Source organism: Reichenbachiella agariperforans (assembly GCF_900142205.1).
GTDB lineage: Bacteria > Bacteroidota > Bacteroidia > Cytophagales > Cyclobacteriaceae > Reichenbachiella > Reichenbachiella agariperforans.
In genome coordinates this window covers 1,431,482-1,546,824 of the sequence record NZ_FRAA01000001.1, presented here as the reverse complement: position 1 = coordinate 1,546,824, position 115,343 = coordinate 1,431,482, and the positions used below count along the sequence as shown (strand labels likewise).

Here is a 115,343-nt window from a genome sequence, read left to right as displayed (position 1 = left end):
AAAATAAAGAAGCAGTACTTGGTGCTGCTGTTGTGATCAAAGGAACGAGCTTGGGTACAGTAACGGATATGGATGGGAAGTTCTCTATTCAAGCGAAGGAGGGAGATGTATTTACAGTGAGTTTTGTCGGTTATACAGATGAAACTTTTGAGGTTGTAGGAGGGGAAACAGAATACACCATAACGCTAGAGGAAAATGCGACAGAGCTCGGGATGGTGTATGTCGTGGGATCTAGAAATGCCAATCGTTCGGAATTGAATTCTGCTGTTCCAGTGGATGTGTTGGATGTGTCAGAGTTGTCTGCTAATACAGGGCGTGTAGAAATTAATCAAATTCTGCAATATGCAGCCCCATCTTTTAATGCTACCAAACAATCAGGGTCTGATGGTGCAGATCATGTGGATCCAGCATCTTTGAGAGGTTTAGGTCCCGACCAAACGTTAGTTTTGGTCAATGGAAAAAGAAGACACCAATCATCACTTGTTAATATTTTTGGTACAAGAGGAAGGGGAAACTCTGGTACAGACCTGAACGCTATACCAGCATCTTCTATTAAGAGGGTTGAGATATTGAGAGATGGCGCCTCTGCACAGTATGGATCAGATGCTATTGCAGGTGTTATTAATATAGTCTTGAAAGATCAAACTGAAGGGGTGACTGGTGGAGTTACTTATGGTGCTTACAGTACAAATGTAGGAGGTGATTATGAGCAAAAGATATTTGATACCCAAGATGGGTGGGAGACACTTATTTATAATGTTAATGGTAAGAACCGCTTAGATGGAGAGGAGAAATCATTTGATGGTAATACGATGAAGATTGATCTGAACTATGGGATGAAAATCGGAGACAAAGGTGGGTATGCTAATATCACTACGGAATACCTGACTAAGGATAGAACGCTCCGACCAAGTTATGAATGGCGGAAAGGCTATGGTACAGCAGGTGTTGATGGGTTTAATTTCATGGTCAATACGGCGGTTCCTATTACAAACAGTATAGAGTTTTATGCCTATGGTGGTCGTAACTATAGAGATACGGATGCTTATGCGTTTTCTAGAGATAGTTTTGATGATGGAGACAATCGTTCGGTACCTAGTTTGTACCCTAATGGTTTTACGCCGAGAATTACTTCTGTAATTACTGACGTATCAGCTACAGCAGGGGTTCGTTATGATATGGACAATGGATGGAAAGTTGATTTTTTCAATAATTACGGGAAGAACAATTTTCATTATTTGATCAAAGATTCAAACAATGCCTCGTTAGGAGCAGCATCTCCTACTGAATTTGATGCAGGAGGACACAGCCTCTCTATGAATACAACAGGGATAGATTTTACAAAGTATTTTGAAGATATCGCATCAGGACTCAATATCGCTTATGGTTTAGAGTATAGAACTGAGCAGTTTGAGATTTTTGCTGGAGAGCAAGCGTCATATGGTATTTACGATCAGAATGGGACTTTTATTTCTATCCCAGCTGAGCAGACCCCAGCAGTGGATAGCAATGGCGATCAGTTGCCAGGGGGATCTCAGGGATTTCCAGGGTATAGTCCTTCTAATGAAGTGGATAAAGGACGTACTAATTTTGGAATATATGTAGATGCAGAACTGAATATCATCGAAGATTTGTCGGTGAGTGGAGCGTTGCGCTTCGAGGAGTATAGTGATTTTGGAGAAACCTTTAACTATAAGCTAGCCGCTCGGTATGAAATACTAGATGGCCTTGCAGTACGAGCGTCAGCGTCGTCAGGCTTCAGAGCTCCTTCTTTAGCCCAGATTCATTACAATTTACTTTTTAACAACATAGTAGCAGGCACATCGATTCGTACTTTACTCGCATCTAATACAAGTACTGTGACTCGTGCATTTGGAATCGAGCCGTTAAAGCAAGAGACGGCCCAAAACTACAGTGTAGGTATAACCTATGAAAAGGGCGATTTTACAGCTACTGTGGATGCTTATTCTATCTCGGTGGATGATAGAATTATCTTGACTGATAATTTCGACGCGTCTAGTCTAAACGTAGGTGCTGAAGCGGCTCAGTTTTTTGCGAATGGAGTGGATACGAAGACCGAAGGAGTAGATATTGTTCTCTCTTATAGAATGGAACTAGGTGCTAAAGGTAATTTTCAGGTAGGTTTGATTGGGAATATCAATGAGCTGACCATAGAGGAAATTCATAATGGCGATTTGAATGAGTATACCTTTTTTGGCCCTTTTTCTCAGGCTTATTTGAAGGCTGCTGCTCCTGATTATAAATTTGGGTTAAATTTAAATTACTCATCCCCAAAGCTAACAGCTAGCGTGAACTTGACACAGTTTAGTGAAGTTCAACTTCAAGACTTTCAATGGGTAGACTCGCCTCCGACAACAGATACTGAGGCAGAAGCGCTTTATGCAGTTGCAACAGATACTTATGAGGCGATAATGACAGTAGATATGAGTGTAGGGTATAATATTACCGAAGGGATCAAATTTACCATTGGAGGAAATAATATTCTTAATAAATATCCTACTCCTCAGTTTGATGGATGGACGGATCAAGGAGGATTTAATGACTCTGTTCAGATGGGATCGGATGGAGCCTACTTTTTCGGACGATTGAATTTTACATTCTAGCAATCCTAATATTGATTTTGAAAAAGGAGAGTGTAACAATAATTTATTGTTACACTCTCCTTTTTCGTTGTAGACCCAAACCCCATCTCGTAAGGAGCCTGCTACGGATAGTTTTATCTAGGGTTTTGTGTTCGGATGCGTTCGTTATGGGACGGTTTTGTGTTCGGTTTTTTGATCGGTCTATCTATGATATTTGTGTAACACATTGATATACAGTTGTTTTTGTGTTTTGGCACGTCGTTGGTCATGATAGAGTCAGATATCAAAAACCAAAATCATAAAGACATGAAAAATTTAATCAAAACTTCCTCACTTGTAATTGCAACAATACTAATGATCACCACTACATCTTTTGCCGGAGGGACAAAAGAGAAGGCGATAGAAAAAGCCGTAGACGCGGTAGAGAATGGCGCGCCTGACGATTGGATGTTGCTCGCAGAGCAAGCAGACTATTTGATCAAAAAGGACGCTGGGATGACCAAAGCCAAAACATGGATCGAAGCGTCGTTAGCTATCAAAGAAGCTCCATATAATCTAGAAGTAATGGGCGACTACTACAGCAAGTGTAACCTGAAAAGAGAAGCCATGATGCATTACATCAAATCTATGAATGCACTGAAAGCAGATGATGCGACCGTAGATACCTCACACATTCAGGACAAGATAGTCGCACTGAGATAACAAAGAAAAAGTAGAATCCTCATAGAGGAATGAAGGGGCGGCATCATGCTGCCCTTTTGTTGTTGTAAGGGTGTTTGTAATGACTTTGGGCGTGGGACAGGGGCTGGTTGGGTGCAGTTCAAGATAGTCTATGGGTTACTAAAAAAGGCCTGACAGGTTTCTGAAACCTGTTAAGTCTTAAAAAAAATAAACGCATTTCGCGAAACAAGCACTCGGTAGTCAGAAAACACCCTCACCTCATCAAAAAAGGTCTCTTCCCGAAATCACATGATTTACGAAAAATCCCCGAATCTAGGTAGCAGATAGAAGGCTCTCCTTTTTCATCTTTCCGATTACCTTAAGAAGAGTTATAAATGTTCGGGTGTCTGGTTGCGCTACCAGAAGGTTCTTCTTGCGCAAGGAGACAGTTGACCTTGCGCAACCATGACATCCACCTTGCGCAAGGAGAGAGTAGGCCTTGCGCAACACCAGAACTGAGTCAACGACTGTACGCCTTTACGTTCTGCTTAAACCGCCAATGGCGGACGTTTGAGCAGAACGTAAAGGCGTGACCGTGGGATATGCATCATCCCTAACCTTAACAAATGAGTAATCATTCTTACCTGTCACCCTAGTTTGCATTTAAGGCTTATAAGGCTCTTCTTCGACGAACTTGATGAATTCTCCTTTGACTCTTTCGTCCTTTGTCGTGCTGTTGATCACTTCTAGCAAGACCAAGTGATCCGTGAGGTTCTTCTGTACTGCATACTCACTTACGGTCATATCAGGCGCTGCCTCGTATCGCAGACGAGTCGTCACGACCTGATCTCTTTCGCTATCTGTGATCGTATTGAAGGAATTGATAGAGGCTAAGACACTGTCCATCTGTGCCTCTTTGTTTGCAGTGCCCAGCAGTTGTAGTACGCCTTCCATTTCTCCGAACTTGATCCATGTGATGACGATTTTATCTTTGCCCGACTCGACGAACAGTTCCACTGCTTCAAAACCATTGACATCCTTTTTCTTGTCCACCGTTAGCATCAGTCCTTTCTTGCCTTTCAGCTCCTTGACATAGTCTTTGTAAGCTGCCTTAGGGGTTTCGTGTTTTCCATCAAAACCCAAAACCAAAGCAGCTCTAGTTATCTGATCCACAGCGGTCAGCGACTCTGGTGTGTTTTTAGTTCTCCAATCGGTAGGCAGCTGCATTGCAAAATTCATATCCGGGTGCAAAAATTTATTATCAGACGTCACTACTCCATTTCTTGGGTTTTGCCCCACTACCAGTCCGTCCAAGTCTGACAGGATACTTTCATCTGTTCCCTCAAAATCCGGCATTACAGACAACTCTTCACTAAGGTTTTTCAATCGTTTATCTGTCAATGGGTGATCATCGAAGAGACTGAAACTGCTCTTTTTGCCCGAAAGGGTGGTTACATAAAACTCTAACTTCGTCAAGGCACTAGCAAGTGCCTCAGGATCGAACCCAGCCTTGGCCGCCAAAGCAAGTCCAGCCTTGTCTGCTTGATTTTCCTGTCCTCTGTCAAACGCCGAACCTACGGTGTTAGAGGTCAACTCTATCGGTGCGTTAAGCAATGCGCCAACTGTCTCACTAAATAATGCTCCGACGATATTACCAGGCAGTTCTAGTAGGGTAGGGACTATTTTTCTCGCCAGCTTCTTCTCACTATGATTGAGTAGCACATGACTAAACTCGTGCCCTAGTACACCCGCCAATTCGTCCTCAGTATCAATGATCGCCAGCAGTCCTCTGGTCACGAATACATATCCACCAGCAGTAGCAAAGGCATTTGGGTCTTCGGTATCCACCAAATAGTATTTGAAATCGTATTTCTTTTTGTCTCCCATCTGCGCTTCGAGTTTCTTACCCACGGTCATCACGAAAGACAACAGCTCTTCATCTTCATAGATACCCATGGAACTCTTCACTTGCTCGAGTGTAGCTTTTCCTATCTTCTCACTTAGGGATTTTTCTTGCCCCATCACTTGTAGGGAAAAAGAAACTAGAAAGGTCAGTATGATAATTCTCATTGTCTTGTTATTTTCTATTTAGAAATACACACTAAGATACATCGTGTGTGTATTCTTTCTTGATTTGTCTCAAAAAAAGTACTTGACAGGCTACAGTGAATCTAAAAATGTGTTCGATTTTAACTTTCATTAAACCCTTGTCGGAAATAGATCAATCATGCTTTGTCTTCAAGTCAGACAGGCTCTTCCTTTTTTTCATTGCTCAAAAAGGGAGCAGAAAGGCTAGGGAATTATAGACTCGCTATCGCTCAAACAGTATAATTCTCAAAAACATTGAATCAAGCATATAGAAGATGATTTGTATTCAAGGTTTAATCGAACTCAAGTTAAAAAATATGTTCGTGGTGATTTTTGTGTTTTGAATCCACAGTCACGGTCGCCTCTGTAGCAAATAACCCATAGACGGAACTTCCGCTACCCGACATGGCGGCATAGTGCGCACCTTGGTCATATAAGCCTTGTTTGATAGCAGTTAACTCTGGATGTGCTGCAAATACAGGCTGTTCAAAATCATTGATCAACAAATCTCGCCATTCACCTATCGCCAGTTTCAAAACATCCGCTGGCATGTAGGTGGGCTTTTGCGGTCTAATCGCCCGAAAGGCCGATGCGGTATCGACATGTATCTCTGGGTAGATAACTACCATTTTGTATCCCGACAGATCTAGATCGATGGTCTCAAATTCATCACCTATTCCGCCTACCATTTGTGTCTGGTTTCGGATGAAAAACGGACAATCAGCACCCAAGCTCGCAGCATACTGTTCTAGTTGCTGATAGTTCTGCTGGAGATCAAAGAGTTCGTTGAGTAGTCGGAGTGCGTAGGCACCATCTGCCGAACCTCCTCCCATACCTGCGCCCATGGGGATCACTTTGTGCAAGTGCATCTGTACAGGCGGGAGATCAAAATCGTGACGGAGCGTTTCATAGGCTTTGACGACCAGATTGCCTGCCGTATCACCTGGGATAGGCAACCCTGACGAAGTAAAAGAAAAAGCATCAGCCTGGACAATCTCTAATGCATCGCACCAGCTGATAGGGACAAAACAAGAAGATATGTTGTGATAGCCATCGGGTCTTTTGGAGAGGATATTGAGACCTAGGTTAATTTTAGCATTAGGGAAAGCTATCATCGGCTATAGAAATGGGTAATTCAAAAAAAGAGTCGAGATGCTCGTCTCGACTCTTTCTAGCTATATTATTTTTTCAATTGCTCCACGAGACGCTCAGTGATCCCTGATGAAGAGAATCCACCATCGTGCATCAAGTTTTGCATCGTCACCATTCTCGTCAGATCAGAGAACATAGACACACAGTAGTCTGCGCATGCATCCGCAGAGGCGTTGCCTAGTGGAGACATCTTGTCTGCATAATCCATGAATACATCAAATCCACCAACACCAGAACCCGCAGTAGTCATCGTCGGAGACTGTGAGATTGTATTGACTCTTACATTCTTCAAACGAGCAAAACGCTCACCGTAGCTACGCGCGATAGACTCTAGCATGGCCTTGGCCTGTGCCATATCCGAGTAGTCTGGGAAAGTACGCTGTGCAGCGATATACGATAGCGCTAGGATAGATCCCCATTCGTTCATTGCATCTTGTTTCTCAGCTACAGCCATCATCTTGTGAAAAGAGATCGCAGAGATGTCCATAGACTTTAGCATCCAATCATAGTTGAGGTCGCCATAGTCTTTGCCTTTTCTAACGTTAGGGCTCATCCCGATAGAGTGCAGTACAAAATCGAGTTTGCCACCAAGTACCTCAGTAGATTTAGAAAACAGGTTCTCAATGTCTTCTACAGATGTCGCATCCGCAGGGATGATTTCAGCGTTGCACTGCTCAGCGAGCTTATTGATTGCCCCCATTCTCAATGCAATCGGTGCATTGGTTAAGACAAAAGAAGCACCTTGCTCCTTGGCTTTGAGAGCTACTTTCCAAGCGATTGAGTTTTCGTCCAATGCTCCAGAGATGATTCCTCTTTTCCCTTCTAAAAGATTGTTAGCCATGTGATTATGTTTTTATTGATTATTCGTTTGTTCCTATTTGGTGGCAAAGATATCAAAGTCTTTGACTTTGCTTTTCTATTTTTCGCCAATGAGTTCTCGTGCACTATTGATCGCCATCTGCGATGGGTTATCTCCTCCTATCATTTTGGCAATCTCCTCTAGCCGTGATTGATCGTCTAGCTCTCGGATGGCACTCTGTGTTTTGTCTGATTGGTTGTCTTTGTAGACGAAATAATGTTGGTCTCCTTTGGCTGCTACCTGTGGGAGATGACTGATTGCGATCAACTGATGATTGCGAGCCATCTTCTTCATCATCTGTGCCAGCTTGATTGCGATCTCTCCAGATACACCCGTATCGATTTCATCAAAAATCACCGTCGGCATAGCGGTCTTGTTGGCGAGTATATACTTGACACAAAACATCAACCGTGAAAATTCTCCTCCAGAGGCTACTTTGGCGAGTGGTTCTGGACTAATCCCTTTGTTGGCAGTGAACAGAAACTCTACTTCGTCTATCCCCATCTTCCATGGATCGACACGCTTGTAAGCGACTTCTACAAAACCGTCAGGCATCCCGAGGACTTTGAGCATCGTGGTGATCTGCATACAGAACTCATCGATCTGCCCTCTGCGTTTATCAGAGAGTACCTCGGCTGACTGCATGAGTTGCTTCTTGAGCTGTTCATGCTCTTTCTCCAATGCAGCGATTTCATCGGTCAAGTTGAGCGAATCAGATGCTTCCTCTTCTAGGCTGGCCTGAATGTCCAATAGACCTTGTACGGTATTGACTTGATGTTTTTGTTGGAGTTGGAAAATCAAATTGAGCCGTTCCTGCGCCGCTGACATCCGCTCAGGGTTATGCTCTACCGACTCTTGGACTTGACCCAACTCAGCGATCACATCGATGATCTCTGTCGCTGCTGAGTCCAGCCGTTCACTCAAACTCCCCAGCTGCGTGCTATAGGTAGACAGTTTGCGCAGAACGCTTACGGTTTCTTTGAGTCTGTCGTTGATAGCGATCTCCGATTCGTCATATTGAGTATGGATTTGAACTAGTTGCAGTTTGATCTCCTCTGCATGTTCTAGTACGGAGAGTTCTGATTCTAATTCTTCCTGTTCCTGAGGTTGGAGTTCGGCTTTGACCAGTTCGTCTAATAGATAGGTTTTATAGTCTGCATCTTGTTTGGCTGATTTGGCTTTCTCTTGTAGCCTTTCCAGTTTACTCTTACATTCATTGTAGGCGGTATATACCTTTCGGTAATTTTCCAGCTGAGGTTGACTCTGCGCAAAATCGTCGATCACCTGTAGTTTTACTTCCTTCTTGCCCAACTGTAGACTTTCATTCTGCGAATGAATATCGATTAGTTTGAGCCCCAAAACCTTCAGTACGTCAAGGGTCACAGGCATGTCATTGACAAAAGCACGGGATTTTCCTTTCGGACTAATCTCTCGGCGGATAATCGTGTGATCGTCGTACTCCAGATCCATTTCGTCAAAAAGCGTCTGTAACTTAAGTTTGGTCACATCAAACTCCGCCTCGACGATACACTTCGTCTCCTGATCCAATAGTGCCTTGACATCTGCTCTGTTGCCGAGCAACAAGCCTACTGCGCCCAGCATAATAGACTTACCAGCACCTGTTTCTCCAGTAATCATATTTAGGCCACTATGTGGCGCTATATTTAGCTCACGAATGAGGGCATAATTACTGATGGAAAGATTAGAAATCATGGTGGTATCTTGCTGAAGCGTACGACAATAATGAAAGAGCGAATTTAAAAATAATTGACTCTAGTTGGTCAAAATCTCTTTGAATTCGTCAGTCCGAGCGGGATCAATTGTCTTAAGGATTTCATAGGCCTCTCTGCGGGTATTCATATCGCCCTCCGAAAAGATGCTGATCAATTCGTCCATTTTTGTATCCATGAAGGTGATCATCATGATGGAACGTGGCTTGGATCGATTGACTTCTTGTATTTTCTTGAGCGCTTCGAGTATGTTGGTTCTGGCTTCCTCGGGCTTTTCGCTCATGATATCTAATCCTTCTCTGTGGTACTGGTACATCGCCTCTCTAAAAGGTTTCATCACTTGATCAATGGAGTTCTCCGACCACCAGTATCTGTTTCGAAGATTATCGAACTGATCCCATCCTCCATAGCCACTTTGCTGTGCGGTACTGACCACCTGCCATGACTTCTCAAACAAAGCGTCACCCCCGAACTTCTGAAAGGAGTCATAGTCATAGGCCAAAATCATATAGGCATAGTAAGCCAGCATAGAAGTGATGTTAGAGGAAAATGAGTTTTCGCTGTAGTTGAGCGGCTGGGACTCGGTGTATTCAAAATCAAAATTGCGATCGGCAAAATTGATCATCGACGTTTCGTAGCTGGTGCCATATACGGGGCGGGCGGAGATGATCTGAACACTGGCTTTGAAGTTCGCTACATCAGGCTGACTCTCCATGTTGATCATGATGGCACATTTGATCTTCTCGTAGGTTTGAAATTCTCCGTCCAACCACTTGCGGTCATTGATAAAACGAGAGAACTCGGTCTCCATCTCCTCAAATACACGACGTTCAGTGGTTTGTAGCTGCTTGGCATTGATCACCACTCTACAGTCTAGTTCCTGAGCGCTACTACTCGAAAGCATAAAGCCCGTTGTGAAGACTACCAAGATTAATCTATACCAAATCATATATTGCATTTATGATGTCCACAGCCACTTCCTGCTTTGACTTTATGTCATAAGCCATGGACTGTCCTTCTCGGTTGAAGATAGTAATTTTGTTGGTGTTGTGGGAAAAACCAGCTCCTTTGTCATTGAGAGAATTGAGTACGATGAGGTCAAAATTCTTCTTCTCTAGCTTTTGTTTCGCATGCGTTTCTTCATTCTCAGTCTCTAGAGCAAAACCAATATTAAGTTGACCAGCCTTTTTACGCTGTCCCATTTCGGCCGCTATATCTTTGTTCTTGACCAATGTGATGGTCATAGACTCTCCAGTCTTTTTTATTTTTTGATCCGCCACTTCGGCTGGTTTGTAATCTGCCACAGCTGCCGCAAAAACAGCGATATCTGTATCCGTATATTGTCTCTCTACCTCCGCATACATATCATCTGCAGACTGCACTTTGGTCAATTGTACACGATCTGAATGAATAACATAATCGCCTGGTCCTGCGACCAAACGGACAACAGCACCTTCGTTAGCCAACGCATGCGCAATCGCTAACCCCATCTTTCCGGAGGAATGATTCCCAATGAATCTAACTGGGTCTATTGATTCATAAGTTGGGCCTGCTGTGACAATCACCCGTTTGCCTTCAAACCTACTGGACTTAGTAAAAAACTGCTGAATCTCTACCATGATGTCTTCTGGCTCTGCCATGCGTCCAGTCCCAACGAGTCCACTGGCCAGTTCGCCATGTGTCGCATCGATGAGTCTCACGCCATGCGCCTGAAGTGTCTTCAGATTAGTCTGAGTGGATGGGTGCTGGTACATGTCTAGATCCATGGCAGGCGCCATCATTACAGGACATCTAGCTGAGAGGTAAGTAGCACAGAGTAGGTTGTCACACAATCCCAGTGCGAATTTGGCCAAACTATGCGCACTAGCGGGTGCAACGATCATGAGATCAGCCCACAGCCCTAGTTCGACATGGTTTTCCCATTCCCCAGCATCATTTTTGACAAACTGGTTAGCAACAGGGTTTTTGGAAAGTGTAGATAGTGAGAGGGGAGTGATAAAAGATCGTGCAGAGTTAGTCATAATGACTTTCACTTCAGCACCTGCTTTGACGAGTAGACGTACCAGTAGTGCAGATTTGTATGCGGCAATACTGCCGCATACACCTAAAAGTATCTTTTTCCCCTCCATGAGGGAGTATTATACGTTGATTCCGCCTTCTTCAACTTCGGCATCTCTAGCCAAAATCTTCTTCTCTATGAATTCTTCGATAGCTACTTTACTTGGCTTTGGCATTCTTTCGTAGAACTTAGAGATTTCTATTTGCTCTCTGTTTTCGAAGATTTCTTCCAAGTTGTCAACAGTCGAAGCGAACTCTGCCAGTTTACCGCTCAACTCTTCTTTGACATTCGCAGATATCTGTCTTGCTCTTTTAGAGATAATCGCTATTGACTTGTATACGTTACCTGTATCTTCAGATAATTGAGCGACATTTCTTGTCTCTATTGAAGGATTAATTGCCATAATATTATGATCTATTTGATAATTTATCAATTTGTTCCACAGAATCGATATAATACTTTTCTGCTTGCTTTATAAACTTACTGTTAGGATACTCATCTACTAACTCTTGATAGAGTTCGATGGTTTTTCCAAATCTTTCTTTCTGCTTTGCGCGGATACTTTGTTTGGCATAGCTATACTCCGAATCTATGGCCAAAAACATCACATCCTCATTGAGTTTTGAGTCTGGAAAATCTTTTTCAAAAGTCTCAAAGGCTACTCGTGCAGCCTCCCAACGCTCCAGTTTGTGGTATTGTTTGGCATTCTCAAATGCCTTTTTTTCCAACTTCTGCTGCATCTCATTGATCATCTCGTTTGCCTTGTCGGTATAGTCCGTGTAAGGATTTCGATTCAAGAAAATCTGAAATGCATCTATGGCTTTGTAGGTGCTCGTCTGATCCAAATTGTAATCTGGAGACTGTAGATACAGCGAGTAAGCTTCCATATAAGCAGACTCTACCGCCCAGTCACTCCTAGAGTAGACTCTAGCAAACTCTCCAAAATAACTAGCACTCAGGATATACTGCTCCTGATGATAATAGGCGTAAGCTCTATAAAAACTCGCCTTCTCTCCATCCACAGTTCCTTTGATGATCGGCAAAACCTGATCTAAAAGGACGCTGGCTTTGTAATACTCGCCTTCTTCATAGTATGCGAGAGCCGCCTGATACTTCCCTTGCCAATCTGTACTTTTTTGAAGCATACGAAATTCGCTACACGAAGTAGCCAAAATCAAGCCTAAAAACACTCCAAAAACTCCAAAAACACTTGTTTTTCGCATAAGCCTGCAAATATAGTATGCTTTAAAATAATATCCTCAATTAATTTGTCGGGACGCAAACCCAACTTACTATGAACAATGCGTTTATCTCGGCTTTCGTTGCAAAGCCTTGTCTTGAAATTCCTTCTTTTGTTCTGGGCTCACGCGTTTATTGATTTCGTCATTGATTGCTTTGGCACTATCCTTTAGGCTGGATTTCTCAGGCTCTGGGGTGGAAGCATCCTTAATCGTTCGCGTTAGCACATCGTTTTTCGAAGGCTTTTCGTTGACACGCCAACTGAAACCATCCAAGAAATGCTGGGAAACAACCAATTCCAGTGGAGGTATGAACTGCGCTTCGGGCTGGTTGTAGAAAGTAATATTTCGCATATTATTCTCCTCGAAGTTGATCTTCATCCGGCTGCAGAAGATTTTGTTCATCCCAATAAATAAACTGTCGCCCTCTAGGACAAAGTAGTGGCTCTCCCCGTTACCGTTGACATCCATCGTCGAGATATGCCCTAACGTATCGAAGCGCCCAATCATCTCGCGTCCCTTGATCTGATTGTGCTGTCCCATTGTGTCTAGGGATGATAAAAAAGCTTGACGTCTCAAGTTCATCTGATAGATCAAATCATTCTTGAAAATTAAATCTATTGAGTCAGCTTCCATTTGGCTATTCTCATTCCAGAGAATCGGATCTCTGTACATGTGTATTGTCGAGTCAGATAGAAAATAAGCAATAGAGTCACATTTGCCTTGGAGCGCGTCTTGGTAGATCAGAATGTCATAGTAGCCTAGTACACGCTCCTTGTCTTTATCGACATTTTCTATGGCAACCAAGGTGTCTGCGGACATAAACAAAGTGTCCTGATCCTTCATGATTTTTTTCATCACGGGTTTGCCATACACCTTACTGATGCCCTGCTCCTTGTCATAGAGAGCCTCATCCCCGAAGATCACGATATCGTCCTTCTTAGAGGTCATCACGACGTTCCCTTTAGCGGTATAGAACTTCTTGAACTCATCAATGAATATATCATCCCCCACCAAGATGTAGTTTCGGGTCTCGATGGTTCCCTTGGCAAAGGTAGTCTGTTCTCGTAGTGTACGGTAGGTGCCTCCTTTGGAGTCTACAGTCGTTCCTTCTCGATCGTCTATATAGGTAGGACCTGTCGATATAGCCACTTTAGTATAGGAAGAGTATTCCAGACTATCTGTTCTGAGATTAAAATCTGGAGACACGAGTAGTACGTCATTGTAGAAGTAGGCTTTCTCGGTTTTGGAGTAGTAGATCCCATAGCTACTTGTGAGCGTATTGTGTTCGTCGACTAGTTTTCCATCGTTTTTGAATTCAGCTACCTCGGTTGTCATGTGGTAGTCTAGAAAGTCGGTGTACATCCGTTTCTTCCCTCTACGGTAGACCACATCTTCTCTTAGTAGCGCCATTTCTGTATCTCCCTCGTAGATCAACTTTCGCGCAGTGATCGTCACCGAGTCTCCATCCTTGATGCGTACACGACCATAAGCCTCCATGATGTTTTCATCCTTGAAAAAGTAGGCAGAATCACAATAGACTATCGTTTCGTTCTGAGTAAATACTACTTTGCCAATCAGCTTTTTGTATTTCTCTCCTTTCTCTTGTGCATTGGTTAGTTTTTGCGCCTTGTATCTAATTTTGCTCTTGCGCTGGGCTTGCATTTGATGAGCCCCGATCAGGACACTAAGGACTATCAATAGAAATTTTATTCGACGCATATTTAATGTGTGTAGAGCACAAAGCTAATTCGTATCAATAACGAAAAAAACCTAAGTTTGATCTAAAATAACAACGGTGACAAATCTATCAGAAAAATTCGAGGCATATATTCAGTCTCACGGGCTGTTCGGCAAAGAAAGCCGACTGCTCGTAGCTGTCAGTGGAGGAATAGACTCTGTCGTCCTCTGTCATCTCCTACATCAGCTGGGGTATCAGTTTTCGGTCGCGCACTGCAATTTCGGACTCAGAGGTAAAGATTCAGATCAGGATGAGCAATTCGTTCGAGCACTTAGTGGCTCGATGGATGTGCCTTTTTACACGCAGCATTTCGAAACAGAAGCCTACGCACAAACCAACAAGGTGTCCATCCAGATGGCGGCAAGAGACCTGCGTTATGCTTGGTTCGATACGCTGATGTCGGAGCATCAAATGGACTACCTCCTCACTGCCCATCATGCCAATGACTTGATCGAAACCAGCCTTTTTAATTTCACCAAAGGAACCAGCATCGCTGGGCTGCGGGGAATCCAAAAGAAAAACGGACAAACGATCCGTCCACTTAGTTTTGCCACCAAGAAGAAAATTCATAAGTACGCCGAAGCACATGCTCTCACCTGGAGGGAGGACAGTTCTAACGCCAGCAATAAATACCATCGAAATAGAATTCGAAATGTGGTCATCCCGGAATTGCGAAAGATTAATCCTTCACTAGAGAAGACTTACATGCAAAACCAAGAGCGCTTCGAGTCATTAGAAGCGCTCCTCAAGTCGAGAACTAAGTCGGTCCTTAAGCAGTTTTCGTCCATGAAAAACGGCGCACAAAAACTTGACATGAGCTGGATGGATGTCAAAAATGGAGGATTGGTCATCCTAGAAGATATCCTACGTCCCTACGGGTTCAACATAGAGCAGTGCAAAGCTATTATCGTCGCGTTGCGTAGTAGCATCCCTGGCAAACGCTTTTCGTCTGACGAATCTGTACTCGTCGTGGACAGAGACCAACTGGTGATCACACCTCTAGATAGTCCCACTGACGAAGCGGCTTTGACTGAAGACATGACTGAAATCACGGTTCAGGGGCAGTACTTTGGTATCAGTCAGGAATCCATGCCAGTCGAGATTATACGCTCATCTGACTATGCTTTTTTGGATGCAGACTTACTCGCGTTTCCGATTAAAATCAGGAATTGGGAGCAGGGAGACCGCTTTATTCCACTCGGGATGACAGCTCAAAAAAAGGTAAGTGATTTTATGATTGATGAGAAAATTCCAGTAAACTTGAAAAGTAGAATACTGCTATTTGAATCCGATAAAGAGATCATCTGGATCGCTGGCCAACGAATAGATAACCGATACAAAATCACGGACACTACCCAACGTGTACTCATCATAAAACAAGATAGAAATGTTTAATCCCTTCAAGAAAAGGTACAATGCCGAGGAACAAGAATACTTCAATTTTCTTTCCCAAATCAAACAGTTCGAAAAGCTAACCAATGATGAACTCGCCTTATTCATTCCCTATATGTACCTGAGAAAGTACAAACAGAATGAGGTAGTATTCTTTAGTGGAGATCCGAGTCATGCACTCTACATCATCAAGGACGGCAGAGTCTCCCTATCGATAGATATCAAGGATGGTTTCGAACAATTATCCAACATCACTATGGGGCACTCCTTCGGGGACAACACCTTCCTGGACGGAACCAAAAGGATTTACAATGCTATGGTCACCTCGGAACAAGCCGAATTGTATGTGATCCCACAAATCAACATCTTTGAAATTCTCATCAACCACCCTGAAATCAAAGGGAAAATCATGGCCTCCATGGCCGAATTGTACAATCAATACACCAGCAATATCTTCAAAGAGTACCGCAGCAATTTTGGTTTTTTCCAATTGAGCAGTGTCTATGACAATAATCCCTGATTCTCGTCATAAATGCCTTCATCCCTGTTCTAAGGATGTTTTTTTAACTACTTTCGCCGTGAGGGCATCAAAATACATACAGAAATATTTAAATCAATATCAAAATGAAAGTAACCGTAGTAGGAGCTGGTAACGTAGGTGCTAGCGTAGCTGAATACTGTGCCATGAAAGAATTGGCTGACGAAGTAGTACTTCTTGACATCAAAGAAGGATTTGCGGAAGGGAAAGCAATGGACTTGAACCAATGCGCAACTTTGAATGGATTTAACACCAAAGTAACGGGTACTACTGGAGACTACAGCAAAACTGCTGGATCTAAAGTAGTCGTGATCACATCTGGTATCCCAAGAAAGCCAGGTATGACTCGTGAAGAATTGATCGGTACCAATGCGGGTATCGTCAAAACGGTAACTGAGAACCTTATCAAGCATTCTCCTGATGCGATCCTCATCGTAATCTCTAATCCTATGGATACTATGACGTATCTATCTGCTAAATCAAGTGGCCTACCGAAAAATAGAGTAATCGGAATGGGAGGTATGCTCGATAGCGCAAGATTCAGATACAGGCTATCTGAAGCACTAGAATGCAACCCTAACGATATTCAAGGTGTAGTGATCGGTGGACATGGTGACACGACTATGATCCCATTGACGAGACTCGCGACATACAACTCTACGCCAGTATCTAACTACCTTTCTGAAGAGAAACTAGAAGAAGTAGCGAAAGCAACTATGGTAGGTGGAGCTACACTAACAGGCCTACTCGGTACGTCTGCATGGTATGCGCCAGGTGCTGCCGGTGCTGCGATGGTAGAAGCGATCGTCAGAGACCAAAAGAAACTGATGACTGCCTCTGTATACCTAGAAGGAGAGTATGGACAAAACGACATCTGTGTCGGTGTACCAGTGATCGTAGGCAAAGACGGATGGGAAGAAGTGATTGACTTCAAACTCAACGACGATGAAAAAGCCAAATTCGAAGCTAGCGCTGCAGCTGTTAGAAAAATGAACGACGCATTGGAGCTCTAAGCCTCATCTATCGTCTAACAATATCAAAAGCGTCAAGGGCAACCTTGACGCTTTTTTTGTAAAGTGGTTTTTATAGCCAATCGATACCTTTTTTGAGTAGACTGAGAGTCTCTTCTTCTTTGGAATTGGGTTGTACTTCAAAATTGTATTCCCAGTTGGCTTGAGGAGGGAGGCTCATGAGTATGGATTCGGTACGCCCGTCGGTATCAAGACCAAATTTGGTGCCCTTGTCTAGGACGAGATTGAATTCCACGTATCGGCCTCTGCGGAGGTGTTGCCATTGCTTCTCGTTTTCGCCGAATGCCATTGGGTGATTCTTCGTCATGAAATGTGTGTATAGCGGAGCAAAGGTGTTTCCCACAGATTGGACAAATGCCCATCTATCCTCCATAGAGATGTCGTCCGTGGCACTGAGTCTATCGAAGAATATACCACCGATCCCACGTGTCTCTTTTCGGTGTTTGATGTAGAAGTAGTCGTCTGCCCACGTCTTGAATTGTGCATGGTAGTCGGGGTGATGCTGGTCACAGATGTCTTTGAGCTGCTGGTGAAAGTGGACAGCATCTGCACGGTCGACGTAGTGTGGAGTAAGGTCTATCCCTCCGCCAAACCAGCTGATGCCATTGCTCATCTCGAAGTAGCGGACGTTCATGTGGATGATGGGTACCATGGGGGACTGGGGGTGCATGACGATAGAGACGCCTGTGGCATAGAAGTCTGACGCTTCGATGTTAAGGGCTTTGAGGATTTTGTCTGGTGTGGGGCCACTGACTGCAGAGAAGTTGACGCCACCTTTTTCGATGATGTGTCCATTTCGGATGATGCGGGTACGTCCACCACCACCTTCGGGGCGTGTCCAGATATCCTCTTCGAACTGGGCCTTGCCATCGGTTGTCGATATGGCGGTACAGATTTGATCTTGCAGTTCTTTGAACCAGTTTTCTATCGTTTCTTTATTCATGTTTTTAATATTTAAAATGGGTAGCCTATCCCTAGATTCCAGACGAGTCGTTGGTATCCTGGTACGTCTGGTAGATCAAATGTTTGTCCCTCGTAGGAGTCCGTCTGGCTGTATCTGCCTGGTTCTATCAGTTTCCATGCGGCATCTAGTCTGAGAATCAAGAAAGAGAAGTCTACCCTGACCCCATATCCTGCTCCTACGGCGATTTCCTTGATGAAGTCATTTGCCTCGAAATTGGCACCTGGCCTACTAGAGTCTTCTCTAATGGTCCAGATGTTGCCCATGTCTATGAACATTGCGCCATGTATCGGACCGAATAGTTGATGTCTAAACTCGACACTTCCTTCTAGCAATACTTCGCCAGTTTGTTCGATGTTGTTGTTGTAGACGCCTAGGCTGTCTACGGGCAGGTAAGAGCCAGGGCCGAGTCGTCGCGGTTCCCATGCACGTACGCTATTGCTACCTCCAGCGAAGTAGAACTTTTCATAAGGGAGCGTTTGGTTATCTCCATAAGGGAGTGCTACGCCAGTATTGATGCGGTAGGCTAGCGTGATTTTTGAATTAAGGGGGTATGTCCGACGAAAATCGACATTGATCTTGGCGAACTTGAAGAATTCTACGTCACTTCTTAGACTTAGTTTGTCAAAGGACTGAATGATATTTCCGCCTGTTTCGACTTTGTACCTGAGATAGGATGAGGTGCTTTTTTTATTGCCGTACTCGTTGATGTTATAGGTAGCGGTAAAGGATGTACTACTGACAAAAGAGGGTTCGAATGATTTAATCAGATTGTTGCCCTGCGCTTCGAGATCTTCTAGGAATTCGCGGTATTCATTGGTTAGGTTTGAATCTATGAAGTTGACCTCAGAGAGGTTGAGTACATAGCTGCGACGCTTCTCGTAGTTCTGCCAAGTGTAGGCCCAGGCGGCTGTGATGTTGGTTCGCAGATACTCGATCCTAGAGTTGTAATTGAGGCCAAAGGCGAGTCTGGTTTTGGGGTTGTATCGCCCGAGCTGGGATTTGATGTTGCCTCCGACTGGGATGATAAACTGTGGAAAGGTCAGTGTCAGGTTCGCGCCATAGTCCAAACTCGAATAAGGCTTGTCTGTTTCTGTCGCACCCGTCAACCCTTCGAAACCTACTCGTCCACTTAGTTCGGTTGTTTCGAGACCCTTGAAAGTATTTCGATTCTTGATGGATGCATTGATGAACGGTCCTGGTAGCCCCTGGCTTACGCTGAGGCCTGTCTCAGTGGAGGTTTGATATTTTTTGAGTGGGCTGGTAAATATGTTGGCGATGAACTGTCCTCCCGTGGTGTCATAGTTGATGTTGATGAATTTGAATATATCTAGGTTGGATAGCTGCTTTTGAGTCTCAATGGTGTTGGCTTTGCTATAGACACTGTCTGGATATAGGAAATGTCTCCAGTCGAGAATTTTTTCGTGATACCGGCGCTTGTAAAACTGGTAGGTTACCCCTTTGTATTCATTGTACTGCCTGGGGGAGGATATGCCAGTGATGTCCGCATCAGTATTGAAGATGATGGAATCTAATCTAAAAACTTTGTGATGTGTTTGATCCGTTGGATTGTCGACGTGTACACCGACGATTACCTTTTTGTCTCCTAGACTAGATGAGTCTACTTTGAAGCGGATGTATTGTCTGCTGAAATCGTAGTATCCATTGTTGAGCATGATTTCATTGATGCGTTCGCGCTCATTGGTGATGTTGTTTTGTTCGTAGTTTTCTCCTTTGACGATGGTAGATTCTGAGATTTGATCCGCCAAAAGCTCGTTGATTAACGAGTCTGCTACTTGGTAGTAGATAGAGTCAATAATGTAGGGGGGGTGGCGTTCGATGATGTAGGTCGCGGTGACGAGCTTAAAAGTTTCTTCTTTCTCGTGTCTGACTTCTGCATTGAAGTAGCCCTTGGAATGCAGGTATTGCCTGATTTTGTACACGGTTTCTTCCTCAAGGGTAGAATCATAAATAGCGAGTGGTTCGCCCAGTCTCATGGCTTGATTTCCCTCTGTGATATTTCGGTTTTGCTTGGCGATCTTCTTGCTTAGTTTCTCGCGCAGTCTTTTTTCTTTCTTCTTTTTCTCCTTGCGAATAGCCTTCTCTATTTTTTGCTGATACTTTTTGTTGAACTTGATTTTTCGTTGTTCATATTTGCTCGAATCGTAGGCTTTTTTTCCGAGCTGGTAGAGATCTACATAGGGTGACCATGGGATGAACAAAATCTTGTCATTGGGCTCGTTGGCATAGAGCGATTGGATTTCTTCAGTATTCAGTTTTTTGACACCTACTAGTTTTTGATCTACGAGTAGTTTTTCTCCATCCTCTAGGTAGCGGCGACCCATACAGGATGACACGACCACAGACAGGGTCAGCAGGATAGCCAAATGAATAAAGCTACGCTGTATGATAGGAGCGGACAATTGTAAAATACTAGTCAGAACAGTAGACCTGTGGTCTTTTTGGAATTAATATCTATTGTATGCTATCAGCAAGATTCTATGTAAGTTTGAATATAAACTATTGTCAGTATTTGGGTACGCTTTGACAGTAGAAATAAACGTGCTTTTAAGACTCTATTTGAATGATCTCAAACAAAGAATCAAAATTCATTAAATCATTACAATTAAAAAAATTTCGAAAACTCGAAAACCGTTTTATTGTCGAAGGGGCAAAAAATGTGCTAGAGTTGATTCGGTCAGAATTGAGGGTAGATCGGTGCTTTGTCACGGAGACCTTTATGGGTAACTATCGAGAGGAGGTCGCTGCGGCAGCTGTCGCCTGCACCGTGGTATCAGAGAAGGAACTGAGTAAGGTCGGTGTATTCACCAATAATAATGCAGCACTGGCCATCGCCGAAATTCCTCAAGAACAGGCTTTGGATTATAGCAGATCTATGTTGGGCTTTGATCGGGTTAAAGATCCTGGTAATCTGGGCACTATCATTAGGATAGCAGATTGGTATGGATTTGATACCATCGTGTGTTCACCTGATTCGGTGGACTGCTACAATCCGAAAGTGGTTTCTGCCACGATGGGATCTTTTGCACGTGTCAGAGTGGTGTACGCTGATTTGCCAGAGGTAGTAGGTCAAATGGAAACATGCTATGGTGCGACGCTGAATGGAGACGATATACACCGTGTGAGTTTCAAAGAACCCGCTTTGATTCTGTTTGGTAATGAGTCGACGGGGATAGCTCCAGCACTGATCGCTCAGTTGGATCAGGAAGTGAAGATACCAGCCTATGGTGGTGCAGAGTCTTTGAATGTGGGCGTGTCTACTGCCGTGTTTTGTGATAACTTTAGACGGGTACTAAATAAGAAATAAGATGAAGGGTAATGTTCTGATCACAGGGGTCTCAACAGGGATAGGTTACTATGCTACCAAGAAATTTATCTCTGAGGGTTATAGAGTTTTTGGTAGTGTGCGCAAAATGGAAGATGCCGATCAACTCGTGGAGCGGTTTGGTGCATTCTTTCGACCTTTACTCATCGACGTGACGGATCAGGAAGCGATAGATCAGGCTGCCAAAATAGTGACGAGCGAGTGTGGAGACCAAGGGCTTCAGTTGCTGGTCAATAACTCGGGGATTGCTGTGACAGGACCTGTTCAGTGTTTGACCGCTGATGATTTTCGCAGACAGTTCGAGGTTAATTTTTTCGGACTGGTAGCGGTGACCAATGCCTTTCTGCCACTTCTGGGTGCGCAGGATGGAGGCGTGATGCATCCTGGAAAGATTATCAATATCAGTTCGGTGGCTAGTCGTAGCGGAATGCCTTTTATGACGCCCTATGGTAGTTCGAAAGCAGCTGTGGATGCCTACTCCGAAGGATTGCGGAGAGAGTTGATGTTGTTTGGGATAGATGTAGTGGTTTTGAATCCAGGGGCGATCAAAACGCCGATTTGGGATAAAGTAGAGGAGCCTAGTGAGAAGCTGCAGCAGTCACCATATGGCAAATCCTTGATGCGGTTTTATCAGCTTACCGAGCGAGAAGCCAGTGGAGCGATCCCGGTGGAGGTTTTAAGCGAATTGCTTTTCAAAACGTTTACACAGCGTAAACCCAAGACTTTTCGATTGGTGGTGAGGAACAAATTTTTGAAATATACTTTGCCTCGTATGTTTATGTCTGACCGGGGTTTTGATAAATTACTGTACAAAGTGTTAAAGATGAAACCATGAGTCATATTGGATTAATAGAGCATTTTTATAAGGCATTTAGTCAAAAGGATGCGCATGCAATGAAGGAATGTTATCACCCTGATCTTAGATTTGAAGACCCTGTTTTTGGTGTACTGAACTACCAAGAGGCATGTGCCATGTGGGAGATGCTAATCAAGGCGGGATCGGACTTAGAGATATTTTTTGATAACGTGATTGCCGAAGGAGAACACGGGAGTGTTGACTGGGGTGCTAATTATTCTTTCTCCAAAACAGGTCGAAAAGTATCGAATAAAATTCACGCAAGCTTTGTGTTCAAGGATGGATTAATTGTTGCTCACACGGATCGATTTGATCTCTATCGATGGGCACGAATGGCTTTTGGCTCTCTTGGTTATACCGTGGGTTGGACACCTTTCTTTCAGAATAAGCTACGAGCAACCGCTCGCAAAAATCTAGACACTTTTATGCGTAAGGAAAAAGCCTAGTTGTTGCCCAGCTCTTGTAGTCGAAACAGGTCATACTCTTGCTGACTATAAGGATAGTCCCAGCAGCCCATTCGATGATGTAGATCTCCGCCAAATCCTTTTTTGTAGATATGCACACCATGTAGTGGGTGGGCATTGTCTATATTGGGAGCAGAACCGAACATATCGTACTCGGTGCAGCCCATGGATTTCGCGATTTTGATGGATTCCCATTGTAGCACGTAGCTGGCCATTCTGTTGTTGGTGGATGATGCGCCGTATAGATAGTTGCCACGTCTATGGGATGAGACCAAAAACATGGATGCCATATACTTCCCATCTATATCGGCCATGAGCATTTTGACATTGACACCTTTGTGGCTGCTGTCTTGGTTTTTCAAGATGTCTGCAAAATGCTTTTCGTCTTGTAGCGGCATGCCGTGACGAAGTGCTGTCTCGTGATAGAGCTTGTACCATTCACTGATGTGCTCGACTCCATATTCCTTGACCTGAATCCCATGTTTGATGGCTTTTTTGATGCAGTAGCGTGTGTTGTAGCGCATGTTGGACATTAGCTCGTTTTCGCTTTGTGTCAAGTCTAGGAAGAAGGTGTTTTTAGGCAACATGTCACTGGTGCTTTTTCTTAAGTTCCAGTGGTGCGTCTTATAGTTTACTCTCATTTCCTGCACTTGGTCTTGAGGTGGCCCTTGCCAGTGTCCAGATGTGTCAAAGTAGTCGTCTTCTATGGCCCATTGGTTTTGCCACAGAAGATCATAGCGAATAAATACGCAGTTGACAGGTAGATAGGGTTTGATCGTCTCAGATAATTGCTCCAAAAACAAGCCTTGGTTCTCTAGGATAGGTTCGAGTTTAGGGCCGTGAGGGACGTATGCATAGCACAGATCGCTACTAATATATTTGATCAATACGAGCAGGTCGTCCTGAGTATTTTTTGAATCTGAATTATTGTATAGGAGGTCTTTTGATACAGTTAGTTGAAAGCCGCTGGGCTGAAACCCTTGCTTGTCTTTAACTCTTGCCCAGTAGGCTGTTTGAGGCAGTATGTTGGATGGATTGATTTCTTTAATTTCTTTTTTCTCCAGTTTGCAAACCCTGCAATCATCAATTTTTTCCGCAAAGGTAAAAATTCATTTTGCTCTATGAAATAGAACTCTGATAGGTTTGATACTGAGGATTGAGAAATGTTAAAATAATTATTTCAACATTTCTGTTATAGATTTTCGTCTACCTCTATGTCCTCAACTTCTTTTTTGATTAATCCTATGTCTCCATTTTTGGATAGCAGGATAGCGATGGGCTTGGTGTTCTCGAACTGACTACATACGATGATCATCGTGGCGGTGATGGGGACAGAGAGTAGCATGCCTATCACTCCCCAGATGAATCCCCATAGGCCAAGCCCCAATATAACTACCAGTGGACTGATGTTTAGTTTTTCGCCCATGATGCGGGGTTCTATTAGACTCCCTACGAGGACTTGGATACCGCCCACCAAGATGAGAACTAAGACAAAAATGTTCATAGTACCGTTTTGCATTAAGGCAAACAGTGCAGGGAAAGCGGTTGCAATTACTGATCCTATGGTAGGGATGAAATTGAATAGGAAAATTAGAAAAGCCCATAGTCCCGCTAGTTCTACTCCTAGAATTAGCAGAGCAAAATAACTCAATAACCCTGTCAGGAAACTGGTGAAAATTTTGACAGACAGGTACTGGTCAAAAAGCAGGGTAATGGCACTTCCAATTTTCTGAATGTTGGTTCCTCGTTGTGTTGTTTTTAGGACTTTGTCTATTTTGATGCCAAAGAGGCTTTCTTCCAATAGGAGGAAAATAACATAGACGATCACCATTAGGGATTTTCCCACTGCCCCAGCAAAAGACCCTGCGTATCCCAACATCTCGGTTTGGTATTTCTCGATGAATTTCGAAAAATTTTGAGAAAGGTCTTCGATCCCAAACTGAGTCTCGATGTATTGAAGCGCAATGTTGATGTTTTCGCTATGTTGGGGAAGTTCTTGAGTAAGCTTCCGAATATTGGAGCCGATGATTTGAATAATCAGATAAATAATCAAGAACACAATCACACTACTCAAGGTGGTGATGAGCCACTTAGGTAATTTGATTTTTCCAACTTTGATCAGGCCGATCGTGTCTCTGAGTTTTTTGATCAGATACCAGATCAGTACTGCCATAGCAAATGTTTTCAGGAAGTTTCCGAAATAAAGGAGTACTGCCAAAGCTGTGACAGTGATGATGATCCAGTTGGCCGCATTGGCGATGGCATTGTTGCGTTGGTTTTCCATGAGTTATCTCATTTTTGATCTTTTAATCAAATATTGTGATAGTACATTGTCAAAACTCTGATGGATATCACAGTCGATAAAGTCTATTTTGAGTTGTGAGCATTTGAGCTGTAGCTCGGTCATGTATTCTTTCATCTGCTGTTTGTAGCTCGACTGTACTTCAGCGGGACTTAGCTTGACGATCTCTCCACTTTCTAGATCCTGAAACTTGTAAGGCCGGTCTTCAAAATCAAAATCATGCTCAGTTTGACTATCGTTGACATGAAAGACAAGTACTTCATGTTTGTTGTGCTTGAGGTGCTGTAGGGCAGCAAAAGTCTCTTGTTCGTCCTTCTGATTATGTAGCATGTCTGAGAATAAAATCACCAACGATCTACGTGGGATTTTGTCAGCAATTTCATGTAGGGTTTGTGCTACAGCGGTAGCTTGATGTTCTGGTACTTCCTCGAATAAGCGCTGAAAATGTCCGAGTAGATTGTGCAGATGTGCTCCTGTAGATCGTGTTTCGGATTGGAAAGTGATCTGATCCGAAAAGGTAAACAGTCCGACGGCATCACGTTGTTTGTGAAGCAAGTACGCAAGTGCTGCACTTGCTAGTACTGAGAACCGAATTTTACCCAAAGAAGGTTCTGGATAATACATCGATGAAGAGGTGTCGAGGACGATGTGACAGCGGAGATTTGTTTCTTCTTCGAATTTTTTGGTATAGAGTCGGTCGGTCTTGGCGTAGACTTTCCAGTCAATGTTTCTGGTGCTGTCTCCGAAATTGTAGAGGCTGTGCTCTGCAAACTCTACAGAGAAACCATGGTAGGGAGATTTGTGTAGCCCAGTGATGAAACCTTCCACCATTTGTTTGGCTAGCAGCTCTATGTTAGCTGTTTCTTTGATGGCATTAATGTCTATTTCTAGCTTCAAGGTCTCTAGGTTATTCTTTGTTCAAACTTAAAACTACCGACTATAGTCTATATATATCAAGTAATGTAGATAAAATAGGAGGATTTAGTAAGCTGGTTTTCGGGCGTGAATATATCGATTTAGATTATGGGTGTCCTATTGGATTTGTTAATTATTTTAGCTTATATTGGATGTTTTAGAAAAACTAATCAACTAAGTGAACCGACTTGTCGGAAACCAAAACAAACTGAAAAGTGGAAGAGAATAAAGACAACGAAAGAACTGAGATTTTCTCAGAGAGGGTAAGGGCAGGGAAAAGAACCTACTTTTTTGATGTCAAGGCGACCCGATCTAATGACTACTACCTTACGATCACAGAGAGTAAACGTAGGTACAAGGATGATGGGTTCTTCTATGAAAAGCATAAGATTTTCTTGTATAAAGAAGATTTTAACAAATTTATGAAGGCATTCACCGAAACCGTTGATCATGTCAAAGAGGAGCTGATGCCAGAAGTGGATTTTGATGCTTTCGATGAGGATAATGAAGAACAAGACGAAAATCATAAATCAGAAAGGGTAGGTGTTACCAGTGGTAATTCAGACCTGAATTGGGACTAATAATTTCACTTAAAGAAATCATGAAGCTCTTGGATACCACCAAGGGCTTTTTTTATTTTAACGCATGATCAATCGTACACTCCTGTCGCTCATACTCATCACTTCACTGTTCATCTTTAGTGCATGGTTGTTTTCAGATATTTTCATGTATATCTGTATATCCATTGTATTAGCGACCATTCTTCGACCGATGACGAATTTCATCAGTCGAACCTATATTTTTAGAATGAAAGTGCCTAGAGTACTGGCTATTCTTCTCTCTTTTTGTAGTGTGATTGGTGTCATAGCACTGTTTATCTTGCTTTTCATTCCATTGATTGTAGAGCAAATCAATGTGATATCGAGTATTAGCTTTGATGAAGTGTACAAGCACCTGTCACAGCCGATCGTCGCAACTGAGGAGTTTTTGATAGAGTACAATCTGATCAGTGCAGAAGACCACACTTTCACTTCGACAATCAAGCGGTCTACGGTAGAAGTACTCGGAGATATTAATTTTCAAAGTGTTTTGAACAATGTAGTGACCATGACAGGAGGAGTGTTTGTTTCCTTTATGGCATTGAGTTTTATTACATTTTTTCTCCTTCTAGAAAATGGAATTATTAGCAGATTGCTGATCTCCATAGTGCCCAATCAGTATTTCGAGTTATTTATTTCTGCAATTCATAAAATCGAACATTTATTGTCTAACTATCTCATAGGTTTACTACTACAGATGTTGGCAATATTTTCTATTGCAGGAATAGGCTTGTCTATTTTTGGGGTAAACTATGCTTTGACGATTGCTGTATTTGCTGCCTTGGCCAATTTGATTCCATACTTAGGGCCTTTGCTCGGGTCTGTTTTTGGGATTTTAGTAGGGCTGTCTTCTAGTGGTCATTTCGCGTTAGATGAGGTTACTATGATACTGATTGTAAAGATCGTATCAGTCTTTGCCGTAGTGCAGGTGATGGATAATGTGGTACTGCAGCCTATGATCTTTTCTAAAAGTGTCAAAGCACATCCGTTAGAGATATTTGTTGTTATCTTTGCGGCCGCTAGTTTAGCGGGGATTTCGGGCATGATTGCAGCCATTCCGGTCTACACGATTATTCGGGTATCAGTGATGGAAATCAGAGACGGGTTCAATAGTTATCAAGTTTTTCAAGTATCAAAATAATAAAGTAAATGGGGTTGAAATGTGGAATCGTAGGGTTGCCGAATGTAGGTAAGTCTACTCTTTTCAATGCGCTATCCAATGCCAAAGCAGAGGCAGCTAATTTTCCGTTTTGTACCATCGAACCCAACGTGGGAGTGATCACGGTACCCGACGAACGACTCAGGATTCTAGAAGGGCTGGTTAGTCCTCAGAAGGTTTTGCCAACAGTCATGGAGTTCGTAGATATTGCTGGATTGGTCAAAGGAGCAAGCAAAGGCGAAGGGTTAGGGAATAAATTCCTAGCGAATATCCGTGAGGTGGATGCCATCGTTCATGTGACCCGATGCTTCAATGATGACAATATCGTGCATGTCGATGGGGTGGTTAATCCAGTGTCTGACAAAGAAGTGATTGATACAGAATTGCAGATCAAGGACTTGGAGTCTGTTGATAAGAAAATAGATAAGAATGTCAAACTCGCCAAGTCTGGTGATGCCAAGGTAAAAGCCTTGGTGGCAATACTACAAGAGTACAAGGATTTGCTCGAGTCTGGTAAGAACGCTCGTTCGCTTGAGTTGACTCCTGAGCGAAAGGAAGCGATAGCTGATATGCAGTTGCTGACTGTGAAGCCTGTGATCTATGTAGCCAACGTGGAAGAAAGTTCGATACTAACAGGTAATGCGCACGTAGAAGCACTCAAAGCAGCTGTAGCTGATGAGGATGCTGAAGTCGTGATGGTGAGTGCAGCGATCGAATCACAGATCGCCGAGTTCGACGAACCAGAAGAGAAAGAGATGTTCTTAGGAGAGTATGGATTGAAGGAGTCTGGATTGGATAAGCTGATCAGAGCAGCTTATGGTCTATTGGATTTGATCACTTATTTCACAGCTGGGGAGACTGAAGTTCGGGCTTGGACGATCAAGAAAGGGTGGAAGGCACCGCAAGCTGCTGGAGTGATTCATACCGATTTCGAAAAAGGCTTTATCAAAGCAGAAGTGATCAAAATACCAGACTATGTACAGTACAAAACTGAGCATGGATGCAAAGAAGCAGGTAAGTTGGCTATAGAAGGAAAAGAATACGTGGTAGAGGATGGAGATGTCATGCATTTCCGTTTCAATGTGTAACACCATTTCAAGACGAAATAATCAAGAAAATGAAAAAGCGAAGGGATATCCCTTCGCTTTTTCTATGTCTTTACTGTCCTAAAATCTTCGCGTCGACGAAGAAAGTAGAGTTGATCTGGATTTCATGATCAGACTCGATGGTTTCGTCGGTGCTTGATTTCATTCGGAGCTGAAAGGAGTCTTTGAGGAGGTAATCTTTGAGGTTGACCCCTGTGGTTTCCAGTGATATTGTATTACTCGCGTCCGCAGGGACCTCTTCCAGATAAGCGATTTCTATTTCGTCTAGTCCATCAGCATTGATGAACAACTGTACTGATTCGAGAAAACCGAAATCTCCAGAGGTAGGAGATTGAATAGTTAAGGTCATTTCGTCCAAACGAATTGTCTCTATTAGATTCTTGTTTGTATTGTTACCCGCAAAGGTTGATTCAGTGTTTGACTCGATCGAAGGAGTGGATAGATTAATGGGAAAGTCTATGACAGTACTGGAAGGTACAGTGATCGATTCGCTGTATTTCATGTTGAACTGTGTTAGCTTGTCAAGCTCATCACAACTAAAGATGGTTAGTAGTAATGCGGAGAGTAGTAGTATTGTGTATTTCATATTAAAGCATTTTTATGGTAAACGATATGGATCACTCCTTTAGTATCGATGGTCGGTATAGCGGTCTTGCAAATTGCTATTTTGGCCAGCGGAGTTTTTTCCATGTGTCTTGTTGTTCTTTAGATAGAAAAGACCATGCCACGATCCTGCTGGTTTTGTTGCCTTGTCCCATAGGGATGACTTTAATAGCCACTGCACCTGCTTTTTCTAGTGTTTTACGGGTAGGGATGAGGTTGCTTTCTTTGGAGAGTAGTGTGGAGAACCATAGACAAGATGTAGCATGCTGTATACTGTCTTGAATCATGTTGTAGACGAAAACCCTTTCTCCACCATTGCACCATAGCTCATTGCTTTGTCCCCCGAAGTTTAAGACCGTCTTTGTGTTCCTTTTTTGTTTGAGGTTTCGTGTTTTTCGTTTCGATCCTTGGAGCGCTTCTTCTGCTGAGGCGTGAAACGGAGGGTTACATATCGTTAAATCAAACACCTCTCCTTGATTGATAATACCTGTGAAGAGGAATTTTGGATTGGCCTGCAGTCGAAGGGATATAGCGCTTTTAGGTCTTGGGTTTGCATTTAGTATTATCTGAGCGGAATGGATCGATTCAGGGGAAATGTCTGACCCCACAAATGACCAACCGTATTCATGGTTTCCAATCAGTGGGTATATGCAGTTTGCTCCCACGCCTATATCTAGACAGTGGATTTTTTGCCCTTTTGGGATCACGCCATTGTTGGATAATAGATCAGCCATGTGGTGAATGTAGTCAGCACGGCCTGGTATGGGTGGGCACAGGTGCCCTTCGGGGATGTCCCATAGATCGATATTGTAGTAGTGCTGGAGCAACGATTGATTGAGTGCTTTGACAGCTTTGGGATTAGAAAAATCAATAGAATCAGTGCCATAGTCATTGGGTTTGACATACTCTGCTAGCGTAGGGTTCGACTTGATCAAAAGCGCAAAGTCATACTGGCCTTGGTGCTGGTTTCTGGGGTGTAGTTTGGCTTTGGGAGGACGTGATTTTTTTGATTCTTTCATTTTAACAGCACTTAATGACGTTTCAGCCGAGGCTGATGTGTGTTGCAAAGTACGTGACTCTGGATGATAAAACTGCTTTTAAGATCAAATTTGGGTTGATGAGTAGGAGGTCATAGGAGTGAAGTTTTTTGGGTTAAATGCTACGTTTTGCACTGAGTGAGATCGTGAGTATGAAGGAGTAAGGGTTTTATATAGGTTTGGCTGGTTTTAACACCGTGTACGAACACTGTTTGTTTAAAGCTAGTTGTGCAGATAGGTTAGCTTTTGTTATTTAGAATTCATCTAGATTATTAACTGTAAAATGTTCTACGTAGTTATTTGTAGGTAATTCACTCAAAATACCTTGAATGTTTTTTACTTTTGCGACCCAAAACAAGCATTTGTCCCCAAATACAACTGTTAATTTTAAAAACAAACTGAGCAATATGGTTTTAGGTTCTGAGATGATAAAATCTAAAAATTGCTTCAATTAATTTACGGAGGAAAGGAATCTGGTTGTACAGGCTGCGACTTTTAGGTGTCCACCTTTAGATATTGAATAGACTTCAAAAATATGAATACTCATTACAACGATTACATCAAGGAGATCGAAGAGCGAAAAGGTGAAGGGCTTCACCCAAAGCCAATTGACGGTGCTGAATTGCTAAGTGAAATCATTTCACAAATTAAAGATTCAGGAAACGCTAGCAGGGAAGACTCTCTTAAATTCTTTATTTACAACGTTTTGCCAGGTACCACAAGTGCTGCTGGTGTGAAGGCGAAATTTTTAAAAGAGATCATTCTTGGTGAATCGGTAGTAGAGGAGATTACACCTACTTTCGCTTTTGAGTTGCTGTCTCACATGAAGGGTGGTCCTTCTATTGAGGTGCTGCTTGACCTAGCGCTTGCTGATGACGCATCTATTGCGCAAGAAGCTGCTAAGGTGCTGAAAACGCAGGTATTCTTGTATGATGCGGATTACGATCGTTTGAAGCAGGCGTATGAAAGCGGTAACGCCATCGCCAAAGAGTTGTTAGAAAGTTATGCAAAAGCGGAATTCTTCACTGAACTACCTGATGTAGAAGAAGAAATCGAAATCGTGACTTTCATCGCGGGTGTAGGAGATATTTCTACAGATTTGTTATCACCAGGAGGTGATGCCCACTCTAGATCAGATCGTGAGTTGCACGGTCAGTGTATCTTCGAGCACAACAAGCAAATGCAAAGCGACCTGACTGCTCTGAAAGAAAAGCATCCTGACAAGCGTGTCATGCTACTCGCTGAGAAAGGCACCATGGGTGTCGGTTCGTCTAGGATGTCAGGAGTCAATAACGTGGCGCTATGGACTGGTATCCAAGCAAGTCCATACGTTCCTTTCGTCAATATCGCTCCGATCATTGCTGGTACTAACGGCATTTCGCCGATCTTCTTGACCACTGTAGGTGTGACAGGAGGTATCGGGATTGACCTCAAAAACTGGGTAAAAAAGACGGATGCTGACGGTAAAGTAATCGTGGATGCAGATGGGGAACCAGTATTGGAAGAAGCTTATTCTGTAGCTACCGGAACAGTACTTACAATCAATACGAAGAAGAAGAAACTTTACAACGGAGATCAAGAATTGATGGACATATCTGCTTCGTTGACTCCTCAGAAGGTAGAATTTATCAAGGCGGGTGGATCATATGCCATCGTATTTGGTAAGAAGATTCAAACATTCGCTGCGAAGACATTAGGTATCGAAGCGCCAGTGGTATTTGCTCCGTCAAAAGAGGTTTCTCACGAGGGACAAGGGCTTACTGCTGTAGAAAAAATATTCAACAAAAACGCTGTGGGAACGACTCCAGGCAAAGTATTGCATGCGGGGTCTGACGTACGTGTAGAAGTAAACATCGTAGGGTCGCAGGACACGACAGGGTTGATGACTTCTCAGGAATTGGAGTCTATGGCTGCTACTACGATTTCTCCAATCGTGGACGGAGCCTATCAGTCGGGTTGTCACACGGCCTCAGTTTGGGATAGCAAAGCGCAAGCGAACATTCCTAAGTTGATGAAATTCATGAACGATTTCGGTTTGATCACAGCACGTGACCCTAAAGGGGAATACCACGCGATGACCGACGTGATTCACAAAGTACTCAACGATATCACGATCGACGATTGGGCGATCATCATCGGTGGTGACTCGCACACGAGAATGTCAAAAGGTGTGGCTTTCGGTGCTGACTCAGGTACTGTTGCACTTGCACTTGCTACGGGAGAGGCTTCTATGCCAATTCCAGAATCAGTGAAGGTGACTTTCAAAGGGGACATGAAGAGCTACATGGACTTTCGCGATGTAGTACATGCCACGCAGCAGCAGATGTTGAAGCAATTCAGCGGAGAGAACGTATTCCAAGGTAGAATCATCGAGGTGCACATCGGGACGTTGACTGCTGATCAAGCTTTTACGTTTACCGACTGGACAGCAGAGATGAAAGCGAAAGCGTCTATCTGTATCTCTGAGGACGAGACTTTGATCGAATCGCTAGAGATCGCAAAAGGTAGAATCCAAATCATGATCGATAAGGGCATGGACAACCAGAAGCAAGTGCTTCAAGGATTGATTAACATTGCCAACAAGAGAATAGCGGAGATCAGATCGGGTGAGAAGCCGGCGTTGACTCCAGATGCAAACGCCAAGTATTACGCGGATGTAGTAGTTGATTTGGATCAAATCGTAGAGCCAATGATCGCCGATCCAGACGTAAACAACGATGACGTATCTAAACGATACACGCATGATGTGATCAGACCATTGTCGTACTATGGTGGAGACAAGAAAGTGGATCTTGGTTTCATTGGTTCGTGTATGGTACACAAAGGCGATATGAAAATTCTTGCGCAAATGTTGAAAAACATCGAATCGCAACAAGGAAAAGTAGAATTCAAAGCGCCACTCGTGGTAGCGCCTCCTACATACAATATCGTAGATGAACTGAAAGCCGAAGGTGACTGGGATGTACTAAAGAAATACTCTGGTTTTGAGTTTGACGATAACGCACCTAAGGGCGCTGCTCGTACCAAATACGAAAACATGCTGTATCTAGAGCGCCCAGGTTGTAACCTGTGTATGGGTAACCAAGAAAAGGCAGAGCCAGGTGATACGGTCATGGCGACTTCTACACGTCTATTCCAAGGGAGAGTCGTGAAGGACTCGACAGAGAAAAAAGGAGAGTCATTGCTTTCGTCTACACCAGTAGTAGTACTTTCTACTGTATTGGGTCGGACGCCTAATTTGGCTGAATACGAAGCAGCAGTGAAAGGCATCAACTTGACGAAGTTCAAGCCTTCGAGTAAGTTGCTGATGAAGTAGTCACGAGATAGAGAATATATTTAAAGCCTGTTTTGTTCCTGATCACTATTAGGAATAGAACAGGCTTTTTTATTACCCTTCTTTTAGGACTAACTAGATACGGACAGAATGTCCGTTTTTTTTTAGCCCCCCCCTAATAGATAGGTCAAAGACATTACTTGCTGTGGATTCATACCCAAGAGCTAATAAAAACGCCGTTTAAAAGGCGTGAGGGAGGTTTTTGTTTCCTTTTTTGAACACGTGTGTTTGATCGATCAAACACACGTGTTCCGAGCTCCAAACACGTGTGTTTCGGCGGTCAAACACACGTGTTTCTTTTGAGAATCACTTGAGGTTCTTTCATCCCCACTTTTGGGAAGGATAAAACGGGACTTTTGCGGGTGTTTTTGCAGTGAAACTGCCATATTGACGGTCACAATAGAGAGGTTCTTTTAGGTCTGTTTATCCGTGTCTCCCGCTCTTTTAAGTCTTAGCAAAGCGAGACTTGAAAGTATGAATCAGAGGCAAGTCTTCAGACTTGTTTGATAATAATTATTTATCTTCAATGATGCCATTTTCAAGTTATTGAATGCACTCCTCTGGATATAAAATCAGAAATCAACAGGGGATATATTTCATCACATTTGCCGTAGTGGAGTGGATTGATGTTTTCACAAGGCGGCAGTATGCCGATGTAGTGGTCGATAGTCTCAACTATTGCCAAAAAGAAAAAGGTTTAGAAATAGATGCATGGTGCCTGATGTCAAATCATCTTCATCTAATCATATCTTCGAGTAAGGGCGAGTTGTCTGATGTACTTCGGGATTTCAAGAAATTTACTGCCTCAAAAATTCTTAAATCCATAGAAAACAATGTCCAAGAGAGTCGAAGGGCTTGGATGCTATGGATTTTTAAATCAGCAGGTGCAAAAAACTCGAATAACAAAATTTATCAGTTTTGGAGACAAAGCAACCAACCCAAAGAGTTAGAGACTAATAAGTTCAAAGACGAAAAGTTGAATTACATACATATGAATCCAGTAGAGGCCGGTGTCGTGAATGAAGCGGAGCACTATCGGTATTCAAGTGCTATAGACTACAGTGGTGGAAAAGGCTTGGTTGAGGTATGTTTTCTATAGAAGGTCAAGTCTGAAGACTTGAATTTTATTATTATGTTTCAAGTGCCCTTATCGGAACACTTAAAACAGGGGGATTAGCGCCGTTTAAAAGCACTTTTTGTGATTAGGCGGTAGGTACTGGTATGTATGAAGTGAGGGACAGAAGGTGAAAGCCCACCCTATTTCCACCATGCAATGGATGGTGGAAAAGCGTTCCGCTAAACCTTTACCAACCCTGACCTTTACTTACAACACATCGCCATTGCCTGACGCAGAGGCACGAACACGTAGATCAGGCAATCCCTAGTCCTAGCAGAACAGCCTTTCTTTGCGATCAATCCCACAACTCCCTTTATTATATCTCGTTTATTGTTAAATTGGAATACAATTCATAAAGCAAAAAATACTTTCTATGGCATTTGATCTCGATATGATAAAAAAGGTTTATTCCCAAATGGGGGATAGAATCAACAAGGCAAAGGAATTGACAGGTAAACCGTTGACCCTGTCTGAGAAAATTCTCTACTCGCATCTCTACGATGGTGTGCCAAACGAGGAATACAAACGAGGGGAGTCTTATGTGAATTTTGCGCCAGATAGAATTGCCTGCCAAGATGCAACGGCCCAGATGGCACTCTTGCAGTTTATGCAAGCGGGCAAACCCAAAGTCGCAGTACCTACGACAGTTCACTGTGATCACCTGATTCAGGCGAAAATCGGAGCAGCAGCAGATTTGCAAAATGCGCTCAATACTTCCAATGAAGTATTCAATTTTCTGGATTCTGTCTCTAGCAAGTATGGAATTGGGTTTTGGAAGCCAGGAGCAGGGATCATTCACCAAGTGGTATTAGAAAATTATGCCTTCCCGGGTGGACTGATGATCGGTACGGATTCACACACCGTGAATGCTGGAGGACTAGGAATGGTCGCTGTAGGTGTCGGTGGAGCGGATGCCGTAGATGTAATGGCAGGCATGGCTTGGGAGTTGAAATTCCCAAAACTGATTGGTGTCAAGCTAACGGGTAAAATGAACGGCTGGACTTCATCGAAAGACGTGATCTTGAAAGTAGCGGGGATACTCACTGTAAAAGGCGGTACTGGAGCGATCGTCGAATACTTTGGCGAAGGAGCTAAAAACCTATCTTGTACAGGGAAAGGAACCATCTGTAACATGGGGGCAGAGATCGGAGCGACGACCTCTACCTTCGGCTATGATGATTCAATGGAGCGATACTTGAGAGCTACCGACCGTGCAGAAGTGGCTGATTTAGCTAACGGAATGAGAGAGCACTTGACGGGTGATGACGAGGTATATGCTAATCCAGAAAAATACTTTGATCAAGTAATAGAAATTGACCTTGACACCCTTTCCCCTCACGTGAATGGCCCATTTACACCAGATTTGGCTACACCTATTGCAGAGATGGCAGAGAAAGCCAAAGCCAACGATTGGCCTACTAAAGTAGAGTGGGGGTTGATTGGGTCGTGTACCAACTCTTCGTACGAGGATATGTCCAGAGCTGCATCAATTGCTGAGCAAGCTGTAGCCAAAGGTCTCAAGCCCAAGGCAGATTTTGGGATTAACCCTGGCTCAGAACAAGTGCGATACACTATTGAAAGAGATGGTATTCTTGATGTTTTCGAAAAGCTAGGAACAAGGATATTTACCAATGCCTGTGGGCCGTGTATTGGGCAGTGGGATCGTGCTGGAGCTGACAAAAAGGAAAAGAACACCATTGTCCATTCGTTCAATAGGAATTTTGCCAAGCGAGCAGATGGTAACCCAAATACGCACGCATTTGTAACCTCTCCCGAAATGGTAGCGGCTATTGCGATATCTGGTGATCTGGGATTTAATCCTATCACGGATACTTTGACCAATGACAAAGGGGAGCAAGTGAAGCTTGACCCTCCAAAAGGAGAAGAGCTGCCATCAAAAGGATTTGATGTAGAGGATGCAGGCTACAAGGAACCAGCGGCTGACGGCTCAGGTGTTGAGATAGCAGTCAGTCCCGACTCCAAGCGCCTACAATTGTTGTCTCCATTTGCCGCATGGGATGGTGAAAATATCACGGGAGCTAAACTGTTAATCAAAGCAAAAGGGAAGTGTACGACGGATCATATCTCTATGGCAGGGCCATGGCTGAGATTCAGAGGTCACTTGGATAATATCTCTAATAACACCCTCACAGGTGCTGTGAATGCGTTTAACGGAGAAACAGACAGTGTAAAGAACCAGTTGGATGGGTCGCATGGTGCTGTGCCAGATGTGCAGAGAGCTTACAAAGCAGCAGGAATCCCGACGATTGTCGTGGGTGATCATAATTATGGTGAGGGTTCGTCTAGAGAGCATGCCGCGATGCAACCAAGACACTTGGGTGTGATCGCAGTATTGGTGAAGTCTTTCGCCAGAATCCACGAAACCAATTTGAAGAAGCAGGGGATGTTAGGGTTGACATTCGCTAGCGAAGCAGATTATGACAAAATTCAGGAGGATGATGTTTTTGACTTTGTGGATTTAAAAGAATTCGCACCAGGCAAGCCATTGACGATTGTAGCGAAGCACGCCGATGGATCGGAGGACAACATCCTTGCAAACCATACGTATAATGCTGGTCAGATTGAATGGTTCAAAGCAGGTTCTGCATTGAACTTGATCAAAAAGCAAAACAACGCGTAAGTCAGTAATCATTGATTATTGTTGGTTTTTGCGTAGTTTTGCATTCAAGCTTGTAGAAAAAATGAAGAAACGGTTTCAGAAATGAGGCCGTTCTTTTTTATATATATCAATAAGAAAAAAAATGGCAGTATCATATTATACCGCAGAAGGATTGAAGAAGCTCAAGGATGAGCTCAACGAATTAAGAACAAAAGGAAGAACAGATATCGCTAAGCAGATCGCTGAAGCTCGTGACAAGGGGGATCTTAGTGAAAACGCAGAGTACGATGCAGCAAAGGATGCTCAAGGTTTGCTAGAACTCAAGATTGCTAAACTCGAGGTAGTTGTAGGAGACGCTAGAGTGATGGATTCGTCACAGATCGACTTGACGAAGGTATCTGTACTGTGTACAGTCAAGATCAAGAATGTGAAGAGTGGCATGGAAATGAAATATACGTTAGTCGCTGAGTCAGAGGCTGATCTCAAATCTGGTAAAATTTCAGTAGAGTCTCCATTAGGTAAAGGACTGTTGGGAAAGAAAATCGGTGAGAAAGCTATCGTCAAGGCACCTGCAGGTGATATTGAATTTGAGATACTCGAAATCGGATTGTAATTATCATGGCGAGCATCTTTACCAGAATAATCAACCGTGAGATTCCTGCACATATAATAGCAGAGACAGATGACTTTATTGCTTTCTTAGATATCAATCCGTTGGTAGAAGGGCACTGCTTGGCAGTGCCTAAAGTGGAGATTGATTATATTTTTGATCTTCCTGATGACACTATGTTGGGACTACATCGTTTTGCTAAAAAAGTAGCGGCAGGGATAGAACAAGTGATCCCATGTCAGCGCATTGGTGTGACCGTGATCGGTTTGGAAGTGCCACATGCACATGTGCATTTGATTCCTATCCAGGTAATGGATGACATGAATTTTGCTCGACCTAAACTATGTCCTGGTTCAGAGGAACTGGCTCAAACTGCGATAAAAATCAAAGAAGCTATTTCGTTGTAAGATTTATGTCTACACTACCCAAAGTAGAAATAACCAAAATTCATACCTATACGGGGCACAAAGATGCTGTATATACCATAGAGCCAGGGGGTGAAGATCATCTGTTTTATTCCTCTGGGGGAGATGGGCATGTGATCGAATGGGATCTACATAACTACGAGAACGGTAGATTGATTGCAAAAGTGGATTCTTCGGTATATGCGCTTTGCTATGTTCCAGAGCATGATATTCTAATTGTTGGTCAGAACTATGAGGGGATTCATTTGATCAGGTTGTCAGATCGATCAGAAGCAGGGTCGTTGCAGTTAGGCAAATTGGCAATCTATGATATTCAATACACTCAGGGGCTTATTTTGGTAGCATGTGCAGAAGGAGAGTTCTTCATTATTGACATGAAGTCGCTAAAAGTACTTAAGCGTTCAGTCATGTCTGAAAAGAACCTTCGAGAGATATTAGTTATAGACGATAGATGTTTCGTAGGAGCAAGTGATGGGCAGATTATTCGAGTTGATTTGAAGTCTTTTGAGATCGAAAATCAAACGATGGTACACGAGAAGTCGGTGTTCGGATTGGCTCATCACGTAAAGGATCAAGTGCTATTGACTGCTAGTAGAGATGCACGACTCAAATACTGGGATGTGTCTCAGCAGGAGAACGAACTGGAAAGTATCAATGCGCACATGTACGCGATCAATGATGTGGTGTTTAGGCCAGACTATCAGTATTTTGCTACAGCTAGTATGGACAAGACGATCAAGATATGGGACTATGAACAGCGTCGTCTGATTAAAGTCATAGACAAAGCACGACATGGAGGGCACTTGACCTCTGTTAACAAGCTGATTTGGTCGGGGTTTAAACAATTCTTGATTTCATGTAGTGACGACCGCTCTATATCCGTCTGGGATATTAATATTGCAAAATAATGCGTATTATTGCACAGTAAGCCGCCCTTATAGATAAATAAGCCACCAGTATTTACGTACTAATTATGTAATTTTAATTAGTGGGGACCGAGCTCATATTTTAATGGTTTTCATTAATTAAGCGATTCTACAGGGATTCCTGTGGAAAGGGTTTAAAGTTTAAGTTATGAAAATTACTCCTCTAGAAATTAGACAAAAATCTTTTGAAAAGGCTTTCCGTGGTATCAACAAGGAAGAAGTCACAGCATTTCTGATTTCTTTATCCCATGAGTGGGAGAGAATGTTGGATGAAAACAAAGATCTCAAAGGGGATGTTTCCAAGCTGGAAAAGGAAGTGCAGAAGTTGAGAGAAGTAGAAACTACCCTCTTCAGGACGCTAAAGACAGCAGAAGATACAGGAGCCAATGTAATTGATCAAGCCAATAAGACCGCTGAGCTACACATGAAGGAGACGCAGATCAATGCTGAGGCGATGGTCAGTGAAGCCAAGAATAGAGCGCGTGCACTTATCGATAAGGCAGAAGATCAAGCGAAGGAGATCATCGAAGAGATGAGTCAAGAGGTGAAAGAGATCGAGGAGAACTACCGTGTCATAGAAAATATGCGAGATGGAGCGATCTCCCAACTCAAAATCATGTCTAGTGAACTGATGAGTAAGGTGGAGAAGTCTAAGTATCAGGAGTCTGGTATCGAAGTGCATCTCAAAAAAGTGAAACAGATGCTTCGAGAGACTAGCGAGAGAGTGGAAAGCAAAGCGGAAGAAATTAATTTTGATGCAGAGGAGTATAATAGACCAACTCCTAAAGCCATCCCTAAGGCTAAACTGGATATGGATCAATCTTCGAGCTTTGAATATTCCGAAGATGATGAGCTACAGGTGAAGAAGAATTATATCTCGGATCAAAACCCAATCTCTCGTGATCAAGCGGGGACGCCTGTCAAGCCTGCAGCCAAAGCAGCTGCTAAGGTGGTAGAAAAGAAAGTATCCAATAAGGATTTGTCATTTTTCGATCAATTAGAAGACTAATTACATGCTAGTAAAGCTGGAAGGGCTTGACTTTTTTTCGCATCATGGATTTTATGCGCAAGAAAGAGAAATAGGAAATAAATATACTGTGGATGTAGAAGTTGAGCTTGCCGATCCAAAATCTTTTGAAGATGGGGATTTGGACGCTACAGTCAATTATGAGATCATCTACAGCCTCGTAGAGGGGATTATGAAAGTCCCTACCAAATTATTAGAGACGCTATCCATGTCCATTAATCATCAAATCCTCGAAAAATTCCCTCTAATACTATCAGTGAAGTCTACCGTGAGTAAACACAACCCTCCGATCAAAGGAGTGTGTCACAAAGCTTCTGTCACACTCAGATTAGAGAACCTTTAGTAATTAGTTGTTGCCAGGCTTGTTAAAGCTGAAGCCTCTCGCGTCAGATTCCTCTATGAAGTCTACCTCTAGGCCTATTAAGTACATGACGTGTTTTTTGTCAATGACAATCGGGATGTTTTCCTGCGAATAGCTGATATCAGCATCATTGGCCTTGTCAAAACCTATCACATACCCCATCGCACCACATCCACCTCCCTTGATACCTATGCGCAGTGCATAGTCTTTGGGGATGCCTTTGTTGTCCATGATATTTTTGACTTCTATGACGGCTTTGGCGGTGATGTTGACGGGTTCTATATCCATGAATTGATTTGTAGCTTTGCTAAGACAAAATTACTTATTTTTGACTTAGACATAAACGAAATTTAATTGGAAGCACTTATAGAATTCGGAAAAATTATCTTGCCAGCAGGCGCAGTACTTTACGCTATGTTTTTGATGACGAGGCTTTTTATCCGAAAGGAGTATGATAGTAAGTTGATCGAGATCAAATTAAAAAATACTGAAGTCGTATTGCCCATCAGACTGGCTGCTTATGAACGGATTTGCCTGTTTTTGGAGCGTATCATGCCCAAGAATTTAATCGTAAGACTAAACGTTGGCGAAATGAGTGCGTTAGAGTTTCATCAAGTGTTGTTGCACGAAGTTCGTGAAGAGTTTTCTCACAATGTTTCTCAGCAGGTGTACATGAGTGTGCAGGCCTGGGAAGTGGTCAGTAGTGCCATGGAAGAAATCGTGATGATAGTCAATGAATGTGCGAGTTCTTTAGGAGAGGATGCCAAGAGCATAGATTTGGCTAGAAAGGTTTTTGAGAGAGTGATGGAGCGAGAGCATCTTCAGGTTGATTATGCACTGGTGTTTATCAAAGAGGAAATACAACAGAATTTTTAAATTCGAATGAGTATGAACAAGGAAAAAGTATTTAAAAAGTATAAGGATAAAGCTGAAGGCTTGTTGAAGGATAATGATAGAATCAATAACCTACTGAGTACCACTACGCATAGACTGACGGATCTAATCGGGAATAGTGACAAGATCGCTAACCTAGTAGATAAGGTGGGTGTCTTTTTGAGAATGATCAAGGCGCAGGTCAGAGGGCACTACAGTGAATTGCCATGGCGTACGATGTTATTGGCAGTTGGTGCATTGCTTTATTTTATCACGCCATTAGATATGATTCCTGATTTTATCCCAGCTTTGGGATTGACGGATGATTTGGCCATTATCTTTTGGGTGTATAATAGCATCAAAGAAGATATTGAACAATTTAGACTTTGGGAAAATACTATAGAACTAGAGAATGAAGCCTAAGACTATGCAGCGCCTAGGAATCCTCGGTGGGTTTCTATTGATTTTCTTGGCTACTTCTGAGTTTTTGCGATCCTACAGACTGGGTGATCCGAAGTGGATGTATCTGGTGATGGTGTTCGGAATGGCGATTGTGCTTGCCTCTACACTTATCCGAAAAAGAAGAAGCTAATTCTACCGCTCAGACTCCCTTATTTTCTTAATTTTACGGCTTGTTTTATCCGCAGCTAAAAAGCTTATTTATATAAATGAAGATTTCACTTAATTGGTTAAAGGAATATATTGATCTAGGAGAGGAAATAGGCGTCATTTCAGAGACCTTGACCAATACAGGATTAGAAGTAGAAGGGTTAGAAGAAGTAGAAGAAATCAAAGGCAGTTTGGCTGGGATGGTGATCGGTGAGGTCAAAACGTGCGCCAAGCATCCTGATGCGGATAAGCTGAGTCTGACTACTGTAGATATTGGACAAGATGAATTGTCGCCCATAGTTTGCGGAGCACCTAATGTAGCGGCGGGACAGAAAGTAGTAGTAGCGACTGTTGGTGCTATGCTATATCCTAGTGAAGGCGACCCATTCAAAATCAAGAAGGCAAAGATTAGAGGAGAGGTTTCTCTCGGGATGATCTGCGCTGAGGATGAACTAGGTCTAGGGAGTTCTCATGATGGAATCATGGTTTTAGACACTGATTTGCCCAATGGTACTCCTGCAGCCGAACTGTTTAAACCTACCACAGATACGGTCATCGAGATAGGACTAACACCTAATCGTGCAGACGCAGCATCTCACTACGGTGTGGCACGTGATCTCAAAGCTGCTTTTGAGCGTCCCACGAAGTTTCCAGATCTGTCTTCTTTCAAGGTAGATAGTCAAAGCAAACCAATAACAGTCGAAGTAGAAAATGCAGAAGCATGCCCTCGGTATTCGGGACTGACCATCGCTAACGTCACGGTGGCAGATTCTCCTAAGTGGCTCAAGGCTAGATTAAACAGCATAGGCTTGACTCCTGTCAATAACATCGTAGATGTGACCAACTATGTTTTACATTCGTTGGGGCAGCCGCTTCATGCTTTTGACCTCAGTGAAATCGAAGGAAATAAAGTAATCGTCAAGACAGTAAAGGAGGGTACGCCTTTCGTAGCATTGGACGAGAAAGAAAGAAAATTGTCCGCCAAAGATCTTATGATCTGTAATGCCTCCGAAGAGATGTGTATCGCAGGGGTGTTTGGAGGAGTTAAATCTGGGGTCAAGTCAACCACTACAGATATTTTTCTAGAGTCTGCTTATTTCTCTTCTGACTATGTGAGGAATACTGCGACGAGACACAGTTTGAAAACCGATGCGTCATTTAGATATGAGCGAGGTACTGATCCGAGGATTACGGTAGATGCCTTGAAGTGGGCAGCTATTTTGATCAAAGAAGTGGCAGGTGGAGAAGTGAACTCTGATATCATAGATATATACCCAGAGACGGTTCAAGATTTTACTATCCAAATGTCGTATCGCAATATCAATAGGCTGATAGGTGTCGAGCTACCCAAGGAGAGAATCAAATCCATCTTGGAGCACCTAGATATAGAAGTCAGTCATGAATCCGATACGGGGTTTCAAGTAGATGTGCCGCCATATCGATTCGATGTGACGCGTGAAGCGGATGTGATCGAAGAGATTTTGCGCATCTATGGCTATAACAATATTGAGTTAGGGGATTATTCCACAGCCGGCTACTTGGCCAATTTCCCCACTCCAGATAGAGAGAAAATTCAGGAAAAGACAGGGCTGTATCTTTCTGCACTTGGCATGAATGAGATCATGAGCAACTCTCTCACCAATCCTGAGTATCTAGCGAAGGCAGGATACTGGGAAGCTGATGAGAATGTCGAAGTACTCAACAAACTAAGTGAAGAACTCGGAATCATGCGACGCACCCTGATATTCTCAGGTTTGGAAGCGCTCAAGCACAATATCAATCGGAAGCAACCGAATCTGAAATTCTATGAATTTGGTAGAGTGTATCAGAAACAAGCCGATCAGTATAAAGAGGAACAGCAGCTTGGATTGTTTTTGACTGGGGATCAGTCAGAGGAAAGTTGGAATGTGGATAAAAAGACGTCTGATTTTCATGAATTGTCATCGATCGTACATAAATTATTAGATAAATTCAGCGTAGCGGATTTTCAATCAGTACCTACACAGAGTCAAGGGTTTGAGTATGGTTTGGATATCATACTGAACAATGTGGTCTTGGTGTCTTTTGGGAAGTTAAAAGCGAAATTGACTAAGATTATAGGTGTGAACCAGAGCGTGTTTTATGCTGAGTTTAACTGGTCTAAAATGCTCAAGAAGTACGGGAAGACAACGTTGTATAAAGCGGTGTCAAAATTCCCAGAGGTGAGAAGAGATTTGTCACTCGTGATAGACAAGAAAACCGAGTTTAGTGAGATCATGGAGATCGCGCAGACGATAGGAAGAAAACTGATCAAGAGGATCAATGTGTTTAGTGTCTATGAGGGAGAGAATATCGGAGAAGACAAGAAGTCTTACGCTTTGAGTTTTATCCTCCAGGATGAAAATAAGACCTTGAATGATAAAGTGATCGACAAGACGATGAATGCCTTGATCGATAGTTTTGAAAAGAATTTGAACGCAATAATAAGAAAATAACATGGCTGAAAGTCGTCTCAGATCTGAACTGAATCAACTGGAAAGGAAGTTGGTTTTATTGCTAAGTGACTTCAAAAAGAAGGATGCTGAGATAGAGATGCTCAAGCTTGAAAACCAAAAACTTAAACTACACTTGGAAGAGAAAGACGAAAAAATGGCGAGCTTTCAAAATCAAGATAAAATTAGTAAAATTGTGAATAGCATGGTAGTGGATGAGAATGACACTGAAGCTTTAAGCAACTTGCTGAGTGAATATATAAATGAAGTTGATAAGTGTATTGCTCACTTGAGCGAATAAATAGCCTCAATGACAGAATTATCAATAAAAATAAAGATTGGAAACAGAGAGTACCCGATGAAGGTATCGGCCGAAGAAGAGGCTAGAATACGTGCTGCGGGTAAAAAAATAAATGAAAGGCTGAGATTCTATCAGGATCAGTTTCAGATAGATGACAAGCAGGATTTATTGGCTATGGTAGCGATAGATTGCTATGTGCAGTTGCTACAGACCTCAGAAAACCGACAGGAGACTGACGAAACAGCCATGGAACAAATAAGCAAACTCAACCATTTAATCTCTGAAGCACTCTAAATATATTCACTTTCAAGTCGTGTTGTCGTAAACCTATACCATGATTAATTATATATATACATCATGGAAAGTACAATTTATATTGTTGTAGCGCTGGTAGGAATCATTATTGGTTTCTCTATCAGCAAAATCTTAGCTAAAAGAGCTGAGGGTAAAAAAATAAATGAAGCAAAAAGTAAAGCAGAGATCATCCTGAAGGAAGCGACAATTGATGCGGAGAATATAAAGAAAGAGAAGGAAATAGAAGCAAAGGAGCGTTTTCTCAAACTTAAATCCGAATTCGAAGAGGAGAGTAATCGCAAGAAAAATCAAATCATTGCTAACGAAAACAAGGTCAAGCAGAGAGAGAGTAACCTATCTAAGCAGATCGAGCAGAACAAACGAACCGAAGCAGAACTAGAAAGCCAAAAGGAAAATCTAGAGGCGCAAATGGAGATCGTCAAACGGCGAAAAGAAGAGATAGACAAACGCAAGGAAGAACAAACACTAGCCTTGGAGAAAATCTCACATCTGTCCGCAAGTGAAGCAATAGATCAACTAAAAGAAACGCTCAAGGATGAAGCACGAACCAAGGCATCATCCCACATCAAGGATATCATAGAAGAGGCGAAACTGACCGCCACGAAGGAAGCGAAGAAAATCGTGATTCAAACGATTCAACGTACCGCTACTGAGCATGCGATAGAAAACTGTGTTTCTATCTTTAATATCGAGAGTGACGACATTAAGGGTAAAATTATCGGTAGAGAGGGACGGAATATTCGTGCGCTAGAAGCCGCTACAGGTGTGGAAATTATCGTAGATGATACACCAGAGGCGATTATTATCTCAGGTTTTGACCCTGTACGTAGAGAGGTAGCGAGACTGTCGCTGCATAGATTGGTGACGGATGGACGTATCCATCCAGCGCGAATCGAAGAGATCGTAGCGAAGACCACTAAAAATATAGAGGAAGAAATTGTAGAGATCGGAGAGCGTACGGTGATTGATCTAGGAATACATGGTCTTCACCCTGAGCTAATCAAGATGGTGGGACGTATGCGTTTCAGATCATCTTACGGACAGAATTTATTACAGCATTCTAGAGAGGTAGCTAAGCTTTGTGCGACTTTAGCTTCAGAACTAGGATTGAATGCGAAACTGGCGAAGAGAGCAGGTTTGCTACACGATATTGGAAAAGTATGGCCAGAGGAACCAGAGCAGCCACATGCGATCTTAGGGATGGAGTTGGCGCAAAAATACAAGGAGAACAAAGAAGTCTGTAATGCTATCGGCGCACACCATGACGAGATAGAAATGACCTCATTGATCTCGCCAATCGTCCAGACCTGTGATGCGATTTCTGGCTCTAGACCTGGCGCTCGCAGAGAAGTGATGGAGTCGTACATCAAGCGTCTAAAAGACTTAGAAGCGCTAGCACTAGGGTTTGAAGGGGTGCACAAGTGCTATGCGATCCAGGCGGGGCGTGAGTTGCGCGTGTTGGTCGATGCAGAGAATGTGTCAGATAAGCAGGCAGGGGATTTGTCTTTTGGTATTTCTTCTAAAATAGAGAACGATATGCAGTATCCAGGACAGATTAAAGTGACTGTGATCCGTGAGATGAGATCAATCAGTTACGCGAAGTAGTTCTGCTTTAAGAAACGAAAAAAAGCCTATTGCAGCAATGCGATAGGCTTTTTTTTGTTTGGGTCTGCCCTAGCGTAACATATGTTACAACATGAGATGCTGCGAGGCGCTAGTTTTGTTGTATAGATATTTAAATCAATCAGAATGGGATTATTGGATTTATTAGGGTTCGGAAAAAAGAGTAAGGAAGTCATGGTGGAAGCATTGAAAGATGGTGCAGTGATCGTCGATGTACGGTCTCCTGCAGAGTTTCAGGGAGGACATGTCGCTGGAGCGCACAATTATCCTTTGGATAGAATAGGTAGTCAGTTGGAGGGGCTTAAAGCTGCAGGGAAGCCAGTGGTATTCTGCTGTGCGAGTGGTATGCGAAGCGGGAGGGCTACCTCTCAGGCCAAGTCCGCAGGGATCACTGCCTACAATGGGGGCGGATGGATGTCACTCAATGGTATAGTACAAGAATTGAAGGAATCTCACTGATTCGACCTTGGGGAGGAAACTAATTTTAGCCGAAAGGTGTATTCACAGTAAGCAAACGAGAAAAAAATGATAGAATGGATAAGTCAGCCTTGGCCCTGGTATGTGGCTGGACCTTTGATCGCCGTGGTGTTGGTGGTCTTGATGTATTTTGGGAAGCGATTTGGGATATCGAGCAATCTAGAGACGATGTGTTCCATAGCAGGAGCAGGGAGATTCGTGGATTATTTTAAAGTGGACTGGAAGGATAAAGTTTGGAATTTGGTATTCGTACTAGGGACGTTGATTGGAGGCTATATCGCACATGAGTATTTGACACCAGATACTGCCGTCGCGATCTCCCAGTCTACGGTCGATAGCTTGAAGCAGTTTCAGATTATCGATGCTGGGGCAGATTATTTGCCCAAGGAACTCTTCTCTTGGGAGTCATTGTTCACGCTCAAGGGTGGTCTGTTGATGGTGTTGGGTGGTGTATTCGTAGGTTTTGGGACGCGCTACGCAGGTGGGTGTACATCGGGGCATGCGATCACGGGGCTCAGTAACCTTGAGTTACCATCACTGGTGGCTGTCATTGGTTTTTTTATAGGTGGATTGATCATGACGCATTTGGTCTTACCTCATTTATTGGCACTCTAAAACACGACACAAGATGAAATTTATCAAATATTTATTGACAGGTATATTTTTTGGAATCGTACTGAGTAAGTCGGAAGTGATCTCATGGTACCGCATCTATGAGATGTTTCGGTTCGAGTCCTTTCATATGTATGGCGTGATTGGATCGGCAGTAGTCGTGGGGGCTATCTCTATTTTATTGATCAAGAAGCTTCAGCTCAAAGGGATGAATGGTCAGTTCATGAGTCTTAAACCCAAGGAAAATGGGTTCAAGGCGTTGCTATTTGGAGGGACGATCTTTGGATTAGGTTGGGCGATGACGGGTGCGTGCCCGGGTCCGATGTTTATCATCGTGGGACATGGTGCTCCTGTGTTTTTGGTGGTAATTCTGAGCGCTACGATTGGAGCATTCCTCTATGGAGCAGTGAAGAAGTACTTGCCACATTGATAGTAGACGGTAGTGAATTAAACATATCAAAGTCCACAGGCTATTTGCCTTGTGGACTTTTTTGTGGAAGGATGATGGGTGGGTATATTTAAGTTTTTAATCCCAAAAGAGTGAAAATGATATGCAGCCAAGAATAGAACAATTGGAAGAAAAGAAGCTCGTAGGCGTGCGACTCAAGATGAGTATGGCCAACAACCGTACGGGGCAACTTTGGGGTTCATTCATGCCTAGGAGGAGTGAAATCAAAAACAGCTTGACTAAGGACGTGGTGTCCATGCAGATATACGATGCTACCCACTTCTTGAATTTTAATCCCCAGCGTGAGTTTGAGAAGTGGGCGACTACTGAGGTTTCTGATTTTGGGATGATCCCCGAAGGGATGGAGTCTTTCGTTTTGCCAGGAGGAGCGTATGCGGTATTCGACTACAAGGGGTCCAGCGCAGACCACAGTGTTTTTGAGTACATTTTCGGGAGATGGTTGCCCAATTCGCGCTACGAATTGGACGATAGGCCGCATTTTGAAGTCTTGGGAGCGAAGTATAAGAACAACGATCCAGACTCGGAAGAAGAGATTTGGATTCCCATCAAGCCTGTCTAAAAAATCTTGCCGCTCAACTAATCTTCGATTCTGATCTCGTCAGAGAGTTCGTTGGTGTCGTCCTCTCGTACGATGAAACCATTGGCTAGCAGCAAATCTTTGCACTTGAGCACGGCATTTGCCAACCCTTTGGCTGTTTGGTTGCTTTTGATTCCTTCTACTACCAGTCCGACTACTTCGTTCCAGTCGTTTTCTTGGATTTTGGCGTTGATGCCTTTGTCTCCGAGGACTTGGACTTGATGCTCCAGTTCGCTCACATAGATGAGTATGCCCGTCCTGTCTATGGTCGTGAAGACCTCTTCTTGCAAGAACATGTCACGAGCCTTGGTCAATACACGGTGTGCGATGACGCCATCTGGGATGAAGCCGAGACGTAGAGAAGGCACGAAAGTCAATAGAATAAATCCGAGCGCCATCAAAGCGAATAGATAGATGCTGGTGTAGAGTATAGTGAAGTTTTCGGGCAGGAGCCATAGCCATGACATGGTCCCGAGGATCACTAATCCTGCTACGCCGAGGATGGCGGAGAGTTTCCAAGCCGCTTCGTTGTACTCGTCGCTGTTTCGTGCAAAATAGATGACGATCTCTCCCGAAGATTCATTTTCGAGACTTTGTATAGCTTCTTTGACGATCTGTTTGTCGTCTTCTGAGAATGTAAATTTCTTTTTCATGATAGGATGTCTATGATTGGGAATAATACTACCAGCCGCCGGATGCGCCACCGCCTCCGAAGCTGCCGCCTCCACCAGAGAAGCCACCGCCCCCTCCGAAACCGCCGCTGCTGCCATAGAATCCGCCACCACCGTAGTAGGTGCCCCCACCACTGCTGCCTCCACCGCCTCTGCTGCCGATTCCGAATATCAAGGAAATCACAAATGCGATCACTGCAAATACGATACTGCTAAAGATATAGCCCACTACGAGGGCAAGTACGATGGAGATGGCTGTCTTGACAAATTTGTTTTTGATCATGCCACTGATCACACTGACGATGAATGCGGCGATCAGTACGCCTCCAAAGGAGTTGGAGTTTCTTTTGCCACTCTGCTGGGCTTGGGTGACGGCTGGGAGGTCTTCGCCTTCGGCGAGCTGGATGATGGCGTCTACCCCTTCGTCTATGCCTGTGGTGAATTTGCCATTGCGAAACTCGGGTACGATGATGTTGTCTACGATACGTTTGGCATAGATGTCGGGGATGGCTCCTTCGAGCCCATAGCCCACTTCGATACGTACTTTTCTGTCATTTTTTGCGACGAGCAACAATACGCCATCGTCGATCCCTTCTCTACCCAGTGCCCATGCCTCTACGACACGGATGCTATACTGCTCGATGGTCTCGGGACTAGTAGTTGGGACGATAAGTACAGCGATCTCACTGCCTGTGGATGTCCTGAACTGGCCGAGTTTGTCCTCTATGTAACCGATCTCCGCCGGAGTAAGAGTGGCAGTTTGGTCGATGACCTGTCGGGTGAGTTCGGGGATGGCTACATTGTCCTGTGCGAGCACAAAAAAGTGGGTAAAAATGAAACCCGTCAGGACAAAAAGAGTTTTAATATTCTTGATTTTCATTGCAGCTAAATTAGCTAGATTTGTTGCTTAACCAATAATAACATGAGTAAAAAGTCGTATATCATAATAGGAGTCATTGTTGTAGGCATATTCTTGATTTACAGCAGTATCAAAGGAACGTTCAATAGTATGAACCGTGGCGAGCAGGGGGTCAAAAGCCAGTGGGCCAAGGTAGAGTCGCAGTATCAACGACGGTCGGACTTGATCCCCAACTTGGTGAGTGTGGTCAAAGGCTATGCGGATCATGAGAAGAGCACGCTAGAGGCGGTCATCAATGCCAGAGCCAAAGCGACAAGTACGACGATCGACCCATCCAACTTGGATGCTGCTTCGATTCAGAAGTTTCAGGCGGCACAGAGTGAGTTGTCCTCGTCACTGTCGAGACTGCTAGTGTCGGTGGAGCGCTACCCTGATTTGAAGGCCAACAAGAACTTCTCCGAACTACAGGCGCAGCTCGAAGGGACAGAAAATAGAATAGCTGTAGAGCGCAATCGATTCAACGATGCGGTCAATGCCTACAATATATTGGTCACGGACTTTCCAGGTAGGATTTATGCAGGCATCTTTGGCTTCAAAGAGAAGGGCTACTTCCAGTCTGATGCAGGCACAGAGAAAGCACCCAAAGTGGAGTTTTAAAGAATTAAAATGTAGCGGAAAAGCGTCGGTAAGAGAAACTCTTGCTGGCGCTTTTTTGTTTGCAGTCTAGTGATGGAGTAGCACGTCGTTGCTTTAATCTGGTAGAACAATAAAATAAAGAAATACATGGCGACATTTTCAGATATGATCAATAGTGACCAACCGGTGTTGGTGGATTTTTATGCAGACTGGTGTGGGCCTTGCCAAATGATGGCCCCTGTGTTGGCCGAGTTGTCTACAGAGCTCGGCGACAAGGGGAAAGTCATCAAGGTAGATGTGGACAAGAATCAAAAAGCCTCGCAGGTGTACAAGATTCAAAGCATCCCGACGCTGATCTTGTTCAAGAAAGGCAAAATCCTCTGGCGCCACTCCGGCACAGCGGACAAGGGACAGCTCAAGGCACTGATCGAGTCGCACGCTTAGCGGTTCACTAGACCTGCATTGAAAATACGAGGTAAAGTCTGCTTATTTAGAAATGGATTTTTAGATTTGTCCCTCTCTGGCCCTGTAGTTCAACGGATAGAATAGTCGTTTCCTAAACGATTGATCCAGGTTCGATCCCTGGCAGGGCTACTTTTCCGTTCCTTATTGATGATGAATGGGGTGTGAACCCAACTCGTCCTCGTTTGTAACGAGGATGGCATGGTTTAGCCTTTGCAATGTGACTAATTAAGCGGACGCCCCCTCTAGTCTTAGCGTCCGTTGCGACCCAAAATGTAGAAGGGCGTCCGCCCAATGTTGATGTTTTACAGGATGTGACTATCTTGTACACATGGGTAGAAAATACCTCGACTGGGCGTAGAATTTTCTACGCCTTTGTATTTTGTAAGGAGCAGAGTTTAGCATTTTTCAAATGCGGGTTTGTGAAGTGGAATTGATTGGTGGTATAGATAATGAAGTGTAGATGAAATCTACACTTAGTGTTAAAGTAATCTCGTTGGTGCCAAATCTGCCCCATCGGGGTTGAAATCATCGAATAAGGAACGCGTTGCAAACGTGCTCCATCGGGGACAGTATTTTCCTTTTGACTTAATAATGAAGCTATACTATCACTTCTAATCTTCGTACTATGGTCTATTAAAGAGCCGTGCACATGTGTGCGCAGCTCTTTAATGTCTTTCTCATTGCCACAGTTAATTGGCTTTACTAATTATGTAGTAGTAGAAATAAAAATGGAGCATGACGAACGAGAGATTTCTGAGAATTGATGGCAGAGACAATGTGCTGGTCGCACTACAGGATTTGAAACCAGGAGTGGTAGAGGCGGATGGTGTGGCTATTGATGTGCCTCAGCCAGTGCCACAGAAGCACAAATTTTTGACCGAGTGCTTGAGCAAGGGCGATAAGATATACATGTATGGGGTGCCTGTAGGTAGCGCGAACGAAGACCTGCCCATCGGTACGATGATTACGATAGAGAATGTGACGCACTTTGCTGATCCCATCTCACTCGACAATAGAAAAAAATACGAATGGCAAGCTCCCGATGTCTCGGCATGGGAGGAGAGGACATTTCAGGGCTACCATCGACCAGATGGGAAGGTGGGGACGGCCAACTACTGGCTTTTCATCCCTTTGGTCTTCTGCGAAAACCGCAACCTTAAAGCCATTGAGGAGACCTTGAAGTCCTCGTTGGGCTACAAAAAGCCCAACGAGTATTTGCAGTATGCTCATGAATTAATCGGTGGGGTGATGGAACAAGAGATGCCATTGCGAAATCGAGTGTTTGAAAATGTAGACGGCATCAAATTTCTCTATCATGACGGAGGGTGTGGAGGTACACGTGGTGACGCAGAGACGCTCTTGCGTTTGCTAGCAGGTTATCTACAGCACCCGAATGTCGCGGGAGCTACAGTCCTGAGTCTGGGTTGCCAACATGCGCAGGTGCAGTGGTTTCAAGAGATTCAAGAGGAGCTATATCCGCAGGCAAGCAAGCCAGTGATCTATTTGGAGCAGCAGGTCATCCAATCGGAAGAGAAGTTGATCAAAAAGGCCATTGCTGATACGATCGAGCAACTCAAAGAAGCCAATCAGATCGAGCGCAAGCCAGCGCCACTGAGCAAACTGGTCGTAGGACTGGAATGTGGCGGTTCGGATGGGTTTTCGGGTATTTCTGCCAATCCTGCGGTAGGCTATGCATCAGACTTGTTAGTGGCGCTGGGGGCTTCTACGGTATTGAGTGAATTTCCAGAGTTGAACGGCGTAGAGCAAGACATCATTGATCGATGTACAGCGGATCGTGTGGCAGAGAAGTTCGTGGATATTCAGCGGGCCTACGAAGCACAAGCCAGAGCGGCTGGTTCAGGTTTTGACATGAACCCTTCGCCTGGCAATATCAAAGATGGTTTGATTACTGACGCGATCAAATCTGCCGGTGCGGCGAAAAAAGGAGGACGAGCACCCGTGAGCGATGTGTTGGATTATACAGAGCCAGTCACCCGTCCAGGACTCAATCTACTATGTACACCAGGCAACGATGTGGAATCTACCACAGGACTGGCAGGATCGGGTGCGAGTATTATCCTCTTCACTACCGGTTTGGGTACACCGACAGGCAACCCATTGGCTTCAGTAATCAAGATATCTAGCAATACGAGCCTTAGCGAGCGCATGAGTGATATCATAGATTTGGATGCAGGGCCAATTACTCGTGGTGAAAAAAACATAGAACAAGTAGGAGAAGAGATTCTAGAAAAAATAATAGCCGTTGCTAGTGGTGAGAAAACCAAAGCGATGGACTTAGAACAAAACGATTTTATACTTTGGAAAAGAGGAGTGTCACTATGAAAAAATTTGATTTAACAGGGAAACGTGCCATTGTCACGGGTGGTGGTAGCGGTATCGGTAGAGCGATTTCACTATCGTTGGCCGGAAATGGCGCGAAGGTATCCATCCTCGAGCTCAACGAAGAGGGAGGTCAGTTGGTCGTCGATGAGATCAATGCAGCTGGTGGAGACGCTAAAACCATTGCATGTGATGTGTCCAAGTTGGAGAGTGTGCAGCAGGCATTTGATCGAGCGGTAGGCGAAGAAAACCTTGATATACTGGTCAACAATGCGGGTATCGCGCATGTAGGCAATGTAGAGAATACAACTGCGGAAGATTTGGATAGGGTCTACTCTGTCAATGTCAAAGGCGTGTACCACTGCTTGCAAACGGGTGTTGCAAAGATGAGAGATGGGGGAGCTATCGTCAACCTGTCTTCGATTGGTGCACATGTAGGCCTCAATGATCGCTTTGCTTATTCGATGAGCAAAGGGGCTGTGCATACCATGACCTTGTCGATTGCCAAAGATTACCTAGGACAACAGGTTCGATGCAATAGTATATCACCTGCACGGGTCCATACGCCATTTGTGGATGGGTTTATATCCAAAAATTACCCAGGAAAGGAAGAGGAAATGTTCGAAAAATTATCACAAACACAGCCTATTGGTCGAATGGGTAAACCACAAGAAATCGGTGACTTGGTACTGTATCTATGCTCAGACGAGGCGTCTTTTATTACAGGGTCAGATTTTCCGATAGATGGAGGTTTTGTGACGCTCAATGGCAATTGATCCGAGCGGCCTTTTTAGTTTGACTAGTCACATGCAAAGAGATGTTTTGAGAAACAGCGAGCGACTGTTGATGAGATAAGAGAATTTTTACAATCAAAAAATACGAAGAATCATGAAATTATTTAGATATAGAAAAGATGGGAAAGTATGGCCTGGTGTAAGTGCTGGTGATACACACTATAGTTTGGCAGGGCACGTCCAAGATATCGACAGGGATTTTTTCGAGTCATCGGATGCTTTTAGCAAGGTAGAGGAGTTGATCGAAAAAGGTCAGCTGGAAGTGATAGAGACCCCTGAGTTTGATGCACCGATCTATCGCCCAGGCAAGATCATATGCATCGGATTGAACTACAGGAAACATGCAGAAGAAAGTGGTATGGAAGTACCGAAAGAGCCTGTGATTTTCTTCAAGGCAACATCCAGTCTATGTGGTCCTAATGACAATGTGGTGATCCCAAAAGGAAGCGAAAAGAGCGATTGGGAAGTCGAATTGGCTGTGGTGATCGGCAAGACCGCTAGTTATGTGAGCAAAGAAGAGGCTATGGATTATGTTGGCGGCTATGCCCTACACAATGACGTGAGCGAAAGAGCTTACCAGCTCGAGCGTGGTGGTCAATGGGTGAAAGGCAAGAGTTGCGATACATTCGCGCCACTCGGACCCTATATTGTGAGTACTGATGAGGTCGCTGATCCACACAACCTCAACCTATGGCTCAAGCTCAACGGCGAGAAGATTCAGGATGGATATACGTCAGATTTTGTATTTGATATTCCGACTGTGATCAGCTACTTGTCAGAGTTTATGACTTTGGAACCAGGGGATGTGATCTCCACGGGTACACCTGCAGGCGTAGGGTTGGGATTTGATCCTCCAGTCTATTTGAAACCGGGAGATGTGATGGAATTGGGTATCGATGGTCTGGGTACATCCAAGCAAACAGCTGTAGCACACCCAGACGCATGAGACTCGATGCACACCAGCACTTTTGGCAGTTTGATCCGCTGAGGGATGCCTGGATCACCGAAGAAATGGCTGTGATTCAGCGGGATTTTTTGCCCGAGGATTTGCAGCCTCTTCTGGAGGACAAGGGGATAGATGGATGTGTAGCCGTACAAGCAGATCAATCATTGGCGGAGACAGATTTCCTTTTGTCTCTAGCCAATAAGCATGACTTTATTCGAGGTGTAGTGGGTTGGGTTGATTTGAGATCGGATCAATTGTCTGCAGACTTGGAGCGTTATACCGAACAAGTGGTTTTCAAAGGCGTAAGACATATTTTGCAAGCTGAACCGGATGATTTTATGACGGATCTGGCCTTCATGGCGGGAGTGAAGAAGCTGGCGGATTTTGGCTTGACTTACGATGTGTTGGTGCATCAGGGACAGCTGGAAGAGACGCTGCAATTCATCGATCAACTGCCAGAGATGCCGCTGGTGGTCGATCATATCGCCAAGCCTCAGATCAAAGAGGCATCTTTTGATCACTGGGCCAAATACATGAAGGCCATCGCTGAAAGAAAGCATGTGACAGTCAAACTATCAGGTCTGGTGACTGAAGCTGATTGGAAAAATTGGAAAAGGGAGGACTTTACTCCTTACATCGATTTTTGTCTGGAGCATTTTGGGCCAGAGCGTTTGATGTACGGTTCGGATTGGCCTGTATGTCTGCTGGCAGGGAGCTATTCGGGCATATACGACTTACTCCAGTCCCATATCTCCCAACTCTCAGATACAGAACAGGGGCATATTATGGGAGGCACGGCTGCTAAATTCTACAGCCTATCTCAATACTAATTACGCAGTACTCAATACAAGAAAAACATGGATTTAAAACTAAAAAATAAAGTTTTCATCGTGACGGGTGGAGCCAAAGGGATCGGCGAGGCGATTACGCTAGAGCTGGCAGCCGAAGGCGCTATACCTGTGGTAGTCGGGCGATCCGTCGCTGCAGGCGAAGCGATAGAAAAGAAGATAAAAGCTGCGGGAGGTCAATGCCTCAATATCATTGCAGAATTGGGCGAAGCAGAGGTCTGCCAGCGTGTAGTGGAGGAAACCGTCGCTACACTCGGTCGCATCGATGGTGTGGTCAACAATGCAGGAGTCAATGATGGTGCTGGCTTAGAAGAGGGTGACCCGGCACGGTTTCGTCAATCGGTCATGACCAATTTGATGCACTATTATGATATGGTGCACTACGCACTGCCACAGCTCAAAGAACACAAAGGGTCGGTAGTGAATGTAAGTTCCAAAACGGCTGTAACAGGTCAAGGAGGTACATCTGGATATGCCGCCAGCAAAGGTGCTCAACTCGCACTGACTAGAGAGTGGGCGGTAGAACTGGCTCCCTACGATGTGAGGGTCAACGCTGTGATTCCTGCAGAGGTAATGACCCCACTCTATGAGACTTGGTTAAACACATTCGAAAACCGAGAGGAGAAATTGAAGAACATTGTAAGCAACATACCATTAGGAAAAAGGATGACCGAAGCAGAAGAAATAGCTGCAATGACGGTATTTTTACTCTCAGAGCGAAGTGCTCATACTACGGGTCAGTGGCTGTTTGTAGATGGTGGTTATGTACATTTTGACCGATCAGTTACCTGAGTCAAAAGATAAAGTTGAAAATGCAGAGATTAGCATTTTTTTATAAAGCAAAAAAGCATGATGAAGACGAATGAAAAAGTGGTGTCACGTAAGGTATTGTTACCTTTCGTTTTAATCACCTCACTATTTGCCCTTTGGGGTTTTGCCAATGCGGTGACCGACCCGATGGTGTCGGCCTTTAAAAAGGTATTGGAATTGAATAATTTTCAAGCCTCGCTGGTACAGTTGGCTTTTTACGGTGGTTATTTTACCATGGCTTTGCCTGCATCTATGTTCATCCGCAAGTACTCCTACAAAACAGGCGTATTGATCGGTCTGGGGTTGTATGCGTCGGGAGCCTTGTTGTTTTATCCGGCTGCCGTTACCCAGCAGTTTGGTTTCTTTTTGATGGGACTCTATGTATTGACTTTTGGACTGGCTTTTTTGGAAACCACCGCCAATCCCTACATCCTATCTATGGGAAGCAAGGAGACCGCCACACGTCGGTTGAACCTGGCTCAGGCTTTCAATCCAGTGGGCTTGATTGGTGGATTGTTAGTGGCGCAAAATTTCGTGCTAGCCAAACTTCAGTCCGATGACGTCAACTTTGGTGGGCTGTCAGAGAGTGCCAAAGCGACGATCCGACAGTCTGACTTGATGGTCATACGTGATCCATACGTGGCGCTAGGTTTGGTGGTGATAGCTGTATTTGTACTGATTGTCATTAGCAAAATGCCAGAGAGCAAAGATGAAGAAGATAGCCTGAGTACTTGGCAGATCATCAAGACATTGGTCCAAAGGGCACACTACGCACAGGGTGTGTTGGCTCAGGCTTTTTATGTAGGTGTACAGATCATGTGTTGGACCTACATCTACCAGTATGCCGAATCGATCGGAGTGGATGGTGTCACGGCAGGCAGTTATCAGTTTGCGGCTTTCGTGCTGTTCTTCTCGGGACGTTTTATTTGTACCTTTCTGTTGAGGTATATCAATTCGGGCAAATTGCTCACATTGCTTTCGGCTCTTGCTATTGTATTTGTCTTGGGGACCATTTTTATCCAAGGTATGATTGGGCTGTATTGTTTGGTGATGGTTTCGTTTTGTATGTCTCTGATGTTTCCGACGATATACGGTATTGCCTTGGAAGGCTTGAGTGAGGACGAATCCAAGATTGGCGCAGCAGGTTTGGTGATGGCGATAGTGGGAGGGGCCTTGATGCCTACCCTACAAGGGATGATATTGGATTTGGGAGGAGCAGGGTATTCGGATATAGAGATTCTCGGTGTTCCAGAAGTCAATTTTTCTTTCGTACTGCCCTTGTTGTGCTTCCTGTTTATCGCCAGCTATGGCATGCGTGTGATGAAAGGGAAAATTTGATTACGTGTTGCAAATAGGTACCTATGAAGTAGCCTAGTTTTCTAAACCGAGCGTTGACCTAAAGACCAATAAGCTTTTATTAAATGAAAAAATATATACTCACTTTAGATGTGAAGGATGATCCTTCATTGATCCAGGCTTACAAAGAGCATCATCAGGCTGTGTGGCCAGAGGTGCAGAAAAGCATCATAGATTCCGGTGTCGAGCGGATGGAAATTTATCATGTGGGAGATCGACTGGTCATGACTGTGGAGGCAAGGGATGATTTTTCGTTCGAAAAGAAGAATGCCTTGGATCAGAACAATCCAAAAGTGCAAGAATGGGAAGAACTGATGGATCAATACCAAAAGCGATTGCCCTTTGCCGCTAAGGGAGAAAAATGGGTAGTAATGAACAAAATATTTGAACTATGAGCAAGTGGGCATATAACTCCAGTTACCCGTCGATAGACGATTTGATCAAAAGAGCGAAGAAAAAAGTGCCTCGATTTGCTTTTGAATACCTCGATGGAGGATGCAACGAGGATGTGAATTTGGTGAGGAATACCAAGGAGATTCGAGATGTGGAATTGATCCCCCAGTACTTGACCAAGCACACGCATTCGGATATGTCTACCGAACTATTTGGGCATACCTACGATGCGCCGTTTGGGATCGCTCCAGTGGGCTTGCAGGGCTTGATGTGGCCCAAGGCTCCTGAGATCTTAGCCAAGGCGGCTTTTCGGCACAATGTGCCGTTTATTCTCAGTACTGTCACTACCATGAGTATCGAAAAGGCCAGCGAACTGACCGAGGGGCGGGCGTGGTTTCAGCTCTATCATCCAGCCAAGGATGAGGTGAGAGACGATATTCTCAAACGTGCAGATGCAGCCGGTTGTCCAGTATTAGTATTGCTGTCCGATGTACCTACTTTTGGTTTTCGTCCCAGAGACATTCGCAACGGGCTGGCCATGCCGCCAAGTATGACTGTGAACAACATGCTACAGATCATGGGGAGGCCAGAGTGGGCATTGAGAACTTTGATCAACGGTCAGCCAAATTTTGAGACACTTCGTCCCTATATGCCCAAGAATCTAAACATGAAGCAACTCGGTAAATTCATGGATCAAACGTTTTCGGGTAGGCTAAACGAGGATAAAATAGCAGCCATACGTGACAAGTGGAAAGGAAAGATCGTATTGAAAGGAGTTGCCAGCGAAGAAGATACTGAGAAGGCTATCAAGTTGGGATTGGATGGGATCATCGTCTCCAATCACGGAGGTAGACAGTTGGACGCAGGGCAGTCGAGTATCGTGCCGATGACTCGTATCGCAGAGAAATACAAAGGTCAGATCAAGGTCATGATGGATAGTGGTCTTCGATCAGGTCCAGACGTAGCAAGGACATTGGCCAGTGGAGCGGAGTTTACTTTCATGGGCAGGAGCTTTATGTATAGCGTAGCTGCGCTGGGTAGCCAAGGAGGAGACCATATCATAGGAATGCTCAAAACACAGTTGCTGCAAGTAATGGAGCAAATTTGTTGTGAACGAGTCGAGGATTTTCCTAATTTTAAGGTGAGATGAAGTCATGCTGTGTTTCAGGATGACTTCATCATTAGCAGCAGAGAGATTTATTATTATTGAAAAAAGATTAGATTGGACACAATCGCAATCGGTAAAGACTACTTTGCTTGCAGCATTGATTTGGAGGGATTATGAAAGCAAATAGAAAGTGTCATTTGGTCGTAGGGTTGCTGTTGAGTTGTAGTTTGGCATGGGCACAACCCCAATTTTCCAATCTCAAATTTGAGAATTACTCTACACCGCAGGGATTGTCGAGTAGTACATGTTTGGAAGTGTTTCAGGATAGCCGTGGTTTTTTGTGGTTTGGGACGATCGACGGGCTCAACCGCTATGACGGGTATGGTTTTGAGGTTTTTCGTCCGATCATTGGCGACTCCACATCCATTAGCAACAACAGAGTTTATGCTCTCGAAGAAGATAAATATGGTAACCTGTGGGTAGGAACCAAGAATGGGTTGAACATATATCGACACGAAAAGGGGGCTTTTCGACGGATACACTTATATGACAAAAGTCTTTTTCACATCAATACGCGTGACGTCATCAATGACATTGATTACAACCCGTTAAACAATGAAATTTGGGTGGCTACTAAAAATGGAGTGAGCAAGGCCGAATTGAATCGCTTTGACTCAGGCGATGAACAAGCACTTCATTTTTCTCACTATCTCAACCATCCTTCGGACAAGACCTCCTTGGATGACAATGATGTCTCTCGTATAGATATTGACGAACAAGGTAATGTTTGGTTGGTGACCGGTGGAAGCCATTTGCATAGATACAGGCCTGATCAGGACAATTTTCAACGAATCACCATCCCCAACAATGGAGGAGAATCTTTAGATCACTTGCCTAAGGCGTTGATGGTGGATAAGGGAGGCAAAGTATGGGTAGGCAATAACCTGTCGCAGTTGGCTGTGATGGACCAAAATCAAGTTTTTGAAAACCCTGTCATTGCAGAGGAAAGCATAGCGATATATGACATCTATCAAGGGCAAGATCACAACGTCTGGATTGCTACCTCCGACCATGGAGTCTATGTAGTGGATACTCAAGGGAAACTGTTGCATCATATGCAGCATGATTCTAGTGATCCCTTCTCTATACCCAACAATCAAGCGTCCAAGTTGCTGCAAGATCAGGATGGTATATTCTGGATTGCGACATACAACGAAGGGATGGTTAAGTTGGATTTGTCCAAAGGAGCTTTCGGGCACAACTTCTACAAAAAGAGTAAAGATTCTGATATTAGAATAGCACAGGCTGTCATGCAAGACCTAAAGGGGCGATTGTGGATAGGTACGGATGGTGCAGGTATCAATTATTTTGATGAAATGTCAGGGGAGTTTGAGCAGTTTAGACATGATCCCAAAAATCCCAACTCACTGAGTTCTGATAAGGTCCTGTATTTGGAAAAATGCTATGATGGGGATATTTGGGTATGTACTTTGGATGGGGGGTTAAATAAGTTTGATCCAGAGACCAAGCGCTATGTCCATTACAAACATGACCAATCTGATTCTACTAGCATTGCCCAAAATTCAGTGTGGTGTGCAGTAGAAGATCAAAAGCACCGATTATGGGCAGGGACGCAAGAGGAAGGTCTCAATGTATTGGACCCTCGGACGGGTAGCTTTGTGCAATTTGAACACACACCCTATGACTCGACCAGTATTTTAGGGGATTATGTGTTTTCATTATACATAGACTCACATGAGAGACTTTTGGTAGGCACGTCTAGAGGTATGTGTTGGGCTGATATCTCTGGCGATTTGAGCGAAGGGTTGGTTTTTAATAAAGTCGATGAACCCAATGTTACAGGCATATTGATCAATGATATCGTAGAAGATCATTTGGGGGATATTTGGGTAGGATCTGATTTGGGCCTGCACAGATTGAGTGCTGCTCTCAATTTGAAAAAGACCTACTCTACCGAAGATGGAATCCCCAACAATCTAGTGATAGGAGTGGAGGAGGATGAGCAAAAGCAGCTTTGGCTCATCACCAAAAGTGGAATGAGTTGTTTCGATTTTGAAACAGAAAGTTTCAAAAATTACAACGTCAGTGATGGATTGCAGGGGATGGAATACCAAAGTAAGTCGATTGCCCGACTCAAGGACGGTCGAATATTGGCAGGAGGAATCAACGGATTCAACCTTTTTGATCCTCGCAACATTGCCCAGGATACGCTACAAGTATTGCCCATATTGATAGATTTTAAAATCTTGAATCACTCCATACATGCTGGAGAGGAATTGAATGGACGGGTCATTTTAGAGCACGCATTGGATCAGTCCAAAGAAATAGTCTTGAAGCACAACGAAGGGTACATCACCCTTTCTTTTGTCGCTTTGCACATGCATAATCCCGACCGTGTCAAATATGCTTACAAATTACATGGAGCAGATCAGAGCTTTGTACAGGCGGGACCGACCCGCATGGCGAATTACTCTGGATTGCAGCCGGGGAGTTATCGTTTTGAGGTGAAGGCCTCTTTGAATGGGGACTGGAGTACCGCGGCTTCTACCGTTCTATGGCTCGAAGTACTTCCACCGCCATGGAAAACCTGGTGGGCCTATACGATCTATATTCTTTTGATCTCATTGGCTACATGGATGCTTTTCAAATATTACACCAAGATGGTGAATGAGGAGCGTGAGCGTGAGTTGGATCACATGAAGCTGCAGTTCTTTATGAACGTGTCTCATGAATTTAGAACACCTCTGACGCTTATATTGAACCCAGTAGATAAGATCATTTCTTCATTCAATGATCCAGAGATCGTCAAGAATTCTGCGTTTGTCATCCAAAGAAGTGCACGTAAACTGCTCAATTTGGTCAATCAACTGCTTGATTTTAGGAAAATGGATTTGGGTAAGGCTCCTCTAGACCCTATAAAAGGGGATATTGTGCCTTTCATCAAGGACATCACGAAGTTGTTTGAAGATCTGGCTAGAGAAAAGGAGATTGAAATGACGTTTTCGTCGACTATTGATGGCATGTTTATTTGGTTCGACCCGGACAAGATAGAGAAAGTGCTATCCAACCTGCTGTCGAATGCACTCAAATTCACTCCGAAGGGAGGAAAAGTAGAAGTGATAGTCGATCACAAACAAGATGTTGGGGGGACTTTGTTTGGGACACGCAAACTGGGAGAATCCGTAGAAATAAAAGTAAAGGATTCAGGGATAGGCCTGAAGAAAGAGCAACTTAGTGCTGTCTTCGATCGCTTTTTTCACATCGACAATACCAACTCTGGTACTGGGATAGGACTCAATTTTACCAAAAGTCTCGTTGAGCAACATGATGGCGTGATCACCGTAGAGAGTGATTATGGACAAGGGAGTTGCTTTACAGTGAATCTACCGTTGGAAAGCAAGCAACTTCAAGACGCGCTCAAGGGGAACCAAGAAGTCAGGCGTACGATCAAGGATTTTGACATGAATAGCATCAAGTCTTTGGAATATGAAATTTCGATTTCGGATATGAATGTATTGGATTCGGATGAAACGGCAGATACATCTGGGTATCAAACCATCCTGATTGTAGAGGACAACAAAGAGTTGCGGGTACACCTGAAGAATGAACTAAGGCACCAGTTTAAAATCAAGGAGGCTGCCAATGGTCAGGAAGGCCTTGAAAAGGCCAAGAAATTTTATCCAGATATCGTGATCAGTGACGTGATGATGCCAGAGATGGATGGTTTTGAAATGTGTCGCAATATCAAAACCAACACCGATACCTGTCACATTCCTGTGATACTCCTGACTGCACGTAGTTTGGAAGAGGACAGGATAGAAGGCTATGAAATAGGAGCCGATGCTTACTTGCCCAAACCTTTCAATGTCAACGTACTACGTGCTCGGATCAAAAACCTGTTGGAGTCCAAAAAGCGTCTGAGAGAAAAATTTGTGTCCCAGACAGGAATAATGGCGTCAAGCGAATTGACTACCAACTCTTTGGATGAGAAGTTTTTGGATGATGTAACCAAAGTAATTCTAGAGCATGTAAGTGATTCTGACTTTGGTTTAGAAGATGTACTGACCGAAATGGGTGTGAGTCGTTCACATTTCTACCGAAAAGTCAATTCACTAACAGGTCAAAACCCCAGCAACTTTATTCGTACCATTCGATTGAAGCATGCTGCTGAGCTCTTGAAGAAGAGAACGGGCTCTATCAAAGAAATCGCCTTTATGTCAGGCTTCAATTCTACCGCATACTTTTCTAAAACCTTTCGAGAGCTGTTTGGGATGACTCCCAACGAATTTGCAAGCAAGAGTGATGACGCATCAGCGTGATTGTATTGTTGCTGTGGTTTTAACTTAGTGTCCATACTGCTATAAATTTTCGTTCTCTGATTTTTTTTCATTCACATTTGGAATTATAATGTGCGAAAAAACCACGTATAGCTGCTTTTTCACATGATGGATCATGTTTTATAAGCTATGAATCATGAATTATATAGCGTCATTAGTTAATCAGCTAGAATTGAGTTGTCAATCTGTAGGATTGCGACTTGAAATGAATTGATTACTAAAAAGCAGAGCGTATGAAGTAAAGAGAAAGTTGAGACTCTTAGAGATAAGGAGTTGTGAGAGAAACCCTTTTCGGGTGGACTAATCAATACAATTAGAATGTCTACATCGTAGATATAATAAGCATATTAAGAAACTAAATTATGAAAAAAACTATTACTAAAAGCATTGGATTGCGCCTAAAAGCGGGTGCAATCATGTTGCTACTGACATGCCTGTCAGTAGCCTCAGTATTCGCACAAGGTGCCCAGATATCTGGGCAAGTACTGGATGAAACGGGTATGGGGTTGCCTGGTGCTACCGTCATGGAAGTAGGTACAAATAATGGTACTACTACTGATTTGGATGGAGAATTCAACATGAACTTAGTTGGAGAAGATTCTCAACTTTCTATTTCTTTTATAGGTTACCGTACGCAGACGATAACTGTGGGTAGTCGTACCCAGTTCAGTGTCAACATGGAGGTAGATGCACAAAGCCTAGAAGAAGTGGTTGTCGTTGGATACGGTGAGAAAACCAAAGCTACCTTGACTGGGGCGGTAGAGCAGGTGACTGCAGCTACCTTTGAGGATCGTGCTGTTACGAACCCAGCTTTGTCTCTACAAGGACAGACTCCAGGTCTAGTGGTGACTCGAGGATCGAGTCGTCCAGGTAATGAAGGCATCACGATGCAGATCAGAGGAGCTACTTCTATCAACGGTGGTGATCCATTATGTATTATTGACGGAGTACCTGTAGTAGGACTACGTGAATTCTACAACATGAACCCTGACGATATCGAGTCTGTGAGTTTGTTGAAAGATGCCTCTGCATCTATCTACGGTTCGCGTGCAGCCAACGGTGTAATCTTGGTGACTACCAAGAAAGGGTCTGGTGGCATGACAGTAGACTATAGCAACAACTTCCGACTCAACACGATAGGTATTCGTCCTCCGACTCCAGGTATGGAGGAGTATGCTTCAATGTTCATCGATGCTGTAGAGCAAGATGGTACGAACGACTACTGGGGATGGTCCACATTGGAAAACATGGAAGGTATGGCCAATGGCGAAGCTAGAATCTACCCAGGGACAGCTTGGGGAGATCTCTATTTGGAAAGTTCAGATAGATTCAATGATTTCTATGGCAATAGCTTTTCGCAGCAGCACAATTTGAGTGTATCTGGTGGAGATGACAAAACAAAGTATAGAATTTCGGGTGGTTTTGCAGACAACAGAGCGCCTCTAAAAATCGCATACGACGGACAAAAGCAATACAATATTCGTTTCAATTTTGAGCATAAGCTTTCTGATCGAATTACTTTTCAGTCAGGGATGACTTATCAGCAGACCAATAGCTCTAGTCCATCTGGAGGTATACAAGGAGGTGTGTACAATGATCCTCCAGTGTTTCCTGCCAAGAACCCTTATGGCCAGTGGTATGCCAACTTTAATGTAGGAGGCAGAAACTCCGTAGGTCAAGTAGTCGACGGTGGTACCAAAGACGTCAAAGAAGATTTGACGAAAGTTAATTTGGGATTGAATGTCAACATCATCGAAGGGTTAGATTTCAAAGTGTTGGGGTCGGTCAACCGACGTATCGGTCGTACAGACGAAGTTTATTTGAGTGTACCTCTCTATACGTGGGCTGGAGATCAGATAGGAATGGTCAATTCGAGTTCTTCAATTAAAAACACTTATAATGACGCTACTTACCAAAACTATGGTGGTTTCTTGAACTATGAGAAGACAATCGCTGAAGATCACTACGTATCGGCTATGATCGGTGTGACTGCTGATCTCAGCGAAAATAGGGACTTGATGGGCAAGCGTACAGGTCTCGAAGATCAAGGAGTGTATGACCTGGATGTGGCAGCTCAAGACCTCATGCAAAATGAAGGGGGAGCTGGACACTGGGGACTCTACTCTTATGTGGGTAGATTCAACTACGAATTCAAAGGTAAGTACTTGGTTGAATTCATCGGCAGAAGAGATGGTTCTTCCAAATTTGCAGAAGGATATAAGTGGGCTAACTATGGAGGAGCATCTGCTGGATGGGTATTGACAGAGGAAGCATTCCTTAGAGATAATCCTGTTTTGAGTTTTTGGAAATTGAAAGCTAGTTATGGTGAAATGGGTAACCAAGTAGGTATTGATAATAATGACTATGTATCTACCATCAGTACAGGTTCGATACCTTTTGGGTCTACTCCTGCTGTACAAAATACTGCTCGTGTGAGCGGGATTACTACCAATGTGAGAACTTGGGAACGTGTGAAAATGACCAACTTTGGTACTGAGTTTACCCTACTCAATCATAAGCTGAACGGTTCATTTGATTACTATATCAAAGAAAACGAAGGGATGCTGTCGACACCAGTTTTGTCAGCAATATTGGGGGGCAATGCACCTAAGACCAATATAGGTACCTTGGAGACCAAAGGTTGGGAAGCAGTATTGGGTTATAAAGACCAAATCGGCGAATTCAGCTATGGCGTGTCTGTTAACATGGGTAATAGTACCAATGAGCTTGTTAAGCTAGAGGGATCAGACTCATACAATGCGGGCAAAGTAGCTCAGCGTGAAGGTTATCCACTCAATTCTTATTTCATGTACCAGACCGATGGACTTTTTGCTGATCAAGCAGCAGTAGACGCATATTATGCGGAGTATACGGCTACTAGTCAGGGAGAGCTGCCAGTACAAGGCAATGCAGCCCAAGCTCTCAGACCAGGAGACATTATCAAAGTAGATGCGGATGGCAATGGGTATATTTCTGCCATTTCGGACGAAGGCGGTGATGTAAGATACATGGGAGATGCAGCACCTCACTACAACTATGGTATCAATGCCAACATGAGATGGAAAGGGTTTGACTTTACAGCTAATTTCCAAGGCGTATTGAACCAAAACATCCAAAGAACAGGTCACATGTCATATCCTTTCAGAGCGATATGGTCTACGAGTACTACCTCGTATCAGGGACTTACTTGGACAGAAACCAATACAGGAGCTGATTATCCACGTTTGACTACTAATGGTACTCGATCAGGGTACAACTGGTTGAACAATGATTTTGCATTGCAAAACAACAGATACATCAGGTTGAAAACCCTGGTAGTGGGATATACTCTCCCATCGTCTGTGTTGGAAAAAATCAGGTTGAGAAAAGCAAGAGTGTACTTCTCTGGTAATGATTTGTGGGAAGCTACTTCTATCAAAGATGGTTATGATCCGGAAATGGGTGAGACAGGTAGCGATATATATCCGTTCACCCGAACCTATTCTTTGGGTCTAGATATCACATTCTAGTTTTGGAACTTTAAAAGCGAAAACAACATGAAGAATTATATAAAAATATCAATGGTGGTGGTTTTGACCATCATATATGGATGTCAGGATAAGTTTTTGGAACTGGATCCTTTGGATAGTGTGACTGAGTCGGTTTATTTCGAGACTCCTGAGCACTTCGATGCAGCGGCAAATAGCCTGTATACACAGTTGATTGGTTTGCAAAAGGTCAAAGGCTCAGGGTTGAGTAATGACTATCAGGTAGGCTATGCGGATTTTATGGATTTTGGTACGGACTTGATCGCCTTTGTCCAGCCAGAGGGAAGAGGTAGTTTGATTGTGACGGAGCAAGATAAATATTGGTCGAATTGGTATTACTGGTTGCGTGATGTCAACATGATCCTGAAAAAAGCAGACGAATATGACGGTAATGTGGAGGATATTGAGCAACCGATAGGTACAGCGTATTTCTTCCGTGCATGGCATCACTTTTTGTTGCTACAGCGATTTGGTGGAGTGCCGATCGTGACCTCTGTATTGGATTTGGATTCTCCAGAGCTTTCTGGTCCTAGAAACAGCCGATACGAAGTAATCGCTCAAGTCTTGTCGGATTTGGATGTGGCTATCGATCTCTTGCCTACAGAACAGCAGTTAGATGCTGGTGATAAGGGTAAAATAAGTAGATGGGGCGCGGAAGCATTCAAAGCAGAAGTGCTTTTATATGAAGCAACTTGGGAAAAGTATGTGGGTACCACCACTGATGGTGATGGTGTAAACACTGGCGCTGGAAGTGCAATGCCTGATAACTACCCTTCTACAGGTGATATGTTGACTGAAGCCATTGCTTTGTCTAAAGATGTGATGGACAATGGTGGTTATGAATTATGGAATCATAATACAGAGCTTGATAGCATGAGTAGCTACTATTTGTTCAACCTAGAAGATGGTGATTCTAATCCTGCTGGACTAGACAAGTCAACCAATAATGAATTTATCATCCAAGGAATCTATGATTTTGTCTTGAGAAGAGGTGGAGTCAATATAAGTCACGTAGTAGACGGTAGAACTGCACCAAGTAGAAAATTCATGGATATGTTCCTATGTGTGGATGGCTTGCCAGTAGATAAGTCAACCGAGTTTCAAGGATATTACACTGTGTCTGATGAGTTCGAAAATAGAGATTTTCGTATGAATGCCTACTATTATGGTGTCCCAGAGGGAGGTTCTCCTGCTCTGTCACCCCCTACTAGTGAGGGTAACCCTACGGGTATATTGGGTCAGAAGTTTAGATCATGGAACTACCCTACGTATAGAAATGTAAATGAGGAATCTTTCAATTTTCCACTTTTGAGATTAGCTGAGGTTTATTTGATCTATGCAGAGTCATTGTTCGAGTTGAACGGTACGATTACCGATGCACAGCTGGATGAGTCGATCAATAAGATTCGTGAAAGAGCGGGCGTGGCAGACTTGACTAATGCTTTGGTATCTAATTATAACCTCGATATGCTTGAGGAAATAAGGAGAGAGCGTGCAGTAGAGTTGTTTTTGGAAAACAGCCGATACAACGATCTGAAAAGATGGGGAATCGCTGAACAGGAGTTGAATGCGCCAATCTTGGGAGCGATAGTTGAAGGGACCTTGTACGAGGCAGATGCTAGTCTTTATGACCCTTCGGTATACATCTATGGAGAGCAGGAAGTAGAAAACGGTACGGGTTCACTACTTAGAGCTACGGTCATTGATCCAGCATCTAACCGTAGCTTCGATAGAAAGGACTATTTGTTCCCATTACCGACTGCACAGTTGAACCTCAACAAGGCGTTGACTCAGAATCCAGAGTGGTAAGGTAGTAGCAGTTTGCTCAACGAAAAAACATGAAAAATGAAGAAGATTATAAAAAATAATATCGCAGTGCTGGCACTGGTATTTGGGATCATGGCGATCTACAGTGCTTGCGAACCAGAAGAGGTTGGATACAAGGAATATCCAGAACCAACTTTAGGAGATTTTTCTCCTAAAGCTGGAAAGCCCAATGCATTGGTAACTATTACAGGAACAGACTTTGGTGATTATGCAGATGCCGTCACAGTTACTTTTGGTGATTTCGAGGCAGAGGTAATAGAAAGTGTAGCCAATGAAGAAATCAAGGTGAGAGTACCGTCTCAGGTCTTGGCAGGAGAGAATGACTTGATGGTTACTGTTTGGACACATGATGTGGCATTTTCAGAGGTATTCAACGTATTGCCTGGAGGAGTGATTGATTCAATAGCACCAGTGTCAGGTGTTGTGGGAGATATTGTGACTATATATGGTAAGAACTTCGGTACTGTAGAATCTGATGTGCAGGTTTTCTTTTCTGGAATAGATGAACCAGTCCAAGCGAAAGTATTGTCAGTTTCTGATACTAAAATAGAGGTAGAAGTACCTTTGGCAGTTTCTGGACCACTTACTGTGCAGGTAGATCCTCAGGAACTTCAGACAGAACGTTTCACTTTCCCATTCGTAGGGGTAGATGCTCAGTTTGATAGCGATAATGCAGGCTGGGTTGCTCAGCAAAACGCTACTCAATCAGTAGCTGATGGTGAGCTCAGTGTTGAATTCGTAGGGGGAAGTCAAGCTGACCTGATGTTCGATGGTAATACAGTGATCGATGTAGGAACGTTCCCGATTCTGGCCGTAAGAATGTCTAGATTGGGAGACGCAGACCTGCAGATTATTAGTGATATTGGTGTGTTTGGTAATGATTATAACACCCATAGTTATGTAGGAGGCGCAGCGGATGTCGTATATTGGGATTTAAGTGCGATTCCTCTAGTGGCTGAAGATGGCAGTGAAAGCATGCTCGATGCATTAACTGTATTCAGAGAGTTTGGATTCCATATTGACGCTCGTTCGTCTGAGATGGGGTACAGCGTAGATTGGATCAAATCTTACGAATCAATCGCTTTAATGAAAGCAGACATAGTTGAGAATTATCCTGCTGGTAAACTCTTCTGGGAGTTTGATACAGAAACCCTACCTGCTCCAGATTGGACAGAAGAGGATTACCTGAACCTTGAATTTGTAGATCATAGAAATAATCCAATGTGGCAGGAAGATGGTAAATTTTGGGCTACTCATACAGCCAATCGTCTTGGATTTTGGAGAGCATGGGATGGTACCAGATTGATAGTAAATGGTGGATACCCAGCGGGTGTTGCAACACCAGTAGCTGTACCTGATATAGCTTATAATCCAGAATATCCAATCATTGCTTTAAAGGGAGAATTTTGGGGAGCGACTCCAGGTTATTTCTGGCACAACTCACAAGGTAATAATCCAGGTGTCAATCTGGAAGGTGCTACTCAACAACTCGTCGGCTACACTGGTGAGGGACAAATATGGTACATAGACGGGGCAACAACAGTTGAGGTAGCTGCTGACTATGATACCAACAATGTGAACGGTACTGTATGGTTTGATCAGTGGGGCTTTGATTATAATAGTGGAGCTGCTGCTGTTGAAGGGACTAATTACTGGGTTGATTGGGTGATTTCTTTCAAATCAGTTGAAGAACTTGAAGCATACGCTGAAAATCATTAATTGGTTTGTGAAAGTTTAGTCAAATACAAAAGAGCAAAGTGGCTACTTTGCTCTTTTTCTAAACCATCACATTACGATACCCTTTTTGGTTCATATTAGATGAACTTGGGCTTTCTCTAACGAGGAAGCCCTTTTTTTTGTAGTCAGTTTAAGCGTAAATTATCTAAGCGGACAAGTGTTTGGAGCTTGGCATGTCAGTCTTGCTTCGTATACTAATTCATTTGTCTTGCTCAATCAGAGAAATGCCTTCATTTTGGAGATTTTGACACATAATTTATCGGTCTCGAACGATGAGTGATAGCCAAAATCTTGCTTTTGACTGAAATTACGGGCTGTAAAGCTGTATTTATTATGAAAGAAAATATGACATGGTCATCATGGTTCAAACCTATGCTTTGGACTTTGGTACTCCTATTTCACCTCCCCATACTGGCACAGACTACCAGTACAAGCCAGCATCCCGCTTTGTACGTCAGTACAGAAGATCGGGGAGTTATCCAACAAAAAATCGAAAGCGAAGATTGGGCCAAGGCTAGCTGGGACAAGCTGCTACAGGAGGTAGAACCCTATGCCAATAGGCACCAGACAGATCCAGACTGGATCGTATCTCGCCTGGCCATGTACTGGCAAGATGGTGAGCGATACACCCAATGCTATATCAAAAATCAAGACTGGGACTATGGTGAAGGCAATGCTCCAGTACCGACTGTACGCCTCCCCGGCATGCGTCGCTGGAATGACTACTACAATGTACCACTAGAAGAGCGCACACCTTACAATGCTACTGGTGATATGTGGGGCGTGAGTCGATCCTCGGGAGATACGACCCGTATACTGGTACCCTACAAGGAGTCGGGACACATGATTCGCCAAAACAACATGGAGATCCTCAAACTGGCAGAGAAGTCGGCTTTTGCGTATTATCTCACGCAGGACGAAAAGTACGCCAAGTTTTCTTCGGACATTCTGTGGGCCTGGCTGCTGGGTACCTATTACATGGAGCCGCCTTTGGATCCAGAGGAGTCTTCCAATGGCCCAGGGGGATATGCACCGGGCGGTATTCTGGGCTACTACGACTATGAGGTGATCCACGACGATCGCCAGGAACCGGCAGCTTTTACGTATGATTTTGTACGTGATTATATGAGTGCACACCCGCACGAGCATCTCCAAACGCTGGATATGACCATTACGGATTTGGCTGGCGTGGTATTCAAGCGGTTCATCGAGATCGGACTCGTACGCGGTGGCGACAAGGGCAATTGGAACGTAAACCGATACCGCCACATCATACCGAGTATGCTGGTGCTAGAGTCTGACGACTACTATGCCGATGGCAAAGGAAAGGAACATTATATCCCCTACTATACGGAGATATCCACAGAGTATCACGCGGCACTACCCAAGATCCTGCAAAACTATGATCCTGACACGGGGTTATGGCCTGAGTCTCCCGGCTATGCCTCAGGCATGATCGGAGCGATACTACAGATGGCCATGCCGCTGTATAAGGCGGGTGTCAATACAGTAGGAGACAATCCGATCATTCAGAAGGCAGCCATGGCTAACATCGGCTGGCTCGATCCGCGAGGCAACCTCGTGGTATTTGGTGATATGCGCGGTGGTCCGCTAGGATTCGATGTTTTTGAGAGACTGCTGACCTACTACTCATGGGTAGGGAGCGACGAGTATGTGTCCAAAGTAGAGACCGTGATCAACAAAGGTATCGAGATGGGGCAGTACGACCGTGCCGATGGGGAGTGGCGCAGCATCGTACTCAATCAGCCCATCCAATCCAACCAGACGACTTTGCCCTACCACGGAGCTGCCTTCTCGCGTTTTCATCGTCACATGATCCTGCGCAATGGCAATGACGAGGACAATGGCATGATGTTTACCCTCTACGGAGGCAAGAAAGGGGGGCATCTCTCGCCCAATGGTCTGGCTTGGCAGTTTTACCACCAGGGTTGGGCGATGGCGCCTGACGCCTCGGCCTATGAGTCCTACTGGTCGAAGGATGCCGGCTATCATCGCAACATCGTCGGTAGCAATACCATCATCCAAGGTTATCAGAAAGGGGATATCACAGTCAATGCCATGTCTCCGGTGGTGCCAGAAGGGCAGTTTTACAACGATGACGTGATATCAAAATACTGCTCGTTTGCCGATGTGTCGGCGGACGAAAAACGTCGAGTCATTGCGATGATTCGTACATCACCGACATCAGGATATTATGTAGATATATTTCGCTCGGATCTGGAGGACAATGACTACCTCCATCACAATCTGGGAGATAAGCTGACTCTACAAAGCGTGTCAGGAGAGCCACTGGTACTGACCGACGCGGAGATCGCCAATCCACCGCACAAGGCCTATTCGTTTTTTGAGGAAGTAAAGGCCGTAGCTCACGAGGGAGACTTCCAGGCTACCTGGACGATAGATCAGGTATCGCCATCTATCAGCACCACGATGTGGATGACGGGAGAGACCGGACGTACACTGTACCAAATGGATGCCCCGCCTACGACGCTGCGCCCTGATGTGACGCCAGGCCAGGTCAACAAGGCACCACAAAATACTCCAACCCTGCTGGTACAGCAGTACGGCAGCAATGGCGCAGCACATCCGTTTGTAGCCGTATTCGACAGCTATGCAGGAGACCAAAGTAGCGTAAAGCAAGTGGAGACGAAAGCGGCTTCAGCGACCTTCGTTCAGCTAGAGGTGACCTCAGCGACGAGTGAGCAAACCATCTATCAGGCTACCGATGACCAGGTGCATGAAGGAGGTAAGAAACAGCAATTTCAAGGTAGATTGGGTGTAGTATCACAGAAGGACGGAGAGCTGGAGTACTTGTTTCTCGGGCAAGGCAAGCAGTTGCAATTTGGCAAATATGCGCTCGAAGCAGTGAGTGAGCCGGCGACTGTAGAGCTGCGCTGGCAAGATGGTCGATGGTACTACAGTGCCGATCAGTCGGTCCGTATCAAACTGAAAAAAGGAAAGACCAAAGAGTACCCTGCTGGGTATGATTTATTGATAGACTAAAAGATAAATGATGAAAAATACAGTGAAATATATAGGACTATTAAGCAGCTTGTTGATCTTGTTTTCAGGCTGTAGCAAAGAAAAGGAGCAAAAGGAGAGCGAGCGTCCCAATTTTCTCTTTGTATTGGTAGACGATCAGTCACCATTTGACCTTAAGCAATACGATCCCAATTCGATCCTGGAGACGCCCACGATCGATCGATTGGCTGCAGGGGGCATGGTGATTGAGAGTGCGCGCCACATGGGCTCGATGAACGGTGCGGTGTGCACCCCTTCGCGGCACATGATCATGACGGGGCGCACGTTGTGGCATTTGCCACCGAGCGCGGAGTTTCAGAAGCAAACCGATCCGCATCCACTCGATACGATGACCCTGCCGGCGATCTTCAATCGCGCCGGATACAAGACCATGCGTACTTGCAAGAAGGGCAACTCCTACCCAGGAGCCAATCGCCAGTTTGCGGTGGTCAAAGATGCCACCAAGCGCGGGGGGACCGAAGAGTCCGGCAGTGCCTGGCATGCCCAGCAGGTACTCGACTATCTGGGAGAGCGCGAGACAGCCGGAGAGGACGATCCTTTTATGATATACTTTGGCTTTTCGCATCCGCATGATACCCGCAACGGTACCCCTGAGCTGCTGGCCAAATACGGAGCGACCAATCACAAGGACAAAGAAACCATCCCGGCAGCCAATCCCAAGCAACCACCGCTGCAGGACAACTATCTGCCAGCCCACCCTTTTTTTCACGGACATCCCGAACTGCGTGACGAAGAGCGTGTGAGCGGTGTGTGGAAGAGAAGGGACGAAAACACCATCCGCAACGAACTGGGGCGCGAGTACGCCTGCTCGGAGAATATCGATAGCCAGATGGCAAAGGTATTGGCCAGGTTGGAGCAGATGGGAGAGCTGGACAATACTTACATCATTTACACCTCCGATCATGGTATGGCTATCGGACGTCATGGTCTGCAGGGCAAGCAGAACCTGTATGAGCATACCTGGCGCGTGCCTTTCATCGTAAGTGGACCCGGGATCCAGCCCGGACAGCGTGCCGAGGGTAACATCTACTTGCTAGATGTACTGCCTACCCTGTGCGATCTGGCGGGGATTGATATCCCAGAGACCGTGGAGGGAGTGAGTTTCAAGCCTGTGCTGATGGGCCAAAAAGAGACCGTGCGTGAGGTACAGTATGGTGTGTACTGCGGAGGCACCAAGCCCGGTATGCGCAGCGTACGCCAGGGCGATTGGAAGCTGATCAAATACGACGTGATGGAGGGTGTGGTGAGAGAAACCCAGCTTTTCAATCTGGCCGAAAACCCCAACGAATACCTGCCCGAGCACGGCAAGGAGGCCGAGATGCAGACCAATCTGGCCAACAATCCAAAGTATGCTGACAAACTAAAGGAGATGGAGGCACTGCTGCTAAAGCAAATGATAGCACATGATGACCCCTATAGACTCTGGGATCAAAATTCAACACTATGAAAAGAATACAAATAGCTATTTTATTGACTGTATCGCTGTTCGTTTTTTCTTGCGATAAGCAAAAGCAGGAGCAGCAATCCACACAGCAGGAGAAACCCAATATCGTGGTGTTTCTATGCGATGATTTGGGTTATGGAGACTTGTCGTCTTATGGCCATCCGATGATTCAGACGCCCAATCTGGACGGGCTGGCGGCCAAAGGCATACGCATGACCAATTTTTACTCAGCGGCACCTGTCTGCTCTCCCTCTCGTGTGGGGTTGATGACCGGACGCAGCCCCAACCGTGCCGGTATATATGACTTCATAGTCGGCGGCCACAACCCTCGCCCCAACAACCGTGACTTGGTGCACATGCAGGCGCATGAGGAGACCATTCCCCAAAAGTTGAAGTCGGTGGGCTATGCCACCTGCCTGTCTGGCAAGTGGCATTGCAGCTCGTTATTCAATGAGCCCGACAAGCAACCTACGCCGGACAAGTTCGGATTTGATCACTGGTTTGCTACGCACAACAATGCTGCGCCAAGCCACGAAAACCCGCGCAACTTTGTGCGCAATGGCCAGGAAGTAGGAGAGATCGAAGGCTACAGCTGTCAGATCGTGGTAGACGAGGCAATGGACTGGCTGGGTCAGCAGCAAGAGGACCAGCCCTTCTATCTTCAGGTCACTTTTCACGAGCCGCACGTGCCGATCGCCTCTCCGCCAGCACTGGTGCAGAAGTATCTGGCGCATTCGCAAAATGAGAACCAGGCCCAATACTTCGCTAACGTGGAAAACGTGGATATCGCCGTAGGGCGCCTGGTTCAATATCTCGAAGACAATGGCCATGACAATACCTTGATCGTCTTTACCTCGGACAATGGACCGGAAACACTGCTTAGGTATCCTCAAGCCAAACATTCCTATGGCACGACGGATGGGTTGAAAGGTCGAAAACTCTGGACGACCGATGGCGGTTTCAAAGTGCCCGGTATCGTGTATTGGATGGGAGGGGAAACCTACAATGGTGAGTCGGACGCGGTAGTCTCAGCACTGGATCTGATGCCTACCTTCTGCGAACTGGCCGGAGCAGAGCTCCCAGACCGTACACTGGATGGTCAGTCGCTTACCAATTTTCTGAAGACGGGTAAGGTGGAAAGGGAAAAGCCCTTGCTATGGGCATTCTACAACGCGCTCAACGACCGGGTGGTGGCCATGCGTGATGGCGATTGGAAGCTGATGGCTCGTCTCCAATACGATACTGCCTACTTGCCCAAAATCAAAAATGTCTACCCAGGCAATGTCGATTCTGTCAAAAATGCCGAGCTGGTAGATTTTGAACTCTACAATCTGACAGAAGATGAAAACGAGTGGAAGGACCTCTCTGCTGATCGACCAGAGCAGTTAGATAGCATGAAGGTGATCCTCAACAAGGAGTATCAGGCATTGTTGGAGGGAAGTCATGTTTGGGAACGGTCAGAACATAAAAATTAAAACAAACGAGAGATGAACAGATTGATAAACTATACTATTTTTCTTTTCCTGATTGGAATTGTTTGGTCTTGTCAAACCACTGGTGATTCAGTATTGCAATTAACCGACGACCTGACAGTAAAGGCCGAACTGATACATAGTGATGATTTTACAGATGGGATCGACAACTGGAAAGTGGAGCAAATGCCAGACGGCAGTGTCTATCACAAAGACGGAAAACTAGAGATCAATGACTGGAGAGGCTGCACTGCATGGTTCAAAGAAAAACTAGAAGGCCCCATCATGATCGAATATGAGGCGGTGGTCTTGCAAGACACCACCAAGAGTCAGGAAGAAGACGGTATTTTCGATAGAGCTTCGGATCTTAACTGTTTCTGGATGGCTACCGATAGCGAAAACCCTGACGACCTATTTGCTAAATCTGATTTTCGTACGGGTCGCTTCCCCAACTACGATACACTTAGCCTGTATTATGTAGGTATGGGTGGCCATTTCAATACCAAAACCCGGTTTAGAAGATATACCGGCAATGGAGAAAAACCGCTGCTGCCAGCGCATGATTTGTCGGATGCAGTTTACCTCATCAAGCCCAATACGGTGAAGAAGATCCGTCTCGTTGCATTCGATGATGTGATCCAATACTATCGAAATGATACCTTGATATATGACTATAGAGATCCGAGACCTTATACCGAAGGGCATTTTGGCTTGCGTACTGTGCACAACCACATGACTTTGGACAATTTCAAAGTGTACCGGCTCACCAAAATAGAAGATTGACGATAGCTAGTAAAAAATCACATGAAGACTAAAATTACTCAACTGAACTATCATGGCCAGACGCTTTTGGGCCTGCTATTGATTCTGGCTTTAAATGCTTGTGATTCAAAGTTTATCCATGAAGTGATCAAAGAAGACAAGGGGCTTACCATCAAACATGATAGTCTCGAACTAAAGATCGAAATAGTAGACGAGGCGATTGTCCATGTGACGAAGCAAATGCCTGGAGCAGCTGTTTCTAATGTTCCGGATTATGTGACGGTACTGGAATCTCAGGACATAAAATGGACCATCGAAGAAACCAAAGACCAATTGACGATCACTACCGATCAGATCAAAGTGTTGGTCAACAGTGATGGTACGATCCAGTATGGGGACAAAAACGGCAAGCCATTGCTGTCCGAAACCAATGACAGGACTTATCTCAATCCTACAGCTGAAGGCAATGTGCTGTCGCAGGCTTTTGTAGCAGGAGAGGAAGCTTTGTACGGGTTGGGGCAGTTTCAGAGCGGCATCATGAACTGGAAAAATGTACCGATCCGACTCCAGCAATACAACCAAGAGATTGCGATTCCTTTTTTGGTCTCAACCAAAGGCTACGGCATCTACTGGAACAACTACAGCCTGACGGATTTCAACGAACCGCAAAATGAAATTGAGTTTACTAGCCTAGAAAAAGCGCAAATCGTCGAGCCGGTACAAGAAGAACCAACTACCGGAGAAAAGGAAAACGTAGCAGCCTATGCTACATCGGAGGCTGAAGAAAAGAACATCAGAAGTACCACTTTCACTCCGGATCAAACGGGAGAGTACACCTTTTTAGCACTGAGCGACAACAACGGTCGTATGCGTGGCGAAATCCAAGTGACCATCGATGGCGATGAGGTGATCAACTATTCTACGATTTGGATGCCGAGGAGGTATTCTGGCAAAAAGTACCTCGAAGCAGGCAGGACCTACGAAGTGGTATTCCAAAACACAGGAGCTAAGATGCCCGGACGTGTGTTTTACAACAAGCCGGATTTCAACAAAACAGTTTTTAGCAGTCAGGCTGGTGATGCCATCGACTACTACTTCGTAGCGGGAGATAATCCGGCAGAGGCCATTGCACTTAATCATAAACTGACAGGTAGTACACCGATGTTTGCCAAAGGTGCCTATGGCTTTTGGCAGTGCCGAGAGCGCTATCACGATCAGACCGAAATCCTCGAAAACGCCCGAGAGATGCGTGAAAGAAAAATACCGGTAGACTACATCGTGCAGGACTGGTTTTATTGGCCGAAAGGTACGAAAGGACCAGAGTGGGATAGAAACAAATACCCTGACGCCAAGGCCATGGTAGATGAACTCAAGGATTTGAACATGAAACTGATGGTTTCTGTATGGCCTGAGGTGAAAAATGAGGCTTTGGAAGAAAAGTACGATCTGACGAAAATCCCAAGTAGCAATTATGTAGATATCTATGATCAGGGCGTTTCAGATCGTTTTTATCGGATGCTAAGTGATTCGATGTTTCATTTGGGAGTCAATTCGATCTGGTTGGATGGCACTGAGCCAGAGGGCGTCAAAGACAGCAAGGCCATGACAGCCGTAGGGCCATTTGAGCAAGTACATAATACGTATTCACTGGAAGTAACCCGAGCCATGTATGAAGGCAGAAGGAAGGAATTTCCCAATGAACGGGTGTTTAACCTGACTCGCTCGGCCTATGCTGGACAGCAGCGCTATGGGGCAACTTCCTGGTCGGGCGATACGGAGGCTTCCTGGGAGCAGTTCGAAGAACAGATTGCTGCTGGACTCAATTTTACGATGGCGGGTGTACCGTACTGGACGCATGACATTGGTGGTTTCTTTCGCGATGCTAAATCCATCAATCCGTATTTTGACGATCAATACACCAATCCCGAGTTTATCGAGTTGCTCACCCGTTGGTTTCAGTTTGGTGCCTTCAGCCCGATTTTTCGCATCCATGGCTATGTGTCAGAGACGGAGATTTGGCGCTACAACGAAGCTTTCGAAAGTACAGCGCGTAGGTTCATCGATTTGCGCTACCAACTCATGCCCTACATCTATTCGCAGGCATGGCGCGTGACGCAGGAAGGTCGCGAGCTCATGAGTCCATTGGCCTATCACTATCCAGAGGACAAAAAGACTTGGGAGATTAAAGACCAGTTTTTCTTTGGCGAGTCGATCATGGTGGGGCTAGTGACCGAGTACGAGCAGCGTGAAAAAGACATTTATTTACCAGCCGGTGATTGGTACAACTACTGGACAGGAGAGAAACTATCTGGAGACCAAACCGTGACTGTAGACGCGCCACTGGATCAGACACCGCTTTTCGTGAAAGCTGGATCGATCATACCGTTCGGCCCGAAAGTACAATACGCCACGCAAGAGACAGATGAGCCGCTCACGATCAAAATCTATCCAGGTGAGGATGCCGAGTATGTGCTGTACCTAGACGACAATGAAAGCTACGACTATGAGCAGGGAGAGTATTCAGAGCTTGTGTTTGCGTACGACCAGGCCGATCAGAGTCTGACCATCGAAAATGGAAACGGAGACTACATCGATTTTGAACAAAACCCAATGGACATGATGGTAGAAGTGGTCGGAGACGGAGACTTGAAAAAAATACAATACAAGGGAAGAAAAGTAGAATTATAAACGATAATCAGCATGAGAAGATTACAACTATTATTACTAGCCGCGTTGCTTTGGAGCAGTACGGGTTTGATGGCGCAAACGACGGTCAATTCATTGACCGAACTGCAACCATATCTCGAGCAGGACGATGTTCATGTGAAATTGGCACCTGGTGATTATACGGTGACAGGGGCCGATGTAGCCAATGGTGTGATTGGCAAACGCTGGACTGGTAGCCAGTATCTGGGGAGTACTTTCAATGTATTCCTTTTCGAAGGGAACAATAGTACCTATGACTTTACCGGAGTTACGATTTACATCAAGACAGAAACAGCGCAGTCTGTTGGAAGTATTGATTTTTATGAATTTCGTGTCTTAGGAAGCAACAACACGATAAAAAATGTAACCGTGGTGGATGATGGAGATGTAGATGATAAACCTACTAGCAGAGCTACTAGTGTGGTTTTGGATGGGGCAAACAATAAGCTGGTAGGTTGTCACTTTACGGTGAAAGGTTCTTACCCTTATGGTTATGGGGATATTTTTGGGAAGGGCGGAGGTCCTGTCATCTCTCATAACAAACGCAGCGCATGCTTGGTCCGTGGAAAATCTAATCTGGTTAAGGACTGTACATTTATTTGTCGATCTTATGGTCACGGAATCTTTTTTCAGGGAGCTGTTGATCCTAGGGTAGATGGATGTTATGTAGAAGGTGAGTTGCGCTCTACGGACGAAGTGCTCGCCGAAGAGGGTACAGGCTCACCTGCAGACAATGTTGATTTTGAAACAGTCTGGGGGTTTAATTTAAAAGACATTACGGGCAATTATTACTTCAGTCTACAGGAAGACGGTATACGCTCATACAATGCAGGAGAGACCATCGTAGATGGCATAGAGTACGAAAGAGGAGTAACTGGAGCCACCGTCACCAACAGTACTGTAGTGAAAATGAGGTCTGGTGTTACTATCGGGTGGGCATCAGGATACAAGTATGTTGAAAACTGTACGACCCTGGCTTGTGAGATAGGGTACTGGGTCGGAGCGAATACCGACGTGGTGAATTCTCGTGGAGATGCTTCTATTGGATCTTTACTTTCTGAGGATGTGAGCCGTAGCAATTCCAATATCGAATTGTCACTGATGGATGATTATGTGACTCCTGTGGATGGCGAGGTTACAGCCATTTATTACGCGGGTTCGGGACACAATGTGGTGCTATATGACGAAACGACCTATTTGCACGACCATGTAGAAGTTGTAGTTGGAGGCGAAAGGTTGGCTCACAGATTCTTGTCTGGTAGTACAGCTCCTCCCATTAATTTCACAGCAACTGATATCGATTTCAATAACCTGACTAATTACCCGATGTATTTGGGGCCTAATAGTGCCCGTGTGACAGGTCAGTCTTGTGGTGCCATTACCGATGACGGCACAAACAACGATGTGTCGGATGTCGACTGTGCTACGGCATGTGTCTACGAAGAGGGTGTGGCCTTCCCTACTTATGCCACTTCAGGGATCAATTATGAGATATATGAGGGAGATTTCGATGCGATACCAGATTTGGAAACGATGACTCCTGCTAAGTCAGGTATGGTCGCAGATATGGACATCTCCGCTACGGATACCTTAAGCCAATTTGTGGTGGCATTTGACGGTACACTCGAAGTATCTGCTGATGGTCGTTACACTTTTTATGTATCATCCGATGATCCAACAAGCCTGATCGTAGATGGCAAAGAAGTAGTGAGCTACGATGGCGCTTCAGGTCTACTTGAGTCATCTGGGGAGATCTGTTTGGCTGAGGGCTTTCATTCATTAGAAGTCGTTCGAGTCGAAAAAAATAGTGATCAGAGCTTTTCCGTTTCTTACGAATCAGACGATGTAGCAAAGACCACGGCCTTGGATGTATTTGGTAATGATTTTGCTTCCATCGATAATCTGGCCTATCTGGCTAATGCAACACAACCTTCTACCTCAGATGGAGGGTTGGCTATAAGGGCGGTCGATGGCAATACTGATGGGGCGTTCGCTTCCAATTCGGTGACGCACACTTACGAAGAAACGAATGCTTGGTGGCAAGTCGAACTGAGAGACACTTATCCTATCGGAGAAATAAACGTCTACAATCGTACAGATTGCTGTTCGGATCGCTTAGGTGCTTTTACGATCAGCGTGTTGAACGAGCAGGGGCAGACTCTATTTTGTCAGTATATCGAGCCACTCACCGAGCCATCTGTCACAGTAGATGCCGAAGGTGTACTGGGTCGAATAATCAGGATAGAAAAAACTGAGGTGGGGATCTTAGCGCTAGCCGAAGTGGAGGTGTACGAAGGTACTGAGGTTACACACGGTGGTGAATTTCAATTGCGCAAGAGAGATTCTGACCTATATGCCATTGATGGTGGCGCACAAGAAACCGAAGCGGGACATTCTGTGGCCATGCTTAAGTTCAGCAATCATGAGAATATGACCTGGACAGAGCTAGACCGACAAGAAGGATACTATTCTTATCAAAAATACGGAAGCGAATTGTGCTTGGCTGGCAATGATCAGGACGATCTCGTGCTGGCAACATGTGATGAAAGTGCAGAAACCCAACAATGGTTCAAAATCGGAGGAGGAGAGGGACACTATCGTCTACAACTGAAAGGAACAGAACTGGTGATCGATGGAGGGAGTGGCAGATTTGATGGAGCCAATATCTACCTTGAAGCGCTGGACTATACTAGCGAAGCGCAGCAATGGAAGTTTGAAGCCGCAGACGTGGATAATCTTGAAACAGACGATGAAGTTCTTTCCACTTCTGCATCTCGACAAGTGAGTATTTATCCCAATCAGGTGGTAGATGTTCTCAATGTTCAGTTTCCTGCTGCTGTCTATTCACAATTTTGGATCCATGATCTGAATGGTCGTGTGGTGCGTCAGGGGCAGATTGCAGATCAAGCACAGCAACTTTCAGTGGATTTTAGAGCGATGGATGAGGGGATGTATATCCTTATGCTGAAAGGACCTAATGCCTCGGATTCTTTCAAGATTATAAGGTGATAGACTGTTGATAAAGCCGGCATACATATTCGCACTTACGGTGTTGCTGCTGGGTGCTTGTACTTCTCCTGCCACTGTGGTAGAGGAGACGAGCACTCAGCCCAATATCATTTTTCTGATGACGGACGATCAGCGCTGGGACAATCTGGGTTGCTACGGCCGTCCAGAGTTCAACACGCCCAATATCGACAAGCTGTCATCCGATGGAGTGACTTTTGACAATGCCTATTATGCCGTGGCAGTATGCATGCCCAGCAGGGTCACGATGCTGACAGGCCGCTACAACTCCAATCACAACGTGGGCTTTGTGGCTCCTAACGATTACACGTTATCACAAGCGGATTTTACCAAAAGCTATCCTGCACTGTTGAAAACAGCAGGCTATCGCACGGGCTTTGTAGGCAAAGTCGGCTTCACTGTAACCAACGAAGCAACCCGCCCGAGTACGCCCAAGGAGCATCACTATCGGGAGCAGATGGGTGGGGTGTTTGATTATTTTGCTGGGAGTGAGACCTACGATCACAAGGGCCTAGTCATCTGGCCGGAAGAAGACTCAGTGCTGTCAGGGATATATAGTGAAGGGCGCAAAAACTCTGGAAGGACTTTGCGCACGGGTGAAGCCATGCTTCGTTTTTTAGATACCCAGCCCGCTGATCAACCATTTTGTCTGTCGGTAAATTTTTATGCCGTGAAGCACGACAGAGATCGCGATGTGTATTGGCCGCATTTTGAGCCATACAAGGATCATGAGTTTGCCGTGCCTGACAATTGGGTAGAAGGTGACAATGAAGCTTTGCCCGAGGTAGTCAGGGAGAATGCCAGGGGGGTATATCTGCACCGCCAGCGTTCGTCTACGCCCGAAATGTATCAGCGGCTCGTGCGTCGATTTGCCGCCCAAGGCTATTCGGTAGATGAGCAGGTAGGACTTTTGATGCAGAAGCTAGAAGAAATGGGGATCCTGGACAATACGATAATCATTTACACTAGTGACAATGGTCGCTTTCAAGGTTCGCATGGCTTGTTTGATAAGTGCCTCTTGTATGAAGAATCGGTGAAAGCTCCCTTTATAGTGTACGACGGTAGAAAACCAAAAGCGCAACAACAGCGGAGAGAAAATGCACTGATTTCTTCCGTAGATGTAGCACCCACTATTGTGTCACTTGCAGGGCTGGAGCTACCAGCTAGTATGCAAGGCCGAGATATCAGTGGTATTTTGGATCAATCACAAGACATGACACAGTGGCGCGATGCAGTGCTGATGGAGGATCTTTTTTTAGTAGACATGTTCAAAGAACGCTACAAGGAAAATGTAGATGAAATCAACCAAAAGTTGATCGATGAGAACAAATCCTACCGTAGCAGAGGCATCCGAATGGACCGCTGGAAGTATATTGTTTTTTATGAGCACAGGCCTCAAATCGAAGAGCTATATGATTTAGCACAAGACCCATCAGAACAAAACAATCTGGCAGATAGCCCAGAGCATCAGGAGATTTTAAAGGAATTAAGAAAACGAACAGAAGAGCTTTATCAGCAAGCCATCTAAGGCATCACAATTATGAAACTAAATCAAACTGCATTACTAATTTTTGTTTTTCTCATCTCTATAGGGGCAAGGGCACAGCCTATCGCGCATATAGGGTCTTCGGATTTTTCGGGTTGGTCAGGCATAGAAAAAGTCAAAGGCAATGAAGCCATGGTAAGTAGCGGAAAACGCATTGATTTTAGCTATCCAGATGGCGAAAACACGGACCAAGGATTTAGAGATTTTTATAGTGGTGCGGATTGGAGTATCTATCAGGGGCTATCGTTCGATATATATCAGAAGAAAGAATCGAATGCGGAAATAGAGCTGACCTTTGAGGTAGACGAGAAAAATACCAGAAAATTACAAGCCAAAAGCAGTACCGTCATTCAGCTCTATGGCTCGGGTTGGCAAAAAGTCTATGTACCGTGGCAATTGTTCGACTTGGCAGAAGGCCAAAGAGGTACGCTGCAAGGCGTGAAGGATTTTTCCATCAAACTTACTTCTACCGAGAATCAAAGCTTGAAAATCAAGGATATAGTATTGACCAAAGGAGAGCGTATTTATTTGGATGCATCCATTCGAGGTAAATCTGCGAAGGCAGGGGATGCTGTACAGTACGCTGTAGAAATCGGCAACACTACCAATGAGGTGCAAAAGGTCCAACTGACTTTCCCAAGAGTAGGATGGGAGGCGATGCAGGCTAGTGTGAACCCATCGGTGGTAAGCCTGAATCCGATGGAGATAAAGACAATCGAAGTATCGGTACAGCTGCCAGCAACTCTCCCAGCGGGCGTGCGAGAGCAGCAACGATTGGAGGCCATAGCCAATGGTGACGGCAGTGCTTTAGCGACAATGGAATTTACCACGGCAGTCACGGTACCGTCGCCTTTCATGGTTCACACCGCAGACAATTGGCAGAAAGTGCGCGATAAAATTGAAAACTATAGCTGGGCCCAGGCTGAGCTTGAGATGTATGAAGAGAAAGCCAGTAAATGGGATGTACCCGATATCGCTGATAAAATACCTTCAATGAATGCGCAAAAGGGCAAATACCTTTTTCATAGCAATGAAGGAGGAAAATTGATGGATTGTGCGATTGCTTATCAACTGACGGGCAAAGAAGAATATGCCCAAAAATGTGTGGACTTTCTCCGCAAACTGATAGACCCAGAAACGGGATACCCCACTACGTTGCGTGTCAACCAAAACAATTTTGTGAAGGAAGGCGGGATATTTCAAGATATCGCGCGTACCTACGACATGATTAGAACATCAGGTCTATTGACCGAGCAAGATCATAAGCTGATCGAAAACACTTTCAGGTTGTACATCGAAACGGCACAGTTGGGTAATGATGATGGAGGAGTCAACAACTGGGACCTGAGTGAGCTGGCAGGGGCTTTTTATTGTGCCTTGGCTATTCAGGATTGGACCTTGGTAGATTGGACACTTCACTCGCCTTCAGGTATTTTGAGACAGTTCTCTCAAGGCATCATGAGCGATGGCTGGTGGTACGAATGCGCGGTGGGTTACAATCTATGGTGCGCCACTATGTTTTCGGAAATAGGTATCGCACTGAGACCTTGGGGCATCAATTTTATAGATGCAGAGGTACCCATCGGTACCACACCCTATTATTCGCTATTACCAGAAAGAATGCAGCCAGGTTTGTACGGTATGAATTTCGACAAATGGGGGACTATGCACCAAAACAGTGTTTCGATCAAAGACATGTGGGATGCATTGGTGCCTTTCCTTGATTACCGCGGGGTGATGTTTGCCGTGAATGATGCGCAAGAAAGCCGTGTGACGGGAGAGCCTTACGAGTTGGCTTATTATCTGTACAAAGATCCAGAATATGCCGCAGTACTTAATAAAAACGAAAAGAGAAATCTGCTGTACGGTGTGCCTGAATTGCCTCAAGTTACTTCCGTGAAAAATACGCAATCTGCCTATGCCGACAACATGGGAGTGGTTCAATTGCGCTCACAAGCTGATGGACGCGCACAGAGAGATCAGATTCAGGCGGTACTTCATTATGGCACTCATGGCGGGTATCACGGTCATTTTGATAGAACTAGCTTCCTGAGCATGATGCGCTATGGTCGCAGTTTCTTCAATCCCGAAATGATTTGGTACGGGTACGGCAGCTACAACTATAAATTTTTGGTGCAAACCTCGATGACCAAAAACATGGTGGTAGTAGATCAGAAAATGCAGGAACCCAAAGAAAGCTTCAGAACGCTCTTTCACACGGGCGATATGATGCAAGCCACTGCCGTGGAGACCAGAGCCAGATGGAGCAATCCTCCCTACGGAGGTATTGTGTATAGCTACAAAGAGGGGATGACTTTTGCAGAAAAAACATGGGAAGAAGGCCGCTCAATCGATGTGCCAGAAAATGCTCCGGAATACGGCAAGATCAATGATTTTACGGAGCCCGTTACCCAACGTCGCGTGATGGTAATGATGGACGATTATGTGGTTCTAGCGGATTATCTAGCGTCCGATCAAGCGCACACTTTTGATTGGTTGTTTCAGATGAAAGGTTTTCAAGAGATCAGCGCACCAAAAAAAGAATTCCTTCGCCACGACAATCAGTTCAGTACAGACCCATTGGGAGCAGCCCAGTTTTTTACAGACGTCAATTGGTACCAAACTGAAGGAACAGCGCGCAGCAGCTTTGAGATGTGTTTTGGCGAAGGGTGTGACAACAAAGGTACTCGAGCACCAAACAGCGAAGATGGCCCATTGAAAATCGATGTGTTCAACGCTTGGCCTTTGGAAAATGAAGTAGCCATAGCCACCGTTCCCGAATCGCATGGCGTCAATAAGCAACTGTGGTACACGGTAGAAGCAGATGGTGAAACCCTGCTAAACGATAGTACAGGAGCGTGGATTTTAGGAGGCAAAGAGATCGACATCCAGCTGCAAGGAAAAAAGGGGTTGGTACTCAGTACCCAATTACAAGGTCGAGTTAAAAACAATACGGTCTTTTGGGGAAATGCCCGGTTGGTGAAGGCCGATGGGTCAGAAGTGCTACTATCATCGCTCGATCTAGATTATCAAAACATCCTACAGCCGGATTCTCCTGGTTTAGATTATTACGGCGGTCCTATTAAAATATCGGGGGAATTGATGGAAAGCTCCATACCAGGGATGCCTGAAAATAGCCACGAAAATGCAAGTATAAGTCTCGGTTTATCTGGAATGGACGTAGTGGCTTTCAAAGCCAAAATAGGTGGAGATTTTCCACTCGGAGACGAAACACCAAGAAGAAAAACCTTGGCCGTAAGATCCGAAGGTAAAGAAGCAAGATATCTATCGGTGATTGAGCCTTTCGAAAGTGAGTCTATGATAAAATCTGTACGTGCCAAAAGTGAAAAAGAATTAGAAGTAGTATTAAAAGATGGTAGGGTTCAGCGGATCCTTATCGAAAACTTAGAAGGAGAGGGTACGGATATTAAAGTGTCGACTCAGGAATATATTAACGGTGAATTGGTAAGAGAAGAAAGTTCGAAATGATACAAAAATTAGGAGACAAAACACATTTATTGATGAAAACGAGCGTTCTGCTTTTTCTATTACTCTTGTCGGGTATAGAGATACATGCGCAACCAACCGATCCGGTAGGCGCCAGAGATTTTTCGGATTGGACAGGAGTATCGAAGGTTAAAAAAGGGGCAGCGTGGCTCGCTGCTGGAGACACTATCACCTACACTTATTCTGATCAAAACCGGATCTATTTTCCTGGAATCAAAAGACCGTTTCTGGGAGATGCTGCCGATTGGACATCTTATAGTGGGCTAGAATTCGATCTTTATCTCAAGAAGGAAAGCAGAGCACAAGTCACAGCTATATTCAAAGTAGATTCGCTCGACTATGGAGACCTCAATCCCGTAAGTACAGCTCAAGTAGAACTGGTAGGTCAAGGCTGGCACAAAGTGTACATCCCTTGGGATATGTTCGATGTAGATGCTGGTCAAAGATGGGCCACACTTTTTGCGGTCAAGCATGTATTGTTATCGGTAGGTGCTGGGGATAATTCGGAGTATCAGATTAAAAACGTTCAAGTCACTAAGGGATATACCACCTACCTCGAGGCAGGTATTCAGGGCAAGTCTGTCGATGCGGGTGCTCAGGTTCAGTACGAATTCGAAGTAGGCAATACTATCGATCGTCCACAGGGTATCCAGATGCGTATAGAGGCCATGGGGTGGGAGTCGATGCAGGCGAGTATCGAGCCATCGGAACTACAGCTAGCGCCGGGTGAAGTGAAGAAATGTATCCTTACGGTAGATGTTCCAGATCATTTGCCACAAGGCATCCGCGAAACGCAAGTCATCAAAGCTATTGCCAATGGAGAGGGAGAGGCTACCTTGACATTCAAAACCGCGGTGAGTGTGCCATTCCCAAATGCTGTCTTTACAGCTCAAGGATGGGAAGAGGTTAGGCAAAAAGCGGAAAAATACGATTGGGCCAAAGAAGGTTTAGAAGAGTACATACGTAAAGCCGAAAAATGGGAGGCACCTACTGGAGCTGATTTGTCCGATACAAATGACAGACCGCTTGGGGTTTCCGTTTTTAACACAAGTGCCTATGGTGCGCTCGATTGCGGTATCGCTTATCAGTTGACTGGCAATGAAGCCTACGTGACCAAATGCTTGAAACTCTTGCGCCGTTTGATCGATCCACAAACTGGATATCCTGCTACTCTAGTGGGTGGAAGCAATTCTTTTGTAGGTGAAGGCAAATTTTGGCAGTCGGTAGCCCGAATGTATGACATGATCAGGACGAGTCCTCAAGTAACAGAGGAAGACAAGCGCCTTACAGCAGAAACTTTCAGACTTTTCGCTACTCAAACCCTGAAAGGCAACACCAAAGGGGCTATTAGCAACTGGAATGTGGCCGAGCTCACGGCAGCTATGTACTGTGCTTTGAATCTACAAGATTGGCATCTGATCGATCAGCTACTGACCAACCCTACAGGGATATACAAGCACTTGGAGCATGGCATCATGAGCGACGGCTGGTGGTACGAATGCGCCGTTGGATACAATACCTGGGTGGCGACCGAGTTTTCGGAAATAGCATTGGCACTAGAGCCCTGGGGTATCAATTTCAAAGATAGAACCTTCCCGATTGGTACCACCGAACACTTCTCCCTGCTCTCTAGTCGACGCGAAAGCGGCATCATGGGCATGGAGTTCGAAAAGTGGGGGAAGATCGAAAAAAACCATGTTGGGATCAAGGATATGTGGGATGCTGCACTTCCTTTTGCTGATTTTCGCGGGGTGCTACTAGCAGTCAACGATGCGGTAGAAGGCAAGCTCTCTGGTAAGTCTTACGAGTTGGCTTACTACCTCTATGGGGATCCTGAATATGCAGCGGTGATCAACCGAGGGGATAAAAGAGACCTGCTCTATGGCTTGCCCAATTTACCAGATGTGAGTTCTGAGAAAATGAGCGTTTCGGCCTATGCTGACAACATGGGGATTGTGCAATTGCGTTCCCAAACCGAAGACCGAGAGCAATCCGAGCAAATCCAGGCCGCACTGCACTACGGTTCGCATGGGGGCTATCACGGCCACTTCGACCGGACCAATCTGGTGCATATGAGTCGCTACGGTCGCAGTTTTTATGGCACTTTGATGTACTGGTATGGCTATGGTAGCTACCTCTACAAGTTTTGGAAGCAGGTATCACTCAACAAAAACATGGTGGTTGTGGATCAAAAAATGCAACAGCCTGTCAAGAACGCAAGATTGCTCTTTCACTCTGGAGAAATGATGCAGGCGACCGCTTTAGAAACGAATTCTAAATGGAGCTATGCACCCTATGGAGGAATTCATTACAACAGTGATCAGACTTTTGCCGAGAAAGTATGGGAGGAGGGTAGGTCGATCCCCGTGCCAGATGATGCACCAGCTTATTCTGAAGTGACTGGTTTTACTGAGCCAGTTATGCAGCGTAGAGCGATGGTCGTAATGGACGATTATATCCTACTGGCCGATTATCTCAAAGGCGAAGAGGATCACGAGTTTGATTGGATGTTTCAAGCCAAGGGTTTTAGAGCTATCGAGGCAGATCAGGTGGAGCTGGTCAGGCATACCAATCAGATGAATACGGATCCATTAGGTAGTGGACAATTCATCACGGACTGCAATTGGTACGAGGTAGAGGGCGTCTCCCGTACCAAGTTCGAAATGTGCTGGGGCGAAGGTTGTGACAATGAAGGCGTGCGCCTGCCACATAGCCTAGACGGCCCACTCCAAATCGACGTGATCAAGGCCTGGCCTCCCAAAGCAGAAATCATGATCGGTACGTCTACGGAAGGTTTTTATGTCAATAAACAACTGTGGTATACAGTCAGTGCCGATGGTCAGGAGCTACTCAGTGATAGCACGGGAGCATGGATACTGGGCAGCAAGGAGGTATCGCTGGATGTATCTGGAAGCAAACAATTGATCCTGACTACCAAGACACCAGGTCAGATCCGCAACAACACCATTTTCTGGGGAGATGCCAAGCTGGTAATGCGAGATGGTACTGAAGTATTCCTTTCATCTCTACCTGCACAATACGAAAATGTACTGCGTCCAGCTAGTGAGGGTAAGGATTACTATGGGGGACCGATCAAAATAGCAGGTGAGCCGATGGATAATTCCATTTCTGCACAGGCTGAAAATAACAAGGAAGCAGCGGTCATCACTTTGGACTTGAGTGGAATGGAAGTTGAACGATTTGAGGCAAAAATTGGAGGAGACTTTCCTCTGGGTGATGAAAGCGCAAGGTTGAAATCCATGGCAGTAAGAACGATGGGCACTCAAACCAGATACCTCACGATTATAGAACCGTATGAAAGCGAATCGATGATCGAATCGGTAGAGGCCAAAAATGAAAACGAACTCACTGTGACGCTGACTGATGGTCGCGTGCAGAAATTGCTTATCTCTGATATGGAATCCGAAGAAGGAGAAATAAAAGTAAGCGTCGAAGAATGGAAGGATGGAAAAATGATCAGAGCAGAAAGTACGAATTAGAAAATGACAACTGTGAAGGAATCTTTAATGAAAACAAACATGAAACTATTCGCTGGTAGAAGGAAAAGAACATTGAGCATGATGATGCTAGTCGGGTGGATAGTAGGGGGCACTGCTTGTCAGCAGCAGGAGACTAAAGTTAAGGTCTACGCAGCTCCAGAGGGTATCGAGTTGTCCGCAGCCTATCAGGTGACTGTGGAGGGGCAGGAATTAGCGATTTTCAAAACCAAAGTCGCCACCAAAGACCCCGTTCCACGTCTCAATCATTCAAGGAGCAGGTTTGGGTTTGCCTCCTTTGGTTCTTTCGACATGGGCGCTGAAGCAGTACAGGTGACAGTTACCTATCCCAAACCTGTTGATTCAGTAAAAATATTGCCTAGCTCTTTTGGGATCGAACCGACTATAGCAGGTAATACGGTCAGCTTTGAGGTGGCTCAACCTCAACATTTGACGATCGAGTTCAATGGTGACTGGCATGAGTCCCTGCACATTTTTGCCAATCCTATGGAGCAAAACGTACCAAGTTCGGACGACCCCAATGTGATCTATTATGGCCCGGGCGTACATGAGGTAACCCACGTCGAGGTAAAGGATGGCCAGACCGTCTATCTGGCTGGAGGGGCATACTTGCGCGCCGTGGTAGATCCTGACGAAGCAAAAATGGAGAAGGTAATCGGTCAGAATCAGACACCACCTACTTTCTTTTTGGAGGGCACGAATATGACCATTCGTGGGCGGGGGATCATCGATCAGTCGGCTATTCCTAAGAAGAAACGACGCTATACCATTTTTGCGCAGCACTCCGATCAGGTGAGCATCGAGGGCGTGACCATCGTCGACCCTAGCCACTGGACGATCCCTCTACAGGCATCGGACAATCTGCATGTCGACAATGTCAAGATCATCGGCTGGAGAGGCAACTCCGACGGGGTGGATATCTCCAACAGCCGTACCGCGCTGGTCGAAAATTGCTTCATGCGCACCTTGGATGATGCCGTAGTGGTCAAGTCTTTTCCCGGCAAGGGAGAGGTCAGAGACATACATACCCGAAAGATCGTAGTATGGAACGAGCTGGCGCATGCCCTGAGCATAGGCGCGGAGATCCATGAAAATGTAAGCAATATCCTCTTCGAAGACTGTGACGTGATCCATGATGTAGGGCGCGAGACTGCCTTGCGCATTTACCATTGCGATGATGCTTTGATCAGCGATGTTACCTTTCAAAACATCCGCGTGGAGGAAGCCCGCAGGCTGATCTCAGGCTGGATCGGCAAGACGCGCTGGACGGAGAGCGAGGAGCGCGGCAATGTGCGCAATGTGTTGTTCAAAGACATCGTGGCGACTTCCGCACCGATAGACACGACCCTCACGGGATTTCAGGACGGGACGGACTGGAAGCCCTACATCATCCGTGACCATGCCAGTATGCAGCTCATCGGTTTTGACGAAGAGCATACCATCGAAGGGGTGGTTTTCGACAATGTGGTGCTGGATGGAAAAAAGGTGACGGCTGATCAGGTCAAGATCAATGAGTTTGTGAAAGATGTGAATTTCGAATAGGTAATAAAGGAAAGAAACCATGCAAAGGAAATTGGGGGTGTACATTTTGAGTCTTCTGGCGGTTGTACAGATACAGGCACAGGCTGTGAAAGACACCGAAGGGAAGACTCACAAAGTGATCCAAGAAGTGGTGCGAATGCCTGCCGAAGATTGGCCAGTATTGACTAGCTACGATCAATACCATATCGCCAGAATTGCGATGCCCATTGGTGGTATAGGGACGGGTACGGTATCGCTGGGAGGTCGGGGAGATTTGAGAGATTGGGCGATTATGAACACTGGAGCCAATGGTTATATACCTACCAGTGAGCACCGTGGATACATAGGGCCATTTTTTGCGTTATTCACCCAGACAGCCGATGGCCAGCGTGCCACTCGTGCGCTCGAAGGACCCCTGGACGTGTCTTTATACGAAGGCCCTTTTGGGAGCAATACACCCAACCATGGTTTTCCTCGTTTCGATTCTTGCACTTTCAAGGCGGCCTATCCCTTTGGACAGGTGTTGCTTTCGGACAGCGATATGCCTCTGGATGTGAGAATAAAGGCATTTAATCCCTACATCCCTGGAGATGCTGATGCCAGCGGAATACCCATAGCGGTGCTCACTTATGAGTTGAATAATCCCTCGGATCAAGCCGTGAAGGCTTCTGTTTCAGGCAACATACCCAATTTTATAGGTATGGACGGGTCGGATCAGGAAATGAAAGGGAGAGGCTTTTGGACTGCTACTGGCGCAAAAGATAATAAAAACGATTTCCGCAAGGACAACGGGGTACAGGGAATATACATGCGCTCAGAGGGCGTGGACCAAGGCGATGATGCCTGGGGAACGATGGCCTTGACTACCTCAGTAGACGAAAAGATCACCTATCGGACCTCTTGGAGCAAAGACGAGTAGAGCAATGCTCGACTGGACTACTGGGATGATTTTAGTGCCGATGGACAGCTCGAAGGCCGCTCACCCAATGAGGATGATAGGCCTATGGGCTCGCTGGCAGTGGAGGTCACCGTGCCTGCCAATAGCAGTAGAGAGGTTACTTTTTACCTCACCTGGCACTTTCCTAACCGTATGAGTTGGTCTCCACTAGACGATGGTATAGACAATAGGTTGACGAATTATTATGCAACCCAGTATGCTGATGCCTGGGACGTGGCTGAAAAAGTGATCCCTCAAATCCCCGAACTTGAAGGGAAGTCTTTGCAATTCGTCAATTCCTTTGTGAATAGTGATTTGCCAGATGTGGTCAAAGAAGCCGCCCTGTACAACAGCAGTACGCTTCGGACCCAGACCTGTTTTAGAACAGCAGACGGCAAATTTTTTGGATGGGAAGGCACGAGTAATGTAGGCGGGATTTGTCATGGATCTTGTACCCATGTTTGGAATTACGAGCAGGCTACAGCGTTCTTGTTTAGCGGACTGTCTCGTTCAATGCGAGAAGTCGAGTATGGACACGCCACCGATGATTTGGGTATGTTGAATTTCCGAGTGGGATTGCCATTGGAGCGAGCCACTTACTTTGATCGCACGGCAGCAGATGGTCAAATGGGCAGCATCATGCGTATGTACCGGGATTGGCAGTTGAGTGGAGACGATGAACTATTGCTCAAACTCTGGCCCAATGTGAAAAAGGCCATGGAATACTGCTGGATAGAAGGAGGCTGGGATGCCGACAAAGATGGCGTGATGGACGGCTGCCAGCACAATACGATGGATGTGCAGTATTTTGGACCGAACCCGCAAATGGGCATTTGGTATCTGGGGGCACTGCGAGCATCGGAAGAAATGGCCAGATACACAGGAGATGTCAAATTTGCCAAAACCTGTCGTAAACTATTTGAAAAAGGCAGCAAATGGATCGATGAGAACTTGTTCAATGGCGAATACTATATCCATTTGATAGAAGCACCAGAAAGTATAGATGACATAGCACCATCGCTCCTCAAGGGGTTAGAATCCAAGGATCTTGGCAATCCGGATTACCAGCTAGGCGAAGGATGTCTGGTGGATCAACTGGTAGGGCAATATCTCGCACACATATGTGGACTCGGCTACCTTACCGATGAGCAAAACGTAAAGACCACCTTGCAGAGCATCATGAAATACAACTATCGAGACGATAGCAATTCGGATTTCAACAGCATGCGTTCCTTTGTGCTAGGAGATGAAAAATCCCTCGTGATGGCCAGCTATCCGGGCGATCGACCGAAACACCCCTTCCCCTATTTCACAGAAGCCATGACAGGATTTGAATACACTGCGGCTGTAGGGATGCTATACGAAGGGCAAACCGAAGATGGACTTTTGAATATCAAAAATATCAGGGATCGCTATGATGGTCTGAAACGAAACCCATTCAATGAGGCAGAATGCGGACATAATTATGCCCGCGCCATGGCAAGTTGGGGGGCAGTGGTCGCATTATCAGGGTTTCAATATTCTGCTGTGGATCAGTCGATGGCTTTTGCCCCTTTCGAAGGAAGTATGTTTTGGTCCAATGGCAGTGCGTGGGGCGTATGTACACAGTCCGATTCTACAGTAGAGCTGTCAGTGGCTCATGGATCGTTGTTATTGAGCTCTTTCTCTTTGACTGATGCGACCCAATTGACATTCGAAAAGCCACTAAAAATTCAGGCGGGCGAAAAGGCAGTTTTAGATATCAGATAAACAATACAACGGATTTTAGAAAGCTGATGAATAGAGAAAGAAAGAAAATTGGTCTGATGCTGGCCTTGATAATCATCACTTTTTGTGGATGTCAAAACGATTGGAAATCAGCATTTGATACTCAGCTTGCTGAGTTGGGCCATCGCAATTGGATTGTGGTTGCCGATTCGGCTTATCCTTCACAAAATTCGAAAGGGATCACCACGCTGGTAACAGGGGAAAGCCAAACAGAAATTTTGACCTACCTATTGCAGCAAATTGAATTAAGTCCTCATGTAAGGCCAAAAATTATGTTCGATCAAGAGCTGGCTTTTGTGACCGACCAAGATGCACCTGGAGTAGGGAGCTACAAAGAGGATTTAAATAGGATATTGGGTAGCAGTGAAGTTGCTGAGATGTCACACGAACAGATTATTGAGCAATTGGATCGTGCGTCGGAGATGTATAAGGTATTGATTCTCAAAACCAATATGACCATCCCCTATACCTCCGTTTTTATCAATCTGGATTGTGACTATTGGAGTGAGGACAAAGAAAAGCAATTGCGAAGTGTCATGGGCAAAGCAGAATAACGAAAGATATGAAAAGAAAAATAGGTTACTGGATCATTGGATTACTGTTGAGCCACAGCGCAATACAGGCAGCAGAAATAAAGGTCCATTCCATCACTGAATTAGCCAAATATGCAGCTCAGGATGGAAATATCGTCAGTATGCAGCCTGGCGTGTATCAAATGAAGGATTACCTGACCGAGAAAGTGGTGAAGAAAACGAAACCGGATGGTGTAGGCAGATATGCTATGATCGATTTTAGTGGTAGTGACAATACTTTTGATTTGACAGGAGTAACTATAGAAGTGGATACCGAACTCTTGAGCATTTTTAAGGCTCGAGTCATCGAATTATATGTGAGAGGAAACAACGTTCATATCAAAGGGCTTACAGTCACAGATATTGGCAATCACCCTACATTCAAAGGAGGTCATTCCATGACTGTAGCAGGAGACAATGTGAAGATAGAAAAAGTCACGCTCAATATCAGTGGTTCGTCACCTTATGGCTATGGCGATTTGTTGGGCAAAGGTGGAGGAGCACTCGTTCGTTTACAAAAGCATAGCGGGATGTGTATCGAAGGACTCAACGACAGCATAGTAGATAGTTCTATTTATTCGAAAGCCTTTGGTCACTGCTTTTTTGTGCAGGGCGGTCGAAATGTCTATTTCGAAAATTGCTACGCTGAAGGTGTGACCCGAACGACCGATGCGATGCTCGCCGAAACTTCGGGATTGGCGTATGACAATAGCTTTGCATCCGTATACACTAATTACAGCGGAGAGAAGTTGATCCCAAGAGGCTACACCAAGTCACTTAACGAATGTGGCTTTCGAATGTACGGAAAAGGTGGAGTAAAAGGGATCAAAACTGGAGCCGTGACAGCAGTCAACTGCAAGGCAAAAAACACACGCATCGGTTTTGCTTTTGGGAAGATCACAGACGATGTGTTGATCAAAGATAGTGAAACCATAGGGTGTGAAGTGGGTTACAATGTAGGGGGAGTCACGGTTCAAAATAGCCGTGGTGATGTTGCTCATGGTCCTTTGTTGTACGTGTATGGAGATCAACCATCCCATGTGGAGATGTTTCTTCTACCCACTGAATCTCAGACTACCGTACATGCTCTAGCACTCATCTCTGGCAATGACCATCAGGTAACTCTAAGCAAATGGAGAAATATGACAAGAGGACAATCGCACCCCATCAGAATCGGCACCACACGACCACCTGCCAACAATGGTTTTAGCCCTTTGGGCTCAGCATCAACCTCAAGGGTGGCACTTCATAACTCTACAGGTATGCCTGTGGAGCTCAATTCAGAAGCTAGCCGCAATAGGGTCGTTACTAACGGAGAGGTGGCCGATCTTGGGACAGATAATCATATAGAAGCTTCGTTGCTCGTGTTGGATGAATGATGAGCTCATAGTTAAATAGAGAATGGAGGTTTACTTTCTTTCCTATGTTATGAAATAAGCAGCATCAAGGCATTAGAGGCTGTTTTGGATCATATATATAGCTATTTGAACCATAAGTTATGCTCTTGGTTTGCATTCATGTCTAGTTTTAAATTTCATAATGACAGGTGATGCAGGACTTCCATAAAAATGGTTTTTATATGACTGATTTTGTAGGGTGGTATTGCTGTTGCCGAGTGAAAATATAGCATGATACGTAGGAGTACTTTTTTATTAATAGCCATGATTTCAATGGGGATAGCTCAAGCACAAAACCCCATATTCACACACTTGTATACCGCCGACCCATCGCCTCATGTATGGCCTGAGGATGAGCGCCTGTGGGTTTATACCACACGCGACGAGCCCGGGTCCAACAACCACTATGGCATGACCGACTACCATGCCTTCTCCACTACAGATATGGTCAACTGGACAGATCATGGACGTATCCTGCATTTAGACAATGTCGATTGGGCCGAGAGTCACGCCTGGGCAATGGACGCTGCTTATTATAGAGGCCAATACTATATCATCTACTGTATGAAAGAAGCCGGAATTGGGTTGTTCCGTACTGGGGTGGCGCGAAGTGATGTGCCTGAGGGGCCATTCACCGATCTGGGCTATGTCAAGGGGGTAGAGTTTGGTCAGGATCCGGCCATCTTTATCGACGAAGGGACACCTTACTTGTTTTGGGGGCATGACCGAAAATGTTTCGCAGCGGAGCTGAACGAGGATTTGATGTCTATCAAACCAGAGACCTATGTGGAGTTGACCTCACAATTGACACATGTATTCGAAGGGCCTTGGGTGCACAAGCGTCAAGACAAATACTATCTGACCTATCCAGGCCTGACTCCACGCAGATGGCCTGAGAAGATGTTTTATGCAGTGGCCGATCAGCCGTTGGGTCCTTATGATTATAAGGGAGTATTCATCGATGATTTCGAAGGGCAAAGTGGTACCAATCATGGAGGCACTGTTACCTACAAAGGGAAAGACATCATGTTTTATCACAGTGCCTGGTTGTCTGGGGGATTGAGCGAAACTCGTTCGGTGATGGCTGACTATCTGGAGTACGACAAGAAAGGAAACATCATCCCGATAGTCCCTTCCAAAGAAGGTTTGGGCAAAGCCAAGCGCACCAAAACGACCATACACCTGGAGGCGGAGAATGGTTTTGCTGCTGGCGGAGAACTCTACAATGTCTTTGTATATACCTGGATCAAAGGCTACAGTGGCAAGGGCTATGTGACCAACTTCGACAACCCCTACGATCACGTGACCATGCTGGCGCAAGTGGCCAAACCGGCCAAGTACCGTTTCAAAGTGAGGTACGCTTCGCCTGATGGTGAATCCAACCACGACATCCTGATCAATAGTCACCAGTACCGGGAGTTTAAGTTTCCCCAATCCACGGCGTTCACCACGATCGATTTTGGTATCGTAGAGCTCAAAGCAGGTGACAATCAGGTGAGAATATTCAAACGAAACTGGAAACCCTCCGAAGGGCAGCTGGCCATCGACTACATCGAGTTGGAGCAGGTGTTTGAGGACGAGCAATGATAAAACCCCAAGCCTCTAAGTAGAATGGCTATAGAGGCTGATTTTGAATTAGAATAAAGCAGATAAAGACATGAAAAAAATATTGATACTACTATTGGTGCTAGTGCAAGCTGGCATGACCTGGGCACAAAAACCGGTCACTGTAAGTGCAAAGTCCAAAGGAGAAAAGTTCGAACACTTTTGGAGCAAGAGTGTAGGGGCAGGGCGAGCCAACGAAGGCCTGCGTGCCGGATGGCTGGAGCAGCTGGAGATGGTACAGCAGAACTGTGGATTCGAGTATGTGCGATTCCATGGCATCTTCCACGACGATATGTTCCCCGTCTTCGAGAAGGATGGTAAGATCACCTACAACTGGCAGTACATCGACGATCTGTTTGATCGTATGCTGGATCTGAACGTACGACCTTTTGTGGAGTTGGCGTTTTTTCCTACCCCTCTAGCAGCCGAAAACAGCAAGACGCAGTTTTGGTGGAAAGCCAACATCACACCCGATGAGTCCAAGTACGATGAGTGGCACAATTTGGTACAGGCTTTTACGCAGCACTGTGTGGATCGCTATGGTATTGACGAGGTACTCACGTGGTATTTCGAGGTATGGAATGAACCTAACCTATACTATGGTTTTTTCGACGGGACTAAGTCACAGTACTTTGAGTTGTATAGACAATCTGTACTTGCTGTGCGATCGGTAGACGAGCGTTTGAAAGTAGGAGGGCCATCGAGTAGCAACTTCGTAGCAGATGGCAGGTACGACGGAGAGGTGGAGAGTAGAGATGGTGATTTGATCACCTTTACTGCAGACAATATCAACGACTTAGAGTGGAAAGGCTCTTGGATTGAAGATTTCTTAGCCTTTTGTGAAGAAGAGAAACTCCCGATGGATTTTATATCTACCCACCCTTACCCTACGGATTACCCATTCAACCCCACAACGGGCAAAGGGAAAGATTTTTCACGATATGTAAACTCCACAAAAGATGATATAGAATGGCTCAATGAGGTGATCAAAAAAAGTGCCTATCCTGATGCAGAAATCCACCTCACAGAGTGGAATACCAGCCCCAATAGCCGCGATGCGATGCATGACTTCTTGCCTCCGGCAGCTTATATAGCCAAGGTCAACCTGGACTGCATCGGTTTGACTAACTCGCTGGCTTTTTGGACATTCACCGATATTTTTGAGGAAAAAGGCGGTGGAGAAAGCATCTTTCATGGCGGATTTGGTATGATCAACTATCAGGGCCTGGTGAAGCCCTCGTATCATGCCTACCGCATGTTGCATCAGCTGGGCGATGAGCAACTTTACAAAAACGATTACCTCTTCGTGAGCCGAGATTCTGGCGATGGAAAAATCGTATCACTGGCTTACAACTACCCAGAAGACCACTACAAAGCAGTACCTTCAAGTATCCGAAAAATAGACAAATACGAAAATGGTAAAAGTAGACAACTGAAATTTAAACTCACTGATTTGAAACCAGGGGCACAGTTCAAACTAGAAGTGTTGGATTGGGAAAGCGGTAATATCTACAACTACTGGGAATCGATGGACAAGCCAGAGCCACCGACACGTGAGCAGATCAAGGTGATGAAGCAGTATGCAGAGAACCTAAAGACGGAACTTGTCACGGCGGATAAAAAGGGGAATATAGAGATTGATCGGGAGCTGACTCCATGGAGCTTGGTGCTGATCGAGCAGATTGATTAAGGGATTATGAAAAGAAATATTGAGTACGTATATGGGCTAGTCTTTTTGCTGGTATTGGGGTCTTGTGCTCCATCCAGCATGGAAGTGAAGTCAGATAGAGAGCACTTGAAACTGTGGTACGACGAGCCGGCACCCAACTGGAACGAGGCACTGCCTATCGGCAATGGTCGCTTAGGCGCCATGGTTTTCGGTGTGCCTGAGCAGGAGAATATCCAACTCAACGAAGGTACGCTTTGGTCAGGAGGGCCACATCGAAATGACAACCCCGAAACCAGAGATGTTTTGCCCGAAATGCGCCAACTGCTTTTTGACGGTAAGTACAAGGAAGCACACCATCTGGCCAACGACAAGTTGATATCCAAGACTTCTCACGGCATGCCTTTCGAGACCGCTGGCAACTTGTATTTCAAGTTTGATGGTCATGACAATTACAGTGACTATTATCGTGAGCTGGATATCAGTGGAGCCATCCAAAGGACAAGCTATACAGTAGGTGGAGTAGATTTTCAACGCGAGGTTTTTACATCTTTTGCCGATCAGGTATTGGTCGTGCGACTCACGGCGAGCAAACCAGGGCAGATTAGCTTCACTTCTACTATGGACCGTCCCAAACCGGAGTTGGTGACGATATCCACAGAAGGCAATGACCTGTTGAAAATGGTCGGTAGAAACAACGACCGAAAAAGCAATCGTCTGCCTGAAGATGCAGCAGGTACCGAAGGAAAAATCAAATTCGAAACACGGGTGAAGTTTTTGCCAGAAGGCGGAGAATTGATTGCAGGCGATACTTCGCTCACGGTAAGAAATGCCAACAGCGTGACCGTCTATGTTTCGATTGCCACCAATTTTGTCAACTATCAGGATGTTTCTGCTGATCAGCATGCGCGCGCAGTGGACTATCTCAATGCTGTCGACGGCAAAACTTATGAAGAACTAAAAACGGCACACACAAAATATTATCAGCAGTTTTTCGATCGTGTGGCGCTTGATTTGGGACAGACCGAAGAAGCAAATAAACCTACCGACGAGCGTATCAAAAACTTTAGTACGGTCAATGACCCGGCTCTGGCTGCATTGTACTTTCAATACGGACGTTACCTGCTGATCAGCTCATCACAGCCTGGTGGGCAGCCAGCCAACCTGCAGGGGATCTGGTGCAACGAGCTCAACCCGCCATGGAAGAGTGCATACACCATCAATATCAATACAGAAATGAACTACTGGCCGGCCGAGGTGACGAATCTACCGGAGATGCACGAGCCGTTGATCGAGATGGTCAAAGAACTGTCCGTAGCAGGCCAGCAGACCGCTGAGGTCATGTATGGCGCTGACGGGTGGGTCACCCATCACAATACAGATCTGTGGCGTATCTGCGGACCTGTAGATGGTGCTACCTGGGGCGTATGGCCTATGGGCGGGGTGTGGCTGTCGCAGCACCTATGGGACAAGTACCAGTATAGCGGAGACTTGACCTATCTGCGAGAAGTATACCCGGCCATGAAGGGGGCGGCGCAGTTTTGTCTGAGTGCCTTGGTGCCTGAGCCGGAGCATGGATGGCTGATTATTTCACCCTCCACTTCACCCGAAAACCGCCCAGCGCATTTTCCCAATATGGTCAATATCCAGTACGGCGCTACCATGGACAATGAGTTGGTATTTGATATCCTGACCAAGACTGCCGCAGCGGCCAAGTTGCTAGGAGAAGATGCGGAGATCATTGATGAAATAGAACACACCTTGCCGCAGCTTGCACCGATCCAAATCGGGCAACATGGGCAAATCCAGGAGTGGATCCAGGACTGGGATGATCCTGAGGACAAGCACAGGCATGTCTCGCATCTCTATGCTTTGCAACCGTCCAATCAGATATCACCTTATCGCAATCCAGAGCTTTTCGAGGCAGCCAAGAATGTGCTGATCTACAGAGGTGACCCATCTACCGGTTGGTCGATGAACTGGAAAATCAACCTCTGGGCGCGACTACTCGACGGCAATCATGCCTACAAGCTCATGGGCGAACAGATCAAACTTGTAGGCAGACCCGATTCGCCCAAAGGGGGCGGCACTTATGCCAATATGCTCGACGCACACCCTCCCTTCCAGATCGATGGCAACTTTGGATTTACCTCTGGTCTAGCCGAAATGCTGCTACAGAGTCACGATGGTGCCATTCACTTGCTGCCAGCCCTGCCTGACGTCTGGAAAGAGGGCAAGGTGACCGGACTCAGAGCCAGAGGAGGTTTTGTGATTGAGTCTATGGAATGGAAAGACGGACAATTGGTGGAGGCCAAAATCCGCGCTACGCTAGACGGCAACCTCAGAGTTCGGTCATACAGTGCATTGACCTTGGATAGAAAAAAACTAAAGCAGGCGAAAGGAGAAAATCCCAACGCTTTCTACCAGACGCCAGAGATCCAGCAGCCATTGATCTCCGAAAAGGCCAAGCTAGAAGGGTACACACCACCTAAGAGTAATGTCTATGATATCGAGATGCAGTCTGGTGACCAGATTACTTTGATAGGAAAATGGAAAAAAGAGAAATGAAAAATACAATGGGACTAGTTCTACTAGTAGGTTGCTTGGTTCTGGGGTTTTTAGGCTGTGAGTCGACATCATTGCCGCAAAAAGATTCCCGACCCAATGTTATCTTCGTCATGCCGGATGATATCAGCCACAGCGCATTTTCATACTACAAAGAAAATGCCCCTCAAACGCCCAATATTGACAATTTCGCAAAGGAGTCGGTTCGACTCACGGATTTTCATGTCTCGCCGAGTTGTTCGCCTACCCGGGCGGCATTGCTCACCGGTAGGCCCGCCGATGTAGTGGGCGTTTGGCATACGATCAATGGCCGCAATATGATGCGAGCCGACGAAATCACCATGGCGGATATCTTCAAAGCGAACGGCTATGCGACAGGTTTGTTTTTCAAGTGGCATTTGGGAGACAATTACCCTTTCCGTCCGAAAGACCGTGGCTTTGAGCATGTAGCTTGGATCAAAGGTGGAGGCACGGGACAGCAGCCCGACTACTGGGACAATACCAATCAAACCGCCAGCGTGTGGGTCAACGATGAGTTGGTCAAAATGACCGATGAAGACGATGGTATAGAAGGCACTTTTACGACCAATTTCTTCATGAACCGAGCCATGGATTTTATGGAAGAAAACATCCAGAATAAGAAGCCTTTCTTTGCCTACATACCGCTAGGTACGGCCCACGCACCTCATGTGATGCCACCAGATGCGCGCGAAGGTGTGAGTGCCAAAGTGGGTACCATTGAGAACATTGACAAGAACTACGGGCGCTTGCTGCAATTTTTGGAGGACAAAGGTATTGCGGACAATACCATTGTAGTTTTCACTACTGACAATGGTGCGGGGGGCTATCTGCGTGGAGGCAAAGGCTCCAACTATGATGGCGGGACTCGAGTGCCTTGTTTTGTTCGCTGGCCCAATGGACACCTGGGAGGCAAAGGCCAAGGCCGAGAGGTCGACGCATTGACTGCCCACATAGACTGGTTGCCTACTTTCATGGATGTATTGGGATTGAAGGATTTGGGAAACAGACCAGAGAAACTCAAAATCCGGGGGCGCAGTATTCTGCCATTTTTGGATGAAGATCCGACCAATGACCCTCAAGATTACAAAAACAGAGCGGTCACGATCAACGACATGTGGACGGAATTTCCCCAGAAATACAAAAAGCTATCAGTCAAAAAAGACAACTGGCAGGGAGATCAAATTGTGAATAAATGGCGTTTGATCCGAAACAGTAGCGATACGGATTGGGAACTCTACGACGTGCTGGTAGATCCCAAACAAGAAAACAATATCATTGACAATCCCGCCTATACCGATGTGGTGGCTGAGCTACAGCAGGAGTACGAAGAGTGGTGGCAATTGGTCGACGAGCGATCAGACGAGTACACACGCATCATAGTAGGTAGCGAAGAAGAGCCCGAGTCTCATCTTTTGGCGCATGATTTTCATGGTACGGTCATCTGGAATCAGGACAATGTAAAAAAGGGATCGACGGGTAGTGGCTTTATTGCGGTCGAATTTGATCAATCTGGGACTTACGAGTTCGATCTGCGCCGCTGGCCCAAAGAGATCGAGGACGAAACCACCCTGAGTGCTGCGGGCCCTGGTCAAGCACTGGGTATTGCTACAGCACGGATCAAAATATGGAATGGCGAAGAGGTCTTTGTAGACCAGACCAAACAAGCAGATCCAGAGGTCGATGGTGTAGAGTTTAGGATCGAAAATCTGCCCAAAGGGCCGGCTTTCGTTCAGACTTGGTTTTACAATGCCGCTGGCGATATGGAGGGCGCCGTTTATTACAACTATGCACAACTGACCGATGAATAGACTAAAAACACTTCTTGTTATTTTGTCTCTTGTCAGCTACCTGACGGTAGATGCTCAAGAGGATAGTGGGCTCCATCTAGGCATAGCACCTGTAGACGGAGGCCTGCAGATGGAGGACTATTGGGTATGGGGCAGCTCGGTGGTCAAAGGCGAAGACGGCCAGTACCACATGTACGCTTCACGATGGCCCAAGTTCCTACCCTTTCACCCAGGGTGGATGATCAGATCGGAGATCGTACATGCCGTGTCGGATACACCCGAGGGGCCATACCGCTTCAGTGATGTGGCACTTGGCTATCGTGGGGCGCAGTACTGGGATGGTAGATCCTGTCACAATCCTAAAATCGTCAAACACGAAGGCAAGTACCTGCTCTACTACATGGGGTCGACCCATCCTTTTGAGGAGGTCACGCCGGACAATGTGGCGGATTTCGATCTGCAGAGCAAATGGTGTATCGTTGGGCGCTGGCGCAAGCGGGTAGGACTGGCGATAGCCGATAGTCCGTATGGCCCTTGGCAGCGGCTCGACGAGCCCATTTTAGATGTCAAGCCGGATTCATTTTACAGCTTTCTCACGTCCAATCCCTCTCCGCTCATCAAGGAAGACGGGTCCGTCGTCCTGCTGTTCAAAGGTAGAAGCTACAGGGAGGACGAGCTCACCCACAGCGATCAGTTCATTGGCGTGGCAACAGCTTCAGCTTACGATGGAGACTACACCGTGGTGGGGGATGAGCCTGTTTTCTCTTCCGAGCAATTCGGTGAAGTGGAAGATCCACATCTGTGGAGTGATGAGCAGGGCTTTCACATGATTGCCAAAGACATGACAGGAGACATCATCGGCGATGGCAACCACCATGGAGGCGTGCTCGCGCACTCTGAGGATGGCATCCATTGGGTGCTGGACGAAAACCCGCTGGCCTACACCCGCACAGTAACCTGGGACAATGGCCAGACCATCAAGCAAGGACAGCTCGAAAGACCATTTGTGTTTGTGGAGGATGGCCAGCCGACGCATATCTTTTTTGCCACCATGGACGGCCCAGGTGGTTTTGGCAATGGGACGAAAACATGGAACATGGTGATCCCAGTAGTAAATGACAAGGAGGATTTGAAATCAAAAAAGCAATGATGAAGCAAATATTTGGGGTACTGGCGGTGTGTATAGTATTCGCCGCGTGCCAGACCAAGACAAAGCCAAGTGAAACCGATACGATACTCGTTTACAGCCTTACAGAATGGAAGCAGTATCTCGACAAAAGCCACGTTCGGGTCAAGCTACAGCCAGGCAACTACCAAATCGACGAGGCGGACAATATACGGTTCATCAGGATCACGGGCGATGATGCCTATTTTGATCTCAGAGGGGTGAGGTTTATGGTCGATACCAAGCTCTTTAGCCGGCCCGACCTGGCCAAAAGCGACGATGGCAATAGCATGTACTGTGCCATAGAGGTGTCGGGCGATCGCGTCACCCTCGAAGGCTTGTACATCGAGACCTATGGCGATACACCGGGCCGACAAAGCAAAAACAAGATGTTTAATATCGTGGGAGAGGGTGATGTGTTGAAAAATGTGGAGGTACGCACGACCGGTTCTAGCCCTTGGGGCTTTGGCTACTTGTATGGCCTAGGAGGCGGTGATGTACGCAAGATGAACGGCATCCGTGTAGGCTATCCCGCCAAAGATGTGAAACTGCTGGGATGTAAAGTGCACATGCGAGCCATGGGGCATGCGATCTTTTTGCAGGGAGCGGAAAACACGCTGATCGAAAACTGTCACGTGGATGGATTGCTCCGTACCACTGATGCCATCCTGGCGGAAACCTCAGGCTATGCTTTTGACCGAGATTTTTATGCCGGCAAAGGAGGCTATGTGGAGGGCACTATGATTCGCGAAGATGGCAAGATCATGCCAGGAGAGATCGTCTCCCTGAGCGAGGACGGCATACGCATGTACCCAGAGTACAACGGCCACAAAACAAAAAACACAACCGTGAAGAACTGTACGGTCACCCAGATGCGTCGCGGGATTTGCACGGGTCTGAGTACGTCAGGCGACAAGGTGATCGACTGTGTAGTGCGCGACTGTGTGGCCACCGGCTACAATGTAGGCAATGCCGATACTTTGATCAATTGTAGCGCGGATGCCAAGTATGCAGAGGCTTTTTGTGTGCCCTATACCAACGCCAAAAATGCCTATGTAGAGATGAACATCCTCGACAGCCGCAACGGGATGGCCAACGATCTACTGGCCAAGATCAATGGAGAAGGCCACCACGTGATCGTGAAAACGGCCAACGAAGACTACATCCCCTCGTCGATGGCCATCAAGCTGGCTTCATGGCAAGGGTATGGTAACTTTAATAAAAAAGCCACGCCCCTCGCCACAGATGTTGTGCTCGATAATGAGACAAATTGCAAAGTCCTTTCTTATCCAGGTGTGAAGGATACCGAAATAAACAGTAAGGGTGAAATAATAAAAGAAGCGAAGCAAGATCAACGACTCATTATCAATTAGGATATCGAGTACTGGTTCGGGGGAGTATGGACGTATCGTATCGAGAAAAATAGATCAATAGGAGATTAGATTTAACAAAGATGAATGATAAAATGAAACTGTCTGTTTTCATGGTCAGCCTGGTGGTGAGCCTGAATGCGTTTGCCCAGACTACCGTCAATTCCCTTGATGAGCTGATGCCTCATCTGACTCAGGATAGTGTGGAGGTAGTACTCAAGCCGGGAGTCTACACCATTTCTGCCAAAGAGGTAAAGAAGGGCAAATACAATGCACAAACGCAAATCAAGAACAACTCCAATGTTTTGTTGCTGTTTACTGGGAGTCATAGCGTGTATGATTTTACGGATGTGACCATTCAGGTCGAGACCGAGGTTTTCTCTTCTTTCCCGAATGGGGATGAATTTTACGAGATGCAGATCATCGGCAATCACAACGTGTTGAAGAATTTGACCCTTATAGACAAAGGGTCTGTCCACGATGCGCCTACTCGGCGAGGTACTAACATCGTGATGGATGGGGCGAGCAACCGTGTCGAAGGTTTTCATATCACGACCAGAGGAGCCTATCCCTATGGCTATGGCGAGGCTTTTGGCAAAGGAGGGAAGAGTGTGATTCCGCACAGGAAGCATTCCTCTTTTCTCGTAAGAGGCTACAAAAACCACGCGAAAAACTGCACGATCATACACCGATCTTATGGTCATGCGATTTTTATGCAGGCTGCCGATTGGCCGATCATTGAGGGCTGCTATGTAGAAGGCGCGATGCGCTCTACTGACGACATGTGGGCAGAGAAGGGCACAGGATCTGATGCCGACAAAGTAGACTTCAAGACTGTGTGGGGCTATCCGCTGCCCAAAGGCTATATGCTGTGCTTGGGCGAAGAGGGAATTCGCGCGTACAACGGTGGCGAGACCATCATCGACGGTGTGGAGTACCGCCGGGGTACCTCCAATCCTACCATCATCAACTGCACGGTCAAGAATATGCGCGCAGGGGTCACACTGACCCATGCGACGGGTCAGAAGTATGTATCTGGCACGACTGTGATAGGTTGTGAAAGAGGATTTTGTATCGGTACGGGAGATATTGTGGACTGCTATGCCGACACCCAGCATGGTCCGGCTTTGGGTGTGGACTATACAAGTGACCAGGGCATGACGGCAGACATCACTCTGCTGCCCTATGAAGGGGCGAGCTACAACGGCAGTGGCCATGCAGCCATCATCATAGGTAGCAACCACAAAGTCACACTACGCAATGCAGTACCCGATCCTGACCAAAATCTCAAAATCAATATCGGAGGGGACAACCGCACCATCGGTATGCTAGGCAAAGATGAAAACTACTCCGCCTCCAATATCGTCCTGCACAATCTCTCTGGCTATCCTGTCGTACTCGACGACAACAGTCGAAATTGTACTGGTGTCTCCGCAGGGGAGGTCATCGACCAGGGAGAGAACAACCACGTGTTTGACAAGGATATGGACTAAGGGTAATGAGTCTGAAGGAATAAAGGCCAATCGTGTGATCAACGATTGGCCTTTGTTTTGATACGAAAGGAGTCTCTCGGGGCAAATACAACTGTACAGTGATTTGGGCTTGATTTGGAGACAAGGATGTCTGGTTGATTTCTATTTTGGCTTGTGTGATATGCTCGTTGCTACATCAGTATGCGCGATTGATTTTCCTGTTTTTAGTTATACAATGCTTGTAACACGTTAAAAATGAGCTGTTTTCATGTTTTTTGTGAGTCATGTGTTATCAATATTGACTCATGAGTCATGCATTCTTTCTGTGCTTATCAGAATATTTGAGATAAGCATATTATGAATTTTTAACTAAACAAAAAGAAGCATGAAACGAAAGACTATTACTCATGCTGTGTACGATTGTGTACATAGCAAACTAAAGCGGCTGGTGGCACTGGCCGTGTTATTGCTCACGATGACGACTGTTTACGCGCAGACTACCGTCAGTTCATTAAGTCAATTGATCCCCTATCTGGATGACGACAATGTCAACGTCAAACTCGCCCCTGGCACGTATAGTGTGACAGCCAATGATGTGAGTACTGGGGCCATTGGCAAGTACTGGCAAGGCACGACTCACCTAGGCAATTCTTTCAATGTTTTCCTCTTTGAAGGAGACAACAGCACGTATGATTTTACAGGTGTCACGATCAACATCGAAACCGAAACAGCACAGTCTGTAGGCAATGTGGATTTTCATGAGTTTCGTATCATAGGTAGTGATAACGTAATACTGAACCTGACAGTAGTCGATGATGGTTCGGTGAATGATCAGCCTACCAAAAGAGCGACAAATGTAGTACTCGATGGTGCCAATAACCGATTGGAGGGATGTCATTTTACGGTGAGGGGTTCTTACCCATATGGCTATGGAGATATTTTTGGCAAGGGTGGAAGTAATGTCATTGCCCACAATAAGCGTAGCGCTTGTTTGATCAGAGGAAATTCCAACCATGTGAAGAACTCTACCTTTATCTGTCGCTCGTATGGACACGGTATATTTTTTCAGGGAGCGAATGATCCGATCGTAGAAGGCTGCTATGTAGAAGGAGAATTGCGGTCTACCAATGAAGTATTGGCAGAGGAAGGTTCGGGAAGCCCTGCTGACAATGTCGATTTTCAAACGATATGGGGCTTTAATTTGAATGACATCACTGGCAACTATTATTTCAGTTTGCAAGAAGACGGCATCCGATCTTACAATGCAGGGGAGACTGTCATAGATGGTGTGGAATACGACCGAGGGGTAACTAACGCTACAGTACTGAACAGTACAGTGGTCAAGATGCGCTCAGGCGTGACGATTGGATGGGCATCAGGGACCAAATATGTCGAGAACTGCACGGTACTGGCATGCGAAACAGGCTATTGGGTAGGAGCCAACACCAATGTGGTGAATTGCGATGGTGACGCTTCTATCGGCGCACTGCTATCAGAAGATGTCGCTAGAAGTAACTCCAACATTGAAATCACACTTTTGGACAATCATGTCACCCCATTGAGCGGTGAAGTAACAGCCATTTATTTTGCAGGTACAGATCATGAGGTCACAATTCACGATGGGACCACTTCTACGATGAGCAATATCGATATTCTCATCGGTGGTCAGCGAAAAGCCCATCGGTTCATGACTGGCAATGGTTCTACCACCGAAGGTTACTATCACAACGCAAACAATATCACCTTTACCAACAATACCAACTATGCCATCGTGGTGGGAGACAAAGCCACGAATACCGATATCACTACTTGTGGCACGGTCACAGACAATGGTACAGGTACTTCGGTAAATTACCAAACTTGCACCAACGACAATATAGCACTTGGTAAAAGCACTTCGCAATCCTCTACCGCGCATGGAGGGCTCTCTTCCCGAGCAGTAGATGGCAATACGAGTGGGGTATGGTCTCATGGCTCAGTCACGCATACCAACGCAGAATCGAACCCATGGTGGGAAGTAGACCTGGGAGGTGCCTATGAGGTCGATGAGATTGTTTTGTACAATCGGACCAACTGCTGTATGGATCGGCTGAGCAATTTTACCGTCTCGGTGATGAATGGTAGCACGACTACCTGGAGTCAGACCTACAGTGCCTATCCTAATCCATCGCAGACCATCCAAGTAGGCGGGGCACAGGGCGAAACAGTGCGGGTACAACTCAACGGTTCTAGCAACCCATTGTCTTTGGCTGAGGTGCAGGTATATGGTACGGTCGCCTCTACTGTTGGTGGAGATTTTCAGTTGGTCAAAAGGAACGCAACGGGTTTTGCTATCGATGGCGGTGGCAACAGCAGTGCAGAGGGCCGGAGTGTAGAGTTGTATACTTATGTGCAGCACGATAACATGACCTGGACAGAAATCTCACGAGGAGGTGGGTATTATTCTTACCAAAAGTTGAATAGCACAGTTTGTATCGATGGAGGTAGCGGAGGGGCCAATGGTCAGGACGTAACGCTCGAGACATGCAACGCCAATGATTACAATCAGCACTGGCTGAAAATAGACGCTGGAAATGGACATTACAGGCTAGAAAAACGCGGTACCAACTTCTCTCTTGATGGTGGAAATAATGGCGCAATAGACCAGAATGTATATCTATGGACATCAAGCACAACCAATCAAAATCAGCAGTGGAGGTTTGATGATGTCAGTGCTGGTGCAAGATTCCGAGATGAGCCTCTGGATGAGTTGGCGTCTAGCGCATTCACTTTTTATCCCAATCCAGTAAGTTCCAGACTGACGGTGCAATTGACAGAAAGCAGCTACCAACAATTCGTGATCTACAATGTCAACGGCATGGTGGTGAATCAAGGCAAGGTAGCGGATGATATGAGCAAGCTGACGATAGACATGGATCATCTTGATGCTGGTCTGTACGTCCTCAAATTCAGCGGAAACAATGCCAGTAGAAGCATGAGAATCATAAAGGAGTAATTAAAAAAATTATTGAATAAATAATCTCTAACTTAAATCTATTCAAAATGAAAGAACTATTTCTTTTGACCGCATTGGCGCTATGCCTAATGTGGTCTCATCAGTCAAATGCCCAAACATATGTAGGGCATGATTTTAATGGAGACTTTGGTCCATTTGAGCGTACATACTCATCAATGTCTAACAGGGTAAACTTTGTAAGCAATCGTATTCAATGTGATTGGTGGGAGGGGTTATATGATGGTGGCAACACTTCCAAAAAATCAGAGTTCAGGATTGATAATAATGATTGGACATATACCCAGGAATTCTGGACAGGGTTTTGGATGAAAATTCACACCAATACATTTGCAAATAGCTCCAATACAGAAATGAGTGTGTTTCAGATATGGGGTTTTAGGCCTGATGGAGCTGCAAACCATTATGTTCATCTTGAATATAATAGTGACGGGCAGTTGATCCTGCAACACCGGTATAATATCACTGCCACCTATGACAAGGTTATCCAAAACAACTTTCCAAAAGGCAAATTTGTCAGAGTTGTGATGCGTATCAAGTTAAGGGAATACAACAAAGGTATTGCTCAAGTGTGGATAGATGATGAACTAAAGTTAGACCGATCTGACCTGATTTTAGGTTTCGGTGATCAGACGGCCGCCAGTGGCCAGGTTAATGGGTCGTATTCTGTGCCCGGTTCATGGGGTATATATGCTTATGATAATGCAAATTATGTGAACAATGAAACTAGAACCGTTACATACGATGAAGTCAGTATTTACCGAGGTGCTAATGGATATGATATTGTGAACCCGCTCAACTGCTGTGATGGCGGTAGCAATAGTAGCGGAGGAGATTTCCGTTTTGTTAAAGGCAATGCCACAGGCTATGCGATAGATGGCGGAGGTAATCACTCTAACGGTGCTACTATAGAATTGTATACAAATGTCAATCATAATAACCTTACCTGGACTGAAATAGATCGAGGTAATGGTTACTATTCTTACCAGAAAAAGGGAACCAATTATTGTATAGATGGAGGAAGCGGAGGTGCCAATGGGCAAGACGTTTATCTATGGAGTTGCTCTGACAATAATCAAAACCAGCATTGGAAGAAGATAGATGTTGGGGGTGGTCATTATCTTTTGCAGAAAAGGAATGCACCTAACTATGCCATTGATGGTGGCGGTGGAGGTGCCATAAACCAAAATGTCTATCTCTGGACGATGAACACAAATAATCAGAATCAACACTGGAGATTTGATGCCGTAAGCTCCAGCGCTAGAGAAATCTCAAATCTGGAACCAGAGATTTTAGAATCAGCAGAGCTCAAGCTCTACCCCAATCCTGCAAGTGATCATTTGACTGTTGAGTTATCAGAGCATGCATATCGATCATTTGTGCTTTACAACATAGATGGTAAAGTATATAAAGACGGGGATATTGATCCCGATTTGCAAACCTTGGATATTGATCTCAATGCACTCCATTCGGGTGTGTATATACTCAAGTTGGAGGGTGATAGCACAGCTAAGACCCTAAAGGTCATGAAACAATAGATAAATGAAAATCATGGTAGGTGTACATGTAGTGTACATCT

At 45.2% G+C, this 115,343-nt stretch carries 85 protein-coding genes, 1 tRNA gene and 1 pseudogene (1 of these 87 cut by a window edge); 68 read left to right on the top strand and 19 right to left on the bottom strand.

Going from position 1 to position 115,343, the window contains the following annotated elements:
• Nucleotides 1-2,624, top strand: partial view of a TonB-dependent receptor gene (locus BUB99_RS06045; RefSeq protein WP_084190405.1) — the 3' portion only. It extends 166 nt beyond the left edge of the window; 2,624 of the gene's 2,790 nt are visible here — the last part of the coding sequence; the start codon falls outside the window, past its left edge; it ends in the stop codon at nucleotides 2,622-2,624.
• Between the two features lie 285 nt (nucleotides 2,625-2,909).
• Nucleotides 2,910-3,305: a hypothetical protein gene (locus BUB99_RS06040; RefSeq protein ID WP_139280908.1), complete on the top strand. Its 396-nt coding sequence runs from the start codon at nucleotides 2,910-2,912 to the stop codon at nucleotides 3,303-3,305.
• Nucleotides 3,306-3,926: 621 nt separating this feature from the next.
• On the opposite strand, the gene BUB99_RS06035 is transcribed toward BUB99_RS06040, so the two are convergent.
• From BUB99_RS06035 to BUB99_RS05995, 9 genes are all read right to left on the bottom strand, one after another.
• The gene (locus BUB99_RS06035) at nucleotides 3,927-5,333 is read right to left on the bottom strand and encodes a M48 family metalloprotease (protein ID WP_073120392.1); all 1,407 of its coding nucleotides are present in this window, start codon (nucleotides 5,331-5,333) and stop codon (nucleotides 3,927-3,929) included.
• Nucleotides 5,334-5,659: 326 nt separating this feature from the next.
• Nucleotides 5,660-6,466 carry a 4-(cytidine 5'-diphospho)-2-C-methyl-D-erythritol kinase gene (gene ispE / locus BUB99_RS06030; protein ID WP_073120390.1) on the bottom strand — a complete coding sequence of 269 codons (807 nt, stop codon included), beginning with the start codon at nucleotides 6,464-6,466 and terminating at the stop codon, nucleotides 5,660-5,662.
• 65 nt (nucleotides 6,467-6,531) lie between these two features.
• Nucleotides 6,532-7,344 (bottom strand): enoyl-ACP reductase FabI, encoded by an 813-nt coding sequence (locus BUB99_RS06025; RefSeq protein ID WP_073120387.1) that lies wholly within the window; start codon nucleotides 7,342-7,344, stop codon nucleotides 6,532-6,534.
• Between the two features lie 75 nt (nucleotides 7,345-7,419).
• Nucleotides 7,420-9,075, bottom strand: a complete 1,656-nt coding sequence (recN, locus tag BUB99_RS06020) for a DNA repair protein RecN (RefSeq protein WP_073120385.1) — start codon at nucleotides 9,073-9,075, stop codon at nucleotides 7,420-7,422.
• Between the two features lie 60 nt (nucleotides 9,076-9,135).
• Nucleotides 9,136-10,041, bottom strand: coding sequence for a type IX secretion system protein PorD (porD, locus tag BUB99_RS06015; protein ID WP_073120645.1), 906 nt, complete (start codon nucleotides 10,039-10,041; stop codon nucleotides 9,136-9,138).
• Nucleotides 10,028-11,221 (bottom strand): bifunctional phosphopantothenoylcysteine decarboxylase/phosphopantothenate--cysteine ligase CoaBC, encoded by a 1,194-nt coding sequence (gene coaBC, locus BUB99_RS06010; protein ID WP_073120381.1) that lies wholly within the window; start codon nucleotides 11,219-11,221, stop codon nucleotides 10,028-10,030. The genes porD and coaBC overlap by 14 nt, the downstream gene beginning before the upstream one ends.
• Nucleotides 11,222-11,230: 9 nt before the next feature.
• Nucleotides 11,231-11,554, bottom strand: a complete 324-nt coding sequence (locus tag BUB99_RS06005; protein ID WP_073120379.1) for a DNA-directed RNA polymerase subunit omega — start codon at nucleotides 11,552-11,554, stop codon at nucleotides 11,231-11,233.
• Nucleotides 11,555-11,558: 4 nt separating this feature from the next.
• Nucleotides 11,559-12,374, bottom strand: a complete 816-nt coding sequence (locus BUB99_RS06000; RefSeq protein ID WP_073120375.1) for an outer membrane protein assembly factor BamD — start codon at nucleotides 12,372-12,374, stop codon at nucleotides 11,559-11,561.
• Between the two features lie 84 nt (nucleotides 12,375-12,458).
• The gene (locus BUB99_RS05995; RefSeq protein ID WP_084190378.1) at nucleotides 12,459-14,111 is read right to left on the bottom strand and encodes an OstA-like protein; all 1,653 of its coding nucleotides are present in this window, start codon (nucleotides 14,109-14,111) and stop codon (nucleotides 12,459-12,461) included.
• A gap of 76 nt (nucleotides 14,112-14,187) precedes the next feature.
• Here BUB99_RS05995 and tilS point away from each other — a divergent pair, with 76 nt between their 5' ends.
• The 3 genes from tilS (at nucleotide 14,188) to mdh (ending at nucleotide 17,073) form a co-directional block, all read left to right on the top strand.
• Nucleotides 14,188-15,525 carry a tRNA lysidine(34) synthetase TilS gene (gene tilS, locus BUB99_RS05990; RefSeq protein ID WP_084190377.1) on the top strand — a complete coding sequence of 446 codons (1,338 nt, stop codon included), beginning with the start codon at nucleotides 14,188-14,190 and terminating at the stop codon, nucleotides 15,523-15,525.
• Complete coding sequence (locus BUB99_RS05985; protein WP_073120360.1) at nucleotides 15,518-16,042, top strand: Crp/Fnr family transcriptional regulator; 525 nt, start codon at nucleotides 15,518-15,520, stop codon at nucleotides 16,040-16,042. The genes tilS and BUB99_RS05985 overlap by 8 nt, the downstream gene beginning before the upstream one ends.
• A 104-nt stretch (nucleotides 16,043-16,146) precedes the next feature.
• A complete protein-coding gene (mdh, locus tag BUB99_RS05980; protein WP_073120358.1) occupies nucleotides 16,147-17,073 on the top strand; it encodes a malate dehydrogenase in 927 nt (308 codons plus the stop codon).
• A gap of 70 nt (nucleotides 17,074-17,143) precedes the next feature.
• Here mdh and hemF read toward each other — a convergent pair whose 3' ends face one another.
• Both hemF and tamL read right to left on the bottom strand, forming a co-directional pair.
• On the bottom strand, nucleotides 17,144-18,034 hold the full coding sequence (gene hemF, locus BUB99_RS05975; RefSeq protein ID WP_073120356.1) for an oxygen-dependent coproporphyrinogen oxidase: 891 nt from the start codon (nucleotides 18,032-18,034) through the stop codon (nucleotides 17,144-17,146).
• An 11-nt stretch (nucleotides 18,035-18,045) separates the two neighbouring features.
• On the bottom strand, nucleotides 18,046-20,475 hold the full coding sequence (tamL, locus tag BUB99_RS05970; protein WP_139280907.1) for a translocation and assembly module lipoprotein TamL: 2,430 nt from the start codon (nucleotides 20,473-20,475) through the stop codon (nucleotides 18,046-18,048).
• A gap of 161 nt (nucleotides 20,476-20,636) precedes the next feature.
• Here tamL and BUB99_RS05965 point away from each other — a divergent pair, with 161 nt between their 5' ends.
• From BUB99_RS05965 to BUB99_RS05955, 3 genes are read left to right on the top strand one after another with little or no spacing between them, the layout of a single operon-like run.
• The gene (locus BUB99_RS05965) at nucleotides 20,637-21,380 is read left to right on the top strand and encodes a TrmH family RNA methyltransferase (protein WP_073120354.1); all 744 of its coding nucleotides are present in this window, start codon (nucleotides 20,637-20,639) and stop codon (nucleotides 21,378-21,380) included.
• 1 nt (nucleotide 21,381) lies between these two features.
• Nucleotides 21,382-22,233 carry an SDR family NAD(P)-dependent oxidoreductase gene (locus BUB99_RS05960; protein ID WP_073120352.1) on the top strand — a complete coding sequence of 284 codons (852 nt, stop codon included), beginning with the start codon at nucleotides 21,382-21,384 and terminating at the stop codon, nucleotides 22,231-22,233.
• Nucleotides 22,230-22,700 carry a nuclear transport factor 2 family protein gene (locus BUB99_RS05955; RefSeq protein WP_073120350.1) on the top strand — a complete coding sequence of 157 codons (471 nt, stop codon included), beginning with the start codon at nucleotides 22,230-22,232 and terminating at the stop codon, nucleotides 22,698-22,700. Before BUB99_RS05960 ends, BUB99_RS05955 begins: the two co-directional genes overlap by 4 nt.
• Here the strand turns inward: BUB99_RS05955 and BUB99_RS05950 are convergent.
• The 3 genes from BUB99_RS05950 to BUB99_RS05940 all read right to left on the bottom strand — a co-directional run bounded on the left by BUB99_RS05950 (nucleotide 22,697) and on the right by BUB99_RS05940 (nucleotide 25,917).
• Entirely contained in the window at nucleotides 22,697-23,740 is a 1,044-nt protein-coding gene (locus tag BUB99_RS05950) for a lipid II:glycine glycyltransferase FemX (RefSeq protein ID WP_245816810.1), read from the bottom strand. The genes BUB99_RS05955 and BUB99_RS05950 overlap by 4 nt on opposite strands.
• Nucleotides 23,741-23,910: 170 nt before the next feature.
• On the bottom strand, nucleotides 23,911-25,002 hold the full coding sequence (locus BUB99_RS05945) for an AI-2E family transporter (protein WP_073120347.1): 1,092 nt from the start codon (nucleotides 25,000-25,002) through the stop codon (nucleotides 23,911-23,913).
• A 3-nt stretch (nucleotides 25,003-25,005) separates the two neighbouring features.
• Nucleotides 25,006-25,917: a DUF58 domain-containing protein gene (locus tag BUB99_RS05940; protein WP_073120345.1), complete on the bottom strand. Its 912-nt coding sequence runs from the start codon at nucleotides 25,915-25,917 to the stop codon at nucleotides 25,006-25,008.
• Nucleotides 25,918-26,150: 233 nt separating this feature from the next.
• On the opposite strand from BUB99_RS05940, the gene BUB99_RS05935 reads away from it, so the two are divergent.
• The 3 genes from BUB99_RS05935 to ychF all read left to right on the top strand — a co-directional run bounded on the left by BUB99_RS05935 (nucleotide 26,151) and on the right by ychF (nucleotide 28,781).
• The gene (locus BUB99_RS05935; protein WP_073120343.1) at nucleotides 26,151-26,516 is read left to right on the top strand and encodes a DUF3276 family protein; all 366 of its coding nucleotides are present in this window, start codon (nucleotides 26,151-26,153) and stop codon (nucleotides 26,514-26,516) included.
• 64 nt (nucleotides 26,517-26,580) lie between these two features.
• A complete protein-coding gene (locus tag BUB99_RS05930) occupies nucleotides 26,581-27,675 on the top strand; it encodes an AI-2E family transporter (protein WP_139280906.1) in 1,095 nt (364 codons plus the stop codon).
• Nucleotides 27,676-27,683: 8 nt separating this feature from the next.
• Nucleotides 27,684-28,781, top strand: coding sequence for a redox-regulated ATPase YchF (ychF, locus tag BUB99_RS05925; protein WP_073120342.1), 1,098 nt, complete (start codon nucleotides 27,684-27,686; stop codon nucleotides 28,779-28,781).
• Between the two features lie 70 nt (nucleotides 28,782-28,851).
• Here the strand turns inward: ychF and BUB99_RS05920 are convergent, their stop codons facing one another.
• Nucleotides 28,852-29,385 (bottom strand): hypothetical protein, encoded by a 534-nt coding sequence (locus tag BUB99_RS05920; RefSeq protein WP_073120340.1) that lies wholly within the window; start codon nucleotides 29,383-29,385, stop codon nucleotides 28,852-28,854.
• Nucleotides 29,386-29,461: 76 nt separating this feature from the next.
• Nucleotides 29,462-30,421: a 23S rRNA (adenine(1618)-N(6))-methyltransferase RlmF gene (rlmF, locus tag BUB99_RS05915; protein WP_073120338.1), complete on the bottom strand. Its 960-nt coding sequence runs from the start codon at nucleotides 30,419-30,421 to the stop codon at nucleotides 29,462-29,464.
• A 553-nt stretch (nucleotides 30,422-30,974) separates the two neighbouring features.
• Between rlmF and BUB99_RS05910 the strand changes: the two genes are divergently transcribed.
• From BUB99_RS05910 to folB, 8 genes are all read left to right on the top strand, one after another.
• Nucleotides 30,975-33,755 carry a bifunctional aconitate hydratase 2/2-methylisocitrate dehydratase gene (locus BUB99_RS05910; protein ID WP_073120337.1) on the top strand — a complete coding sequence of 927 codons (2,781 nt, stop codon included), beginning with the start codon at nucleotides 30,975-30,977 and terminating at the stop codon, nucleotides 33,753-33,755.
• A gap of 568 nt (nucleotides 33,756-34,323) precedes the next feature.
• Nucleotides 34,324-34,872, top strand: a complete 549-nt coding sequence (locus BUB99_RS05905) for an REP-associated tyrosine transposase (protein WP_073120335.1) — start codon at nucleotides 34,324-34,326, stop codon at nucleotides 34,870-34,872.
• 391 nt (nucleotides 34,873-35,263) lie between these two features.
• Nucleotides 35,264-37,531 carry an aconitate hydratase gene (locus tag BUB99_RS05900; RefSeq protein ID WP_073120333.1) on the top strand — a complete coding sequence of 756 codons (2,268 nt, stop codon included), beginning with the start codon at nucleotides 35,264-35,266 and terminating at the stop codon, nucleotides 37,529-37,531.
• 121 nt (nucleotides 37,532-37,652) lie between these two features.
• Nucleotides 37,653-38,123, top strand: a complete 471-nt coding sequence (gene greA, locus BUB99_RS05895) for a transcription elongation factor GreA (RefSeq protein ID WP_073120331.1) — start codon at nucleotides 37,653-37,655, stop codon at nucleotides 38,121-38,123.
• A gap of 5 nt (nucleotides 38,124-38,128) precedes the next feature.
• Nucleotides 38,129-38,527, top strand: a complete 399-nt coding sequence (locus BUB99_RS05890) for an HIT family protein (RefSeq protein ID WP_073120330.1) — start codon at nucleotides 38,129-38,131, stop codon at nucleotides 38,525-38,527.
• Between the two features lie 5 nt (nucleotides 38,528-38,532).
• Entirely contained in the window at nucleotides 38,533-39,453 is a 921-nt protein-coding gene (locus BUB99_RS05885; RefSeq protein WP_073120328.1) for a WD40 repeat domain-containing protein, read from the top strand.
• Nucleotides 39,454-39,619: 166 nt separating this feature from the next.
• Nucleotides 39,620-40,480, top strand: a complete 861-nt coding sequence (locus tag BUB99_RS05880) for a DivIVA domain-containing protein (protein ID WP_073120326.1) — start codon at nucleotides 39,620-39,622, stop codon at nucleotides 40,478-40,480.
• 4 nt (nucleotides 40,481-40,484) lie between these two features.
• On the top strand, nucleotides 40,485-40,841 hold the full coding sequence (folB, locus tag BUB99_RS05875) for a dihydroneopterin aldolase (protein ID WP_073120324.1): 357 nt from the start codon (nucleotides 40,485-40,487) through the stop codon (nucleotides 40,839-40,841).
• Between the two features lie 3 nt (nucleotides 40,842-40,844).
• Here the strand turns inward: folB and BUB99_RS05870 are convergent, their stop codons facing one another.
• Complete coding sequence (locus BUB99_RS05870; RefSeq protein ID WP_073120323.1) at nucleotides 40,845-41,147, bottom strand: HesB/IscA family protein; 303 nt, start codon at nucleotides 41,145-41,147, stop codon at nucleotides 40,845-40,847.
• 66 nt (nucleotides 41,148-41,213) lie between these two features.
• Between BUB99_RS05870 and BUB99_RS05865 the strand changes: the two genes are divergently transcribed.
• From BUB99_RS05865 to BUB99_RS05815, 11 genes are all read left to right on the top strand, one after another.
• Entirely contained in the window at nucleotides 41,214-41,735 is a 522-nt protein-coding gene (locus BUB99_RS05865; RefSeq protein ID WP_073120321.1) for a DUF7935 family protein, read from the top strand.
• Nucleotides 41,736-41,747: 12 nt separating this feature from the next.
• Nucleotides 41,748-42,155 carry a YkvA family protein gene (locus BUB99_RS05860; RefSeq protein ID WP_073120319.1) on the top strand — a complete coding sequence of 136 codons (408 nt, stop codon included), beginning with the start codon at nucleotides 41,748-41,750 and terminating at the stop codon, nucleotides 42,153-42,155.
• Entirely contained in the window at nucleotides 42,145-42,324 is a 180-nt protein-coding gene (locus tag BUB99_RS05855) for a hypothetical protein (RefSeq protein ID WP_073120317.1), read from the top strand. Before BUB99_RS05860 ends, BUB99_RS05855 begins: the two co-directional genes overlap by 11 nt.
• A 76-nt stretch (nucleotides 42,325-42,400) precedes the next feature.
• Nucleotides 42,401-44,815 carry a phenylalanine--tRNA ligase subunit beta gene (gene pheT / locus BUB99_RS05850; RefSeq protein ID WP_073120315.1) on the top strand — a complete coding sequence of 805 codons (2,415 nt, stop codon included), beginning with the start codon at nucleotides 42,401-42,403 and terminating at the stop codon, nucleotides 44,813-44,815.
• A 1-nt stretch (nucleotide 44,816) separates the two neighbouring features.
• Nucleotides 44,817-45,113, top strand: a complete 297-nt coding sequence (locus BUB99_RS05845) for a hypothetical protein (protein ID WP_073120314.1) — start codon at nucleotides 44,817-44,819, stop codon at nucleotides 45,111-45,113.
• A 9-nt stretch (nucleotides 45,114-45,122) separates the two neighbouring features.
• Nucleotides 45,123-45,407 (top strand): cell division protein ZapA, encoded by a 285-nt coding sequence (locus BUB99_RS05840; protein ID WP_073120312.1) that lies wholly within the window; start codon nucleotides 45,123-45,125, stop codon nucleotides 45,405-45,407.
• 63 nt (nucleotides 45,408-45,470) lie between these two features.
• The gene (rny, locus tag BUB99_RS05835; protein ID WP_073120310.1) at nucleotides 45,471-47,033 is read left to right on the top strand and encodes a ribonuclease Y; all 1,563 of its coding nucleotides are present in this window, start codon (nucleotides 45,471-45,473) and stop codon (nucleotides 47,031-47,033) included.
• A 144-nt stretch (nucleotides 47,034-47,177) separates the two neighbouring features.
• Nucleotides 47,178-47,510 carry a rhodanese-like domain-containing protein gene (locus BUB99_RS05830; protein ID WP_073120308.1) on the top strand — a complete coding sequence of 111 codons (333 nt, stop codon included), beginning with the start codon at nucleotides 47,178-47,180 and terminating at the stop codon, nucleotides 47,508-47,510.
• Nucleotides 47,511-47,576: 66 nt separating this feature from the next.
• Complete coding sequence (locus BUB99_RS05825; protein ID WP_073120306.1) at nucleotides 47,577-48,143, top strand: YeeE/YedE family protein; 567 nt, start codon at nucleotides 47,577-47,579, stop codon at nucleotides 48,141-48,143.
• 13 nt (nucleotides 48,144-48,156) lie between these two features.
• A complete protein-coding gene (locus BUB99_RS05820) occupies nucleotides 48,157-48,570 on the top strand; it encodes a DUF6691 family protein (RefSeq protein WP_073120305.1) in 414 nt (137 codons plus the stop codon).
• A 121-nt stretch (nucleotides 48,571-48,691) separates the two neighbouring features.
• Complete coding sequence (locus BUB99_RS05815; RefSeq protein WP_073120303.1) at nucleotides 48,692-49,168, top strand: GyrI-like domain-containing protein; 477 nt, start codon at nucleotides 48,692-48,694, stop codon at nucleotides 49,166-49,168.
• Nucleotides 49,169-49,185: 17 nt separating this feature from the next.
• Here the strand turns inward: BUB99_RS05815 and BUB99_RS05810 are convergent, their stop codons facing one another.
• Both BUB99_RS05810 and BUB99_RS05805 read right to left on the bottom strand, forming a co-directional pair.
• Nucleotides 49,186-49,839 carry a TPM domain-containing protein gene (locus BUB99_RS05810; protein WP_073120301.1) on the bottom strand — a complete coding sequence of 218 codons (654 nt, stop codon included), beginning with the start codon at nucleotides 49,837-49,839 and terminating at the stop codon, nucleotides 49,186-49,188.
• A gap of 28 nt (nucleotides 49,840-49,867) precedes the next feature.
• The gene (locus tag BUB99_RS05805) at nucleotides 49,868-50,737 is read right to left on the bottom strand and encodes a TPM domain-containing protein (protein ID WP_084190374.1); all 870 of its coding nucleotides are present in this window, start codon (nucleotides 50,735-50,737) and stop codon (nucleotides 49,868-49,870) included.
• Between the two features lie 42 nt (nucleotides 50,738-50,779).
• Between BUB99_RS05805 and BUB99_RS05800 the strand changes: the two genes are divergently transcribed.
• The 38 genes and pseudogenes from BUB99_RS05800 to BUB99_RS05620 all read left to right on the top strand — a co-directional run bounded on the left by BUB99_RS05800 (nucleotide 50,780) and on the right by BUB99_RS05620 (nucleotide 115,302).
• Nucleotides 50,780-51,373, top strand: a complete 594-nt coding sequence (locus BUB99_RS05800; protein ID WP_073120299.1) for a LemA family protein — start codon at nucleotides 50,780-50,782, stop codon at nucleotides 51,371-51,373.
• Nucleotides 51,374-51,499: 126 nt separating this feature from the next.
• Nucleotides 51,500-51,796, top strand: a complete 297-nt coding sequence (gene trxA / locus BUB99_RS05795; RefSeq protein WP_073120297.1) for a thioredoxin — start codon at nucleotides 51,500-51,502, stop codon at nucleotides 51,794-51,796.
• Between the two features lie 78 nt (nucleotides 51,797-51,874).
• Nucleotides 51,875-51,946 (top strand) — tRNA-Arg (locus BUB99_RS05790).
• A 606-nt stretch (nucleotides 51,947-52,552) separates the two neighbouring features.
• On the top strand, nucleotides 52,553-54,160 hold the full coding sequence (locus BUB99_RS05785; RefSeq protein WP_073120295.1) for a UxaA family hydrolase: 1,608 nt from the start codon (nucleotides 52,553-52,555) through the stop codon (nucleotides 54,158-54,160).
• Nucleotides 54,157-54,933, top strand: a complete 777-nt coding sequence (locus tag BUB99_RS05780) for an SDR family NAD(P)-dependent oxidoreductase (RefSeq protein WP_073120294.1) — start codon at nucleotides 54,157-54,159, stop codon at nucleotides 54,931-54,933. The genes BUB99_RS05785 and BUB99_RS05780 overlap by 4 nt, the downstream gene beginning before the upstream one ends.
• Nucleotides 54,934-55,045: 112 nt before the next feature.
• Complete coding sequence (locus tag BUB99_RS05775; RefSeq protein ID WP_073120279.1) at nucleotides 55,046-55,897, top strand: fumarylacetoacetate hydrolase family protein; 852 nt, start codon at nucleotides 55,046-55,048, stop codon at nucleotides 55,895-55,897.
• A complete protein-coding gene (locus BUB99_RS05770) occupies nucleotides 55,894-56,727 on the top strand; it encodes an amidohydrolase family protein (RefSeq protein ID WP_073120277.1) in 834 nt (277 codons plus the stop codon). Before BUB99_RS05775 ends, BUB99_RS05770 begins: the two co-directional genes overlap by 4 nt.
• Nucleotides 56,728-56,754: 27 nt before the next feature.
• Nucleotides 56,755-57,537, top strand: a complete 783-nt coding sequence (locus tag BUB99_RS05765) for an L-fucose dehydrogenase (protein ID WP_073120276.1) — start codon at nucleotides 56,755-56,757, stop codon at nucleotides 57,535-57,537.
• A 57-nt stretch (nucleotides 57,538-57,594) separates the two neighbouring features.
• The gene (fucP, locus tag BUB99_RS05760; protein ID WP_245816805.1) at nucleotides 57,595-58,893 is read left to right on the top strand and encodes an L-fucose:H+ symporter permease; all 1,299 of its coding nucleotides are present in this window, start codon (nucleotides 57,595-57,597) and stop codon (nucleotides 58,891-58,893) included.
• An 83-nt stretch (nucleotides 58,894-58,976) separates the two neighbouring features.
• Nucleotides 58,977-59,306 (top strand): L-rhamnose mutarotase, encoded by a 330-nt coding sequence (locus tag BUB99_RS05755; protein ID WP_073120272.1) that lies wholly within the window; start codon nucleotides 58,977-58,979, stop codon nucleotides 59,304-59,306.
• Nucleotides 59,303-60,454, top strand: coding sequence for an alpha-hydroxy acid oxidase (locus tag BUB99_RS05750; protein WP_073120271.1), 1,152 nt, complete (start codon nucleotides 59,303-59,305; stop codon nucleotides 60,452-60,454). The genes BUB99_RS05755 and BUB99_RS05750 overlap by 4 nt, the downstream gene beginning before the upstream one ends.
• 131 nt (nucleotides 60,455-60,585) lie before the next feature.
• Nucleotides 60,586-64,752 (top strand): hybrid sensor histidine kinase/response regulator transcription factor, encoded by a 4,167-nt coding sequence (locus BUB99_RS05745; RefSeq protein WP_084190373.1) that lies wholly within the window; start codon nucleotides 60,586-60,588, stop codon nucleotides 64,750-64,752.
• Between the two features lie 380 nt (nucleotides 64,753-65,132).
• Nucleotides 65,133-68,279 carry a SusC/RagA family TonB-linked outer membrane protein gene (locus BUB99_RS05740; RefSeq protein WP_084190372.1) on the top strand — a complete coding sequence of 1,049 codons (3,147 nt, stop codon included), beginning with the start codon at nucleotides 65,133-65,135 and terminating at the stop codon, nucleotides 68,277-68,279.
• 27 nt (nucleotides 68,280-68,306) lie between these two features.
• On the top strand, nucleotides 68,307-70,106 hold the full coding sequence (locus BUB99_RS05735; RefSeq protein ID WP_073120269.1) for a RagB/SusD family nutrient uptake outer membrane protein: 1,800 nt from the start codon (nucleotides 68,307-68,309) through the stop codon (nucleotides 70,104-70,106).
• 36 nt (nucleotides 70,107-70,142) lie between these two features.
• On the top strand, nucleotides 70,143-71,843 hold the full coding sequence (locus tag BUB99_RS05730; protein WP_073120267.1) for an IPT/TIG domain-containing protein: 1,701 nt from the start codon (nucleotides 70,143-70,145) through the stop codon (nucleotides 71,841-71,843).
• A gap of 351 nt (nucleotides 71,844-72,194) precedes the next feature.
• Nucleotides 72,195-74,885 (top strand): hypothetical protein, encoded by a 2,691-nt coding sequence (locus BUB99_RS05725; RefSeq protein ID WP_084190371.1) that lies wholly within the window; start codon nucleotides 72,195-72,197, stop codon nucleotides 74,883-74,885.
• Between the two features lie 7 nt (nucleotides 74,886-74,892).
• Nucleotides 74,893-76,371, top strand: a complete 1,479-nt coding sequence (locus BUB99_RS05720; protein ID WP_245816804.1) for a sulfatase-like hydrolase/transferase — start codon at nucleotides 74,893-74,895, stop codon at nucleotides 76,369-76,371.
• Entirely contained in the window at nucleotides 76,368-77,843 is a 1,476-nt protein-coding gene (locus BUB99_RS05715) for a sulfatase-like hydrolase/transferase (RefSeq protein ID WP_073120263.1), read from the top strand. Before BUB99_RS05720 ends, BUB99_RS05715 begins: the two co-directional genes overlap by 4 nt.
• A gap of 12 nt (nucleotides 77,844-77,855) precedes the next feature.
• Nucleotides 77,856-78,623, top strand: a complete 768-nt coding sequence (locus tag BUB99_RS05710; RefSeq protein ID WP_073120261.1) for a DUF6250 domain-containing protein — start codon at nucleotides 77,856-77,858, stop codon at nucleotides 78,621-78,623.
• A gap of 21 nt (nucleotides 78,624-78,644) precedes the next feature.
• Complete coding sequence (locus BUB99_RS05705) at nucleotides 78,645-81,290, top strand: TIM-barrel domain-containing protein (protein ID WP_073120260.1); 2,646 nt, start codon at nucleotides 78,645-78,647, stop codon at nucleotides 81,288-81,290.
• Between the two features lie 12 nt (nucleotides 81,291-81,302).
• A complete protein-coding gene (locus BUB99_RS05700; protein WP_084190370.1) occupies nucleotides 81,303-84,317 on the top strand; it encodes a galactose-binding domain-containing protein in 3,015 nt (1,004 codons plus the stop codon).
• A gap of 7 nt (nucleotides 84,318-84,324) precedes the next feature.
• Nucleotides 84,325-85,863 carry a sulfatase-like hydrolase/transferase gene (locus BUB99_RS05695; RefSeq protein ID WP_221407488.1) on the top strand — a complete coding sequence of 513 codons (1,539 nt, stop codon included), beginning with the start codon at nucleotides 84,325-84,327 and terminating at the stop codon, nucleotides 85,861-85,863.
• A gap of 12 nt (nucleotides 85,864-85,875) precedes the next feature.
• Entirely contained in the window at nucleotides 85,876-89,370 is a 3,495-nt protein-coding gene (locus BUB99_RS05690; protein WP_073120256.1) for an alginate lyase family protein, read from the top strand.
• Nucleotides 89,371-89,402: 32 nt separating this feature from the next.
• On the top strand, nucleotides 89,403-92,888 hold the full coding sequence (locus BUB99_RS05685) for a COG1470 family protein (protein WP_139280905.1): 3,486 nt from the start codon (nucleotides 89,403-89,405) through the stop codon (nucleotides 92,886-92,888).
• Between the two features lie 39 nt (nucleotides 92,889-92,927).
• Nucleotides 92,928-94,448, top strand: coding sequence for a glycosyl hydrolase family 28 protein (locus BUB99_RS05680; protein WP_170863740.1), 1,521 nt, complete (start codon nucleotides 92,928-92,930; stop codon nucleotides 94,446-94,448).
• Between the two features lie 19 nt (nucleotides 94,449-94,467).
• A pseudogene (locus tag BUB99_RS20205) lies at nucleotides 94,468-95,616 on the top strand (GH116 family glycosyl-hydrolase); the annotation flags it as partial.
• Between the two features lie 261 nt (nucleotides 95,617-95,877).
• The gene (locus tag BUB99_RS05675) at nucleotides 95,878-97,113 is read left to right on the top strand and encodes a GH116 family glycosyl hydrolase (RefSeq protein WP_317041707.1); all 1,236 of its coding nucleotides are present in this window, start codon (nucleotides 95,878-95,880) and stop codon (nucleotides 97,111-97,113) included.
• A 26-nt stretch (nucleotides 97,114-97,139) separates the two neighbouring features.
• A complete protein-coding gene (locus BUB99_RS05670) occupies nucleotides 97,140-97,685 on the top strand; it encodes an RbsD/FucU domain-containing protein (protein ID WP_084190368.1) in 546 nt (181 codons plus the stop codon).
• Between the two features lie 8 nt (nucleotides 97,686-97,693).
• A complete protein-coding gene (locus BUB99_RS05665; protein WP_073120251.1) occupies nucleotides 97,694-99,082 on the top strand; it encodes a hypothetical protein in 1,389 nt (462 codons plus the stop codon).
• 291 nt (nucleotides 99,083-99,373) lie between these two features.
• The gene (locus BUB99_RS05660; RefSeq protein ID WP_073120250.1) at nucleotides 99,374-100,687 is read left to right on the top strand and encodes a family 43 glycosylhydrolase; all 1,314 of its coding nucleotides are present in this window, start codon (nucleotides 99,374-99,376) and stop codon (nucleotides 100,685-100,687) included.
• Between the two features lie 70 nt (nucleotides 100,688-100,757).
• Nucleotides 100,758-102,395, top strand: a complete 1,638-nt coding sequence (locus BUB99_RS05655; protein WP_084190366.1) for a GH39 family glycosyl hydrolase — start codon at nucleotides 100,758-100,760, stop codon at nucleotides 102,393-102,395.
• Nucleotides 102,396-102,401: 6 nt separating this feature from the next.
• Nucleotides 102,402-104,939 (top strand): glycoside hydrolase family 95 protein, encoded by a 2,538-nt coding sequence (locus BUB99_RS05650; RefSeq protein ID WP_073120248.1) that lies wholly within the window; start codon nucleotides 102,402-102,404, stop codon nucleotides 104,937-104,939.
• Nucleotides 104,936-106,765, top strand: coding sequence for a sulfatase-like hydrolase/transferase (locus tag BUB99_RS05645; protein WP_170863739.1), 1,830 nt, complete (start codon nucleotides 104,936-104,938; stop codon nucleotides 106,763-106,765). The genes BUB99_RS05650 and BUB99_RS05645 overlap by 4 nt, the downstream gene beginning before the upstream one ends.
• Nucleotides 106,758-107,894 carry a glycoside hydrolase family protein gene (locus BUB99_RS05640; protein ID WP_073120243.1) on the top strand — a complete coding sequence of 379 codons (1,137 nt, stop codon included), beginning with the start codon at nucleotides 106,758-106,760 and terminating at the stop codon, nucleotides 107,892-107,894. The genes BUB99_RS05645 and BUB99_RS05640 overlap by 8 nt, the downstream gene beginning before the upstream one ends.
• A complete protein-coding gene (locus BUB99_RS05635; RefSeq protein ID WP_139280902.1) occupies nucleotides 107,891-109,282 on the top strand; it encodes a right-handed parallel beta-helix repeat-containing protein in 1,392 nt (463 codons plus the stop codon). Before BUB99_RS05640 ends, BUB99_RS05635 begins: the two co-directional genes overlap by 4 nt.
• A gap of 80 nt (nucleotides 109,283-109,362) precedes the next feature.
• Nucleotides 109,363-110,772, top strand: a complete 1,410-nt coding sequence (locus tag BUB99_RS05630) for a hypothetical protein (RefSeq protein WP_073120239.1) — start codon at nucleotides 109,363-109,365, stop codon at nucleotides 110,770-110,772.
• A 364-nt stretch (nucleotides 110,773-111,136) separates the two neighbouring features.
• Nucleotides 111,137-113,746 (top strand): galactose-binding domain-containing protein, encoded by a 2,610-nt coding sequence (locus BUB99_RS05625; RefSeq protein ID WP_073120238.1) that lies wholly within the window; start codon nucleotides 111,137-111,139, stop codon nucleotides 113,744-113,746.
• A 47-nt stretch (nucleotides 113,747-113,793) separates the two neighbouring features.
• Nucleotides 113,794-115,302, top strand: coding sequence for an RICIN domain-containing protein (locus BUB99_RS05620; RefSeq protein ID WP_084190365.1), 1,509 nt, complete (start codon nucleotides 113,794-113,796; stop codon nucleotides 115,300-115,302).
• Nucleotides 115,303-115,343: the final 41 nt, after the last annotated feature.

Bases quoted from the DNA above. Each gene is read 5' to 3' on its own strand.
- BUB99_RS05700 (WP_084190370.1), top strand. From the start codon at position 81,303: ATGAGAAGATTACAACTATTATTACTAGCCGCGTTGCTTTGGAGCAGT.
- coaBC (WP_073120381.1), bottom strand. From the start codon at position 11,221: ATGGAGGGGAAAAAGATACTTTTAGGTGTATGCGGCAGTATTGCCGCA.
- BUB99_RS05740 (WP_084190372.1), top strand. From the start codon at position 65,133: ATGAAAAAAACTATTACTAAAAGCATTGGATTGCGCCTAAAAGCGGGT.
- BUB99_RS05635 (WP_139280902.1), top strand. From the start codon at position 107,891: ATGATGAAGCAAATATTTGGGGTACTGGCGGTGTGTATAGTATTCGCC.
- BUB99_RS05735 (WP_073120269.1), top strand. From the start codon at position 68,307: ATGAAGAATTATATAAAAATATCAATGGTGGTGGTTTTGACCATCATA.
- BUB99_RS05930 (WP_139280906.1), top strand. From the start codon at position 26,581: ATGATCAATCGTACACTCCTGTCGCTCATACTCATCACTTCACTGTTC.
- BUB99_RS05705 (WP_073120260.1), top strand. From the start codon at position 78,645: ATGAAGACTAAAATTACTCAACTGAACTATCATGGCCAGACGCTTTTG.
- BUB99_RS05690 (WP_073120256.1), top strand. From the start codon at position 85,876: ATGAAACTAAATCAAACTGCATTACTAATTTTTGTTTTTCTCATCTCT.
- BUB99_RS05845 (WP_073120314.1), top strand. From the start codon at position 44,817: ATGGCTGAAAGTCGTCTCAGATCTGAACTGAATCAACTGGAAAGGAAG.
- hemF (WP_073120356.1), bottom strand. From the start codon at position 18,034: ATGAATAAAGAAACGATAGAAAACTGGTTCAAAGAACTGCAAGATCAA.
- recN (WP_073120385.1), bottom strand. From the start codon at position 9,075: ATGATTTCTAATCTTTCCATCAGTAATTATGCCCTCATTCGTGAGCTA.
- BUB99_RS05955 (WP_073120350.1), top strand. From the start codon at position 22,230: ATGAGTCATATTGGATTAATAGAGCATTTTTATAAGGCATTTAGTCAA.
- greA (WP_073120331.1), top strand. From the start codon at position 37,653: ATGGCAGTATCATATTATACCGCAGAAGGATTGAAGAAGCTCAAGGAT.
- BUB99_RS05730 (WP_073120267.1), top strand. From the start codon at position 70,143: ATGAAGAAGATTATAAAAAATAATATCGCAGTGCTGGCACTGGTATTT.
- BUB99_RS05945 (WP_073120347.1), bottom strand. From the start codon at position 25,002: ATGGAAAACCAACGCAACAATGCCATCGCCAATGCGGCCAACTGGATC.
- folB (WP_073120324.1), top strand. From the start codon at position 40,485: ATGCTAGTAAAGCTGGAAGGGCTTGACTTTTTTTCGCATCATGGATTT.
- BUB99_RS05720 (WP_245816804.1), top strand. From the start codon at position 74,893: ATGATGAAAAATACAGTGAAATATATAGGACTATTAAGCAGCTTGTTG.
- porD (WP_073120645.1), bottom strand. From the start codon at position 10,041: ATGATTTGGTATAGATTAATCTTGGTAGTCTTCACAACGGGCTTTATG.
- BUB99_RS05965 (WP_073120354.1), top strand. From the start codon at position 20,637: ATGATCTCAAACAAAGAATCAAAATTCATTAAATCATTACAATTAAAA.
- mdh (WP_073120358.1), top strand. From the start codon at position 16,147: ATGAAAGTAACCGTAGTAGGAGCTGGTAACGTAGGTGCTAGCGTAGCT.
- BUB99_RS05890 (WP_073120330.1), top strand. From the start codon at position 38,129: ATGGCGAGCATCTTTACCAGAATAATCAACCGTGAGATTCCTGCACAT.
- pheT (WP_073120315.1), top strand. From the start codon at position 42,401: ATGAAGATTTCACTTAATTGGTTAAAGGAATATATTGATCTAGGAGAG.
- BUB99_RS05655 (WP_084190366.1), top strand. From the start codon at position 100,758: ATGAAAAAAATATTGATACTACTATTGGTGCTAGTGCAAGCTGGCATG.
- ispE (WP_073120390.1), bottom strand. From the start codon at position 6,466: ATGATAGCTTTCCCTAATGCTAAAATTAACCTAGGTCTCAATATCCTC.
- BUB99_RS05630 (WP_073120239.1), top strand. From the start codon at position 109,363: ATGAATGATAAAATGAAACTGTCTGTTTTCATGGTCAGCCTGGTGGTG.
- BUB99_RS05960 (WP_073120352.1), top strand. From the start codon at position 21,382: ATGAAGGGTAATGTTCTGATCACAGGGGTCTCAACAGGGATAGGTTAC.
- BUB99_RS05770 (WP_073120277.1), top strand. From the start codon at position 55,894: ATGAGACTCGATGCACACCAGCACTTTTGGCAGTTTGATCCGCTGAGG.
- BUB99_RS06040 (WP_139280908.1), top strand. From the start codon at position 2,910: ATGAAAAATTTAATCAAAACTTCCTCACTTGTAATTGCAACAATACTA.
- BUB99_RS05785 (WP_073120295.1), top strand. From the start codon at position 52,553: ATGACGAACGAGAGATTTCTGAGAATTGATGGCAGAGACAATGTGCTG.
- BUB99_RS05830 (WP_073120308.1), top strand. From the start codon at position 47,178: ATGGGATTATTGGATTTATTAGGGTTCGGAAAAAAGAGTAAGGAAGTC.
- BUB99_RS05755 (WP_073120272.1), top strand. From the start codon at position 58,977: ATGAAAAAATATATACTCACTTTAGATGTGAAGGATGATCCTTCATTG.
- BUB99_RS06000 (WP_073120375.1), bottom strand. From the start codon at position 12,374: ATGCGAAAAACAAGTGTTTTTGGAGTTTTTGGAGTGTTTTTAGGCTTG.
- BUB99_RS06025 (WP_073120387.1), bottom strand. From the start codon at position 7,344: ATGGCTAACAATCTTTTAGAAGGGAAAAGAGGAATCATCTCTGGAGCA.
- BUB99_RS05665 (WP_073120251.1), top strand. From the start codon at position 97,694: ATGAAAAGAAAAATAGGTTACTGGATCATTGGATTACTGTTGAGCCAC.
- BUB99_RS05710 (WP_073120261.1), top strand. From the start codon at position 77,856: ATGAACAGATTGATAAACTATACTATTTTTCTTTTCCTGATTGGAATT.
- fucP (WP_245816805.1), top strand. From the start codon at position 57,595: ATGATGAAGACGAATGAAAAAGTGGTGTCACGTAAGGTATTGTTACCT.
- BUB99_RS05620 (WP_084190365.1), top strand. From the start codon at position 113,794: ATGAAAGAACTATTTCTTTTGACCGCATTGGCGCTATGCCTAATGTGG.
- BUB99_RS05800 (WP_073120299.1), top strand. From the start codon at position 50,780: ATGAGTAAAAAGTCGTATATCATAATAGGAGTCATTGTTGTAGGCATA.
- trxA (WP_073120297.1), top strand. From the start codon at position 51,500: ATGGCGACATTTTCAGATATGATCAATAGTGACCAACCGGTGTTGGTG.
- BUB99_RS05900 (WP_073120333.1), top strand. From the start codon at position 35,264: ATGGCATTTGATCTCGATATGATAAAAAAGGTTTATTCCCAAATGGGG.
- ychF (WP_073120342.1), top strand. From the start codon at position 27,684: ATGGGGTTGAAATGTGGAATCGTAGGGTTGCCGAATGTAGGTAAGTCT.
- BUB99_RS05855 (WP_073120317.1), top strand. From the start codon at position 42,145: ATGAAGCCTAAGACTATGCAGCGCCTAGGAATCCTCGGTGGGTTTCTA.
- BUB99_RS05840 (WP_073120312.1), top strand. From the start codon at position 45,123: ATGACAGAATTATCAATAAAAATAAAGATTGGAAACAGAGAGTACCCG.
- BUB99_RS05805 (WP_084190374.1), bottom strand. From the start codon at position 50,737: ATGAAAATCAAGAATATTAAAACTCTTTTTGTCCTGACGGGTTTCATT.
- BUB99_RS05820 (WP_073120305.1), top strand. From the start codon at position 48,157: ATGAAATTTATCAAATATTTATTGACAGGTATATTTTTTGGAATCGTA.
- BUB99_RS05765 (WP_073120276.1), top strand. From the start codon at position 56,755: ATGGATTTAAAACTAAAAAATAAAGTTTTCATCGTGACGGGTGGAGCC.
- BUB99_RS05660 (WP_073120250.1), top strand. From the start codon at position 99,374: ATGGGGATAGCTCAAGCACAAAACCCCATATTCACACACTTGTATACC.
- BUB99_RS05910 (WP_073120337.1), top strand. From the start codon at position 30,975: ATGAATACTCATTACAACGATTACATCAAGGAGATCGAAGAGCGAAAA.
- rny (WP_073120310.1), top strand. From the start codon at position 45,471: ATGGAAAGTACAATTTATATTGTTGTAGCGCTGGTAGGAATCATTATT.
- BUB99_RS05775 (WP_073120279.1), top strand. From the start codon at position 55,046: ATGAAATTATTTAGATATAGAAAAGATGGGAAAGTATGGCCTGGTGTA.
- BUB99_RS05810 (WP_073120301.1), bottom strand. From the start codon at position 49,839: ATGAAAAAGAAATTTACATTCTCAGAAGACGACAAACAGATCGTCAAA.
- BUB99_RS05650 (WP_073120248.1), top strand. From the start codon at position 102,402: ATGAAAAGAAATATTGAGTACGTATATGGGCTAGTCTTTTTGCTGGTA.
- BUB99_RS05860 (WP_073120319.1), top strand. From the start codon at position 41,748: ATGAACAAGGAAAAAGTATTTAAAAAGTATAAGGATAAAGCTGAAGGC.
- BUB99_RS05645 (WP_170863739.1), top strand. From the start codon at position 104,936: ATGAAAAATACAATGGGACTAGTTCTACTAGTAGGTTGCTTGGTTCTG.
- BUB99_RS05670 (WP_084190368.1), top strand. From the start codon at position 97,140: ATGAATAGAGAAAGAAAGAAAATTGGTCTGATGCTGGCCTTGATAATC.
- BUB99_RS05680 (WP_170863740.1), top strand. From the start codon at position 92,928: ATGAAACTATTCGCTGGTAGAAGGAAAAGAACATTGAGCATGATGATG.
- BUB99_RS05685 (WP_139280905.1), top strand. From the start codon at position 89,403: ATGAAAACGAGCGTTCTGCTTTTTCTATTACTCTTGTCGGGTATAGAG.
- BUB99_RS05920 (WP_073120340.1), bottom strand. From the start codon at position 29,385: ATGAAATACACAATACTACTACTCTCCGCATTACTACTAACCATCTTT.
- BUB99_RS05825 (WP_073120306.1), top strand. From the start codon at position 47,577: ATGATAGAATGGATAAGTCAGCCTTGGCCCTGGTATGTGGCTGGACCT.
- BUB99_RS05880 (WP_073120326.1), top strand. From the start codon at position 39,620: ATGAAAATTACTCCTCTAGAAATTAGACAAAAATCTTTTGAAAAGGCT.
- rlmF (WP_073120338.1), bottom strand. From the start codon at position 30,421: ATGAAAGAATCAAAAAAATCACGTCCTCCCAAAGCCAAACTACACCCC.
- BUB99_RS05995 (WP_084190378.1), bottom strand. From the start codon at position 14,111: ATGCGTCGAATAAAATTTCTATTGATAGTCCTTAGTGTCCTGATCGGG.
- BUB99_RS05745 (WP_084190373.1), top strand. From the start codon at position 60,586: ATGAAAGCAAATAGAAAGTGTCATTTGGTCGTAGGGTTGCTGTTGAGT.
- BUB99_RS05885 (WP_073120328.1), top strand. From the start codon at position 38,533: ATGTCTACACTACCCAAAGTAGAAATAACCAAAATTCATACCTATACG.
- BUB99_RS05675 (WP_317041707.1), top strand. From the start codon at position 95,878: ATGCGAGAAGTCGAGTATGGACACGCCACCGATGATTTGGGTATGTTG.
- BUB99_RS05715 (WP_073120263.1), top strand. From the start codon at position 76,368: ATGAAAAGAATACAAATAGCTATTTTATTGACTGTATCGCTGTTCGTT.
- BUB99_RS05815 (WP_073120303.1), top strand. From the start codon at position 48,692: ATGCAGCCAAGAATAGAACAATTGGAAGAAAAGAAGCTCGTAGGCGTG.
- BUB99_RS05625 (WP_073120238.1), top strand. From the start codon at position 111,137: ATGAAACGAAAGACTATTACTCATGCTGTGTACGATTGTGTACATAGC.
- BUB99_RS05870 (WP_073120323.1), bottom strand. From the start codon at position 41,147: ATGGATATAGAACCCGTCAACATCACCGCCAAAGCCGTCATAGAAGTC.
- BUB99_RS05750 (WP_073120271.1), top strand. From the start codon at position 59,303: ATGAGCAAGTGGGCATATAACTCCAGTTACCCGTCGATAGACGATTTG.
- BUB99_RS05725 (WP_084190371.1), top strand. From the start codon at position 72,195: ATGAAAGAAAATATGACATGGTCATCATGGTTCAAACCTATGCTTTGG.
- BUB99_RS06035 (WP_073120392.1), bottom strand. From the start codon at position 5,333: ATGAGAATTATCATACTGACCTTTCTAGTTTCTTTTTCCCTACAAGTG.
- BUB99_RS05640 (WP_073120243.1), top strand. From the start codon at position 106,758: ATGAATAGACTAAAAACACTTCTTGTTATTTTGTCTCTTGTCAGCTAC.
- BUB99_RS06005 (WP_073120379.1), bottom strand. From the start codon at position 11,554: ATGGCAATTAATCCTTCAATAGAGACAAGAAATGTCGCTCAATTATCT.
- BUB99_RS05985 (WP_073120360.1), top strand. From the start codon at position 15,518: ATGTTTAATCCCTTCAAGAAAAGGTACAATGCCGAGGAACAAGAATAC.
- BUB99_RS05780 (WP_073120294.1), top strand. From the start codon at position 54,157: ATGAAAAAATTTGATTTAACAGGGAAACGTGCCATTGTCACGGGTGGT.
- BUB99_RS05905 (WP_073120335.1), top strand. From the start codon at position 34,324: ATGCACTCCTCTGGATATAAAATCAGAAATCAACAGGGGATATATTTC.